Below are 112,500 nucleotides of genomic sequence, written 5' to 3' on the forward strand. Positions count from 1 at the left end.
CGCTACGGCGCTATTTGGGAGCGCGCGTCCGGGCGGCTTTGCTCCACCGAGCTACACCACCTCCGGGGACACGACCATGCCGTTGCGGACCGAATCGATGGAGTCCCGCCTCACGAACGCATCCTGGCGATCATTGAAGCTGACGACTCGCCCGACACCACAAACTCCACCGGCTCTGCCAAGAGGGCCCCGCACCCCACCGAAAGGGGCTACCCCGGGCAGAACGAGGGGGATCTCGATCCGGCAGAGAACGAGCGGTACGTCAATGTCGATGGAATCTCACGGGAGGTCCTGTTGGCCTGCTCGCAAGAGCCGCAGAACGACACAGGAAACGGTCAACGACTGTTGCACCATTTTGGCGCGGATCTCTTGCAGGTTCGCAATCTTGGATGGCACGTGTGGGCAGGAACCCATTGGGAACGCGAAGGTGGCAATGAAATGGCGACGCGCCTCGCACATCACACAGCCTCGCGAATCGCGCTCGAGGCCAACCTGATGGCGGCGACGCCGCAAGAGCAAGCTGCGATCGACGCAGCGGGCCAGGCCCGCGGCACGATGCTTTGGATCGAAAAGGCGAGAGGGCAGATTGATGCTCGCAAGGATCAGCAGTGGCAGATGCTTTCACGCATTGTCGCGGCCGGCACCGAGGCACAGGCCGCCTTGGAGAGCCGCCAGGCGGCGCGACGAAAATACTCCGTGTCGAGCGGCAATTCTGGCAAGATTCGCGGAATGCTCGACCAATCATTGCCTTACCGCACTGTGACCGTCGACGGGCTCGATATCGACGCGCTCGCTTTCAACGTCAAGAACGGCACCATCCGCTTTGTGTACGATGAAGTGCCCGATCCTGATGCGTCAGATCACTCAAGCAAGATGCTCAAGCAATGGCGCGTGGTTTTGACGCCGCACAATCGGGCGGACAACATCACGAAAGTGGCGCCCGTCGAGTACATCAAGGAGGCGCGCGCGCCGCACTTCGAGGCGGCCGTCAAGCGTTTCCTGCCGATCAAGCCAGTGCGCGACTTCGTTCAGCGTTTCCATGGCTACGCCTTGACCGGAATGGTGGGCGAGCAATGTTTCGTTTTCAGCTATGGCACCGGCGCGAATTGGAAATCGACATTTGTCGAGATCATCTCACGAATTATGGGGCCATATTGCGCAACCATCAACTTTGAGTCGCTGTCGGGCGATCAACAAAGGTCGGGGTCGGGGCCATCGCCCGATCTTGCGCGCTTGCCGGGGGCACGCCTCGTGCGAGCGTCCGAACCAGAGCGTGGCGTCCAGTTCAAGGAGGCGTTGATTAAGTCGCTCACAGGCGGCGAGCCGATGCTTGTGCGGTCGCTCAACAAAGAATTCTTTGAGATGAGGCCGACGTTCAAGATGGTGTTGTCAGGCAACCATAAACCCGAGATCGGCGGGGTTGACCATGGTATTTGGAGGCGAGTGAAGTTTGTGCCGTGGCCAGTGACCATTGCGGATCACGAAAGACGACCAATGGACGAAGTGATGGATGAAATTTGGCCCGAACGCTCGGGTATCCTCAATTGGCTGATCGCTGGCACGCTCGATTATCTCAACGGCGGCTTGCGCACGCCGGCTGAGGTTGCCGACGCTACAGCACAATACCGTGACGAAATGGACCCAGTTGGGACGTTTGTCGGAGCGTGTGTCGAAAGCGTGCCGCCAAAGCCCAACGGCTCGCCGGCGGCCGTCGTGACCGCACGTGCAATGTATGACGCGTTCGCTTCATGGGCAGTCGCGAACGCCGTGCGACCATGGAAAGAAAAGAGCTTTGCGGCTGCAATGTCGCAGAAAGGGTTCATCAAGAATCGCGTCGCGGCTGGTGTTCGCTACCTGCATGTTGCGCTCAAGAATGTGCCCGAGGGGCCACGCCGGCATTCCGAAGAGTCGCCGCACTACGCCGACGAGATCGCGCCAGTGTGAAGGATGCTCGATCATCAAGGCTCGATGCAGTGCCAGTTACATTGTGCATCGAGCGAATAGTGAAGACGCTTCAATGGACTAAGTCTCGCACAGTATGAGCGGTGCACGGTTTCGGCGGGCGTCTGCTCTCTCTCACTCTCAGGGAGAGCAGGCGAAGCCAATGGATTCTCTCATGTGTGCGTATAGGTTTCTCCCTACATCTCTACACGTCGACAAACCAAAACAATGAAATCGCTTCAGAAAAACCAGATGCAGTATCGACGCCAACCCAACAAACTAGCCGGAACTCAACATCTCTCAATGAACGGGGGCGCGGCCGGGATCGGTCTAGCGACCCGGCGTCTCGGGCGCACGTCCGCCAGCCAAGCGCGGGTCCTTCCCGGCCCCCCGCCCCCTACGGCCCGAGCGCGCCCCGAAATCTCACCAGCCGACCTAAGTCATTCTTGGGTTGACATGGTTGACAGGTTGACACGGGCCGACTGCATCAACTGGCCTGTTCCGTGCTCGGGCTTGCCATGGCTGTGGACCTGGAGAAAGACTGTCAAAGGGAGAACGGGGAGGGCCGCTGCAACAGTTAGGGCTCTCCACGGCCCACGTGTGATATGAAGACTGTGGCAGGTCGGCCTTACTGGTAAACCAGTTTGATTGAGGCGCCAACTTGCACCTTGTTAGCGCTTTATCGAGATGATCCAGAGAAATGTCCGTGATCACTTGATAAGCCAACTTACAGGCCAACGTCTCCGTCGCGACAAACGTATCGCATTCCGACAGTTTATTAACCGGGGCACCGCCGAGACACATTTCGAAGTAGGCGCAAGATTGACGGAAACGGGAAATGCCTTTCTGGACGTCAGCTAGTAGCTCCTAAACGTCGGCCGCGAAAGTACCGTCTCGAGCGTGGCATCAGGTAGGCGGCCTATGACAAAATCATTGTAAGCCTCGTTCGAGAGTTCAACGAGTTCAGGCGAGAAGGTGAACAACTCGCCGCCGACGCCCACGGTCAAGATCGCGAACGGCATATTTTGAGAGTTCGCCGACATGCTTCGAAACCCCGGCTGCCTCGGCATAGCAAGGATATTGCGATACTCGCGAATCCAGAGAAGGATGGCACTATCGGACTCGGCAAGTACGATTTCGACGAATCTGCGGAAGTCTTCAACGCCCCCCGACGCGCCAAGCTCGAACCAGCACGCGCGCCTTAGACCTCTTCGATGTTGAATCGATATCCGGCACTCCCTCATCACGAGAACACGCCATCAATTCGCGCCCGTGGCTAAGCAAGGCGTTTGTCATGACACAGATAAAATGCGTGGCGACGCCCCGCGCTCGCAAAGGCCGCCCTTAAGCGCCGACGCCCGGGTACCACTTCCCGCGCGGGTGCGTCTGCGCGTATCATCAAGAAAAGGAGGACCATCGATGCTTACGCCGACACGAGCCCCCTGGGATAGGAAAAGATCACATAACGCTTCGTTGATCAGCATGCCATTGGTCTGAAATGCATACTGCACGGCAATTTCTGGCGGTGCCAATGCGGCCACACGCGCGAACGCTTCAACGTACCAGGCGGGCGGAACCACGAGCGGCTCATCGGCGTGCCACACCACCGTGAAGTCGCGGGCATGCAACTTGGACTCAAACACGAAGCGCGCGGCCGCCTCAACCGTGTCATGGCTCATGACCCTCCGGCGGTTCCGATGCGGAAGGTCGGAGTAATCGAAATCGACGTTTCAGAATGCCGTCGGCTGCATGATCAGCAGCCGATGTGATGCCGGCGAGATCCTCGGCTTTCAAAATTACTCCATCCGTTAGACGGAAATCATATGCTTACTATACGCAAAGCGACGCGCTCGATCTTCTGTCCGAGAAGTGTGAAGAAAATGGGCGTCAACAACCTCTTCGTGCCGGGCCGTGTTATCTACCAGGCTGGATGTGGAGGATCGAATTGCGCGATTGCGTATGTGTCATAGTTAGCCGAACTCACAGCCGAGCACCCGGTAGACAAGCGCAAGGTCATTATCGATGGCATGCTCTTCGAGATATTTTTCCATCCCGAGGCAACACTCAGGCTGGCAATTAAGGGGCGATATTTCGACGATATCTTGAATTTCAGAAGCATGCACCGCTGCGTGCGAGCTTCGGCCTCATATCGGAAGCGTAGGTCGCAGCGACGCGGCGATTTCTACACGGTGCCTGCAGGGACCACGGACTTGCGGTGACTGTCTGAACCAAGAGTTGGGTCCGTATATATCGACGGCACCGACGTGCTTAGCTGCTGTGATCACGAATTCGCAGACGACGATCCAACAGCGCGGACCTATTCCCGCCGTAAGCCAGCGCAGTTTGAGGCGCAGCTTTCGCAGGAGATGCTGATCCCGAAACGGCTCCTGACCGCCTGACCGTGACGTATACGCTGAGCGAAGCGGGTTCAGAAAATCTGCACGCGCCCATGGCTACACTACCCGAAAGATGGCACCGGCCTGACTGCCCGGTGCGCAAAGCTGGTCGCTGCTAAGTTGTCGTACCGGCGACGACTCGGGCGTCCCATTCGTGGACTCGCCGTCTGTCTCCTCAAGAAGCAATAGCATCTCTAGGCCCGCTGCATTTGCCAGAGCTTTTTTCAGGGCGGGCCTAGAGCAGTTGAAACGTTAGTCGTAAAAAGCTCGACGATCAGCAGTCGTTGGCGTGCCCGCGTCGCTGCCACGTATCTTTCCAACCTGCTTGGATGATCGTCCGATTGACCAATGATCATGGCAACGGCTTTGAATTCGAGACCCTTAATGCGACGGATCGAGGCGAGACGTACGCCGGGTTCGGCCTTGCCCGGATCGACGCGCCGCGCCTCGAGTTCAAGGAAGTCAAGCCCTTTAGCGGCCAGTGCCGATTTCACTGCATCGCGCACCGGTGCGACGCAAATCTCGTGGGATCCTAAGCCCTCGTTTTCGATCAGTTCCGCCGCCCAGTCGACGATCAAGCTGGCGGCTTGCTCTATACTGGTCGCCCTGCGGGCGGTGGGTTCCGGCCCCTTGAAAACTGAGCGGTCGCCCGTCGTGTCGGCCTTGCCACCATCGAGATCATCGATGTCCATGCCCGCGAGCAGCGACTGCGCCCAAGCCCGAATCTGCGCGCTAGTGCGATAATTGATCTTTAGGCGCCGCGACCGACCCACGACATTGATGCCGGCACGAGACAGCGGGATCGGAATCTTGCGATTGATCCTCTGATGTCCGTCCCCGACCATGAACAAAGGGTTGCTCGCCGCCTCACCTCGCGGGCTCAGTGCCGCGATCAGGCGCAGGCCTTCGAGACCAAAGTCCTGCAGCTCATCGACGAGGACATGCCGATACTTTGGAAGCCCCGCGGTGTCGCCCCGGGCGTTCTCGACGATCATTCGGGCCTGGTGTATCGTTCCCTCGAAGGTTAGAAGCCCCTTCTTCTGAAGCCGGCGATTGAAATCTAGAAAGTTCGGCCACAGCTTCCGACGCTGCTGCCGGGATAGTTTTGGGCGGCCGGTCCTGATGACAGCGAGATACTCCTCTTCGGTGTCGATACCCATCGCGTCGACGACACTCTCGTATTCTTCCTTGACGAACTCCCGGTCGAACTCGCTCGCCTCCGAAGCCGGCGGCAGCAATGCGTCCCAAATTTCACTGAGTTCCTGGTCATCCGCAATCCGTCCACGCCATTCCGATCGCAGGCAGATGGTACGCGCGAGCTGATGCAGGTTCGTGACTTCAATACGCTCGGCGGCCTCCGGCGAAAGCTGCGCGATCAGATGCTCGATCGTTACCGAAAGGTTCGTCGTGAATGTGGTGACGAGAATCTTGTCCTTCGGATCGGTCAGTCGCTTCGCGAGATAGACAGCACGATGCATGAGTGCGACCGTCTTTCCGGTCCCCGCGGCTCCGTTGATCTTGATCGGGCCGGCCGTGTCCCACTCGACGATCTTGCGCTGATACGGATGAAGAAAGACGCGCCACATTTCGATGTCTTCGGCAAGGATCGCGCGCAGTTCCTCTTCCCCTTCGACCAAGACAAGGTTGAAATTCCCAACCTGATCGAGCTTCGAGAAATCGCCCGGGCTCTCGGGACGCGCTGCCCCTGCGTTCAGGGTTCCCAGCGTTTCCCTCAACGCCTCGTCGAGCGACCGGCCAGCTACGACCCAAAACAAGACCTGCTGCGCTTCCTCAGGCAGATAGGGAGCAACTTCTTCGAAGGCGGCATCCGTCCGAATGGCACGCACCGCAGGAATGAGTGGCCTGGGAACGCCGGCGTGAAACAGGTCGTCGTCCGTCAGTTCATCCAATGGGTAGCGTCGGTGCTCGTCGGCCTGGGCGTCATTGCCGTCCCGGCTGCGCTCGGCTGCTTCCTCGACTTCCGCCACGTCGAAGACCTGGAGCATCCCCAGCGAGCCATGGGCTTCGAAGCGCTTATTGGCACACCACCGGTACGCCTCGTCGTGGTGATCAACGTGCATCAGCAGAAAGGTATCGCCCCGTTCGGGCGCGATAACGATCGCACGCCAGTCGTCGCCAAGCCGTGCGCTTCGCACCTTGTCGTCGAGCGCCTGCTCGATCTTCTCGAGATGAATGCTGCGCTGGGTACTATCCTCCTGGAATTTCCGAATCAGTTCGCTGACTTTCTTCTGGACCTTGGCGGGAAGGCGGCCAAAACCGGTTAGTACATCACGGTGCAACATCAGCGACGCCATCAGACGTTCTCCTCAGCACGAACTAACAGGCCCGCCAACCAGCGCGTTCCCTTTCCATGGATCTCGTCAAGCGCGACGACACGCCAGCCGCCATCCTCCCATTGCTTCCTGAAGTGCATCTGGTCGCCAACCAGCAAACAGCTGCGTCGGCCGGCGAGCGGCCATGCCATTTCGGCGAAGCAATCATCCGACGCACCTTCGAGGTAATGCTCGACTTCGGGCACGGGAACGCCGTCGATTGCCATTTTCTTTGCCAGGGCGATCAACGAGGGAAGCACCGCAGCCAAAACTTCTTCCCATTCCGAGGGGACCCCATCGGTGGTGGCGAATTCCAGATCGGGTGCCGAGCCAAGAGCAACCTCGGAGGTCGTGAAGGATCGGCCGTTACCGGAAAACTGCAACAGGTTGCTGAGCCCAAGCCATCGCCGCCACCGCTCGAGATAGAGCGCGGACGCGCGCTCCTCTGCGGTGTCGCCGAGCCGCAGCCTGGCAATGACCTTGTGAGAGCTGCTCGCAAGAACATCGCCCTGGTTGGCAACTACGAGGAGATCGGCGCCTTCAGCCAACACAGTCGTGTGCAGCAGATCGCCAATCCAGGCGTCGTCGGTGCCCTTGGGGATGTCCGCACCGGCACGCCAACGGTCGTGCATGTCGAGTAGGTCGGACGGAGTTGCCCCTTTTGCTCCCCTGTTGGCCAGCACCTGCAGCGGGATGAGACCCGCCTCGTTGGCGAGGCGCTGCCATCCGGCCGGATTGGGAGACCGGAGAAAGGCAACGAGCTGAACAAATCCGTTGCCGAGCGCTTCCGCGACCGGCGGATAGGCCAGACCGGTGCTTCCAAGAGCCTGCATCTTCCGTTCAAGTGTCGCATGGATCCTGGGATGCAGCAGATTCAACGCCGCTTGCGGACCTTCCAGGAGATCCTGCCATGTGATGCTCCAAACTCGATGGGTGCCGCTCTCAAGCACGGACCGGCGCTTGACCGCATCATCGGCCAGACGGCTCGTCGGCTGACCTGGATGGGCATGAAACTCGAAGCCGTCAGTGAAGACCGCGATGGGGAGAATGTCGGCGTGGTCAGCGGTCAGCATGAAGTCGGGCTGGCATGCCGTCATGACTCCCTGGGCTTGTGCCAATCTCGGCTGCAGCTGCACCTCCCAAAATCGGGAATCCTGTCCGAACCGAAATCGGAAACCGGAGGTGCCCTTCACCAAGCTTTTTTGCCATTCACCATGGCTCTCGGTAACGGCCGCTTCCAAGCGTTCGACGAATCGCTTTTCCAGCACGCTGCCGAACAGGGACGTGGCATCGAGATCATCCAGCGCCTCAACCACAACTCGCTTTTTGCCGGCCTCTATCATCGTCGCCAGCAATTTGATCCCGCGTTCTCGGCTGATCTCTTCGGATTGATGTTGCAAACGATAGGCCCGAATACAGCGATAACAACCGTCGGTGTCATCCTCATCCGGTCCGATGTGACGGCAGGAGCATGACTGCAGGGCGTCGAGCGCCAAGCCCAGCACTGTCATGATGCCTTGCCCCGGGATTTCACCAGCGTGTTTTGGCTCGAACAGCGATTTCAGGAACCCCGTCCCTCCCGGCACGGCATCCATGATCACGAGGTAATGGCGCCTGATATCCTGCTTGTGGTCGGGTAGAATCTGCGGCTCGATTAGCAGATGGCCAGGGTTTCCGCTGAAATGGAGACGCAGGCCGAGGAACAGGCAAGCCCGCAGCGTCTGGATATCTTCCGACTCGACGTCGGGCGGCAACAGCAGGCGGATCGCCTCGGATTTGAGTTCGCGGTAAAGATAGACCCGCTCCCATTTATATCCATTCTGGGTGCGCCCTTCGCGAAAGGCCTTGTCGGTGCGCTTGCGACCGGCACAGCTGCGTCGATGTTCGACCTTGTCCTTGGTGACATCGCTTTCGGCGGCCACACCGCAATCCTGGCACACCGGAAAGCCGAGCTCCGGCACCTTCTGTTCGACACCGAATTGAAATCCCTGCGGGGTGTCGGCAAGTCCGGTATTGACCTGGCGAAGGATCATCGAGCTGCGGAATTCCAAGCCGAACGGCTCGTCCTCGGTACCCACGGCTCCCTTATAACCACCGGCCGTCTGATCGAAGCTATAGACCAGCCGATAATAGCGCTGATCGCGCTCTTCGGCCCGATCCCCGGACAGACTGTCGTAGTATTCCATGTAGGAAATCGCGCCGGATCGGGAAAAATCGAGGAACGTCTTGCGTTGCGCCCGGTCCAATTGCGACTGCTGCTGCTTGTCGTAGCCGCATTGTGGACAGGCCGGTTTGGCCTCGGGCTTTTCCATGTCCTCGACCAGGCGCATGTGGCCGCACTTCCCGCAAACTCCCCATTCCTGCGCCAAGGGTTGTGACTGATTGCCAAGGGAGAGCTGCTGGATCTCGAATTGATGCCCATGTGTGTAGAAGATGTTCCGGGGTGCCAGCTCCCGAATGGCGACAGCGGCTGCCCGGGTGATGTCTATGGAAATCGTGGCGTCTTCTTCACCCTGGTGCTCATTGTGGACAGCGCCGGACAGTCGCACGCCGCGTTCCGGGAAGGCGTAATTCGGTAGCAATCCTCGCTCGGTGAGCACCTCCAATGCTGACGTACGGTTTAGCACCATCGTTCGTACCTTGAGGACGCGCAACTCGCGCTCGATCTCGCGGAGCCCGGCCTGATCATCGGCTCCAGCCAACTCCTTCTTCTGATCCGTCAGACGCCGGCGCGCCGTTTCGATATTCTTGAGCTGATCGCCGAACTCGGATGCTGCGGCACGGATCCGCTGATGGAGCCGCATGGTGTCCGCCTCCATCCGAAAGCGTAGACGGGTATCCGGCCGCACCACTTCGGGACCAAATCGCGCGAGGAACCCATCTTGTAAGGCGGCTTCCTTCATCGCCATCCACGCGAGGAGGTCTATGATGGGTCCGGTGTCCGCCTCGAGCTGCTCATCAAGTTGTTTTCCGCTCGAAGGAAGTTCGGAGATGACCCGATCCTTGACCGCACTGTCGAAGCAGTATGCCAGATACTGGCGAACTAGCATGGCGCTGGCGTCGAGCCAGCAGCCGGGCGGCTCGATTTTGCCGGCCAGCATTTCCTGCGGCCGAGCGAAGAAGAACAGGTCATGCGGTCGCTGGTTGACCACCGAAACCACCAACGCGGTGCCGGTGCTTCGTCCCGCCCGGCCGATGCGCTGAAGATAGCTCGCGGTGGTCGGCGGAACCGAGCATAGCATCGTGGTCGAGAGATCACCGATATCGATACCCATTTCCAGGGTCGAGGTCGCCGTGATGACGTTGGGGTCGTCCGCGTGAACCCCACCATTGAACCGTCGCTCCAGGTCTTCACGCTCCTCAGTGGTGAGCAGGCCCGTATGTTCCTGCGCAAACACCCGGCGTAGCGCACCCTTGCGATAGCGTCGCCGGTAATAGGTCTGACGATCAGTGAAGGGCGCATCGCTGTAACGACCGCGTCGCGAGCCATAAGCCAGACTAGATGCCCCCATCCAAATTTCGGCTTCGCGAGGCGGCCGCAACATGAAGTGACCGCTGTGGTCGCACACAAGTGGACGGCCGTCGGCCTGAAGCATTGCGGCGCTCGGCGAGATCGCAAAGTAGTCCTTGTCGCCATCGCAATGCAGCAGCTCCAAGAGACCAGCATCCACCCCTTCCTTCAGAAAGGCAGAAGTCAGGTCCGCGATGGCGGCATCGGACACGCCGTGCAGCCGCAGGCCGTCCCTGCCAAGAGCGCGCCGTGCCCACACTATATTCCAGGGATCCTGGACACCGGTTCGGGTGACGGCCAGCATATGGTCGTGTCTGGGGTTGCTTCCGGTAGCCATCAGCCGTGGCGTGTACCGCCCATGAAGTGGGTAGGCCTCACGCCCTTCGACAATCTTCCTTCTCGATCTCTTGCCCCACAATCCGGAACGGGCGTACGCGGTTACGAAGGTATGTGCGAAGCTTCCCCGGCTGCGTTGCCGATGCAGAATGCCGAGGATCCACAGTCGCAGCTGGTTGCCGTCGACCCCTTCGAAGGCTGTATCGATGCCGGGCAGTCGCGCCACGAGGCGGCCTACAATCGCATCGATGACATCGAGATCCCAGGCGACGCACGAGCTGCCGTTCAATTCCAAGGTGCGTCCATGGGTGAGCATCAGACCGAACTCGCTGATCGCTTCCCACGTCAAACGCTCGGCGATCTCGCTGCGGAGTGGTTCTGGGATAGGCGTCGCCTTGCCGGCATTCTCGCGAAATGCCAGATACGGACCATATTCGTGTAGGTCCGGCGGGATCAGGGTCGCCAGCGCCTCCAGTGGCACGCCCGGCCGTCCGGGCGCCTCCTCCGACCAATAGGCAAGCAGACGGTCGCCAACCTCAGTCAGCGGCACACCGGCGGACCCGGCATCATCAATGATGCGCTGAAGCGCGGTGCGGAACGTGAAGTGATAGGTGCGCGCGGAGAAGAAGCCCGCCCGGTGGCTGGCATCCTGCACACTGTCGGTAAAGGCCAGCAGCTTCGGATCATTGTTGAGAACCGACCCGAACATTTCGTCGATCGCGACGCTCGAAACGGTCGCAGCGCGGCTGCCGATGAACATCAGGCTGCCCCGCATCTCGCAATGCGGACATCGCACCTGGCCGACGACCTTGCCGTTGTCCTGTCGGCGGGTTTCGCGGTTGACCTTAACCCGAAAGGTTCTCGTTTCGGTCAGCGGACAATTGCCGGGCCCTTCGCGAACCACCAGACTGTCCGGCGCCAGATACCAATGAGCTGTCGGCAACGGCAACTGATCGGGACCCCACGATCTTTCGTCATCGGTCTGCCACGGACTCAGCACGACTATGTTTGGCGACTGGGAAGAGCCTTCGAACCCCCACCCCTGATAAATTCGCGCGGGGTCGTCGAGCAGTCGGAAGCCATTCACGCCCTTGGCACGGATCTGATTGTCCATGTCCGGATCCGAGAGGCCGACCCATACCGATTCACCGCACTCCGAGCAGTGAGCGACTGGCAGAATCGGACTGCCGACCCGCTTCTCGTCGATCCAGCCGAACTTCGGCGCATCCTGCACGTAGCGTCCAAGTCGTCGCAGCTCCCGCACCCAAATCTGGACATGGGTCGGCACCTTCGGGAGCGCCCGCCCGCTGCGCAGATCGCGCGCCTGCGCGACCAGGGCGAAGAAGGCGGCAACAACCTGGCTGCGAGCTTCATAGTCGCCGACAGCCCTTAGAACGTAGAACCGCGCCGACAACTCCTCGATCAGCGCGTCCCAGGTCAATACCGGCGTTGCCGTAATCTCAAGCAGCGCCTTGAACAATTCCTGACGTCGAAGCCAGTCGCCGACAGCGAGCCCCCAGCGCTTTTCCGGCGTCGGCCGTTGAATCTTGCAGTCGAGCCAACGATTGCCGTCCATGAGCGGGAATTCGGGGGCACCCCAGAGCGGTGCGGTCCGTTGCGCAAACGCAGCCGCGGTCTCGTCGTCGCGCGGCGTGCAATCCGCCGCCGACGGGAACGTCTCCGGCGCCTCCGTTTCCGGTACGACCATGGCTGCAATGTCGAGACGGTTGTTGTCCTCGTTGATGATCATCGCCGGCGTGAAGGATTCCTGGAACAGGATGCCGGCGAAATAAGCCAGCCGATCGAGGGGATTCATCTCCTCCTCTTCGCGCCCGCCGGCGACGGTAGCGCTGGTGCCGACGCAGCAAAGCCCGCCTTCCGGCACATCCAGCCGCGCCTTGATGCGGCGAACCAGACACGCGACGTCGGCGCCCTGCGCCCCGTCATAGGTGTGAAGTTCGTCGAGCACCAGGAAGCGCAAACGGCCGGGCTCATTGAATCGCCAGATGCGCTGATCTTTTGGGCGCAGTAGCAGATAATCCAGCATCTTGTAGTTGGTCAGCAGGATATCCGGCGGATCCTCCTGCATGCCGTCATGGTCGGTGATGTGAAAGCAGCCATCGCCCTCGGCTCGCATCGCCTTAACCGCGGTGGGGTCCTCCCCGCCGCTGTCGCCGGACCTACTGCGACCGGTATAGAGCCCGATCTTGATCAGCGCCTTGCGATCGTTTCCGGCGCCGATATGCAACTCTGGGCGCGAAAAAACTTCGTTTGCGAAACGTCCGGCCTGATCGGCCGCCAGGGCATTCATCGGGTAAAGGATGATGGCCTTGACGCCCTTCTCGCCCTGCTTGACCGAGCGCAGGCAGTGGTCGAGCAGCGGGAACAGAAAGCACTCGGTCTTGCCCGAGCCGGTGCCGGTCGTGACAATCGTGCTTTCCGGATCGCGCCCCTTGGACGACAGGCGCTGCCACGCCTGCCATTGATGGCGAAAGGGATGGAAATCAGGCCGGATATCGAAGTGCTCGGCAGGATCGTAACTCTCGTGTGCCGGCCGGTACGGCCGCCGCAACTGCACCCACGGCCCCTTGAACAGGCCGTTTTCGGAATCGTTGATGAAGGCGCTGAGCGCGGTCTCTTCGTCCCGACGACGAAAGTTGAACGTCGCCTCCAGGTAATGCCGGATCTGCCGCTTGACGTCCTGGGCGAGGGTGGCGGGAAGCATGGGGCCGGCCTCTCTCAGTGGGTGCCGTAACGTGCGACGAAGCTCGCCCAGGCGCGACGGTAGTCATCCTCGCGGTCCACTTTGGTGAAGGGCGGATGGAAAGTCTTGGTGGTTGTCGAAAGGCCGTTGTCGATTTTCCAGGATATAGTGAGCGGGCTCGTTTCGTCGTTCGTTTTACGGGCCTCGCGCAACTCCTTTGCGCCGGGATCTTTTCTGGTCGTGTTGGGCAGACGGCGGCCCTTAACATCATATTCGTCGGCGTTCTCGTACTGGCGCATCACTGGGAACTGGACTCGGTAGATGGTGAGCAGCTCGTCAAGCGTCATACCCAGCGACTGCGCCACCAACACATCAATTTCCAGAAGTGCCTGACGCCGCGCGAAATCGGATCGAAGTGCGCAACCACGCTCCCACTTGGAAGATAGGTGAGCCCAATGCAACTCATCCTCATGCGTCAGCCGCGCATCATCGATCGCCCAATCATCCTCCCTCATCGACTCGCTGAAATTGCGCATCCAGAGGGGAGCGTAATGGTTGGTTACACAAGTGAGGCGAAGAAGACGAGCCTGCGCACGGAAACTATCTTCGTCCGCTAAAATGGGAAGGGTCTGGAGTGTGTCATGCCGAAGATTAGATTTGCCTGACATTCTGACAATGAAGTCAACAATCACAGAGGCGGTTGATGCTGCAAATGCCAGCAACTTCTTCTCTTCTAAAAACGCTATCGAACAAAACGCGGATATGTGGGTGGCGCCTTGCGGCAAAATAAATGGCACAAGCGTTCTAACGTGTCCCGACTGAACCATAACCTTGTTAGCGTACCTGAATCTTTCAGTAATGATTCGTGGTAGGAATATTCTTTGCTCTTCGCTTGGAATGCCTTGGATTACCTTGATGTCACGGTCATCGCTACTTTGACGATCAGACCTTCCGCCCTGTCCTCGCAGAATGCATGAGATTTCGTCCAGTGCGTCCTCCCCCAATTCGCTAAAAAAGGCGTACTGCTGAGTTGGCCTCTGTTCACAATTTGCGGCCACTTCTCCGTACAGAACTAGTGGTTCACCACACAATTGCTCCCAAGCGCTTAGTTCATCCTTTTTGATCGGCCAAAAGCCGGGAAGAGCCGGTCTTGGCCAAGTCGGAATCGCTCTGACGAAATCACTTTCGAAATCCATCGAAATTCCCGGCTTGTACACTGTGCGGGGCAGGAAAGAATCGGTGATCTCTGTCAAATCGACCAGATCGTATTGATCCTTTTGAATACAGGTAGACCGAGCTGTTTTCGCCCATGGTCTTGCAATGTTAATGATCGGTCCAGAAACAACCATTTCTTCAGCTTTAGAAGGCTGATAGCTAGGCCGCTCTTGCCTTGTGATCAATCCTGCCTTCTGGGCGTTGGATTCGTGAAACATCTCTGAATAAAAGTAGAGCCCTCGCACGTTGCTCAGACGGAGGTTATAACGGCTGATCCGGTCGATGACGGATAAGATCGGACGGCCCTGGATTTGCGGAAGGCGAGCTTGAGCGGCGGGCGTAGTAGAGTCTTCGAACAGTGCGGCAAAGTTGGTCAGAGCAGCTTCGGTGATATCGATCAGCCGATCTGGATGTCCGGCAGTCTCCCAGCTTCCACTATCCGACTTAATTCCAGGCAGGGAAGTGCGTGAGTGGATCGGCGCTCGACAGGCCTCAATGGTGTCAGGGTGATATAGGTTGAACGCTGCCTCAAACGCAATGTCACCTGCTGTGCCGTTGAAGACATTGATGCTAAAAGTCTTGTGATGATAGACGTCTGGGAAAATGAGCAGCTCGTTCTTGAATTGGAAATGACGCGAGAGCCGCGAATAATATGCGTCGCGGAATGCTCCTCCTTTAGGATCGTCGAATATGCCCTCTGGGTGGATAAGACCTGCAACACCCCGCTCGCTAAGCAGATCCCAGCTCCGCTCGATGAAGTTCAGGTAGAGATTTGTCTGGACACCTGCCAGATTCGGATAAAGCGTCCGGTCGTTCAAGAAAGCTGATACGCCTTCTCCGATTTCAAACACCGCCCGATATTCGACCTTGCGTCTATGATTGGCCAGGAGTGTGAATCGTGCATGATTTAACGCGGCGCTCCTTGCTCCACTTGCCCCCAATGATGGGTCGAATTCATAGAGCAGCGGTGCGTCGTTCCAACCCACTTTGATCCAGGGCGGATTGCCGACCATCAGGTCGATGCCGCCCGGCGCGGGCAGCCCCTCTACCGCCGGGCCGAGCAGCTCGGTGAAGATCAGGCTCCAATGTTGGAAGTGCTGGCGCTCCGCCAGCTGCCGGCCGACCTGCAGGCAGGGCATGGCCTGGCAGAGCTGCTCGACGTCGGGCAATTCATCCTGTGCGGCAGTAAACAGCGCCTCAAGCTCGGCCTCCAAGCCCAACTGAACGGCCAGCATGGCGCGCGCCTCCGGTGTTCCGATTTCCGTACCGGTCAGGATCTTCACTGCAGCGAGCCACGCCAGTCTGTCCGGTAGGTCGCCCGATCGCTTGAGTGGCCAGAAGTAGAACGCGCACCAGGTATCCATGACGAGCTTCAACCGCTGAAAGGCCCCCGAGCTTCTTTCGAGCGTCCGACGAATCTCCTCCTGTTGCTCCAGCGTCGGCCCTGCCTTGAGCGCCTCATCGCTACCGGCCGGCTCTGGCCAGACGGTCGCAGTGCAGGCGGTGCGTTCGAGCGCGCGGGCGCGGTCGCGCGCATAGCGTTGCCACAATTCGTCAATCGCGCGACTGATTGCCTTGCCGGCAGTGATCTCCGCCTCCGACCACTTCTTCCTGACCTGCTTGCTACTCCAGTCGTTCCCGACCTTGCATTCCTCGGGCCAAAACTGCTTCATCAGTTTGTCCCGACACGCAGGGACCATATCCTGACCCCAAACTAGGAAATGGTAGATCTCGTTGTCCTGGCGAGGCTCGCCTGGTTTCAGCGCGCGCGGGGCCGCTGCGTCCTTGCCGAGGTGCTCGCCGTCGCGAAGTTGCTCGCTTGTCCACACCGCGCGCCGCGCCCCGATTAGGCTGTTGCCGGCGCGCAGCCGTAGGCCGAACCAGGGGACAGCGCCGACACGGTAGCGGTCAGGTTCCGCGCCCTCGCCTTTACGAACCAGCAAGCGGTGCATGCTCCCAAGCCATAAGGACAGGCCACCCAGTTCTACCGCAGTCGGATTGAGATCGACGCCGTAGACGTTACGCGTAGCGATGAAGTGCTTGGTGCGCCGCAATTCGTCTTCGTAGCGACCGGGCTCGATGACCAGACCTGTTTGCGCCTGCTTTAGGCGTAGGTATTCATGGGCGAGCTGGTCACACATCTCGTTGATGAAGGCGGCCGAGCCCATTGCCGGCTCGCAGATCGTCAGCGACAGGATGCGGTCGGCATCCTCCGGGCCAAAGCCCTTCAACCGCTCGTTCAAGACCTCGCGCACTAGTGTGCGGGTCAGGATCTCCGGCGTGTAATAGGAGGCGGAGTTGACCCGATCCATCCCGTTCAAATGCAGGATGAACTCCCCCCTCGGATAGATCCGAGCCTGACGCGTGCGGCGTTCGACTACGATCTCACCCGGAGCAAAATCACCCGCACGGGTCTCAGGCACGAACCAGGTTTGAACATCCGTCGGAATGTCGTCATCGAAGACGAGCTTAACGCCGTTGGTAGAACCGTTCGAAGGGGCAGCGGCGTCCTCATCGCGGTCCTCTATCTCTTCTTCATCTGAGTCCTGCTCGATGTTGTCTTCGTCAATGTCTGAATCGATTGCCGCGCCCCGCGCACCCTTCTTATCGAGAGAGCGATGGACCTGGATCAGGTTCTCGCGGGCGAAGAAGCCCGAATACGACAGCAGGCCTTCGTAGACCGCGCCGAGCTGCACGATGCCGAGTTCCGCATAGTTGATGCGTCCGATCGACCTGTCTTTCTCATCGGTGCCAAGGCTAAGCGCACGGATGACCCTTTGCAGGCGGAGGTTGGGCAGATCGGCGCGATCGAGCAATGGCGTGGCCGCGGGATCGAACAGGGTCGCCGTCAAGGGGCGGATGATGAAGGTGTCAGTCGTTCCTGCCCTGCTTTCGATCACCTTGCGGCCGACCTGATCGAGACGCAGCTGTTGCGGCTTTGCCGACAGGCCACCAAACAAGGGAAGTTGCTCCGGCTTCACCGGCGCCCAGGGTTCGGCCGCGTTGGCCGTCGCGGGCACGCGAATCGGCTCAAAGCCCCTGTGGATCAGCGAGAACAGCCGCTTCAGGTGGGCGTGGTAATAGGTGCCAGCTTCTGCTCCCACCGGCATCTCGCCGGAATCGGCCAGGTCGCGCAGGGCCTCCAGGCTGTAGCCGAGGCGATAGACATCGTCGTTGATAGGAAGAACGCCCAGTTCGCCGCCTCGCGCCTCGGCGTAGAGGCAAAACAGAATCCGATAGACGAACACCAGCGCCTCGTGCCGCAGATGCTCGGCGGTGATGTCCCGCTCGCCATTTGGCAAGGTGGGCTCCGCTTCGGCGAGGCGGGTGTAGGAGAGCTTCTTGGCACGCCGGCTGTCGACCCAGCCATTGCAGACCTCTTCGATCGCGCGCCGGACAGCCCCCTGCAGTTTGGTTGAAACCACATGGGTGAATTTATGACTCTGGCTTTCGAGCGTGTCGTGCAGGACCGTCGCGTTCTCGCCGTCAGGACACAAGGTGTCCTTCGAGAGCAGCGCAGCCATCGCATCAAAAGCAGACGTCTCCTTACGTCCAAAGGCGTCGTCGAGGTCAAAGCTGACCCAACGGCCTTGCGCAAAAGTATTGCGGTCGAACAGATGGATGGTCGAGCCCGAGAGCAGCATCACCCATCGGGGGCTATCCTCTTCCCGCAGCAAGCGGCCGACGGCTTCGCCCCACGATGCTTCAAGGCTTTGCGTACCGTCGGGAGCGGTGAGAGCGGGTACCGCCTCTTCCAGCGGATCCTCGGAATTCCAGTCCGACGGAAGCGCAGCCGCTGGCAAGCAGAAAGGCGTCTCCGCCACTACCAGCCACGGCTTTCCGTAACGCGAAACCTGCGCCAGAGTTGGCAACACGGCCTTTTCCGCGGGGAGGAGCAGTGGAGCGGGAGCAGGCTCATAGCCGAGCGAGCGCAGCAGCCTATCATGCCAGCCTGCGAGCTCCGGCTCTTCGGCATGCGACCGGTGCGTTGTGACGTCATGATCCAGCGCCTGAGACTTTGCCTTAAAGTAGGTGTCGCCCAAGGCCTGCAGGCGCCTTGGCACCGACCGCGAACCGAGGTCGCGCCAGGCCTTCAGCGGCTCGGCGATGTCCCTGGCGAACTGGGCTTCGAGATAGTGGGCGGCGTAGTATTCGCCGATATTATTGATCGCGGTGTCGAGCGGCATCAGCGGACCCCCTCGATGGCCAGAATGAGCCGAGTTGTCGGCTGGTCTGCCGCCTCAAAATGCGCGAGTCTCCAGTTCAGGTTGCGGTCCTGAACATATTTTTCGGCTTCTTCGAGCGACTGCCGGGCACGGATGGCCTGTTGGCTGGTGGGGCTCAGATCGGCCAGTTGATCGTTGATCCGATCGCGGCGCCGCGCGAGCCAGTTCCTCAGTCGCGATTCTTCTTGTTCCAGCATCGGCCGTAACTCGGACTGACGCTCGTGCTTGCGCGTCTGCATTCGATCCAGGCTCTGATTGACAGCGGCTGCGACAAAGCCCTTGAGCAGCGGCTCCGGCATCGGCCCGCGCCGGCCGGTATCGGCGAGATCATCGAACCGGGCTCTCGCCAACGCCTCCTTTAGCGGCAGCAAGTCAATCCGGCCGCCCCTCGCAATGAACACGGCGTGAGCGTCGGCGATGAGCGGCGTGCCGGCTCGCGAGCTGACTTGGCCGATGAAGCAGAAGCACATTTCGCCTTCGGGTAGATATGGCGAGGCAATCATAGGCGCCTCGCCGCGTGGCATCAACATCATCAGCCGCTCGGCCAGCCAGCGCATGACGGGATGAAGCTCCGTGAGCAGCAACTCGTCACTCCATTGGCCCCGCAGCGCCCGCGCCGCGCGGATCGCCGTATCGACCCGGTCGGGATCCATGGTGAGTCGAAGGCGCCCATCCTCGGGCCAAGCTTCCTCGGGGATTGCGGTCGCGCCGAATACGACCTCGCGCCCAGGTTCCGGCGCACCAAGACGGCGCCGCAGGTCGGACGGCGGCGTGAGCAGGAACTGCTGGGGCGTCTTTTCAATCGGGTGGTAGGACCCATCGCCCGACATCTGGCTCAGCAGCGAGAAGCCCTCCTCGAGGAACCGGACATTGTTGTAGAGGCGGACCCTCGACGTATCTTCGATCTTCTCTGCCGGCTCTCGTATCAAGGCTTTGTCGTCATCATCGAAGAGATCAGTCAGCTCCGCCATGGCCTGATCCGATGCTTGCCGCAGCATGTCCTCGACACCCGAGGATCCCGGGCGATTGCCTTGCGGTGGGTCGAATATGTCCTTGCTACCGCCGAGCAGGGCTTTCTCGGCGACAAATTTCTCCTCGCGCTCGGCATCATAGAGCTTCAGTACACTCTCACCACTACGCGCCGTTCGGTTGATCTCCTCGACCTTCTCGACGAGCCTACTGAATACGGCCTGATCGCCCTTCAATTCACCCACTTCCGTTAGCACCATCAGATACCGGATTTCGGGGACATGGTGCTGGCCATATCGATCGATCCGACCGTTCCGTTGTATCAGCGTGATGATCGACCAAGGCAGATCATAGTGAATGATATGCCAGCACTGGTGATGCAGATTGACGCCTTCGGACGCCACGTCGGTGGCGATCAGCAGGCGCATTGCGGCGTTGCCGGTCCCGAAGGCTTCGATCGTCTTGCCGAGCCAGACGTCCGGCATCCCACCGTCGATCGTGGCCATGACCTGGTCTGGTTGGTCTTCGGGCTTGGCCGACCAGGGCAGATCGAAGCTCTCGGCCAAAGCCTTCGCGAGCGCCGACTGGGTGACCGTGCTCTCCGTGAACAAAAGCACGCGTGGACTTGCCGGGCCGCCGTCCCAACCAATCTGGCGCAACTGCTCGATCAACAGCAGATACCGTGTGGATTGTTCGATCGAGAGGGCAGTCAGCGCGTCCTTAAGGGCGTCCAAGGCCGCGATATCGCTGGCGTCGCCGTGCCTGCTATGCAAGCCCGCGAGGCTGTTCTCAATGGTCGACAGGCAGGCTTCCGGACTCGAGAGAAAGCGTTTGTACAATCCCCAACGCAGAATGGCGCTGCGATCGCCTTCGTCCATGCTCCCGCGAAGCTCCGCGAGCCGCCGATAGATTGTCTCTTCCGCTGGGCTCGCCTGCTTTGCGGTTTCACGCAAGGCAACAACCTGACGATCGCGAAAATTTTCGCCGGCCTCATTGCGTATGTCTTCCTTGAAGCGCATCAGGAAGAATGGCTTGATGTCATCGGCGGAGTATTGCTGAAACTTCGGATCCGGAATCGCTGATGGATCGAGCAGGGAAATCAGCCGGCCAAAAGTCTCGCGTTTTCCGTTGTGAGGCGTCGCCGTGGTCAGCAGCATGCTGTCGGCCCGGCGCGACAAGAGTCTGGCGAGACGGTAACTGTAGTTCCGTTCCGGATTGGTCGCACCCGCGACGTTGTGCGCCTCGTCGATGACGACAACATCCCAACGCGTATTCTCCAGGAAGTGACGGTAACGGCCAACGTCCTTGAGCGTATCCATCGAGATGATGATGCGGTGATAGACCTCGAATGGATTTTTCGACGCCGGAATGCGCAAGCGCAAGCGAGCAAGGCCCACCGAGTCCAGTCTGACCAGCGGAATGGCGAAGCGATTCCACAGCTCGGCCTGGAACTGGGTCAGCATTGACTTCTTCGCCAGCACCAGAATCCTGTCCGCACGCCCCCGGCGAATCAACTCGCCGAGAATCATTCCGACCTCGATCGTCTTGCCCAGGCCGACGGCATCGGCAAGCAGGAGACGGGGCCGCATCTGCAGGAGCGCCTTCTCGACCGCCTTCACCTGAAAAGGTAGCGGCCGAAACGCGCCGATGCCATTGACGTCGGGATGAGCCGCCGTCAGAGGCATCTGCCGCAGCTGGGCTTCAAGGAACAACTTGGCCCGCTGGAAGCCGTGGCTGCTGTCCCTGACCAGCCTCGTATCACCCGGGTCGATGGGTATGACTTCGTCAAGGTCGGTGACGAACGCGGCCTCATGGCCGCGGACCATCTCATCTGCGCCAGTGCAGAACGCTATCTGAGAGCCGGTCGAGAAATCGACGCTGTGGACCCTGGTAACAAGCCATTCTGCATCGCGACAGAGAACTCGCATGCCGGGGGTTAGCGGGGGGGCGGGGGATGACATGGGCGTCGGATCAGTTCCAGTCCGGCGGACGCTCGGGGGCGTCGGCATTTGGGTAGGACGCACTGAGGCTCTCGAAGGCAACAAGACCGAGCGCAGACGTATTGAGCAATTTGGCAACAGCCTCGTTGATGGCACGATCCGAAATAGTGAGTAACGTTCTTTTACCTTGCTCGCGGGTTACTCGATTATCTTGCTGGGAACCAACTCTCCCATCGCAGCTAAATTCGATGCCTAAACGACGTTCGACTTTTGACTTGCAGAGGAACCGTAATTCGTGGTCGTCACCCTGGTTTGGGAGTCTCTTGGCATCTTGGGAGTCCTCCGGGGGAATGAGCCGCTCACCTTCTGCATAACGAAAAACGATCGCGGTCGGATGAACGTAGCCTATAAACCGCGTCAAGCCCGATTCGGAAAGCAATGTGTCTTGGCCGTCGATTTTCACGTGCAACCCCCCCGTGTACGGTATAGCTATCGTCAGGCGGTGACAATCCGTGTCACCCCACCCCGGGGAGGGCCATGTCTCTCGAGAAAGCCCAACAATTACTGGAGCTTGCGACTTTCGTACCATTCCGCTGCCTGGGCGTCACTTTAAATGAAATCGGCGACCGGTTGGACATTTCCAAGCGAGCGGCGCAGCGAATCCTGCACACTCTGGAAGTGCAATTTCCGGACACTCAGGCCACTTTTGACGACAACGGCCACAAGCGCTGGCGGCTACGAACCGGAGCGCCGCGCGATCTTGTGACGCTCGCACCTGACGAGCTGGCCGCACTCGACCTATCGATTATGACCCTCGAAAGAAATTCCTTGGACGTGAAAGCTGATCAGCTGGCACCTCTATATGTGGGACGATCAGGTGATGTTTCGGCACCTTGGCATTGCGAAAATTGCTCGAGCATTCAGCAAATAGACTTTCCCGCACTGAAATAGCAATCTCGATGACAGCTTTTGACACCCCGTACGATTAATTACGTCGGCCAAGCGTGAAGCTACGCGCTAGGACTTCGGAGTTCATATGCCCGCCTATTTTGATGACCCGAGAACGCAGATCATCGAAATTCAGCGCAATCTGCGGGATCGTTACCGGACGCGTCTGTCGATCATAAAGGAGCTCATCCAAAATGCGGACGACGCAGGTGCGCACACGATGGCGCTCAAGCTGTGCTCTGGTCAACAAGATACAGCAAATCCCCTACTAAGGGGGCCGGCCCTCCTCATCGTCAACAATGGCAGCTTTAGCGTCGAGAATGAACGCGGGATTCGAACGCTATCCGCGACAAGCAAGGCGGAAGATGCTGGATCGGCGGGCCGTTTCGGCCTTGGCCAAAAAGCAGTGTTCCACGTATGCGACGCCTTCATCGTGGCGCCGTTCGGGTATTCCTCACGCTTCGAACCTTTCATCGTAAACCCCTTCTACGGCCTCGAGGAAACGCGACCCCAGACGGACATTTGGGAGAACCTGAGTGAAGTGGCCGGTCACCTTAGGCGCTACATCGACCCGATGGTCTTCGCAGGCCCGCACCTCGCACTTTGGCTTCCCCTCAGGCGCGAAGACATCGTGCTGCCTGCCGGACGGTTCGACGAGTGGATGTTCGAACAACAAGATTTGCTTGCGGAGATCATGCATAAGCCGATGCTGGCTACCGTTTTGTCTGCAGCCAGGCATCTCCAGCAAGTAACTATTTGGGACGATGGTGGCGCATTGCTATCGCTCAACCGTCAAGGGCCAAACCTAGCACGGCTTTCTCCGGAGGATGCGGGATCGATCCCGAACCGTGCTGCATTTGCGGGTACTGTGCGCATCGACGAGCGACTGAGGAGTTTTTCGTCGATATTTTGCGCCCGCCAAGCGCTGTCCCACGACATTGCTTTTCGAGAAATCAAGACCCGCCAGGGCTGGCCGCAGACCTGGACACTCAACAACAAGCTAGTTCCGGAAAAGGCGGAGCCCCATGGCGCCGCTTTTCTGGTGCGGCACGACCAGACTGAATCCCGAATTCTAATTCACTGGGGAGTATTCCTTCCGACAGGCGAAGAAGCTCAGGTCACAATCCCGATTAGCAATCCGGGCGGGAGACCGATCGATCTGTACCTCTTCCTCCATGGCTATTTCTTTGTCGATTCGGGGCGTCGGCAAATCGAGGGATTTGCAAATTCAGGCGGGATGTCTGCCTCCGCTTACGCCGAGACCTGCATCGAGTGGAATCAGATGGTGCGCGACCGAGTCACACTGCCGCTTTTGCCAAGCCTGCTAGTTGACGCGCTTCAGAACGGCATTCTTGACGAATCTGAACTCACCCGTGTCGTCAGCGCGCTTGCTCATGACCTTTGGTTTTCGCAGCACCGAGCCGCAATCGCCAGCAAACAACAGCTTGGCGAGGTTTGGGAAGGAGAGCGCCTCTTGTGGCGTGCCCTTCCGAGTGAAACCGGACTGCGACCCCTTCCCGCCCTACTGTTATCACGTCCTGAAACGCTATCGCGGTTGTTCCCGGAACTGATCTCGTTCGCACGCGACCGGAATTTGGCGCTGGTTAGCGCGAATCCCGGAACGGTAACGTGTCTGGGAGAAAAGGAACCCGGCTGGGAACCTTCTGAAATTGCCGATCTCCTGGACTTCATGTCTCCGACTGTCTTCAAGAATAGAGCCCTTGCCGAGGCTCTCCACACGTTCCTAGACGGAGTCTGCCCTGCGATTCCTGGCGAAAAGATTGGACGTACGCTTTGCGGCAAGTTGAGGCGAGCGATGTCTGGCGAAGGCACATTCGCTGAAGCTGACACAATTGCGGGGATTCTTTGTCACGTCCCGGACCGGCTCGTCGTCGGCCTCTCCGAATCGGCAGCGAGCGCTGACGTTTTGCGTATACTTGCGAGCACCGGCCAAGAGCCGCTCCCGGTGAAGCAAGCGTGGCTGCAGGAATCGCACCGATCGGTAATTCCGGATGAGGGCGCGCTTGCAACCATGTTGGGTGCCCTGCAGTCGCAGATGCGCGGCGCACAGCTCGAGAGGTCCGCGCGAGCCGCAGTAGAGCTAATCCGTGCAAGCGGTCGCTTGCTTTCAAGTCTGGCGTCCAGCCCTGCCTTCCGCGATATTGCTGTTTTTCCTGTCGCGGAGGAGCCCGGCGATGAGCGACGGATCCTTTCCCTCGGCGACCTGGCCGACCTGAGTCGCTCCGGCCTGCTGTTTCAGCGACAGGGCCTCACAAATATCAATCTGAAGCCGGTACTCACTGCTCTTCCCGCGCTTAAGCTATACCTGACAACCGATAAAGATTTGGTGCAAGCCGTACTCGGGCCCGATGAGGGAAAAGGCACACTGGACGTGCCGCGAGCCGTGGCCTTCGTCAACGACTCGATGCAGTTCGCGGACGCGAGCGACCGCGTTGGCCTAGTGGAGTTGTTGTGCAAGCACTGGGCATCTTCCGAGCAATATTTCATCGCAATGCGTAGACTCTTGACTGGAGCCCCAGAAGCCGGAACGCATGCCACTGTGTATCGGTGCCAGGATCCCGAGTTGGCGGAGTTTGCAGAGAACTTGCTCGCGTCCGATCATACGGCCTACATTGCACACGGTGAATTGACGGATCGGCTCGCGGCCTTTCAGTCGACGGCAATCGGCCTTCAACAATTCGATGCACTCGCGCTCGAATCGCGCCTTGAACGAGCGCTTGCGGTAGGTCCTGTCCCTAAGGTTACGGCGCGACAGGCGGACAAGCTGCTCACATCCAGCGTTTCGGATGGTTTGCTAAAACGACTGCCGATGCATCAGCTTGAGGATGGCTCGGCCGTTGCCATCGATGAGACGGTCTGCCTTGTCTCCGAACGGCCAATTCCGGTCTTGTTGCGACCGTTCATGAGGCGTGTCCGCTCCTCCAGAGATCCGGAGGCGCGGAAGCGACAGGAACATCTGATTTCTCCGCATGATGCAGCAGCCGAATTGGCCGCTGCGCTCGGCGCACCCAATCCAGCTAGTTTGACCGTCGCCATACTGGACGCCATCGCCGACCTTGAGATGCGCGACGGTGCTTTGTACGAATCGCTTCGCGAGAAGCTTCGCTCAACGGGTTGGCTCGGCGTCGGAGGCCAGAGCGTCCGGCCTGATGAGATCCTCTGCCTGCCCGATCCAATCAGCGAGGCGGCAAATGCCGCCCTCGGGACAACTGGTGATCTCGCTTGGTATCCACAAGCCGCCCTTTCAAAATCGGTGCGCGATCATCTCGCCTTTTCGCGATTAACCGCTTGGGTGCTGCCCAGCCTCACCGAGTCCCTCGATAAACTCGCGCTGCTGATCGACTGTGCCGCTCTTGTCGGACTTCCTATACGCTATGAGGCCGCCGGCGCTGCTGAGACCGCCAAGCGTGACCTCGAAGTGCTTGCATGCGCCGATGTGCGGTTGCCGCTCCCAGGATGGCCACTTGCAGCCGCGCTCCTCAAAGCGCAAGTGGCAGACCATATCAGGGCCGAGGGCTGTCTCACCGTCTTCATCTCAGCTGCTGACGACGACTCGTCTCTGCTCGCGGAAACCCTCGAAACGCTCGCAACGCATGCTGAAGACTTCGGCAGGGTGAGTGAGGCAGCGAGGAGGATTTACAACCGGGCATTTTGCGACCTCGCCCTCAGCAGCACTGTTAAGAAGCGAGCCGTTTTCGGGCAAATTCGCGTCCCGACCATAGCTGGGACATGGAAACCTGCCAGCGAGGTGGCCCGGGACGGCGCTGGCCTCGCGGCAGAGTGCTTGTTACAGGGCAATCTCGCCGAGCCTCTGCGACGTGCCGAAGCCGAGCTTGACAGATCGACGTCACCCGACGCCGGACCGCGACGCACCATGCTCGACGCACCGGTCCCGCGGTTACCGTCAGGAGCGCAGGAGCTCGACCAAATTTCAGCGAAAGGTCACCGTGAATTCATTGAGCACTTCCGCAATCGAATTCCAGCCGAACTAGCGCTTATGTATCTGGCGCTTGTTGGGCGATTCCCAGGAATGCAGGAGATTGCAAACACGTGGGCGTTGGACGCGGCGGTTATGCCCGATCTCCTGGTCCAAACAATCGACAAAGAGATCGACCCGTCCCTACACCGAGTGAGTCTTGAAGCTGAGCTCGAACAACGACGCTTCGTTGTAGTCCCGGTCAAGGACGACCGGGTGGAGGCCATATCTCTCGCTGGCAACCCGTTTACCGCGACGACAGTTGGCGGCGCCGAACTTCTTGTTGGCAATCGCCATACGATCGGGGCAAAGCACCGCCTGGACGACGGTCGCACGCTTACTGTGTTTTCGCTTCAGCTTCGAGATGGTTCCGGACTCGATTCGCACCACGCGATCGCATCAACAAAGAAGCTCATTCGCTCTATCAGCTGCGATTGCCTTTGGCTTTCTAGCGACCAACAGATGCGAGCGGTTGACGCTCTTCTCGATCGCTTCAGTCGCACGTCGCAAGTCCTTTTGGATCAGACCAGAGCCATGCTTCGCGAACGACTCCCAACAATACTTGAGCCGCTGAAGGCAAGGCCGGATGACGCCCTTGGACGAGCATTGCAGGAGTACCGTGATGCCGAGCGACGCCGGCTGGCACTCAGCACAAGCTACAACGAACGCCAGGCCTCTGAGGAGACGCTGTGGAATTCGATTACTTCAAGCCCTGCGGCTTGCGGGACCTTACTGCAGCTCGTCCGCGCTAAACTCAATGAGCTCGGTTACGACAGCCGCCGTGTAATTTTAGAGCTTTTTCAGAATGCTGATGACGCAAGCTGGCAAGCCGATGATCGACAGAATGCCCGTGGCTTCCGTCTGGAAGCATTCGTGAGCCACTTGCGTGTGGTTCATTGGGGTCGACCGATCAACCACCGAGGTGCGGATGCGCAGTTTGGCGACGCGAGAGGTTACGATCGCGATCTTGTAAACATGCTGGTACTGAACTTTTCCGACAAGCGCCCAGAAGATGGCGTAACCGGCAAGTTCGGACTCGGCTTCAAGTGCGTTCATGGGCTCACCGATTCGGTCGGTATCGCATCAGGGCTGATTTCACTCAGAACGTTTGGAGGCCTATTACCGCATTCTTGGCCTGAGGGCGTCAAGGAGGCGGAAACCTACCATCGTAACACCACTGCCACTATCATTGATATTCCATATGCTGCTGGGCAGGGGCTGAGCGGGCGTGAGGCCGTTGAAACCTTTCAAGGCGCCGCTCCTTATCTGCCCTTATTCGCAAAGGCTATCCGCCACATCGACATTCAGCATGATGCCAGGCCTTTCACCCAGCGAATTGGCAGCGATTCCGAAATTTGGGGCGTCGACGGCGTTCGCTATGTTAAAATGGAGGGAAGTGCTTCGTTCTCGGCGCTGAGATTTGATCTCGGCGAGGGATACACTCTCGTCGTAAAGCTCGACGAGACAGGCCCGTTGTCCTTTCCCGATGGCGCGCCGCGACTGTGGCACGTGGCTCCTCTTGATCAAAAGATCGGTTCCGGCTGGTTACTGAACGGCCCTTTCCCACTTACGCCGAGTCGCGCCGAACTCCACGGAGATTCCGAAACCTTGTTCCGGCGCTTAGGGCAAGCGCTCGGAGAGAAGCTAATTCTCGTTCATGCCGCAGCAGCGACAGATTGGGGCAGCTTTGCCGCCGCTCTCGGCTTGGCGATCGAGGATGCTACTCCTGTCCTCTTCTGGAAGCAGTTGTGGAGTCTCTTTCGCCTCGACCTGGATGATCAAATCGCTCGCGAGTTGCATGCCGAAGGAGGCGGGCTGGCAGCGCTGGCCGCCCGAGCCTCCGTCGTGCCATCCAGGCTCCGCGCGCCTTTCCAACAGCTCACCGGCGCATCTCTAACAAGAGGTTACCTTGCCGACGCACTCAAGGACAACGAGCTTCTCGGATCCATTCAAAACTGGCCGACGGTAATGGCGGCTTCGGGAGAGTTCATTTCCGAGGAAACCGCACGCGATCTAGGTAAGCTTGGGTTCGATCGCCTTCAGCCGATTACTATGACTGCGATTCTTCAACGTGAGTTCGCGTCGGTGCGATCTAGGGTCGAGGTGCAGCACGCGAGGCAGCTAGGCACTGTTCTGTCGAAGTCCACCATCGTCCACCAGCCCCTCGCCACAGAGTACACCAGCCTGCGGAGGCAAGTTAGCGTCGCGCTTTTCAAAGATGTGAAAGGCGATTGGCGTCCAGTGAGTGAACTTACAATCTCTCAAAGCGGCGATAGAGCAGAAGTCCTTCGATCGGCGTTTGCGCCTCCCGAGCGGAAGCTTTCAGACGATTATAGTGGTGAGGCCCTTCAATTTGTTGAGCTTGCCCGCCAGGAGTCTGGCTATTCACCTCGGCCAGAGTTGATGCAAGCATGGGCCGAGCGCGCGCACACGAAATCGACCCAAGTCGCCGTCCTGCGCTATTTGATCGAAATCGATACAGGGCAGCTGCAACGTCGTATTCTCGCGTCTCCGCCTACATGGCTCTGTCCGCTGGACACCATAGCGGACGGCCCGCTCACGATCGGCTGGAACCGAGATGATCAGAACAAGCTCCGTGCGGTGCTGCGAAACTTCGAACGTGAACCGCAGCTGGTTACGCCGCCTGACGACACTCCAACGCAGCGGCTTGAGCCAGAGCGGGTGCTCGACGCAATCTGGTCGTGGTGGGAGCAAAATCGTATCGAGGAAATTGCGAAGTATGAACGTGCGGTCTATCCCTCCGCCTGGGAACGACAGAAGCTCGCTGGCTGGCACGATCGACAGGCGTGGTTCACTCTGTTCGCGTTAGCTGCGTTTCAGAATTTTGGAGGCACTCAGGACGGACAGCACAGGAAATTCGTGGAAGAAGGTTTGCAGCAGGGTTGGTGGGCCGAGCTGGCGCAGTCACGGCCACCCGAAAATCCCGAGATTTGGCTGGCCCGCTTAAACTCATGGTCTGCTTCGACATTGGCCGATATCACGCATTGGCGCTGGCGTCGCGCCCTCTTGGATCTATACACGATCGCGCGTTGGCTTCCAGAGTACACCAGGATTCTCGAGCTTCTCCCACGCGTGCTGGAGAGACATCGTTCGGTTCGGCTCTCGGATGTGTTTACGCCGAGCTTCTCTCCAATTTGGCAGCAGGCTGGCATCGACGCGGCTCCGCTCGTCCGTACGCTCGGGATTGGCGTCAACTGGCTGCTACGCGAATGTATTCGACTTGGGATCTACCAAGACGGTGCAGCCGGACTTGCGGCGTCTTACAGTTGGGCTACCACAGGACGGCTCCGTGCGTTGGTGATCCGGCGGCTTGGCGCTCAGCTTGAGGACCGACCGTCGATGGATGCGAGCGTTTTAGTATCGCAGTTCATTAAAGCACGTGTTCCGGACAAACACAGGGAGTACCTAGAGAAGGACCTCGATTTACCGCTCCAGTTGGTCACCCTTAAGCGCAATTGGCCGGCGCTGGAGCGATGCCTCGCGTTGGGTGGCATCCAAGGTGTTCCGGGTGTCGGACGCTGGGAGGGCGACGACTCTGAAGACGATTCGTTGGAGGCAGCGGAATGACCAGCGCATTCAATCCGGGCGCGACGGTACGCCATCCACAGCATGGAGCCGGCGTCGTCGAATACCAACGCAACGACTTGGTCACGGTCGACTTTGGTGGGCAATTGCAGCGCGTCGAGGCTAGTTCGCTTACGCCAATCGAGAGCCTTTCCACCGCACTGGCTGCTGCGCGTCTCGACGATCCCACTGCCACGCTTCTGCGCGCCCAAGCGCTTGCGATCACATCAATCAACGACCAGTGGGGCGTGTTCTCGCGCTCTCGCGTTCAGATCCTTCCACATCAGCTATGGGTTTGCCGGCAAGTGACGAGAACCTGGCCCTTCCGTTGGCTGGTTGCCGACGATGTTGGCCTAGGCAAGACGATCGAAGCGGGGTTGATTCTGATGCCCCTGATCGCGCGTGACAAGGTAAAACGCCTCCTCGTCCTCGCCCCGGCCAAGCTGGTGCCGCAATGGCAAGGCCGGCTAAAGGCAATGTTTGACATCCGCCTACAGCGCTATTCGCCGTCTATCGACGGTGTCCGCAATAGCTTCTGGGATACGGCAACGGCGGTGGTCGCCTCTTTTCACACCTTGCGGCATGAGGGCGACAAACGCGAACGTCTTCTTGAAGCAGAGCCGTGGGACCTCGTTATCGTGGACGAGGCGCATCATCTCAATTGCGATGAACGAATAGGTGACACCCTTGCGTACACTTTGCTCGCGGAAATGCAACAACGAGGTCAAATCAACTCGCTGCTGCTCTTCACCGGAACGCCGCATCGTGGCAAGGATTACGGCTTCTTCGGCTTGATGCAGCTATTGCGGCCGGACTTGTTCGATCGCGAGAAGGACCGCGCAGAGCAACTGCCGCATTTGCGTGAGGCCGTTATCCGCAATAACAAGGCAACTGTCACCGATCTCAAGGGAGACCGCCTGTTCAAACCGGTCACGGTTTCAACTCGTGACTACCGATACAGTCTCGCCGAAGAGGAGTTCTACCAGACCATTAGCGCATTTATCGTCGACGGCAAGGCTTATGCAGGCGCACTAAGTGGCCGGCAGCAGACAGCCCGCATGTTGGTTCTGATCACGCTACAGAAGCTTGCCGCGAGCTCTATTGCCGCAATCCGGAGCGCACTGACGAAGCGGCGCGATAAACTATCCAGCCTGGTTGCTGGGGCTACCGCTACACTCAAGGACCTTCCGGACGGCGACACAGAGCTGTTGGATGAAGATATTGCCGCGACCGATGTTCAACTTGTCACAGACGAGATCGAGCGCCTGGACGAATTGATCGCGTTGGCGAAACGGGTGTCGGCAGAGACGAAAATCACACGGCTCGTCAAGCTTCTCGACGACGAGCTTCCGTCCGGTGAACAGGTCCTGTTGTTCACCGAATACAAGGCGACACAAGCGCTTGTGGTAAATGCCCTGCAAGCTCGATTCGGGCACGGCAGCTGTTCGTTCATTAATGGCGAGGAGCGGCTCGAGGGCGTTATCAGCCCCTCTGGGCAGACCGTCGCGCTAAGCATCGCGCGTGACGCCGCAGCGGACAATTTTAATTCAGGCAAAGTCCGCTTCATGATTTCGACCGAGGCGGGAGGTGAAGGTATTGACCTTCAGGAGCGCTGCTCAATCCTTATCCATGTAGACATGCCATGGAACCCCATGCGGCTCCACCAGCGGGTCGGACGCCTTTCCCGCTTCGGCCAGAAGGCGGAGGTCACCGTCTTCCTACTTCGCAATCCGGATACCGTCGAATCCCGCATCTGGGACTTACTCAATGCGAAGTTACAGCGCATTCAGGCCGCTCTTTCGAACGTCATGGAGGAGAGCGAAGACATAACGAATCTTGTCATCGGTATCGCGGGCGAGGCACTTTTCACCGATCTGTACGCTGGCGCCCAAGGGCGCAGCGACGACGGCTTGAAGCACTGGTTCAACCAGAAGACAGCGACCCTTGGCGGAAAGGATGTGATCGACACAGCGCGAGATCTCTACGGCAACGTAGCCCGATTTGATTTTCAGGGCGTCGGCCGGGACGTTCCCCAGGTGGATCTGCCGGACCTGGAGGCCTTCTTTATTGGTGCCCTGCGCTCGAACGGCCGTCGCGTCACTCGAGATGCCGAGGGCATCACGTTCAAAGCGCCGGATGGTTGGCGCAAACAATCCTGGAGCGTTACCGAAAACTACAGCAGGCTTGTCTTCGACCGAACGCTTAAAGACGAAGGCGCAACTGGTCGCATCCTGGGCGTTGGCCATCAGCTCGTGAATCTTGCGCTGGCACAAGCACTGGAGGCGGATACGCACGTTGCTTCGTTTCTGGACCTCGACGCTCCCATTTTGATCATGGTGGTCGAGGATGGCATCACCGGAACTGGCGCTTCAGTGCGCCGGATGATTTTCGGAATCCGCGATGCCGTAATCGCTCCGATGATCCTGCGCGATTGGGAACTGCTGCAGCTGCTAAATCGTATCTCTCCCGGCCGCGCATCTGTTGCGGGGGCCCCGGCCGCGACGAATCCCACCGCTACAGCCCTACGCCTCGCTAACCACTTCCAACGCAATTTGCCGCAGAGCACCGAATTGTTTGCGCGCCCAGTCGCTCGCCCTGAAATGCTGTTGCTTCCGGCGGGGAATGCGCAAAATGGAGCAGCCGCGGGCTCGGCGCCTCAAGGCGCGCCTGATGAGTAGGTCAACATGTTCTTGGCGTGCAATTTCGACGGTCTGCGATCATCGCAAGCGAGATCCGAGAATCGTTTCAGGTCTGGTTACATTCACACGCGTCGTATGATCGGGTGGAAATTGCCGACGACATTCTGCTGCAGGGAGCGGGGGGATTACAAATGGACTGGGGCCTATTGGGACCCGAGCAACTAGCCGGGTCGCGGCGAACGCGCACGCTTGGACTTGGCGCCGCTGTGCGAAAATTCAATCAGTTGGCCGTACCCGGTCTGGGCGGTGTCTGGTTCGCCAAGCAGTTGGTCCTTGCAACACTTGGCGTGATTGTCGCCGAGCGGCTTCGGCAGACCAGCCGGAACGTCAAAACGCTGGAAGTGGCCAACGCCGTCGAAGCCCTCGCGTGCTGGGGAGCGTTTGAGAGCAACGGCTGGCGAAGAGACGCCCGTCTTCGGGGCGTGCAGAAACTTGCGGGAAAGGTCGGCCTGACGTTTGCCAAACTTCGGCAGTCACGATTTTACGTCACTCAGCCCATGCGAATGGCGACGGTGGAGGCACTGGTCGATCTCGGCTTTGTGCATCCCGGCAGCACGCGCTTCAACAGCTTCAGATGCACCGAGTCCGGCCGCGACCTGGTGGAAGCGGCAACCAGCGAGTACAGGCCATATAGATTGACCGTCGAAGATTGCCTCGTCCGCCTGGCGATCGAATCCGCGCCGATAACGGTTACACGAGACTTGCAACGAGCCTTGTCGCCGATCGAACCCTTAGCACCCGTCGCACGTGATCTTGTTCGAAGCAGGCTCTGCGAAGGGGCGGGCGCGAACCAGGACGCGGCTCGTCGAAAAAATGGCCTTGCCTGGGTCGCATCCATTCATCCGGAAAAACCCGCCCGTTGGAAGGCCCGACCGCCAACCATCGATGTTGATCATTGGAACGACCTTCGCCGCGGCGCGCTGTTCTTTCAGGCCCGCGATATAGCCATCGACTTGCTCATCGAAATAGAAATAGCAGTCGCCCGGACAAATGCTCAGGCAATGGCCTCGAGCGCTGCTGCCGAAATTCCCGCGATACAGAAGCATCTCGGCAAGCTGCGCAACTCGGCCCAGCGTTTTCTGGATGAAGAGGACGATCCGACCGAAGCAAGGATAGCAACCAGTTTCTGCCGGGAATGCATCGTTGCCGACCCCGCGCAGATCATCAGCAACCTAGTGACGCGAGACCGCCGGGTTCTTCAGCTCCGCAACAACAATATCGTTCCCGGCTCGGCATTCGTTGGCCGGCCGCAGGCAGAGGATGCCGAGGAAGATGCCGCGGGTCCGGGAACCGAGAATGTGAGCCGCATTCCTCTCCCCGAGGGAATTTCGTCGCGGGTACAGAACCTGTATTTGTTTGAACTCGATCTCAACGACCGGCTCGGTACCTTCCTCAACCCACTTGCTGACGAGGAAACGGCATGAACTTCAAACCATGTTCGCTTGCTCAGCTGTTCGACCCTCCCGATGACTATCAAGGAGTCTTCGGCTGGATCTGCGGTTATTCTGCGGACGCCGGCTTCCTTGAGGATGCTGTCGAACGATTTTCCGGACTCACCAAGGCTCAACGCGAGCATCAAGGCCGGATTATGCTTGCCGTGATGCTCGATCCGGGAACCCCCCAGATTCTGCCCTCCGAAGTTCCCGCTGTCTTGCATTTGCCGATCAAGTCCTCTCCGTTGCCGTTTCTTCTCCTGCACGCCAAAGTCGCCATTCTCGGCTTCCAGGGCGCCGGCCGGTTTCTCCTTCGTGTCATCGTCACCACCGGAAACTGGACCCGGCAGACCCTCGAGGAAAGCCTGGACCTTGCTTGGCGCACCGACGTCGAGGACAGACCGTCGGAGTCGTCCCGGCAGGACCGAACCGACCTTGCCGCTGTCTGGTCTTTCCTCACCTGGGTTCGCCTACACTTCGACACCCGTCCTCTCGACCTCGCGATCGATCCGAGCAACGTATCAGCCGGCGCAGTCGAGAAGATTGCCGCATGGGCAACTCAACTCGGTACGCGCCACCGGGGATACCGCACGCGATTTTTCGACAGTCGCGAAGCGTCGCTGCTGCGGCAGCTGCCGGACCTCATCAAACACCACGCGGGGTCGACGGCCCGGAACTATCTGGCATTGGGCTCCGGCTACTACGAGAGCGCCCAGGCAGGCACGCCTGATGTTCCAGACAGCATTGTCTCTGATCTCAAGCAGCACGATCTGCTGACCACGAGCTCCGATCGAAACCTGTTTGTCAATCCACGGGCCTGCCAAGCGATCGCGACGGGGCGTGCTGTTCTTGAAGGCAAAGGCTGGACCATCCGACCCGCGCGCGCGCCTGAATATTTTGGCGGCGCGCCACGGGACCTCCATGCGAAGTTTGTGTTCAGCTGCACCTCGCGCAGCGGCTCGAACAACTGCTCGAGTCCGTGGATTTATCTTGGCTCGGGCAATCTCACCAATCCGGGTTTCAAGCAAAAAGCAGGTCGCAACGGAAACTTGGAAGCCGGCATCATCCTCGCTCCCGAAGGTTTGAAATGGGAAAAGGATCGCGATAGCGAGCTTGCAAGCATCGTCACCAATTTGCTGCCCATCCATTGGGATGACGAGAGCCTCCCGCTTCCGCCCTTGCAGCCCGGCGACGACATGCCGGAGCGCGATATCGCCTTCGCGGCGGCGCCGGTTGCCCTGTTTCTGTGGCGAGAAACTCCCGACGGATCAATCCTCGTTCCGCAAGGCGAGCCGACAAGCCCGTTCGAGATACTCGGTCCTCACGGCCATGCCTGTCACCGCCTTGCGGATGGCAGCCTGGCCTGGAATTCAGCGCGCCCGCGCCAGGTCACGATTGCCTGGTTGGCGGAGGACGGCCCGCGTCGCGCAGACGTACCCGTCATCGATCACTATGGCCGCTTTTGTGCGACCGATCTTCCGTCGCTCGATCTTGAAGACGCCTGGATACAACTTGCCAATTTCCCGATGCCGCCAGACGACGAGGAACTGGCCGGCGGCGATGCGACGACCTCGATTGACGGCGTTGCGGCAAGTGAGACCGCCGCGCAGGGGCGCTCTTCCGCCTATCCAGTGCGGCGAATGATGACGCTGGTCGAAGACATTGCTCGCAAGCAGGTCAACGTCGATCCAGCCGACTGGACCGCATGGTGCAACCGCCTCGAACAAGTCCTGATCCAGTCCAAGGACAGCGCGGTTGTCACGGAATTCAGGGCAATCGGGCTGAACCCGCTTTACCCTCTTCTCCAGGCGTCTTTCCGACCGCACTTCGCCACTGACATTCAAACCGCCGAAGGTGTCCTCTACGAGACGGCGCTGCATCGGGTGACCGAGGCCTGGCAACTCACCGACCGACCCGCGCTCGGAGTTCTGCCGTGAAGAGCACTTTTAGAGGATGGGATGAAGTCGCAAGCCATCTCGAAGAAATGGCTTCATCGTCACCGCCTTCGGCTGCCCCGCTCAACGATGGCCAGCGCGCAAGTCTCAGAGCTATCGCTGCACGCATCGCCAGCAACGGAATTGTCGTTGCTGACGAAGTTGGCATGGGCAAAAGCCGGATCGCCGCCTATGTGGCCAACGCCGTCACGCGCAGCGGCGGACGATGCGTAGTCCTTATCCCGCCAGGCCTCGGCTTCCAGTGGCAAGCGGAATTCCGGGCATGCGGAACCGACGTGCCGCCGGTCATTCGCAGCTTGAAAGGCTACTACGATGCCTGGGACGAAGCCGAAGACGACACCAAGACAATGGTGCCGTGGTTCAGAGAATCCGTGGTGATGGTATCGCACCGGTTTTCGGACTGGCGGCTTGGATCGAATCCCCATCCCTGGCGCTGGTGGCTTCTTCCGGAAGTGTACGCAGTAGCCCGTCAACTGACCGAAGGACGGCTGCCGCGCTTCTATCGTGACGCAAACGATTACGCCGATCAGGCCAGGGTTCAACGCGTGGTAACCGCTGCGAGGTCGATGACACAGGCGGTACCCCGCAGCCCCGGCCATCCTGCGCGCCGACTTCTCCAAGAATTGCTGGAGGTGCGTTGGCCGGAACCGCTTGACCCGCAGCGATACGGACGCAACGACGTGCTGCGCAAGCTGCTGGAAAATGTCGTCGGCCTCGGAATGGGAGTTTTCGATCTGATCATCGTTGACGAAGCTCATAAGAGCCGCGACGACGAGAGCGGCCTTTCACGCGTCCTCGACAATATCGTTCTGAAAGGAAATGAAAGCCGCCGCATTGCTCTGACAGCGACACCCATCGAACTTGATGTTGCGCAGTGGGGATCGACGCTCAAACGCATTGCCGTTCGGTCGGATCAGATGGAAATCATAACGACCGCGACCGAACACTATGCCGAAGCTATCCGCCATTTGCGGCTCGGCTGGAGAGCAAGCCTGGAGTTGCGAAGCAAATACGTGGATGCTTCGCGGGAATTCCAGCGCGCTCTATCGCCCTATCTGATCCGGCGTGACAAGCGCGAAGACGAAGACGTTTTGAGGTTCGCGTGCGTCAGCCGGCTGCCCATTCATGACTATCGACGCCAGCAAGAGATAGCGGTCGAATTCGACGGCCTATCCCCGGCATGGCGTCAGGCAGTCTGTGCGGCGGAAGCCCTGTCGCTGACCGCCGGGGCAGCCATCGACGGCCGGACCAGACGTCTCCGCCTCACCATCGGCAACGGGCATGGCATAGCAAGCGTGATCGATGAAAATCTGCACGACGCCGAAGACGATCGGAAGCAGGACGCGTTCGAAGCCAGCCAGTCGGAACTTGACCCGAAGACTGAAGCCCCCATTACGGATCGAACCGCGTGGTGGATGGACACCCTTCGCCGCGCCTTTCCTAACGACCGGGAACTCCTCTTCGAGCATCCGGCCATCCTCGCTGCGGTCAAGTACATCGAACATCAGACCGAAATCGGCGAGAAAGTGCTTGTTTTTGGGCGGTTCACGCGCCCGCTTCGCGCGCTCGTCAGCTTGTTGAATGCCCGGCAAATGCTCTTGCGTGTCGGCAAGGGCGAAGCCTGGCCGCAGCGAAAAGTACATGGCGACCGGAATGGAATTTACGGCGACAGCGAGTGGCCGGCCGTCCTCGCCGCGCATCACCAACTATCGTCGCCGGTCGATCTCGATACGCTCGACGACGTGCTCGCCGAACGTTATCGCAGAGACACCGAGCTCCGCGCCAAAATGCGCGACGCCGTGATCCCGCGCATTCGCGCAGGACTCCCGGAAGCGACAAACAACAGCACGAAATACGAAGCCATCCTGCGTGTTGTTGAACTGCAATCGCAACAAGCGGCCGACAATCCAGACGATGACGATCGTCAACTGACCCTGCTTGCGCGAGCGATCACGGCCAACATCGACAGCACCGATGCGTCCGACGCCGAGATTGCGTCGGCTTTCATTGCGCTCGTGAACGCCGCAGGCGATCAGGACGATGCAGATGATGATCACTTAGACGACGAGGCTGCCCGGGATGCTTGGCAGGGCCTGGAAGAGCATCTCGGAGAAGGTTACACAAACCGTCAGGGAGGCTACGCCCGCCTGATGTACGGCGAGACCAAGCCTCAGGCGCGCCGCATGATGCAGTTGGCATTCAACCGGTCCAATAGCTTCCCACGCGTCCTTGTCACCCAGTCGCTGGTCGGGCGCGAAGGCCTGAACCTGCACGAAAGCTGCCGGATCGTCGTTCTCTTGCACCCCGAGTGGAATCCAGGCGTGGTCGAGCAGCAGATCGGCAGGGTCGACCGGGTCAACTGCCGCTGGGCCAGGGAGCTCAACCGAGCCATAGCTGAGGGGAAGACAGGCGCCGACCTGCCTCGTATCGAAATCCGGCCCGTGATCTTTAGGGGTACGTACGACGAGCACAATTGGAAGGTTCTGCAGGAACGGTGGGATGACCTTCGGGCACAGCTACACGGAGAAGCGATCCCTGCCCGATTGAGAGCGGGCGAAGATGACGAAGGCCGAATGATCCTTGAACAAATCGCACAGTCGCGACCTGAATTTTCGCCTCTGAAACGAGAGCATGGCGATCCGCAGTAGTAAACGCGCATCTCGTGTTGGCAACTGCGATAGCAAAAGTCACCGAGACCGCCGGCGCGGACCACCGTCTCGAGCTCGCCCTCGACTCTATCGCGGTCGCCGCCCCACTCCCCGGTGGATCGCCCATGCCACGATCGTGCGCGCATGTGGCTCGAAATCGGCCAGGACGCGGATGCTCGCGCTCACTTCGGGTCCTTCGGCGGAAATTTCTTGGCGAGCCATGCCTGGTAATCGGGATGGCCCCAGCGCCAGGGAAGCTCCCTGTCCTGGGTGACGCCCACGCGCTTTCCGTTGAGCAGGTTCGTCACGGGCTCCACGGGACGGAGCAGACGGAAGGGGTGCTTCAGGAGCGAGGCGCCATCGAGCTCGGGATAAATTCCGAGCCCCTCTGCCAGCTTGCAGGGAGCGTTGCAGAGCCTCTTCTCGTAGCCCGGCAAGCGCTGCTTGATGGATACGTCGGCGCCCTTGGGCAGGCTGCGGCGCTCGGCCATGAGGTCGATACCCGCTACGGGAAGACCAGCCCGGACCAGAACGGTGCTTCCTGCACCTCCCTCTCCGCAGACGATATCCAGGGCCCACATGTCGCGGTAGCCATGAATGCGCACGGTCCCGTGCGGCGTCAGGTTCGTGGCCCAGCGGTTGCGTCGCGACCGGTTCTCGGGATGGAGGTGAAAGGCTCGGTCGCTCCCTCCTCCGTACGCCTCTACGTCGATCAGCATGACCGCGGTCTCGGCGCCACGGTAATCGTGGTGCAGCACGCATCCGATCAGGCGCGGCGCCATCAGGGCGGCGGAAGGCGCGAGGAAAGCCTCGTCGGCCTGGACGTACTTCCTTCTAAAATATTCGGTCATCGAAAATTCCTTTTCTTGCAAACGACACCGCGCTGATGCGCGAACTTGATGCGCCGGACCCTATGTCGCGCCTGTCGGAAGGTCAAATAACTCGTATATATCAATTATATATATGCCACGGAGTTTCTGCGATCTTGAGATCCGCCGCAGGACGACAGACTTGGATAGTCTCGTTGCGCCCCCATGATCAGTCGAGCCTGCGATGGTCACCGAGCCGAAGACGAAGGCGCCAGTGACGCGGCGGAGAAATTCGTCGACTAGATCGTCGAGATCTACGACTGGGATCTGCTACTGGCTGGCGCTCAACACGGTGCGGAATGCGCTCGATCCCTACAACGACCACCGCCACGTGGAGAACAAGGGCCGGCTGCTGCGGCCGACGGCGCTGACGACTGATCGAGTGGAGGTGTCGCTGTTTCCGTCAATCTGCCTGAAAGAGGAGCGTCGAAAGGATCTCACGCTGATCGCCGTCGGGGCGATCGAGGCCTATCCGAAATGATTGGACGTGAGCCTGAGCATCCCGTTGGATACGCTGGTGCCGTTGGAGAAACAGAGCAACGGCGCTAAGGCTCGATACGCGGCATTCTAAGCCCGGGCGTTTGTGAGGGAAACGGCCAGCACAATTTTCGAAAGCGCGGCTGCGCTCTTTCGGGCTTGAGTTTCGGCACTGGAAGGATCTGCGCCCTTTGACGGCCGCGGTGAGAAAATTCGTCGCGGGATATGCAACGACTATCCGGCGAGGGTTCGCCAATCTTTGATGACGACGGCGAGAGCAACCATCGGCAGGAGGATCTGCATCCAGGCCTGAAGCATGGGCGGCTCGAAAAGCCAAGGCATATGCTCTTGCGTCTCCGCGGGCAGATACATGCAATATTCGGGTTTGAATGCAGGGAGCCACTCCAACAGGAGGCGGCTTCTCTGGAAGCTGTCGCACTCGCCCTTCGGCGCAAGCAAAAGTAAGAACTGCAGACTCAAGAAGGCCGCTCCTAAGGGAGGTATCGCCCGAAAGAGCCCGTTCTTGAGGTCCTTCTTCCCCCGCGTGTGCGGGGTATCTTCCCGAAGGAAATGGATAGCTAGTATCGCGAGCACGATCAGCAACGGCCCGAACACGAGAAGATACCCGGCATTGAGCTTCAGCTTCAGATCGATCAACGGTACCGTGATCTCATCGAGCACCGACGGTGCGCGCACGATCGCGCAAGCTGCGATGCAACAGAGGCTAAGTACGAGGAAGTCCCGGCGCTTGGGATCCGTCTTTTTTGAACCTGGTTCGTCGTGATCCATATGCAAAACGGTCTTCGTTAAAAAATCAAAAGGCAGGATCGCCAGAAGCGATTGAACTTTCCCCTGCTCGACGCTCTGAAGCGGCTCGGCGTCTCACCACCCGAATGTTCTGGCCACCCAGCCACCCCCACCGAGCAGGTCGTTGCTGTGTCCCGGCCCTTGCGTGACGTCTTTGACAGCGTTCGTGACGGCTTTGACTACCTCGTTGTTCGGTCCGGGGCCTTTCGTAACATCATGCACAAAGTTTCGAAGCGCCTTCATGATCTCCCCGTTGGGGCCGATCTCGATGTCACCGATGGTCACCCTCATGTCAGCTTCCGTAGCCGGGCAAGCCGGATGCTTCGCGGACTTGAGGGCAGCCGAGATTGCCGCTTTCCGAGCCTCGGTCTTGGACGGCGAAATCGTGCCATCCGACGGATGAGTGTCCAAGTCGGCGGACACGATGTAACCATCCTCGCTCGTCTCGACGTCGGCAACGCTGACGCGGTATTCGATGGCGTCGTGCGCCATTCGGAACGAAGAGCCGTCGTCGAAGCGATGCGTCGTCTTGAGAGCGAACCGCTTCGGAAGATCGTCCATGACGAGGGTCGGTTGTCCGATGGACTGCGGCACCGGGACACTCCATCGCAGGCCGACGGGAAATAGATCGGTCCTGAAATCACTGATCTCGATGCGGCCGTCGGTCTTGACATCGGCCGTCACGCTGCCGCACGGCATGGATGCGTCGAGAACAAGCAGAAAGTGCCCATTGGTCGCGATACGGTCCAGTCGGAGGGTGCCGTCGACGTGCTTGCCGGCGCTACCCTGCAACATCACGGTCGTGCCCGCGCCCCCGCCGACGGGCAACGGATTAGCGTGGACGTGAACCTTCGCCTCCATATCCATGTTGAGATCGACTGCAAGCGCGGCGCCCTGGTTCGGTATCCACCGTGCAGCGACATTGGACATGACGAGATGAGCGGTCGCCGAGGTCGGATCCCTCAATTCGACGTAGGATTTTCCGTCGGAAACCAGCTGCCCCGTGGTCGCCACCGAACGGATCGTAGCGGTTCGGTTTTCGACGGGCAGTTTGGCTATCTGGTCCGCTAGCCCGACGATGGCGCTACCTTTTAGAAGGAGCACGAGATCGTGCTTCCGCTCCAAATCTTTGGCTTCGTCGCCAACTTTGGTCCGCAGCGTGGCGACTTTCGCCGCGAGATCGCGCCGGGGAACGTCAGGCACCACCGGAGAAACTGCGGCAGACCTCTCGCCTGGCACCGATCGCGTGGCCATCAGCCAAACGCCGGACTTCACGAAAAGCGGCATCGACAAAGCGAAGTTCTGTCGCACGGTTTGGCCAGGCAGAGAGCTGTTGAGCGTAACTGAGCCCACACTGGTAGGGACGGTGCTGTCGTTGCTGTAACCGGTGTCGAACGCCAAGCCGTTTTCGATCGGGATTTCCACGACAAGATGACGATCGAGCGCAAGCATGAGACCGGACGCGATGGCGTCCCCGATCACGCGCCGCCCGGGCAGATCCAGAAAGCCCCAATCGAGCCGCGGCTCCGCGCTCGCGATGGAGATCGCAAACTCGGCGACGGTTTGCGGACTTACACCCGCTCTATCGACGAGCTTCGTGCCACGGAAGGCGAGGTCACCCTCAATGTGCATTTTGACGGCTGCGCCGTGGTTCTTGCTCGCGACGCGAATATCCATAGCGGCGCCAGCGACGCCAATATTTGGCCGAATTCGGACGTTTTCGATCGTCGCAGAGACGCCCCCCACTTTCTCCGCCGGCACGTCGACCGTCGCGCCGACCAATTGCTGCAAGGCATTGTCGAGCGCGTTGTTGGATAAGAATGCCGCAGCATCGGAATCCTGAGGACGCCGCCCCTTCTCCAGGAATTCGTCCATGAGCGTCAACGCGCTCCACTGCCCTGCGAGCCTTTCTCTTACTACGAAGTCGTGCTCGTAGGTCAGCCAGCCTGCAGCCGCGGCAAGCGCGGCTACCGAAGCAAAACATAGGGAATAAGTCTGGACACGCGTTCTCATGTTGGAGCGCTCCTCGCAGACACGGTCGACCCGCTCGAAGATCCTGACCCAGGACTTCGCGGGTAACATTTGGGAGTTGAACTGCAGATGAACGATAACGTCAGCACTGCGGCAAAGCGCGGCACGGCCGACTCCTAGCCGAGATCGACATTCCAAAACTCAAGAACCTTCTCGACCTCGGACTTCGGATAGTGAATGTAGGTTGCGTTTTCGAGATCAGACTTGATCTTCGCCCTCCTCTTGGCGATAGCGAGTTGAGTCCTCTCCGTAAACGGCGCGGTCCCCGGAGGTAGCCGTCCCGGATTCTTACCGTCGGGCCACTCGGCGGGATAATTGGGTGGGATGCGTCCAGACCTGACTTCGGCCGCCTGAGCGGTAACGGACTCGTGCTCGCAAGCCCAGCCATAGAGATGGAAGGCGCACACCCGTAGCATCGCCTTGATCTCCGGAAGCGTGTCGGTGAACCCCTTCAACGAAGTCGGCAGCCAGACCATGTTGGCGACGCAAGAAAAATAACGCCGGTCCTGGACGACACCACTGTGCTGAGCGAACGCCGGATCATCGTACCCCCAGATATGACAGACAGCCCAGTTCTTCGGTCTCGGCGAAGCGACATCCAGCGCGGCGAACAAAGCAAACGCTGCCGCCACGTTGCCTTCGAATTTGTCTGATCTGATTCCCGTGGCCCTCTTCGTGTTGGTGTATCGGCGTGACCAACTAGCATCGAACAGCGGCATCCCGCGCGCAGCATGCGGCGCCCAGACGGGCAAGCCGCGAAACGTTTCGGGATGCACCCATCGCGCAGTCCGCGCGATGAGTTCGGCGACGGCGGGAATGTCCGTCCGCAAGATCTCGTTGCCGTCCGGGACCTGAAATCCTTTCAGCGCTTTTTTCTTCAAGGACGGCTCCCGCAATGATTTGTTTTTTCGCATGGAAAAGCCGCGAGCGATCGTGCGTGGGCCTGCAAGACGGTGACGAGAACGGGAGCCGATCGTCCGATTTCCGCGCCGACCGACGGTGCCTTTTGAGTCGAGACTGCCGCTCGGACCTGCTAAACGGTGGGCTAAAAGTGGTACACCCTAGTGCTCCACCAGTCCAAGCCGGCGGCTCAGGAAACACCTCATTTTCGCCGCTAAAAATCAGTGGCGGAGAGCGAGAGACTCGAACTCACGGTAGGGGTCGCGCGATCGATAGCGATCGGGTTGCGGGTTCGAGTCTTACGACTGGTCATTGCTAGCTGCCCGAGAGAGCCTCGACCGTGACGGCGAACCTCGGGCCAAACGAAGACCAACACGGCCAATGCCGCCCCGGCGGCCAGACCGGGAGAGTCCGGTCAAAACTTCCATCTGAGTTTTTCTAAAATGGGCTGGACATTTCTCTCCATCTGAGTTTTACTCAAATGAGGAGATTCCCTTGCCAACCCCTGCCGACATTATCGACGTTATTTCAACGAGATTCGCCTTCCCAAAAAAGACCGTCGCGCAGCACGATCGGCTGCTGGTGGTCAACGGGCAGCGGAGGATCTCGGGGCGTGGCCGATCGGCGACTGCGCAGCCAAGCGACGCGGCCGCGCTTCTTGTGGCCGTCGCTGCCACACCGATCGCCGGACCGGCGATCAACATCGCTAGCTACCAATCGTACGCGAACTTGCGAGCCGTACATCTTCCGCCGGGAAGATTCGGCAATTGGCAGCAGATAGAGTCGCTGCGCGAACTCGCTCATGGACACACCTTGGTGGAAGCACTTTCGCGAATAATCGGGTGCCTGGCAAAAGGCACGCTGCTCCCGGACAACAGCGAAGGCATGCTTCCTCAAGGAGCGTACCCCTATCACATCGGCATCAGCGTTGTTCTCTATGCGCCTATAGCAAGAGCGACTGTAAGAATTGAGCGAACTCCCAAAAATTCATTTGAGCCTGATCTATCAGAGTCGCTCCATTACTATCGGGCTGCCGAGGATGAGCAGATCGCACCTTCCGACAGGCAAATTGACTTCGCGCAAGAGCGATCATTCGGGATGCTAACGCTTTGGTCTTTAGCGAAGCTCTTCGCCTGATGCATTTAATCCATGGAGCCGTTTGCATGTGCAAATTGGCTAGACGCAACCACCAATGGCCACTTCGCCGGAACAGGCGAGATGAGTCTTTGCAGAGCTTCCGAGCTAATGATGAGCGAAACGAGTCGTCAGCGACAACGCCACAGCGAGCTGCCAGTGTCGTTGCCGCCACGCGGACTGTCGCGCCTGCAGGCCGCGGAGTACATTGGCGTGAGCGTATCGACGTTCGACAAGATGGTTACTGAAGGTGAGATGCCGGCGCCGATGAGAATTAGGGGTCGCGTTATTTGGGATCTCAAAGGAGTCGATCGCGCCTTTGAAGCGCTCAGCGATGCTGATGGAAATCCTTGGGATTGAACTGATGCGTATCCGCCTCAAATTCCTTTGCGAAGATCGCGATCGTCACGGGAACATCCGCTGCTACGTTCGAATGCCGGGGAAACCTAAAGTACGCATTCGGACACTGCCTGGCACTCCGGAATTTATGGAAGAGTATCATGCCGCAGTTTCTGCTGCAGTTCCTGACGCGGTTCGACAGGCTAAGGAAGCGAAAAACGGATCGTTTCGCCATCTCTGCATTCGATACTATGCGAGCGCGGCGTACAAGGCTCTGGACGGCAGCACGCAGAGCTGGCAGCGACGCGCGCTCGACGAGATTGCGCAAGATCACGGGGCCAAGCCGGTCGCGATGATGCAAGCTCGCCACGTTCGTAGGATGCGTGACGCGAAATCTGCGACACCGGCGGCAGCCAATCAGCTTTTGAAGGCGCTTCGCGCGTTATTCTCCTGGGCCAACGAAGCCGAGGAAACCACCGTCAATCCCACAAACGGTGTGAAAAAGCTGAAATACCGATCTGACGGACATCACACTTGGACCAACGACGAGATTCAACAATTTTACGAGCGGCATCCGATCGGTTCGCAAGCGCGGCTCGCTTTGGACTTACTGCGATACACAACAGGCCGGCGCGAAGACGCCCCACGTCTTGGTCGTCAGCACATTCGCGACGATCGGATTCGCTTTCGGCAGGCGAAGAACGAACATCGCAATCCAATCGACATCGATATTCCGCTGCATCCTGAACTGGCGGCGAGCATCGCTGCCGCGAAGGTTGGTACGCAATTGACGTTCTTGCTTACCCAATTTGGCAATCCGTTCACGGCCAACGGCTTTGGAAACAAGTTCAAGGACTGGTGTCGCCAAGCGGATCTTCCGCATTGCTCGGCGCACGGCGTTCGCAAAGCAACCTCGACGGCCCTCGCCGAGTCTGGAGCTACGCCCCATGAGATCATGGCAATCACAGGACACCAAACTTTGGAGGAGGTCGAACGCTACACGAAGGCGGCAAGTCGCAAGAAGACCGCCGATGCCGCTATGTCAAAATTGAAATGACGAGGCAAAAAGCGCGACAGCGCACGTGAACACATCACGCACACATAGTGTCCCACCGAAAAGCCGAGTGGGACGAAACTCGAAAATAAGTGAGGAATTACAACGATGAAATAGAGCAGTGGCGCTCCCTAGGGAAGAGTGAAAAAGCCAACAATTCAAGGCGTTTGCCAATTTTCCAGCCACGAGTTCCGCCACTGAGCCACAACGGCTATTTCGGCGATTGGCAAACAGATTCGCTCGGCGATCTCACCCGGTTTGCCGCAACTCCGGCCCAGGCGCAGGCAACCTACGACGCAGCGGATCTCAGCAGACTGCTGTGCCCTCAGCCCTCCTCTCGGATCCATGGCTCTTGAGCCCTTCCGGCGCCTCTGGGGGCTTCAACGGAGTTTGGCGACAAAGACCACACCCGCCAGAGCCGCTTCCGTCTCCTAGGCCCGCGCTACGGCCTTAGGGATATGGTCAGGGGCATTGAGGCGAGACACCAAGTCGGATGAAATTTCGTTTCAGACTCGACGGCCTCGCCCCGCGCTCTGCCTGGCGTGGATCATCTGCCGACTCCGCACCGGTCAGAACCGGTCGGGGGGCGCTGGAGCCCGACAGCAGCGATCACCTCTTACCCCGACGGCCACCCAGCACATGCAGGTATCGTTTCCGGAGCTCAATGATCGCCGACCGATCGAGCTCCCCCCGTCTGAAGCGTTGGCGCAGCTCAGCCCGTTCTTGATCCGGAAGCGCGGCTACCAATTCCCAACCTTCAGCGACGTCGTCGAAAAGCCCCACGATCGCCGGATCCAGCCGAGCCTCGTCGTCCTGGAGCTGGTTAAGCCGATCTTGCGTCACGCCGATGGCGTTCGACCAACCATCAGGTGCATAGGCCGCTGGTGGAGAGGGTCTGTTTTTATCTAGTTCTTTATAGGCAGGTCCCTTAGGGCCCCGCGGCGAGTCTTTATACGCAGGTCCCTTTTGGACCCGCGGAGCCGCAGGTCCGTTTCGACCCCGCGGACGCAACGACTTATCCACAGGCACAGGCACGTCATGGACGACATAGTCGAGCTCGCCGAACCGGTGTCCGTCGACGAATCGTTGCGCTTCGCGGGCGACATAGCCGGCGGCGATTAACTCTCGAAAGATGCGCTGCAGCTTCTTGCGGCCAACAACCAGGGTCCGCCCGACGTGATCCAGGCGGACGTGCCATTTGTGGGGACGCGACAGCAGATAGCCGAGCACGCCCTTCGCCTCGACAGACAGGCGGGGATCCGCGAAGACAGCGTTCGGGACGATGGTGAATTGCGCCCTGTGCTCGCGACGGACGATCGTCACTGGCGGTTGACCATCCAGGGGTGCCCGTCCGGATCGCTGCAATCTTCAGCCGGACGGGGGGACCCCACTCTCCCTGCAGGATGGCGTGCGAGGCTTACACGAGTATTCGCCTCTTTCAGGAGTCTGCCGGATCTCGCATTCCCCGATATGCGCAACTCACTCCTGCAATGGCAGCGCGGCAACATAAGCCGATTGTGCCATATCCATTGCGGGCTGGCATATCGCCGAGTATTCGCTGTGCTCCGCCGCTATGCGATTGGGCTGTCCACGTCCAACCGAGGGATACGAACAGCATCAGCCGCATTGAAGGCAGCCGGGACGAGGCCGGTGCGTAGAAGGTGAGCGGGAAGACGAATAGCCGCGTCAGTGGCCGGACGAGCCTCAAACTACGGCGCGCGTACTGCTCGGAGAGGGATCGACTTGCTGCCTAGCTGGCTCGTCCACCGCAATTCCAAACGTTCTCGTTTAGGAAGGCGGCTTCAGCAGATCGGAGGGCTCAACGCCCAGCGCTACGGCCAGCGCCTGGACGTTATCGAGGGTGAGATTAATCAGCCCTGCCTCAATTTCGCTGATGTGCGGCTGGTCGAGCTCGGTCAGCTCGGCCAAGCGTTCTTGGCTAAACCTTTTTGCTTTGCGAAGCCGCCTAACATTCTCCCCGAGAACGCCGCGCGCCGCCTTTGGGTCCGACCAGATCATCTGGACGGTAGGACCAAAGCAGGGCTGGAAATTCTATAGGTTATAACCTATAATACGAAAATACCGCCACCTCTTTTGGAGTTGTGGGGCGGATTCCGAATGGGCGCATGCCCCTGGATTTCGGAGACAGAGCGATGATGCAGAGGCGCGAAGCTCAAAAAGTTAGACTCTGGAGGAGACCGGGGGGGCCGGCACAACGGCCCGACAGCAGCAAGCAACAGCAGCCTGAGCGAATACTAGACATCATCGGAATCGCAGGGGCCCAGCGGCTAGGGGCGATACACGACTGTGAGGCTGTGCGCCGCCCGCGACTCTTTCGGAGCTCAAATGGACACGCGAACATCGTTTAACAGTCTTGATTCTGTGACGTCGTCGGACCCAGACGCTGGTCTCACAGCTCTTGAGGAACAGCTTATTGCGCTGGCGGCAGAACTCGATCGCAGCGTTTCCGACCTATCGAAGCAAGCTGACGAGTACGTTACGGCACATGACGAGGCGTTGCTGGCCCGCCTTGATCCTGTCGAACGAGCGATCATGGAGACGCCCGCCAGCACTTTGAAAGGCCTGAGCATAAAGGCGCGCCATTTGGCCTACGTCCTATCAGAGTATTGGGAATATCCGATCGATCAAATTGATTGGCAAGGGCGAGCGGTACGTCTCCTCGTTGAGGAGATCTGTAAGATTGCGCACGTGCCCGTAGACATTCGCCAGCCGAACTTCGGCGAATAGCGCCGCCTGTCTCCTCGTCTTTGGCTAGCCGCGGCATAGCGAACATCCGCAAGGCGGCTAGTTGTTTATGAGGAGGGCGGAGTCGCCGTCGGCGGCTCGCCTGACGTTGCTCCCCGCCGGTCGGCCCTGCCCTGAGACAATCTCTACACCGCTACTCGCCTTGAAGACGACCACCCCCTCCGATTTCGGGTAGTGTGATCTTCGTTGCCAATTCTTCAAACCGGCAGAACCCGCTCGCCCAGGCCATCTGGTCGGGCGTGCGGCAATCGGGTTCGAAGAGACGTGGATTCGCAACAACAATGACTATGCCGCGCGCCCGGCTAGTCGCCACATTGAATCGATGCGGGTCATAGAGGAACGCCATTCCGCGCGGCGCGTCCTCAGGTGAGGAACTTGCGCACGAATAAATCACTACTGGCGCTTGCTGGCCCTGAAATTTGTCAACAGTCCCGACGCGGACTACATCAAAGCCGGCGAGTGCACGCCTTAGCGCACTTACTTGAGAATTGTAGGGAGCGACGACTAGGATGTCCTCCGGCTCCAAAAAGCGGCCTTCCCCATCGGCGTTTGTCCACGTGTTGCCGGGTTGCAGCAACGAACGAGCGATCGCAACGACAGCCTCAACCTCTTCGAGGGATTGGGCTTGGTTGCCTTGATGGGCCACCTCCACCAGGAACAGCCCTGCACCGGCGAACAGCGTGGCGCCATCGATACGTTGGCGCTCTAAACCGCGATTAGACTGCAGCCGCCCTTCGTAATAGGCCTCCGACGTGAACGCGCAAATGGCGGGGTGCAGCCGGTAAGTGCGGTCGAGGAACAGACCTTGGTCGGGGCGCAGGGTCGCCTGCCCGGGACCTAGCAGGTGCACAAGTGCAGCAACGTCCGCGCCGTCTTCGTGGGCGCCCCGCGTGGGCTGTTCAAGCTGCTGCGGGTCACCGAGCAACAGCAAATTGCGGGCCGCACGCGCGGCCGCGAGCGCCTGTGCCAGAGCCATCTGTCCTGCCTCGTCGATGACCAGCACGTCTAGGCGGCCGATAGCATCAGGATGCGCCCACAGCCAAGCGGTGCCGCCGACGATGGTGCCCGGGGCAATGCGATCGAGCGCCTCGCCTGACGACTTGGCAAACTCAATGCCATCCACACCGTCGTGCTCATCATCCTTGTGCACCAAGTGCAGATTTTGGAGGCTGTGCGAATCGTTGTTAGCTTCGCCCACGGCAACCAACAGGTTGTCAATGACTTTGTGGCTAACCGCTGTAATACCGATCTTCTTGCCCGCCGCGGCGAGCACCAGGATGGCATTGGCGCCTTGCGTCGTCTTGCCGGCTCCGGGCGGCCCCTGGACGGGCAGCACGCCGCCATCGATTTCGTTAGACAGGCGCACCAGCGCCCGGCCAGCCTCTTCATCGGCACGGCGGAGCTCGTAGCCGACGCCAGCGATCCGGCGCGGCGGACGTGCTCGCAAGAGTTCACCCGCAGTGGCGTAGGGGCTGTCGTGATCGAACCCGCTGTTGCAGACATGCTCGGCGAAAGCCAGCACGGCTTCTTCGAGCGGCTTGGCACCGACCACCGGATCTTTGAAAACCGAGGCAGGGAGGGACTGCATGGCCTTCTCGCTGATGCTCAATACGATGGTTCGGTCGTCGAGATCGAGCGCTTCGACCGTGGCTTTCATCGTGCGAGGTTCCTGGCCCGACTCTGCGGGCAGCGGCCATACGACGGTGTCACCGACATCGACAGCGGTTTCCTGGATGGGGAAACGGAAACGGCATCGCGCATTCCGCTCGCGCCCTTTTTTTGGAAGACGTTCGACGAACTCAAGCCCGGCGAGCATATGTCGCTCGTCGAGGTGTTCATCGTCGGGAAGATCGCGAAGCCGAAAAAACTCCCACCAGGCGTTCTTTTCTTCCTGACGGAAGTACCCGAGCATCGCAGCGAGGAGCGCCCGCGCCCTTTCGTCCGCCGTCCAGGTTTCGAGGTCCGCCGGCAAGCCCTGCCGCAAGACGTCTCGGAGCGACGAAATGCGCTGATCGCGGGCGCCGACGTCCTCACTTGGCGCCAGCGTACCGGGCACCGGCCGATCAATGTATTGGCCGCGCGCGAGACAATCGTCGCGCTGGCGCTCGAGCCAACCACGCAGGCTCTCCGTGGAGAGGCAGTCGTCCGCGTTGTACGCGGCGACGCGGTCACGAACTTCGTCTGGGAGGACTTCGATATTGCCCAGTTCAAGTGCTAGTTCGAGGTTACGCCGTGCGATGCCGGCGTCTCGAAGGTCCAGCCGGCGCTGAAAGCCATGCAAGGCTTCCAGCTCCTTGAGACCGTAGCGCTCCACACCTATGCGAAAACTTTCGCGCACAACGGCGTGCAGGTCCACAAATCGCCGGCCGCGTAGCAATTGGTCCAGCTCAGATCCCCGGGTCGCATGGCGGGCTGAGAGCCTTTTCAGGGCCGCGGGCTCGTAAGCGCCGAAGTGATAAACATGGGTCCCAGAATGCTCCTGCACGCGAGCCAGCGCAAAGTCGATGAAGGCCTCAAAGGCAACCTTCTCCTCACCCGTATGTAGCGCCCACTGTTGCTTGAACTCGACGTTTCCGGCCTTATTGGTGAAACACACCCCGGTGAGGTACTCCAGGCCGTGCGGGGCAACGAATGGATCGCCCTCAAAGTCGAGGAAAATATCGCCGGCCGAAGGCTCTGGTAATCTTGCCAGCCCGCGGCCTGGCTCAAGCGCAAGCGCCTCGATCTGAGGCATCTCGGCACCTCGGCTTGCCACTTGCAACCGGGCTTGTTGTCCGAGCCGTCGGTAGGTTTCTTCAGCGCCTCGCTTGGGCTTGTCAGGAAGCCGCCCCTCTCCTTGGGCAATGGCAGTAACCGTGGGAAGTCCCTGCTGCTGGAACTCACGCACTTGAGCGCCGCTGATGCCTGCGACCAAGGAAGGGTGGTCGTCGGCGCGCCTCTGCTGTTCGCAATAGCGCCAATAGGTGCAGACGTCGCAGTGAGCCACAGGTTGCGGATACGTGCTCGGCGCCGGAACTGCGCTTACTGCGGTCAACAGGCGGGTACGTACCAGACGGTAGTACGCCGCAAACTGCGCGGTGCGGTAGGTTTCCTGCTGAAGCGGCGTGATGACGTGGATGAATTCGGGTTCCAGCCCCTGCATCGGCTTAAGCAATTCAGCATAAGTGCACAGTTGCAGGATCGTGCCTGGTTTGGTCTGAAGCGAAAGCTTAGTGTCGGCTGGCTCGTAGGCGTAGCCGGGCAATGACGAAGTCGTGCTGCCGACGCGCAGCAACACGTCCGCAATGCCGCTGAAGACATCATTGGCTAATGTAGCCTGCACGATGGCGTCGAAGCCGGCCTCCATCGCTCGCTGGGTTGCCCTAGGATCTCGCTCGTCACGCAGGTCGCAGATCGAGCGGCCAGCACTCCGCAGCCTCTCGACATAGGCCGACTCGTGCTGGCGGCCTCGCTCGCGGAGCGCCTCGAGGCGTGGGTCGGGGCTGTACTCGATAGACAGGAGCCCCTCACGCCTCTGGCGCTCGAGTTGAGTGAGGTGGGGACAAGCCAGATGGGCCGCGAGTTGAGTCGGAGTGAGGCGGCCGGGGCGTCCCTTTGCCGACCGATTAAGGGTGACGAGTTGGTCCTCCGGCGGGTTCTGTGCCGGTGCTGTTCCTTGAGCGTCCCGCGTCTTTTCCATGGGCTCTCCCGGCCACAGTTACGGCGCCATTCAAACTACAAAGGCGCTGACCGACTTTACTTCAAGCTCAGAACTCTTGACACTTTCCAGTCGTTAACAGCACCGCAAATTCTGCGCGGCCTCAGCCCGACGTCGGACCAATCGAAATGGAGCTGCCGCGGGGATTGCTGGCGTCGGCCGGTGCAGAAGGACGCCTGCTATGCTGGAGAATCGCCCTGACCAGCTGACGGATTAATCACCCAACACTGCACTAGGGATCGAAGTTTTGAACCAGTGCCTTGGACATGGCAACGATGGCGTCTGCAGTTTCGGCCGGACTGAGAGTCGGGTGAAGATGCGTCCCGTCCAGCCGTACGACCGGCCAATCGCGATGCCGGGCTTCAGCAGCCGAATGATTATGGATCGCTGACGTTTGAATGAACCCAGCCGGGATGTGGTCCCACTCGGAAAGCTCGATGATATCGTCGAACCATTTGATCGAAAACTCAGGCAGGTCGCTTTCGAAGGCAGCTAGCGCGGAGGGGGCACGCCCTAAGATGTCGAGCCCAAGGAGAGCCTCGCGTCGTTGATCCCCCTGCCATCTGGACCAGATCGGAAGCGTCCCATCTGGTCTTGCAAACCTCTCGATGAACTCTCGCAATGCCGGTCTAACCGGGGCGGCCGCTCCCTTCGACGGCGGCACTTCGCCATCGACCATGATCAAGCAGCGGCACGGCAGTTTCGCTGCCAGATCAGCGATCAATGCGGTGGCGGAGCTGTGCCCAACGAGGACGGCCCTGGGACTGAGGTCCACGAGGGCCGCCAAATGGGAGGTCCACTCCCTCCAGGCGGGTGGCGTATGCCGATGCGCCAGAACATCGGGCAGCTGAATACGATATCCCAGTCCCTCTAAATGGCGCGCGGTTGGCTCAAGGCTAGACGCACGAACCATTGGTCCTGGCACAAGAACAAATTCCATTGGCATAGACCTCGGCGGATTGCATTCGGCGCGCACAACGCTCCACTCATACCATAGAAAGTGAGCGTGACGCACTGGCCGCTCGGCATCGGCTACGGCCCCGTTGCGCCGGTTACGTCAGAAGGCGAATGGGCCAGCCGACTCCTTTTGTTTCATTGCTGGTGATCCCTTGAGGCGGCTCGGTTGCCACAGACCTCAATGAGCCGCGGCCGTTGAACGTATGCCGCTTGCGCTGAAGATCCGAACCATGAACGATCTATGTGAAATGTGAGCGGCCGTTTCGCGCTCCAATGAGCAATCTGCACCAATGTACGCCCGACTTCGCCAATCTACTACGAGTGCCGCTAGAGAGCTTGAATTCTCGTCGCTTTCTTCTGTTAGCAACACCACCATTCTCGGAATGGTGCCACGCTGTAAGAAGGGGACACAAGAACTTACGACCGCCGATTCTACGCCGCGGAGAGGCGCTTTTATCTTGCCGCTTTAATCGGCCGGATGTTCTGCCTCTCAGCCGCGATCGTCTTCGTCGTTTTCGCCATCGGTGCTCTCCATCTTCATCGTCAAAAACACGCCTGCAGCGCGGTCTGATCTGCAGCTCTTCGACAGCGAGGAGTCCCAGTGCGCCGTGCAGCTTTCCGCGCTCAGCGACGGCGTGGCGCGGCTGCACGATGGCAGCAGCATAGCCGTTGCGGCGCAATTTTCCATCGGTCTGACGGAGCCACGTCACAGGCAATTTCGCGCGATCGCGCCGCCCTTTCGGGTACCGCGTCGCAGGCAAGATAGCGTGCGTTCCGTCATCTCTGATCTGCACCGGTCCTCATCCGCTGACAGCGGAGCTCCATCAATTCGCGCGTCGTCCGCGACGCTTATTCGTTGCTGCCGGGCTGTTGCTATGGTTCATGCCAGCGGTCCCAGCAGCCTGCGGTCCTTGCGCTTGGCATGGGCGGCCGCGTCGGCGGTGCTGACGGCCTGATCGCCGCAATACGCCGTGCCGTCGCACCACATCGCGTGCATGATCACCGCCAGTTTGCGCGCCACCGCGACCACCGCCTTGCGGTGTCCAGACCGCTTGGCAACCGCCAGTCCCCAGGTCTTCACCTTGTCGCGACGCTTGAAGCGCGTCAGCAGCGCGCTCGCCGCCTCGTAGAGCGCGCGCCGCACATCGGCGTCGCCCGCCTTGCTGATCGGCCCCTGCACATCGATCGAGGTGCCCGACTGCCAGCGCCGCGACGTCAGGCCAAAATACGCCGCGACATCGCGTGACCGCCGAAAGCGCGACGGATCGTCGATCGCCGTCATGAAGCTCAGCGCGGCGATCGGCCCGACGCCTGGAATCTGCATGAAGCGCCGGCACAGCTCGTGTCCGGCGACCAGCTTGACGACCAGGCCGTGCAGCCGACAGTACTCCTTCCACAGCGCCGCGCGTGCGTTCAGCATGGCATCGATCAGCTCGCTGATCAGCGCGTCGCCGGCCACCGCGTCGCGCACGGCCTGCGCAAAGGCGCCGCGGCCGATGCGGTTGAGCCGGATGCCGAACGCCTTCAAGGAGTGCCGGATCGCGTTCTCGAGATCGAGGAATTTGCGCTTGAGATTGCGGCGATGCGTCAGCAGCAGTCGCAGCCGATAGCACGGCGCGGTCTTGATGTGCGCGCGCCGGAACCAGCCAGTGCGCATGATGTGCGCGATACCGAGCGCGTCCGCACGGTCGGTCTTGTTGCGCTGCGCATGCAGCGCGGCGCGCACGTGCTGGGTCTCCAGACAGATCGCCGGCAGGCCGAGACGGAGCAATTCGCCATGCAGCCACGGCGACAGCGCGCCGGCCTCATGGCCGACCCGCCGCAGCCGGCCGAGATACGGCGACAGTGCTCCCTTGATCGCGTCCGGGTCGGTCATCACCGCGACCTCCAGCAGCACTTCGCCCTTGTCGTCGACCACACAAGTCGCGGTCTGATCCATGCCGACATCCAGCCCGCAGAAGAACTCCATGGCGCGCCGCCTGTGTTGGTGAGAGCGCTCATTCTGCATGGCCGCCGCTGCCGCCAGCAGACGGACGGTCAGGCCGATTACGGACGGCAGGAGTAATCGGGCGTCTCTCTGCCTTCTTCTTCGACATGATCGTCTCCTCTGCTTCACACCATACGGCTGCACCGGAGCGGTCGACAGCATGACAATGGTCCGGCTTTCTGTCGTGATCTCGCGGTGATGACATCTGGTGGTCCATGCAGGAGTCGGTGCTCAGCCCCGCTCGCCATGCGGGCGCACATGTCGTCGTCAGGATCGCGGGGCAACACAGGCACTCACGCGCGCTCGCAGCCTCGATCGGGCTGTCGTCGCCGGCAAGATAGCGTGCGTTCCGTCGTCTCTGATCTGCACCGGTCCTCTTCCGCTGACAGCGGAGCTCCATCAATTCGCGCGTCGTCCTCGACACCTATCGTTTGCTGCAGGATTGTTGCTTTGGTTCATGCCAGGGCTCCCAGCAGCCTGCGGTCCTTGCGCTTGGCGTGCGCCGCAGCGTCGGCGGAGCTGACTGCCTGATCGCCGCAATATATCGTGCCGTCGCACCACGTCGCGTGCAGGATCACGGCCAGTTTGCGCACCACCGCCTTGCGGTGCCCAGAGCGCTTGGCAACCGCCAGTCCCCAGGTCTTGACCTTGTCGCGACGCTTGAACAAGTCGCCGTTGTACTCGATAGGAGGGAAGTCGTACCGGTCCTCGAACCACAGGCCGACCATTAAGCCTTCACGAAATTCCCCAGGGGGCCCGTTGCGAACGAGCTTCACTTTATAGTCATCCCGGTCGGCCAAACGAGCTCCAGCCGTACACCGACATCTCTGGAACTCCTCCCAAGACGACGGCTTCCGCCACCCTCCCGTGGCGAAAGTTGCCTAACGATAAAACTGGAGGTTTATTCGATTCCCTTATGCTATCTTCATTTTCCTTGGAAGGTTCGAAAGCAACGTGACAGACTCAGGGTGCTGGACTCAGTCTTTGACCGGCCGCAGCGCGCCCCCGAACACAAGGAGTGGGATATGGCTGAAAAGCAGCTCACCCCATAGCATCAGCAGATGTAGGCAAACCTACGCGAGAAAGCGCAGCGGGACCACGAAGGCAATATAGCCAATTGGCGTAATAATGGATTGCAGGCCTATCTCGATGAGCGCGAGAAGGTCGGCGGGATTGAGCGGGGTGCTACCCCCCGCAGGCTAGTTGATATTACTTGCTAGGACCAGACAATGGCGTGGACACCACCTGAGAAATTCATCCGCCACGTCGGAATTACCCGCGTCAGGCAGAAGTTGAAGGATCCCGGCAACGCATTGATCCTGCCGAAAACCGTCAATTTTGGGTGGGAGCAATTCGTTATGTCGGTAAGCCGGACCCGCTCCATGCAGGTACAGGTCGACGGCTTGTCCTTCGAGAAGCGTCAAGTCCTCATTACAGAGTACGGCACTCTCACAGCCGACGCGATCAACGTCTTTGTCGACGAGGCAACCCAAGAATTCTCGTTTACCGTCGCATTGGACATTCTCGCAGACGATGAACGCCCTTCGTATGCCGGCAAGATAGGCGCAGCCGTTGCCGACTTGGTCATGGAAAGTCTCGGCTTTCACTGGCGGGCGAACGCGGCCGAATTAAAGCTTATCCCCGCGAACGCTAATCCGGCCAATAAGAAGAAAGAGAAGACACCAGATTACGTCTATGATCCCGGGACCAAACACGGCTTCAAGAAGGAAAGTATAGTCATCCTTGAAGCGAAAGGTAGCCTTTCGCCAGTTCAAGCTAAGGAAGCTCCCGTCAAACGACGCGCCCACGAAGCTTACAAGAGGCAAGTGAAGGATTTCATCGGGACAACCGCGCAGGGGCTAACCATCGTAAATGGGTTCGCCGTAGCTTTCGGAGCAATCCCGGGCAATAAGACGTCGAGAATTTCCATAGCCAGTCCTCAAAAGGTGACGGTTGGCACAAAGAAGACTGCTCAATTTGCTTCGCTTTCCGCGGCAGCGACCGGGCCCATGTTTACTCAATTACTTCATGCCGAGCCTCAAAAGCGGCATGAAGAGGGACACGAACATCAGCTTGATCGGGTGCACATTGAGCAAGTTCAGCAGCGGCGAGATGGTCGTGGCGGCGACGGTGACGGCGGCGAACGGGGTGGCGAAGGGGAACGCGGTGAACCTAGCGGGCGCATCGCCTTTGCGAACTACGAGAACGTATTCCTAATGTGCGGTGCACGAAATGCATCCGCTTTCCTGAGACGCATCTTGTCCGGCGGCGAAGAAGGCGGCACCGAACCGCACGAACGGTATCAACACTTTTGGGCTGTCGGCTCCTCCGGAGACATACTCGTTGCCGATGACTGGCTGTGGTGGCCGCCATTCCGATTCGGAATCTATGAACCCTCTGCGCGCAGGGTTCTTAGAGCCGCTGCGAATAACCGGTTCGGCCCGCCTCACACGGTCGAGCTTCCAATAGCCCCGGCTCGTGCAGGCGCCCCTGGGGAAGAATTTGTGATGCAAGGAGACGGCCTGGCTCTGGCGCGCGATTGGCCACCTCACGGTCCAAGGCGAACTTGGGACCTGGAGAACGGTGATTGGGTATGAACTCAGCCCGGAAATTTGTTTGACAGCTCGCGTTTAGGCCAACAGGCGTCGGCAGCTGAGTAAGGACACGGCGGGAGCAGTGGCGTTGGACCTATTCTATAAGTCCAGTTCTGTCTTCAGCTATAACTCTATCGCAACGTAAGCCTGCCGCGGATACGGCGCGATCATCAACTCCAATACCTGCTCTTTCTCATACGGCTCGCTCCAAGATTCGTCCTATGGCTTCTCAAGCGTGCACTCCGGTGCAAGGCGGCGGTCACCGGGAGCTTACGGCTTGGGCGCCTTCCGTGGTCGATACTTAGATTGATTCTGGCGAGTACCCGCGCCGCGGATTTCATCAGCTAGTTGGTAAGCAGTCCGTGAAGTTCGCTTACCAGACTGCAGCTCGCATTCCCACACGGTGAATACGCGCCAGCCTTGGCTTTCGAGCTCGGCCCTAACGCGGGCGTCACGGCTGACATTCCGGTCAAACTTCTCCTGCCAGTACGGCGTATTCGACTTCGGCGTCGTCGCAATGTTGCAGCCGGCATGGCGGTGCCAGAAGCAGCCGTGGACGAAGACCGCCGCCTTGTGACGCGGGAGGACTATGTCGGGTTTTCCTGGCAGCCGCTTGTTTCCCAAAGTATAGCGGAGCCCAAGCCGATGGAGCTCTCGCCGCAGCACCAGCTCTGGCTTTGTGTCCCTGGAGCGAATGCGCGACATTCGTTCCGACCGCTGCTCTGGCGTCAGGAAATCAGGCATAGGCTAGTCGCCGGCCTCGCGCGCGCGCAGCTCGAAAAATGGCAGGCCGCGCACGATCTCGCCTTGGACGTCGAATGACTTGTAGAGGCACTGATGATTGCGGAGCGTCTTGATGCGGTCCGCAAGTTCGGCAGCCAAGGGGCCGAGGCCAAGCGCTGCCAGCTCTGCCGCGGTCACGCTCGGCACCTTGTGCACGAACCAAGTCAACAACGGCTCGCGATAGTCCGTCGCCCCCGCCTTGAAGTGCCTGAGGTATTGGGAGGCCAAAATCACGCCGCAGCCGAACTCGCGGCCCTGGAGGAGCAGCTTGCGAAGGACATCGAACTCGTAGCGCATGATGTTGTCGGCCTCGTCCACCAGCAGGAACGAGTCGATGGCACGAAGCTGCGGCTCAGTGCCAATGAACGGCCGCTTGGGCGTCCGCAGCATGTTCTCGTAGAACATGTTGAGCATGATGGCGACGAGCATGTTCTTGCTCCGGTCGTCCTGCCCGAGCGCGTCCAGGGAAATAACGACTGTGCCGTTCAAGAACTCGCCAAACGTCAGGCACTTGGCCGGATCGGACTCGAAGATTTCCATGTCAACGAGATCGTCGATGATGGACATCGGCGAATCCGACTTCCCGTCCAGCAGCTCTCCATAGGCGGCATGGACGTCGTAGATCGTCGGGCTTTGCCCGCTGGCGTAGGCCTGCCGTACGGCCTTCTTGAGCTTGTCCCGCTGCACGGGGCCGATGTTCGAGTAGATCTTGTCGAGCACATCGGCGAAGAACCTGAACCGGTCGAGCCAGGGCACACCAGAATCGCCGATATCGCGCGTGTCGAACAGGTTGAGCGGAAGGCGTCGAGGCCGCACGACCCTTGCTCCCGTTGCCTCGACAAAGTCATCGCTGCTGTAGTCTCGCTTGTAGTCGAAGATCAGGACCCGGGGGCGGATTCCCCTGTTAGCCGGCGCGGCCGAGCCGATCTGATGAATCAGCGACTTGAGCAACTGCGTCTTTCCGGTCCCCAGATCGCCGACAACTCCCATGTTGAGCTGGTTGAGCCGCGTGTCCGACAGAGCCAGCGTTACCTCGCGGGGCTGGAACCCATCAATCGTTCGACCGACCTCGATGGCAACGCCGGCGTCGGTCTCATAGGCAGGCTGCGGCTCGATCGTCGACTCGTTCGCTGGAATAACCTGCACATCTCCACCTCCGGAGCTTGGCCGCAGGAATGGTTCGTCGGCCTCTCCACCGCCAAGGACCCCGTCGTTCGCGTTTCCCGCCGAGCCTTTGGAGCCAACAGGCATGGCCGTAGCGGGCTCGCGGTCCGGAGGCATCAGTCCCCAATCCCCAACCTTAGCCTTCACACCGTCATAGAAGAGCTGGGCATCGCCGGCGACCACCCGGCCCGCGTCCTTGCCGCTAACGACAATGACTTCATCGAAGCCGTCCTTGTCCTTGTCGAACGCATTGCTGACGGGCGAGTCGTCGACAATGACGAGCCTGCCTCGAAGGTCGATGCTCACGGCGTGCGGGTCCGTCAGGATTGCCGAAGCTATCTGCTCATGGAAGGCCGACCAGACTCCCGCCCCGCCGGAAAGATCGTGATGCTGACTGTAAACGCGCATTCCGAAGCCAGCGATCGACAACAGCAGCTGCTGGTAGGCAAGCCGCCAGATTGACAGCTCGCCGTCATCGGCCGCAAGCGTCGAGAGCAACCCCGATAGAGATTTCGCCTGCCCAAGTGCATCCTCAACTTCACCTTGCGGGAATACTGCTCCGAGCCTGCACTTAACCTCGACCGGCGTCAGGTGAATCCTTGCACTTCCTGCTTTGAAGGTAGCGCAAATCACCATTAGGTCTGGGCGCGCTAGAGTGGCGTCGGGTCGCTCCTTGTGCAGCGCTCGGGCGAGATCATCCACGAACCGCCGGAAGGGATCCACTGGGACAACTAGCGCGATCCTCGGGTCGACGATCGTACCGCCAACGACGGGCAGCAAGCTCTCGGCGCTAGCCTCGCCCCTGAAGCGATCTTGCAGCAGCCGCGCAGCCACGAATAGTCCAAGGTCCCCAGCTGCTCCCGTGTCGTCGCCAGCGAGGCCACGAATCGTAGGAATGCCCCGGCGCGCGACCTCAAGCAGAATTGCGGCGACCTGATCATCGTTGAGAGCAGATCCACCTGGAAGCCTCGATAGTACCTTCTTTAGTCCGTCCCGGTCCTCCGATTTGATGCGCGAGAGGAGGTAGTAGCCGTTGGTATCGCCCGCGCGGTGGGAATAGGACGGCAAGTCGTAGTCCCAAAGGTAGGAATTCGGCAGCCAATCCCCGAGGAAGCAGGCCGGGTCGACGGCTGAAGACGAGACGGCCACGTAGTCGGCTTTTTTCTGCTCCAGCATTTCCCCGATGGCATGGACGTCTGGCGCGAAGCGGAGCCCGAGTAGTGTCGGCCCGGTGTTTTCAAGCGCTGATAGGAGCGCTGCGACCTTATCGGCCAGCACCTCGCCGCATTCAGGAGCGGCGAGAGACTGACGAGATTCGGAAAGGAAAGCAGATGGAAGTTGCTTTCGTACCCGGTGCCTTATCAAGCCGCCGAGGCCCAGTGCCGATCGCAACGTGGTCGGCGATGCCTCGGGCTCCGAAGATTCGAGCTGCGCAATGATGCCCAGGTCCAGCGTGCAGTCTGGCTGGGCGCCGACTAGCCACCGCACGCGATTGCCAGTGTCCTCGGAGAGGTTCGCGATGGCAGAGTCCTCAGGCATCTCGCCCGCGCGCCTGCCGTCGAACACGTCGAGGCGGCGTGCGCCGAGCCAGTGCCTCCGGTCAAACCTTTCCGGCTCGCCAAAGCGCTGCGAGGACCAAGCGATTAAGCCCTCGTTGCACGCTTCGGTCGCGCCGCCAGCGCTCGCCACGTGAACCGTCAGACGGGGTTTTGCGCAGAGGACATTGGCTACGTCGTCGAGCGCTCGCACTACCTGACTGGAGCTGAAGCCGGCCGAAATGCCCCCAATCGAGAGACCGAGGGCTGCGCCGAACGGTTCCTTCCCAGCGCGCGCCGGCAGGTTAGAAAGCTTGTTCCCATTCCAGAGCACCGACCAGTAGTCAGAATTCGCCTCCACGGCGAGAAACGGCACTTCGTCAAGCCCTTCCGGGGAGGTCAGGGGCAGGTGCAAGATGTCCGGAACAACGCCCGGATCAAGCACCCCCGCCGCCGGACAAGGCCGATTGCTGGCTGCGGTAGAGACGAGCAGCCCCTGGGCAACAGCATGCCAAGCTAGGCGCAGGGGATGAAGTGGCGACAACAGGATGGCGTCGGGTACTCGGGAGATTGTCCGGCCGCCAGGCTCCAGCGAGGCGATGCAAGTGACGTCGGCCCACCGCGCCGTTTCCGGGCTCGCCTTCAGCCACGATGCATAGGAGTCTACGTAGGTTTCGATGGCCGGCCCAAATCCGTCGCGGGACTTCAGCCATTCGCCCAGAGGGGCGGCTTCGGTCAGGTTCGAGTGCTCTTCGCCGCGGATCATTTCGGCGAGGGCGGCGCGCGACCTTAGGAATGCCGCCGGAGGGCTGAAGGCGCTCGCGGGTGGGCGGGGGTCGCGAAGGTATCGGGCACCGGACAAAATTCGCCCGCACTCTTCAGCCCAGGCAGGCTCCGACCAGTGGTCGCCATAGTCGTCCGCGAGCACTAGTGGCAGGTACGACAACGCAACTGACTGAAGCATCCAACCCTGCAGGGTGCTCGCCCGCGACCGGCTCACCTGGACTACCGGCTTGGCGCCGGTCGTCTCGACTAGACGCCGGTTTAGCTTGATCAACCGCTCAAACTCGCTGCCACAGCCATCCTCGGCAACGTCGTCGACAGACAGGTAGACTCGGCAGGTCTCCGGCTTGGCCTTGCCGCCATCTGTCCTGGAGAGCTGCAGGTCGACTTGGAAAGCGCCATCCACATCGACTTCGAGCTGATGCCGCCCAGCCTGCAGCTCTCGCACTGAGAGAGCAACAGCTTCAGCCGATGCAGTGCCTTCGCCTCCAGTTCCAATTGCCTGGGGCGCGAGCTCAACGCCATCTGCTAACAAAAGGAGGAGCTCGTAGCGGCCTGGCCCCGGCAGCGCGATGCTGGTCTCCAGCGCCACGTCGCGAGCCCGTCTACTGGGCGCCTTTGGCGGAACAACTTTTCGGGCGAGTCGGCACGCGACAACAATGCCGGGCGCCCAGCTGGCGAGGGAAATGACCTTTGTCGATGCCGGGCGATGGCCGTCGGCAACCCCCTTGTACTGGATGGGCGACCTGTGGCGTGGAGGTGTGGCGTCCACGTGCTCGGCCTCGCTGACGAACTCCAGCTCCAATGGAAAGCCGTCGCTAGTCTTCCCGGGCGACCGCTCAATGCGAACCGTGACGGGACCATCCCGCCCGACCGCCGTCCGAATCGCGAGCTCGATTGTACTCTCGACAACCAAGGGGACGCCCCGAGCGGGCGGCAAGATAGCGTTCTTGACCTCGATCTGGATGTCGCCCGCGATCTCGGGCTCGTCCGAGAGCAGCGAAGCCCAGACTTCCACGGTCAGGCCGGTCCACCATTGCGGGGGTGCCCCCAGTAGCCAGTCGTTGTTCGGCTGGTAGAATGGCTCTCCTCCACGCTCCAGGGCGGTGGGGACATCGCACACGTTGCGAATATGGCCCAGGAAAGCCTCCAGCCATACGCGCTGGTCGAGGGTTGCGAGCTGCATGGGCCCCTCTAGCCCTGACCGAAACCCATCAGACAAGGCAGCCACGACTCCGTCGAGGCTGGCCTGCTGCTCAGCCGCGGACAGTGTCCCGGCATCCATTGGAGGAACGCCGCAGGCCAAGCTTAGTCCCTCTGCCACCCCAAGGCTGGTTGCGGATACTGAGAATATTCTAGCGAGCAGTCGCCAGACGTTGGCCCGCATTCCCTGCTCTGCGTCGACAGCATCTGCGGCCGCGGCAGCGCGCTCGATAAGCGCCGAGGCCTCGGCCCGCTGCTGGTCATTGAGCTGGAGTGCGTCGAGGGCGGCGCCGACAGCGTCCTGCACAAGGGGCTCCGCCCACCAGTTGCCAAAGGACACGTCGCTGCCGTCGCTTGTCGCCGCCAACCCAAACTCGTCGGTAGTCGATGTCACCGACATGATCGCACGCACCCCAGGAGGCACGAGGGCGAGAAAGCTTGGGTTACTGGGCGAATTGCGGAGGTCAAGGAGGTGGCCCTCCTCGCACCTGCCGGACGCCCCGATCGGCGGGTTCGCCTGTCCAGGCGCGAGCGACGGCACCTGTAGGACAATTGGTACCGGGATGCTCTCTCCGTCCTTCGCAAGGTCGTCGTAGACCGCAGCTAGCACTTCAAGCGGCGGGCCGTGGAAGATTAGGCGCACCTCGGTGGAGCCCCGCGTCGTCCCGGCGACCCTCCGCCGAACCTCATTTGCAAGCCAAGCTGCAAGCTCCATCATGTCGAGGCCTCATCGGCGGCGTCAAAGGGAGCAACCAGCAGCATTCCCGTTTCGGCGTCTGGGCTGTCGAGGACGAGTCCGAGCATTCGCAGTTGATGGCCCAATACGTTTCGCGCAATGTCACGATGATTCACCGAGATGCCGTAGGCCGCCATGTGCTGGGCCAGACGCTGCACCGACCTTGGCCCCGCCACCCCTGCCAGGGAACAATGGACGAGAGTCAGGAGGGCGAGGGGGCCGGGCGCGCAGATCCACCGCCCCGTCCTGCCTGCACCTTTCCGGTGAAGCACGAAGCCCTTGTCATACCCCCTAAGCAGCGTGTCCCCGGGAATGCGCTGGTAAAGGACGTGCAGCGCAAATTCCTTGAGGTTGGACCCGATGCCCTTCGAGCAAAGGAGAGTGCGGGCCTCCGATTCCAGGAGGTCATCCACATGGTCGAGAACGGCGCCGAGCTTGCCGGCATTCTTGACTACAAGGTCTCGGAGTTGCTCGAGCTCGGATGACGACCCCAACGTGCCTTCAAAAGGGATCCCTGCATCAGCCAAGGACCAAAGCACGGTGTTGACGCCGAGGCGCGCGCGCAGGTACGCGGAAGTTCGGTCCTTCAGCTCGGCCTGTGCTCCCATGCCGAAGGTAAGGAACGCGAGGGAGGATGGATAAAGCTGGTCGCGCAGCGGGGCTGGGTCCGTCTCGCCCGAGAGTGCGCGGCGGAGGATGTCCCACGCTCGCCGTTGAACCTCGCACAGCCAGGCGACGTGGGCGAAAGCAGCGATCCTCACCAGCGCTTCCAGCATGCTCGTCCACTGCCGGCGAGTCATGAGGGGCTTGGCCGCGACAACTGCCTTCAGGTCGCCCGCAAATGTCCGCGCCGGGAAGGGCTTGCCGTCGAGTTCCCCGGGAGGCAGAAGCAGGACTTCGCCCCCTGCCGGCATCTCGGCACTACTACTAAAGCGATGGCCAGTCCAAGCGGCAAGCTCGCGGCTTAGGAACCTCGCAAAGACGTCGTCGCCATCAGTGACCGAGAGTGCCTCGAAGAGGGCTTCCCAAGTCGCGCTCGCTCGCTCCGCCGTCTCCGACCCGAGCCAAACCATGCGGCGGAGCAATGCGCCAGCGCGCCAGGGATTTCCGGCGAGGCGCGCTGAGCCGGAGAACCAAGCGGTCTCACCGACAAGGGGCGTCACCTGGATGAAGCGTTTGGCCGACTGATTCTGGAGCTTGGGACTCTGAAGCACCCCATTGATGAGCGCTTGCGCGGATTCGCCATCGAGCGCCGCGTCAGGCGGCGGCCTTCCCCCATCGCGGGCCTTCGTGATCACCTTGTCTAGCTGCCTGCCATTGCCGGGCACATCGCGTTCCATCACTCCGGGCAGGCCGATGGTCCGATAGAGGCCGGCAAGTAGCACCTCGGCGTTCGCGTACTCCGGCGCCGGCGCGATGGACAGCGCAGACGCCTGGTAGGCAGTATGCGACTTGCTCCACGGCGACGACAGAAACTCAGCGAGGCTCATGAGCGCTGGCCCCTCTTGGTCGCGATAAACTTGCCGCGGTGCCGCTCGATTGTCAGGGTATCGCCAATGTGGATTGTCGGGCGCTCCTGGACATGCCGGTCACGGACGATCGACCCCGCCATCTTCGCCCGCGTCATGTCGAGAAGGGCCTGGACGCTGTGGGGCAGCGATGCTGGCGAAAGGCCACGCTCCAAGTCGGATATTGCCTTAAAGAGGTCGTAGGTCACTGCGATAGGCTGGGAACTCCCACCTGCCTCGACATCGAGGAAGCAAATGGACGGCGCCGGCCGGCCAGCTACGCACGCGTCGCGCGCATAGACCCTGCGCCTCGGAACTTCAAGGATCGCCCGGCCCCTAGTCGGCGGCATTGGCTGGCCGAACGTGGTGGTCAGCGAGACATCGAAGTTGGCGCCATTGTTCAAGAGGTTCTCGACCTGTATCGCGACCTCGTGCAGCTCATGACCCTGGCCGCCAGTATCGACAACTAGCCGATGGAAACGATCCAGGAGTGCCCCATCCGGGACGGCTGCCTGGCGCGCCCCTATGCTCCGGCGCACCATCCGGCAAGCGAAGTCGCGGGTCGCCCTCTGGATCCGTGTCGCGGCGGTTGGCCGGCGGCTGCGCAGGCGTGGGGTGGCCAGCAGCTCATCGAGCTCCGCGAGGCGCTCAAGGAGTGTGCGCTCTGCGACGCTGATCGAACGGATGCGGACCGCAAAGTCGAGGCCCTCCCTCACCGATCTGCTGAACCGCGCATCAAGGTCGCCAAGGGTGACAGCGCCTCCCCACGCCAGAACCTGCTGGTCCGGCGAGGCCATGGCAGGGTCGAGCAGCCTGTCGAGGTCGTCCAGCAGCGAGCCGATCATCGCCGGCTGATAGCCTGCCGAACGCGACTGCAGGAAGTAATATAGGCCCATGGCGGTGTTATTGGTCTCGTGCAAACCCAGCTCACGCACGTCCTTAAGCAAGGACGCCACGAGAGTTTTGTCCCACGAGTGGAACAGTGTGTGCTGGTATTGCGCGGACACCAGCCAATATAGCGCGGTCGATGTGTTCTTCCTTGGCCGACCGACAGCGGCGCTGTCGGCCTCGACTTGCGCCGCCGCCCACTGGCACGGGTCAAGCGCGCCATCCTTGGGCAACCCAGATCCCGCCAAAATGTGCGAGAACAACGAGAAGAGGTCGCGAAACGCCCAGCGCTTCCCGGTGGCGAGCTCGAACCAGCGAAGCATCTTCAGCAGTGATCCAGCCTCTCTCTTGTTGGACAGCATTTTGCGTGAACCGCAAAAGGGGCACATTGGGCCAGCCGCGCACGCCTGTGGCCATAGTGCTGGGTCGACAGCGCGGCTCAGGATCGCCTCGGCCGGCGGCCGGTCTCCCCAGCTCGTTCGCTCCGCCAGCGACTCCGCATCCATCGGCCATGCAGCCACTCCCTGGAAGCCATCCAGCGGCCAGCACGACGGCGCCCCGGCGGTCTGACTGACGGCACGTGCAACCGCCTCGAGCACGCGCCGTGCACCGACAACGTGGTTGTCGATGGCGTAGATCATCGCGTCGTCGAGCACGCCGCGGTTTACGCAACACAGGTAGGCCGTCGAGGATTGGCTAGAGGTCGCCCTCTCCAGCTCCTCGACCAGTAGCCGGGCGGCAGGGCAGGCCGCGGACCCACCAACCGACGCGTCCTGGACCACCTGCAGCCGCAGTTCGCGCGCAGGGACAGCCAGAGCTCCAGCATCCACCTCGACGAGGCGCCCTACAGGCATGCCCTCCGGTGGATGGAAGCGGGCCGCCAGCGCACGACCTAAAGCGCCGGCGGAGCCGAGCGCCAGATCCAGCTCGCCTATCGTCGCCTCGACGGCCTCCGTCTTGCCGTTGCCGGGTCCGCCGACAAGAAGTACGACCCTCGGCGCATCTTCGTCACCAGTGGCCAGCCGACGGGCCCAGTCCCGGAGGCGGTGAAGGAGGTTGGTCTCAAAGACCCCAGCTCCAGGGCGGCCGCTTGCCCGGTCGAAGAGCCGGCGGACACCCCCGCCCCGGTTTCCAGACCATCCGACGAGCCCCCGCGGGAATTCCTCCGAGGCGATGTTGGGCACGCTGGTGCTGCCGCTGGACATGCCTATGCCGCCAGCTTGCGCGCAACGGCACGCGCCTTCTCGTACGTGATGAGGACCTCGCCCCACATCTCGGCAATGAGCGGCGGAACGGCGTTTGCTACCTGGGTAAACCTTGGCACCTCGCGAGCTCGAAGATGGCCGCCCGTGGTGTACTTCCCCTTGAACTCGAACCAGTCGGGGAAAGTCTGGAGTCTGGCGTTCTCCCGCACCGTCAAGGTCCGGGGCTCGCTATAGTGCAGCAAGTCGTCCGGCATGCTGGTGATCGTCGGGGACGGAGCCGAGGGATCAAGCACCCTCGTCGCCATCTTCTTGATGCCATGGCGCTCTCTCATCGTCTGATTGAGCTGCACGTTCAAGCGGCCGGCAGCAACGCACTCAGCAATGATCTTCTTGAAGCGCTTTATGATATCGGGGCGGTGGTTCGCAAGCCTTGTGTCGCTGACCTGACCCTTGTGGCCGTCGCGCATCAAGCGCTGGAAATTCGATCGAGGCCGCGCCGTCAGGATTGCCTGATAGCCCTTGGTGTCGGGGCTTGGGCCGACTCCGGCCATACCTTTCTCCAAATCCGATATCGCCTGCCGCGAGGTAACCTTCGACGTCAGCCCCCGCTTCTCGAGAAAGCGAGCCTTTGCGGCCCGCAGCCTGGCGAAAGGATCTTCTCCGTCGGGAAGCTTCTTGAACTCGGACTTCAGCATTCCCACGAGGAAGAACCTGGGTCGCTCCTGGGGAACGCCAAAGGCCGAGCATCTGATCGTATCTGCGTAGACGTGGTACGCCTCACTGAGCCTCTCCACGAGTTCGCCCGCGAAATTCCGCCTGCTCGCAACGTTGTCGCCTGCGACGAAATCATAAGTAATGCCGCGGACGTTCTCCACGAGCACCAACCTCGGGCGCACCAACTCTACGAACTCGAGGTATCGCTCGACCAGCTGGTTACGGGGATCCGCTGTACGCCGCCGCCCGGCGCTCGAGAATCCCTGGCAGGGAGGCCCTCCGGCCAGCAGGTCGACCCGGCCGCGCAGCGCTGACAAGTGCAGGGCGTGCTGTTCCATGAGCGCCTCGATTGTCCATGGTTGCTTTTCAAGCCACTCGGGCCAGTCAAAGGCGTGGCGCGCTTTGTCGCCCGTGAGGTTGGAGCTCAGGGTATCGAACGCGAACGCGTCCTTCTCTATCGCAAAGAGGCCCCTCCATCCTGCGCGTAGGAGGCCAAGGCTAAGGCCGCCACAACCTGCGAAAGCATCGATGAAAACTGGTTTATGATCTCTGGCCTCCACACCCGCCCCTTTCTTGCCCCAGGCCGAATCGGAGCTGGGAGATATTGTGATGACTTAGAGGTTTGCCGCCAAGCAGATTGTGCTTCCATTCTCGCACTAGCGAGCGCCCGCCTTCGAGGCGATCGTCGGACCCAGCCGACTGAGGGAGAAGGTGTCGACTGTCACCGTTGCGATCTGGATATCCTGTTGTATCCAGGCCAACAAGTCGCCTCCCTGGACCGTGTTTGACGAATTGATCTTGGGATGATCGCCCGCATTTGTCGATCCATTGATCAACATCGCAAGAGCGCGCATTGCCGGCAGTCCCGTCAGCAGCGCTTGCCAAACGATCCACCGGACTCGGTGACGCTCGGCCAAATTCCACTCGATACTCCTCGATCTTGCGATCAAAGCAGTCGACAGCTTCACCTCAGAATGCTGGTTTGCCAGATTGGCAGAAGACCATTCCGCCAACTCTTGAGCACCTCGATCAAAACGATGAAACGTGCGCCCCCGCGAATCGACATCTTGCCACTTTTGCCAGTTGTATTTGGCCTTGGCGAAATCGAGGCGGCCGCGGCGATCGGCGTCTCCGCGAGTAAGTTCCGCGCGCTGGTCAAAGAAGCTCGGATGCCGCGCCCTCGACGAATTGACCGGCGCTCTGTCTGGGACGTTGATGAGCTGCGCGCGGCGTTCAAGGCTCTTCCTCATGAAGGAGAGAGCGAAGGATCCGACACATGGGCGGACGTGGTATAATTCGGTTGAAATATGTTCACGCGTTTCGTGATCGTACCGGCCGCATGCGTTACTACTTCCGCCGCGATGGAAGGCGTACGCCCCTTCCCGGCTTGCCAGGCTGTCGTGAGTTCATGGACGCATACGGGGCGCTGTTGGCCAACAGGCCAAAGCCTGCTGAGCTACGACGGGCGGCAGCTCCCAAGACCTTCGCCGCACTTGCGATCCTCTATTATGGCTCTCCCCAGTATCGATCGCTGTCCACTTCCAGCCGCACCAACTATCGGCGAGTGATTGACGGCTTCCTGGAAGAACACGGCCACCGACGTGTCGATCAAATGACGAGAGAACATGTCGACATCGTCATCGGCAAGATGGCCGACAGGCCGGGAGCCGGCATAATTTTGCTGAAGCGAATCCGAACCCTGATCCGCTACGCCATGGCGCTGGGCTGGGCAGATCGAGATCCGACTGCCGGCGTGCGGGGATACAAGTCGAAGGAAATTCACACCTGGAATGAAAGCGAGATAGCAGTCTTCGAGCGTCACTGGCCGGAAGGCACACGGGAGCGCCTAACGTTTGCGCTGCTCCTGTACACTGGTCAACGCGGGTCGGACGTCTATCGGATGACGTGGGCGGACATTGCGGATGGCGCAATTCGCGTTGCGCAGCAGAAGACCACAACCAAACTCACTGTTCCGATCCATGAAGCGTTGGAGCGTGTGCTTTCGACCGCGAACCGTGGTCACCCGACAATCCTGGCCACAGCCTACGGCGAGCGGTTCTCAGTGAAGGGCTTCGGCCAGATGATTTCGGCCGCGATCCGGGAGGCAGGGCTCCCCCAGCGCTGCAAAGCCCATGGGCTCCGAAAAGCGGCCGCGCGGCGATTGGCCGAGGCCGGATGTTCTGCAAGCGAGATCGCTGCGATTACCGGGCATAAGACGCTGGCAGAAGTCGAGCGTTACACACGCGCGGCGGACCAAGAACGGCTGGCGAGACAGGCGATCCAGCGGCAGTCCGAAAACCAAAGTGGCAAACCGCAAATTGGCGAAGTGGCAAACCCCACCGACGAAGCTATAAAGATCAATAGCTTAGCTTGGAATGTGGCGCTCCCTAGGGGAATCGAACCCCTGTTTCAGCCTTGAGAGGGCCGCGTCCTAACCGCTAGACGAAGGGAGCGTGAGGTGAACCGCATAGCCTTGAACGCGCCGCGCCGCAAGACGGAAGAGGCAAATTTCGCATGCGATGTTGCGGACGGGTTTTCGCCGCCGGCCTCACGGCGCCTGGAGCTGGGCCATCAGCGCGGCGCCCGGGCCGGGGTCCATGCGATACAGCACGGTGCCCGACATCGCGCCGGACAGACCCGACCTAGGGGGCATCAAAGTGCCGCTGCCGCCGGCATAGGCCTGGTTCAGCAGCACCTGGCCGGGCGGGCCATAGGGCGTCGCGCCGAGGCACAGATAGTAGACCTGCCCGGCCTCGACCTGGATCTCGGTCTCATAGGGCAGCGAAATGCCGGAATTGACCGACAGCTCGTAGGTGCCGGCCGGACGATCGACGAACAGATAATAGCCGTTGCGCAGCGCGCCGACGGTCTTGCCGGCGACCTTGACGTCGGCGGTGCCCGCCGTGGTGCCCATGGCGCCGACGAGGCCCTTCTCGCGCAGGAAATAGATCCGCGCCATCCGCCCGTCGCGCTGCTTGGTCTGCGATTCCAGCGCCGTCGTGGCGGCGCAGGCGGTCAGCAGCAGCGCCGCCGCCAGCAGGCTCAGCGCGCGCGAAAGATGTCCGGTCATTCCACCCCACTCCAGAGTTCCCCGGGGGTCTTTAGAGCAGACATGGAACCGGCGGACAACGATACCGGGAGTGGCAGATGGGCCGGCTTTCGCGGGTTTGGCGATGGTTCCCGGGACGAAGCCGAGCTGTCAGCCGCACCGACGGTGCGCCCCCTCTCCCGCTTGCGGGGGAGGGTTGGGGTGGGGGCGGCCGCGGGCGACGGTGCCAATGGAGAGAATTCCCCCACCCGCATCGCATCTTCGATGCGATGCGACCTCCCCCGCAGGCGGGGGAGGCGCTGACTGCCCGTGTCGAGAGAGATGGGCCGAAATGGCCGGGCGAAACCGCCCTGCCCTCACGGCTCCACCGCGAAGCGGAGGCGGCCGGTGGGTTTCAGGGTCTTGGCGTCGAAGGTGCGGATCTCGGTGGTGCCGCCCACATCGAGCGTCACCGCCAGGCGGTCGCCGGCGGTGCCGGTGGCGACGATGCGGGCGCCCTTCGGGAGCATGGCGGTGAGGTCGGGGCCCGAAGCTGTGCTTCCATCGCCGCGGAAAAGGCGGTAGCCGATGGCGACCAGAAGCACTGCGATCGCGATCGAGGTGGTCACGCCCGCGATCATCATCATGCGCCGCAGCCGCGCCATCAGCTGGGCCTGCTCGGGCGAGGACGGCTCGGGCGCAACGGTAGAATTCATGGACATCTCGACTTCACAATCCCACGGTCTGATGACGGTCACGGTCGCCGGCGACGAAGGCTCGCCGCGGCTCGATCGCGTGCTCGCGGCCAGGCTGCCGGAGCTGTCGCGGTCGCGGCTGAAGGCGCTGATCCTGGCCGGACAGGTGTCGCTCCGTGCCGAGGCGGTGCGGGACCCCGCTTATCACGTCGCCGCCGGCGACACGATCACAATCGACGTGCCGGAGGCTGTCGCCGCCGAGCCCGCGGCCGAGGCGATCCCGCTGAAAATCATCTACGAGGACGACGACATCGTCGTCATCGACAAGCCGGCCGGCCTCGTCGTGCATCCCGCGGCCGGGCACGAGACGGGAACGCTGGTGAATGCGCTGATCGCGCATTGCGGCGCCAGTCTTTCCGGGATCGGCGGGGTCAAGCGCCCGGGCATCGTGCACCGGCTGGACAAGGACACCACCGGGCTGATGGTGGTGGCGAAGAACGATCAGGCGCACGCCTCGCTGAGCGCGCAGTTCGCCGACCACGGCCGCACCGGCGCGATGGAGCGCGGCTATCTCGCCTTTGCCTGGGGCGTGCCGCACCGGCCGCACGGCACCATCAATGCGGCCATCGACCGCCATCCGCATGCCCGCGACAAGATGGCGGTGCGCGCAAAAGGCCGCGAGGCCATCACCCATTACGAGGTGCAGGAGAGTTTTACCGGCCGCGACGGCAAGCCGGTGGCGTCGCTGATCGCCTGCCATCTCGAGACCGGGCGCACCCACCAGATCCGGGTGCATCTGGCCCATCTCGGCCATCCGCTGCTCGGCGATGCCGTCTATGGCCCGCATTTCAAGACCAAGGCGAACCAGCTCGCCCCGCCCGCGCGGGCAGCGCTCGAGGCGCTCGGGCGGCAGGCGCTGCACGCCTATCTGCTGGTCATCGAGCACCCGCGGACGGGAGAAATAATGCACTGGGAATCGGAGCTGCCGGAGGATCTCATGCTTTTGAGAGACGCCCTGCGAGCGGCGCTATGACGCAGCGCCTTCAGAAAACCGCAAGCATGCCAACAGGTTATGGCAGCCACACGGGGACGTGACCCCCGGAATCCTTCCACCGGGGGGCGAAAATGGTGTATGTTGCGCCTGCGTCGAATGGTCGACGCATGGAACGTCGCAAACCGGCCGGCTTTAACCAAGCGACCGCTTTGCCTGGCCCGCCGCTATCGGGGGCCTGAACCAACTGGAGGGCGCTCGATGGCCCGTACAGCTACACTGCCGGTTCTCAACGGAGAATCGGGACTTTCACGCTACCTCGCCGAGATCCGCAAGTTCCCGATGCTGGAACCGCAGGAGGAGTACATGCTCGCCAAGCGTTGGCGCGAGCATGACGACAGCGACGCAGCGCATAAACTCGTGACCAGCCACCTCAGGCTCGTGGCCAAGATCGCCATGGGCTATCGCGGCTACGGCCTGCCGATATCCGAAGTCGTTTCGGAAGGCAATGTCGGCCTGATGCAGGCTGTGAAGAGGTTCGAGCCCGAGAAGGGCTTTCGCCTCGCCACCTACGCCATGTGGTGGATCAAGGCGTCGATACAAGAGTACATCCTGCGATCGTGGTCGCTCGTGAAGATGGGCACGACCGCGAACCAGAAGAAGCTGTTCTTCAACCTGCGCAAGGCCAAGAGCCGCATCAACGCGCTGGATGAAGGCGATCTGCATCCGGATCAGGTCAAGCTGATCGCGAAGCGCCTCGGCGTGACCGATCAGGACGTGGTCGACATGAACCGCCGCCTCGGCGGCGACGCCTCGCTGAACGCGCCGATCCGCGACGACGGCGAAGCGGGCGAATGGCAGGACTGGCTGGTCGACAATACGCCCAACCAGGAAGCCATCATGGCCGAGCACGAGGAATACGACCACCGGCGGCAGGCGCTGAACGGCGCGATCGGCGTGCTCAACGCGCGCGAGCGCCGCATCTTCGAGGCGCGGCGCCTGGCCGACGAGCCGATGACGCTCGAGGACCTGGCGGCCGAGTTCGGCGTGTCGCGCGAGCGCGTGCGCCAGATCGAGGTGCGCGCGTTCGAGAAGGTGCAGTCCGCCGTCAAGGGCGCCATCGCCAGGCAGGAAGCGGCGGCCCTGGAGGCCGCGCACTAGACGCGCGGCTTGCTTGAAGGTGGTTTTTGGATGCGATCGGAGCCGGCGGAGACGCCGGCTTCTTGTTAGGTGCAGTTAGTCGGGCGCGGCGCGGGCGAGCTCGGCAAGCGCACAGCCCTCGCAATAGCGGGCGTCCTTGTAGTCGATCCAGTTGTGCGCATAGATCCGCTCCCGGGCGATGCCATAGCGCAGCCGGAGCAGCTTCGAGAGCACGCGCCAGGCGGCGACCTGGGCGTCCGTAGGAGGCGTGGTGACGTCGGGATAGTTGCCGGCGAACTCCACGCCAATGGAATTGTCGCGCACGACCTTGCGATAGGTGGGGCCGTTGTCGATATAGCGGCTGTCGTTGCGGTTGGCGCCGTCGCCATGCAAGGTCACCAGGGTGTCCGGCACCGCCCAATACACCGTGCCGTCGGTTTCCACCCACACGGTGACGCCGCGCCGTTTCGGGTTCTTGGCTTGCGCCAGCGCCCCGGCTCGCGCCGACCCGGCCGGACCCTCGGTCTGGTGGACGATGATGTTGGTCCAGGGATGGGCCTTGGCCGGATCGCCCCACGGCGCCAGCCAGACCATCTTCAGTCCCGGGATGTCCGGGGTGCCGGACGAACGGGCGAGCGACGTGAGATCCTCAGCCGCAACAGGCCGAGACAGCGCGACGAGAAGCAGCGCGAGCGCTGCGCGGAGGGAGAACAGGACCGGCCTCATGGTCGGCAACGATAGCACCGGCTACCCGGCGGCGGCATCCTGCCGACGCGGCGGCGCCATCATCGGCTCGATCTGGTCCGGCGCCAGTGTCGGCGTCTCGTGGTCGGCGGCGAAGACGGCATAGCGGTTCTTGCCCTCCTTCTTGGCGGCATAGAGCGCCTGGTCCGCTCGCGCCATCAGCCGGTCGGGGAATGCGCCGACATCCTCGGTCCATTCGGCGACGCCGATCGAGACCTCGATCGGCACCTCGGCGCCGGCACAGGCCTCCGCATCGTCGCGGCAGACCTGCAGGATGCGCCGCGCGATCATCGCGCCTTCGCGCAAGGCGGACGCCGGCAGCACGATGCAGAATTCGTCGCCGCCGGTGCGCGCCAGCATGTCGCCGGGGCGCAGCCGGGTCTGGGCCATCAGCGTGAAGTGCTGCAGGCAGGCATCGCCGGCGGCATGGCCATGGGTGTCGTTGATGATCTTGAAGCCGTCGAGATCGATCACCAATAGCGCGAACGGCCGCCGCGAGCGCTCGGCGCGCGCGCATTCCTCGCTCAGGCGCTGCATCAGGTGACGGCGGTTGGCGACGCCGGTGAGATCGTCGAGCAGCGCGAGGTCGGCGACCTCGTTGCGCAGCCGGTCCACCGCCATCAGCAGGAAGCCGAAATTGAGCGACATCGACAGGAAGATCAGCAGCAGCACCGCGGCGGCCTGACCGCTGGTGGAGCGGCTGAAATTGAAATCGGCGCCGATGAACGCCCCGATCGAGCGCGCGGCAAACACCGCGATGATCAGAACGGACAGCAGGCCGGCCAGCCGCGCTCCCGGATTGACGGGCCCGCGCCTCGCATCCAGCACCAGCCGCGCGATGATCGCCATGGGGACCGCCTGCCCGATCGAGTAGCACAGGATCCTCAGCGGGCCGTGGTCGTATCCGTATTGGAAAAATGCGATCGACGAGCAGGTCATCGCGACGACGGTCAAGCTCAGTCGCCACGACGCCCTGGAGCCATAGAAGCGCTCGACGCCCATCGCCGCGAGGCAGATCGCGAAGGTCATCAGCGAGCCGCCGACCAGCAGCGGAACGAACGAGCCGAAATAGAACCGCGTCAGCGCGAACGCCGCCGCCGGCGCGCACATGAACGCAGATGCCGTCCAGTACCGCGCCGAATCCAGATTGGGATAGCTGCGCATCACGTAGGCCCAGATCAGGCCCAACGCGAGGAAATTGACCACGAAGGCGGTCCACAGCGTCGGAACGTTCAGCATCCCGACAGCAGGACGCCGCAGGTCCTGTCCTCGATGTTCAATAACGCCGCGCTCATGAGCTACCCTGTTGCTCGAGGCAACATGGGCGCGGCGCAGTTAACGGTTCCTCAAGGGCCCAACCAAGGTTGCGCCTTGGTTTTGAATCAATGAAGACACCTTTTACGATCCGCTAACCTTGTCACACCCCGAGCGCCAGCGGCGCAACTGGCCGGCGAATGCATCGAGCTGTGGATAAGCGCAACCGCGCTGGTGACAGCGTGAGGCAGAGCTTCGCGAATCTGCTGGGATCGACACCCGAGGCTGATGCATGGCTGGCGTGCGCCAGCGAAGCCTCAAAGTCGCGTTGCAATCCATCAACTCCTGACGAGGATTCCATGGCGAAGAAGGCGAAGAAGGCCGCAAAGGCCACCAAGAAAGCTGCGAAGAAGACCAAGAAGGCTGCCAAGAAGAAGTAGTTGCACTTCCCGGGTGGGAGCGCGGCTTCCACCCGGCTCTCAGTCAGCTCGACCCGCTAGCCGATCCTACGTCTCCACCGGTCGGCGGTTGCCACGCAACACGCCTCACCTGATATCGGGCGTGCGCTCGAGCGTCACCTCGGCTTCGCGCAGCACGTCCAGCGGCGCCCACGGCTTGCTCCAGAACTTCGTGCCGCCCGGCAGCGGCTGCGACAACGGCCGGCCAGAAGTGACGACCACATTGATGTGGGGGTGACGCGCCTTGGCGAGATGGGCAAGCTCGACCCCGTTCATGCGGCCCGCCAGATTGACGTCGGTCATCAGCAGCACGATGCGATGACCCGGCTTGTTCAGGACGAGTTCGGCGGCCTCCGCGCTCTCACACGCGATCACGTCGTACTCGCTCTCTTCGAGCAGCAGCGTGATCATCTCGCGCTGCGCCAGATCGTCTTCCACGATCAGTGCGGTGGCGCGAAAAGGTTGCGACTGTCCCATGCAGGTCCTCCACGAATGTGTGCTCGCAAAGTAATGTGAGTTAAAAGCTGAACGGCCGGATGGTTCGGTTCCAATCAGAAAAAGTGGCCGAAAACCCAGCTGCAATTGGAACAGGCACGCAGAACCGGTCGATCAGGGGAGTGAAGCGACAATGACGATCATTCGAGGCGCATCTGCCGCCGTGACAGGCGCAGCCAGCGGCATTGGCCGTGCGCTGGCGCAGGAGCTGGCGGCCCGCGGTTGCGATCTCGCGCTCGCCGACCGCGACGAGGCGGGCCTCGCAAGCCTCGCCGCCGAACTCACCGCAAGCGGCCGCAAGGTGACCACGCACCGGCTGGACGTCAGCGATGTGGCTGCAGTCACCCAGTTCGCAGTAGACGCGACCCGCGCGCATCCCGGCCTCAACATCGTCGTCAACAATGCTGGCGTGGCACTGTTCGGCAGCTTCGCCGAGATCGATCAGGCGGAGATGGAGTGGCTGTTCAACATCAATTTCTGGGGCGTCGTGCACGGCACGCGCGCGTTCCTGCCGCATCTTTCGCGCCAGCGCGAAGCGCACGTCGTCAACCTGTCCTCGATCTTCGGCATCATCGCTCCGCCCGGCCAATCGGCCTACGCCGCGGCAAAGTTCGCAGTAAGGGGATTTTCCGAGAGCCTGCGTCACGAACTCACAGCCGCCGGCAGTCCCGTGCGGCTGTCCGTCGTGCATCCCGGCGGCATCGCCACGGCGATTGCGCGCAATGCCCGCGCCGGCCAGGGCATGACCGACAATGCGCGCCGCGTGCAGGCCATCGAGCGGTTCGAGCGGCTTGCCAGGACCAGCCCGCGCGACGCCGCGTTGCGGATCATCGAGGGCATCGAGCGCAATGAGCCCCGCATCCTGATTGGCGGCGATGCGCGCTTCATGGATCTCCTGCAGCGGTTCATGCCGGCCACCTATTGGCGCGTGATGGCGAAGCGGCTCGAGAAGGCGGCCGCGAAGCAGGGATGAGCCACGGGACAGGAGCCCCCGCCCCGGCTCGCGCCCGTGGCGGATACGCCGGAGTGATCGGCGTGTCGGCGAGCTTGTACTTCAGCCACCCAACGACCGGTCAGGCCGCCCTGATATGGGCTAGGAACTGGTTGACCTCGCTACGCAGCCGGGTCGACTGCTGCGCGAGCTCCCCGGCCGCCGACAGCACCTCGTTGGCGGCGTGGCCGGTCTGCACCACCCCGGACGTGACGCCCGCGATGTTGCGCGTGACGTCCTGGGTCTTGCCGGCGACGACGTTCACATTGCCGGCGATCTCGCGGGTCGCGGCGTCCTGTTGCGCGATCGATGAGGCGATGATGGTCGAGATCTCGTCGACCTCCTGGATCGTGGTGCAGATCATGCCGATGCTCTGGACCGCGGCGGCGGTTTCGGCCTGAACCGCGGCGATCTGAGCACCAATCTCTTCGGTCGCCTTGGCCGTTTGGGTCGCCAGCGTCTTCACCTCGCTGGCGACGACGGCGAATCCCCTGCCCGACTCGCCGGCGCGCGCGGCCTCGATCGTCGCATTCAGCGCCAGCAGATTGGTCTGGCTGGCGATCTGGGTGATGAGTGCGACGACCTCGCCGATCTTGCTGGCCGCAATGTTGAGCCGCTGCACCTTGTCGTTGGATTGCTGCCCTTCGTCCGCGGCCTTGCGAACCACGGACGACGCACGCTCGAGCGTCTTGCTGATCTCGTTCATCGAGGATGACAGCTCCTCGGCCGCCGAGGCAACGGTGTTGACATTGTCCGACGCGGAGCCGCACGCCTGCGATACCGTCAGGGCCTGCTGCTTCGACTGATCGATCGTCACCGACATCGAACGGGCGGTCGCCTCCATTTCGATGGCCGCAGCCGACACGGCGTCGACGACGCCGCGGACGCTGGCCTCGAAGCCATCGGCCACCTCCATCAGCATGCGGCGCCGGTCCTCCTCGGCACGAGCCTGGGCCTTCTCCTGCTCCGCCTGCAGATCCCTCATCCGGACGGCGTTGTCCCTGAAGATCGAAACGGCGCGTGCCATCTGTCCGACCTCGTCCTTGCGCCAGTCGGCCGGGACGCGAACGTCCAGGTTGCCGTCGGCGAGCTCGCGCATGGCGCTCGTCATCTGGACGATCGGGCGGGAGATGCTGCGCGCGATCAACAGCCCGGCGAGCGCGATCAGCACGAGGCCGGCCAGCGTCATCCCGATCGCCAACGCCCCGGCGCGATTGCGGGCCTGGATGAACTCGCTGTTGTCCATGATGATCTCGACGGCCCCGATCGGCTTGCCGGAGAAATCCTTGATCGGGCCCAGCAGCGCGACGACCGGAACACCCTTGAGCTGTCCTTGGCGCGACAGGAAGCTGCCGGCCGATGCCTCCCGATAGTCGCCGCTTGCAAAGAAGGAGGTCTCCCCGATCGTCGTCGCGAACAGCTTGAAGCCGGTGTCACCGGCCAGGCGGAACGCAACCTCGACATTCCGGCTGCGCTTGAACTCGTCGAAGAAGTTTTGGCCAAAGGTCAGGCCGAACTCGACCGAACCCAGATGTTTGCCGGCGGAAACGATCGGTACGACGCCGCGCAGGCCGAGGCCGGCAACGCCGCCCTCCAGCCCGACGATCGGCTTGCGGTCGGTGTTGGCGGCCACCACCGTCTTGCGGAATCCCGACAGATCGTCGCCGAACTTGGCGGGCTGGTGCACCCGCAGGAAGGACATCGCCGGCGGCGTGTGAAACTGAAACTGGTCGACGCCGTAATCGGATTTCAGGCTGGCCATGCCCGCGCCGAACAGCCGCATCAAGGCGTCGCGGTCGTTCTGCGCCATGGCGTCCTGGACAGCAGGGATCTTGGCGACCACCGCGCTCATCGCTTCCGCGCGGGTCGACTCCAGCTGCAGGCGCGAATTGAAGGCGTCATATTGGGCGTGGAGCTCGCGCTCATTGGCGCGGTCGATGATACCGCCGATGATCCACATGGCGACCAGCAGCACGAAGAGGGCCGTCGCTGCCGCACCGATCACCAGAGAAAGGGTGATCCGGGTTCTCAAGCCAACAAACTTCAACATGCAATCCTCGAACGTCGACCGGTGTTCGAGTATTGCAGCGTTGCAACTAATTATTCCTGAACGAGTCAACCAATGGACTGGACCAACAGCAGATTAGCTGCTGCGAGGCGAGAACGGCTATCGAAGCTTTCCGCCGCACACTTTGCTCTTAACCTGCCGCAATCCATGCTGGTTGCAGATCATTTCATCTCAACCAGAACGGATCCGCTCGGAACGTCCTGACAGAGCAGAACGTCCGACCTGTCCGGCAGGGCGCGTTCAGGCAACAGGACCGCCGCGCGCCCGCCAGCCGCTCATGCCGCCGGCATAGTGGCGGATATCCTGCCGCCCGGCCGACAGCGCCCGCCGCAGGGCGGTGGCCGAGCGGCCGCCGGCCTGGCAGATCAGAACCACCGGCTTGTCGTGCACGAGGCTGCCCGGGTCGAAACGCGACAGCGGGTGATTGACGGCGCCAGGGATGTGGCCGCCCTTGAACTCATGCGGCTCGCGCACGTCGACGATGACGCAGCTCCGCTGCTGATGCGCCCGCACCAGCTCATCATGCTCGATCGCCGGCACGCTGGTCGACCCGGTCAACCTGCTGAACAGTCCTGATAGCATGGGAGGAACCTCTCACTGTTTGACATAGGGGCATTCGGGCGACTCAGCCTAGCCCTGTGTCCGCTTCGCTTTGGCCCCGGACGCTTCGACCCAGAAGAAGAACGCACCTGCACCGATCGCCAGCGCGGCGAACCAGACGCCATCCGGCACGCCGGTGATGTCGGGCAGCCGCACCTTGCCGAGCGCCCAAACGTTCAGGACGTGGGCCTTCACCCAGTCGAAGCTCAGCGCATAGAGGATCGCACCGACGATCATGCCGAAAGCGCCCACTGCGGCATGCACGCTGCCGCTGGCGATGGCGCCGAGCGCGGTGCCCGGGCAGTAGCCGTAAACCACCATGCCGACGCCGAACAGCGCCGCGCCGAGCGCGACCGCAAGCATGTTGGCGTCCTTGACGTAATACTTGGTGTTGCCGGTATCGACCAGCAGCAGAACGCCGATACCGCCGACCACGATCGCCGTGCCCATCACCTTCAGCACGGTGAAGTCGCGCAGCCGGAACTGGTTCTCGATCACGTTGCAGCTCGTGACCTTGCCCTGCTGCAGGAGATAGCCGAACACGGCGCCCATCAACAGCGGGCCGGCGATGCTCATCAATGACGTCATGGCCCTTCTCCTATGCTTTGCGGAACATGACGCGCGACACCACCAGGCCGGTCGCGAACATCACGGCGAGGAACAGCCAGCTCGACAGCGCCAGTTGCAGACCGCCTGAAATGCCGTGGCCGCTGGTGCAGCCGCCGGCCAGACGCGCGCCATACATGATGACGATGCCGCCGAGAAACGCAGCGACGAAGCGCTTGAACACCGACGGACCAAAGCGCTCCCTCCAGACCTCCGGCACCAGCTCGAGCCGCCACGTGCCGGAGACAACCGCCGACAAGAATGCGCCGAGCGGAATGCCGACCAGAAACCAGACGCCATAGTCCCATTTCAACGGCATCGACTTCCAATAGCTGTTGGCGGCGACGGCGTCGGATCCGATCACCGGCACGGCGAACAGCGACGCGATGCGCGAGAACGCCGTCGTCACACCGAGCGGGTCGCCGAACCCGGCAAAGGCCACCCAGCTGAGGATGCCGATGCCGGCGCCGACCAGATAAGGCGACCAGTCGATGCGCCCGGACTGGCCCAGATCCTTGACCATCACATCGTTCATCATTGCCACGACGGATCCTCCCTGCTGACGCGGTCCAACGGCGCGACCGACGCACGCCACCATATGCATATATTCGAATTTATGCAATTATAAATCAGCCGGTGCCGATACGTGAAAGGCGAGGTCCTGCGGCAGCGTGACGGCGAGGACCCAGCTGCACGGACGACCTCGGGGATCGCAGGCCCGAGCAAACCGCAGCGGAGCATGATCCGCCGCAGCCCGACGCGCTGTTCATGTCGGCCCGGCCTCTCGCAGATCCACCGTCACCACACGACTCGGTCGCGCAGCTTGCCGCGGCCGCGGGAGAAGTCCTCGAGATGAGGCTCACGGGCCAACGCAGAAGCGAGGGCCCGGCGAGTGGCGGCGAGATCGGATCTGCGCGGGTCTCAGTCGCCGCGAGTTCCTAGGCGGCTCTCACGCCGGCGATGAACTTCTTCACTTCCATGCTTAGTCTGGCACTGTCGTCGGCCAGCGATTTCGCGGCGGACAGCACCTGGGACGCGGCGGTTCCGGTATCGACGGCGCCGCGCTGCACATCCGCAACGTTGGCTGAGACCTGCTGCGTTCCCGCCGCCGCGTGCTGGACGTTGCGCGAGATCTCCTGCGTGGCAGCGCCCTGCTGCTCCACGGCCGATGCGATCGTCGACGAAATCTCCTGCAATTTCTCGATGGTGATGCTGATGTCGCGGATGGCACCGACGGATTGCTGGGTGGCGGACTGGATGCCGGAGATCTGCTGGCCGATCTCGCCCGTGGCCTTCGCCGTCTGCTCGGCCAGCGCCTTGACCTCGGATGCGACCACCGCAAATCCGCGGCCGGCCTCGCCGGCGCGTGCGGCCTCGATCGTTGCATTCAGCGCGAGCAGATTGGTCTGTCCGGCAATCGTATTGATCAGCTCGACGACGTCGCCGATGCGGGCAGCGGACTTCGAGAGCTCGCTGACCTGTTCATTGGTCTTGCGGGCCTGTGCCACCGCCTCATTGGCCATCCGGGCCGAATCCTGGACTTGCCTGCTGATCTCGTTGACGGACGCCGAGAGTTCCTCGGTCGCAGATGCCACCGACTGCACATTGGTGCAGGCTTCCTCGGAAGCTGCGGTGACGGATGTGGCCAGGTTCTGTGCACGGCTCGCCGTGTTGCTGAGGCCGCCGGCGTGACCTTCCAAAGTGCTCGATGCCGTGGACACGGTGTCGACGATCTCGCCGACCACGGCCTCGAAGCGGCCAGTGATCTCGTCGAGCCGCCGGCCGCGTTCCAGTTTCACCTCTGCCTCTCTCGAAGCGATATCGTCGGCCTGCTTCTTCGCAATCAAGGCGGTCTTGAAGACCTCCAGGGCGTCGGCCATCATGCCTACTTCGGTCTTCTGACCGCGATAGGGAATCTCCGTCGCCAGGTTGCCCTCACCGAGCGCCTGCATCGGCCTGATGATGGAAGCGATGCACCGGGAAATGTCGCGAACGAACCAGCTTCCGACGCCGATGCCGGCGAGAACGGCAAGGACGATGACCGTCGACATCAGTGCAAATGCCTCGGCATAGCCGTCCGCGGCGATCTTGGTTTCGGCGTCGGCGCCGCGATTGTTGAGGTCAATCAGCTTTCGAAGATATTCGTCCGACTGATTGGCGACGCCCCGGACCGTCTTGTTGAACAGATCGCTCGCCTGCTTGGTCGCGTTGCCGTTCCCTGCGCGCAGCACCTCGAGCACGCCATCGGCGGCCTTGACATATTGCTCCCAACCCCGCGACCAGCTCGCGAACAGGCTGCGCTCCTCGGCCGACGAGATCATCGCCTCATAGGAGCGGTGCGCCGTCGCGATGACGGCGAGCGTTGCCTTCATATTGCGGTCGAGATTGTCCTTCTCCTCAGTCGTATCAGCCGTCATGTAGGCTCGCAGCTGCGCCCGATTGAGATTGATCGCCGAACGCAACTCGCCGAGCACGCGCACGCTCGGCAGCCAGTTCTTGGCGATCTGTTCGGTATGCGTGTTGATTGTCTGCATGCCGCGGACGGCCAGCAATCCGACGATGGTCATCGCCACCAGCAGCAGCGCAATGACGGCCGCCATTTTTGCTCGAATGGAGAGTTGCGACATCACGCGTGCCTTTCGTAGTCCCGGCGATTCGTATCGGTCCGCCGCATGATTGCGTCGTCCCCTCGCGACGGTAACACCCGACCTTCGCAAATTGGTTAACGGGCGGGATCTCCAGACTGGAATCTAGCAACGTCATGTTCGGGCGCGATGGTCCGAATGCCGTGTTCGGCACGCATCTCCCGTGGCCGATCCGCGGACTACGCAATCCGCGCTCCGTCGTGACGACGCAAGGACGCGTGTCTTCAGGTTCGATCCGAACTGATCAGACAATATTCTTCGTCAGAAGCTTGAAGTGCGCCGACACGCCAGGCGTCGACGAGCCTGTGACAGACAGGTCCCGGAGATTCATGGATGCTGCGCCTTGACGGTGCATGTCCAACGCCGCTCAGCAGAAGCAGGCTCGCTTCCGCAGGATGCCTCAAGAAGGCATGACGGAGGGCGACTGAACCGGGCTCTGCGCCGGCTTGGTGGCGAACAGCCAGCGGTCGACGACAAAATCGGTGACGGCCGCACCCAACCACATGCCGCCGAGCACGATCCACGCTGTGAGCGCAAACACCGATGCCCCGGTTACACCGGCGCCAACGGCGCAGCCGCCCGCCAGCATCGCGCCGAATCCCATCAGGACGGCGCCTATCATGTAACGGCGCATGCCGCGCCCATCCGAGAAGCCTTCGAGATTGAGTTCACGCGCCAGCGCGGCCGCAACGAACGAGCCGATGAACACACCCGGAATGATGCCGAGATCGAAGCCCGGCTTCAGCTGCGGGCTGGCGAGCACCTGCATCAGCAGCTCCGCCGAAGGACCGCTGAATGTCAGGCTCTTCAGCGGCACCGGCGAGAACGACGCCTGGCCGAGCTGATAGGTGAGGAGCCAGCCCCCGGCGACCGCCGCGCCCGCGGCCACCGCCGAGCGCAGAATCTTCGGGCCAACCTGAAACTTCGACACGGCGGCGAGCCCGGCGAGGAACCACAGCATTCCGAAGCCGAGCTTCTCGGGCGTACCCCCGCCGAACAGGCTCATGATGTCGCGCGACGGTCCGCCGTCGACGAGCCAAAGATTGGTGAGCCACTCGCGTGCCGGCGCGAGCAGGCCGCGATAGGCGGACTGCGCCGTCACCGCGAAGACGAGGCCGGACAGCAGCGCCCGCAGATTGCCGTTGGCCGAGAGCACCAGCAGACGGCTGGCACAGCCTCTCGCCAGGATCATGCCGGAGCCGAACAGCGTGCCGCCGATCATCGCGCCGGAAATGCTGCCCTGCTGCGCCAGCTGGCGCGCTTCGGAGACGTCGAGCAGGCCCATCGCCACCAGCGCCTGGGTGCCCAGCAGCGCCGAGGCGAAGGTGAGGAGCCACACCGCCAGCCGCGGACCGCCCTGCCCGCGCGCGAACTCGACCGTGGCCGCCCGGAGACAGAAGCGGCTGCGCTGGGCGAAGAAGCCGAACGCGCCGCCGGCCGCGAGCCCGCACAGCAGCGAGACCAGCTCCTCACCCAGAAGGTCGATCAATGCGGTGAGCACAGGCGCTCCCGTCGTTCAGGCCTGCCGCTCAACATACCGGGCGGCATCGGCAAGGACGCATGCGCCCGTCACGGGCGCAGGTAGGCGTATCCACTCTGCTGCAGCTCGGTGAGGCGCACGACGCCGCCCTTCTCCGCCACCGCGAAGCCTGGCAAGAGATCGTCGAGCTTCACGCCTTGCGCCTTCATGGTGTTCGCACAGGCCTCGAAGCCGACGCCGGCCTTCATGAGGCGCTCGGCCAGAGCCGCGATGGTCTGGTCGGCCGAAATCGCATGAAAGGCCCGCAAGCCCGGACCGTGGATCACCAGGCGAATGTCTGCGCGTCCAGGTCCGCCGGTGCCGTCGACGTGGTTCTGGAGGTTGCCGAGAACGAACAGGGCGCGGTCCTGATCGGCGAGATGATAGGCGACGCGCTGGCGCGGAGATTCCGTCGCCGCGCGTGCGCTGCTCACACCGAAGATTCCAAACAGGCCGGCAAGACCGGCTTGCATCAAAGATCGACGTTCCATGGTGGCTCCTAACGCGCGGCTGCAATGAATCCTGCGATGCGATCAGCGGCATCCTCGGCCGCGAGATCGCGAAAGAAGTGATCTGCGTCGTCAATCGTCTCCAGTCGGACACGGCTGCCGGCGCGTGACGCCAGCGGCGCGAACGACGCTGCCACGTCCGGTACCGTCTTGTCTTGCGCTGCCGCAAGCACCAGAACCGGCAGGCTCACATCGGCGACCAGCGCCGCCGTATCCTGGCGCCGGTCGGCGCGATAGAATGCTGCGAATGCGCGCGCCGTCACCTTGGCATCGCGGCAATAGATGAAGCCCGGCACCGACATCCAGTCACCGCCGCGCCCGGCGGCGATCGCAGCCTCGGCCTTGTCGAGCAGCGGCGCCAATCGCTGGCCGTAGCTCTCCGCATAGGCGTCTCTCAAACCGGCCTCGATGCTCGCCGTCGCCGGCGCCAGCAGGATCGCACCGTCGACCGCCGCTTTGGGATTGGCGGCCAGATAGCGCGCGACCTGATTGGCGCCGCGCGAATGACCGAGGACGAAGACGTGCGACGACGTCTTGCGCGCTTCACTCAGCCAGGCGGCGATCTCCACGACAGCATCGTCCGTCACATAGTCATGGGGTTTGGCACAATCGTACATGCCAGTGCGGCGATCGAGACCGAGCACGAGATTGTGCGCGAGCGAGGCGATCCCCCGCTCGGCCAACGCCTTGGACAGGCCCTGGATGGTCTCCATGTCCTTGTGCGCGAGCGTGCCGTGCGTCATCAGCACCAGCGGCACATCCGGTCCAGACTGCGCCGGCAGTCGGAGCGTGCCGAGCGCCGTACGCCCGCCGATCGTGAGCTCGCGCGGCTCCTCGGCCGCGAAGGCGATCGACGCAATGAACGAGACGACAAGAGCGAGCCACCACCGCATCGCAAATTCCTCAGGGACGCACGATCGTCCAGTTCTTCTCGGACAGCTCCAGCAGGGTCGCGACCCCGGTCTTGACGACCGTGACACCGTCGAGCAGAGGCGGCTGCCGTCCCTCCTTGCTCGCGAGCGTCTCCAAGGTATTGCCGCAGGCGATGAAGCTCACATTGGGCATCGACTTGGCGAAGCCGAGCACCCGCTCCTTCACCGGCGAGCGGTCGGCCAGCAGCATGTCGAGGCCGCCATTGAACGCGACGATCACGATCTCGACCTCCGCGCCCTCGCCCGAATAGTGGCGGGAGACATTCGCGGCCACGTCGAGCACCGCGCGCATCTTGGCCGGATCCTCGTCGCTGATCTGCAGCGCGAGCCTATGTGGCTCGGCTGCAGTGGCGATGGACGCAACCCCGCTTCCGGCCAGGGCGACGGATGCGGCCGCCAACAGCATCTGGCGGCGGCTGCATCCGGCAATCCTCACTCGACGCCTCGCGGCTTACCGTCCTTGTCTTCCGGCGTGACGTCGACCGCTGTCGCGCGTCCGGTGATCTTGACCGGCGCGATGCAGTTCTTCATGCAAGGATCCTTCTGCCAGAACGCCTTCTCGCTCGTGCTCCGGTCATCCATGATGAACCCGCCCTCGTTCGGCATCTTGATCGTGGCGAGATTGCTGTTGCTCAGCTCGAAGTTCTGATCGGTGATCACGTCGTTCAGATACAGCACATAGGCAACCAGCGCGTAGTACTCGTCGACCTTCAGCGACTGCGGGCTGCCGAATGGCATCGCGTGGCGGACGTAGTCGAACAGCGTCGAGGCGTAGGGCCAGTAGGAACCGACCGTCTTGACCGGATTGTCTGATGTCAGCGATCCCTTGCCGCCGGCGAGCACCGGCCAGCGGCCGGCACCCTCGCCGAATTCGCCATGGCAACTGGCGCAATTGTCCATGAACAGCTTCTCGCCCTGGGCGACAGTGCCCTTGCCGACTGGCAGCCCCTGCCCGTCCGGACGCACGTCGATGTCCCAGCCGCGGATCTCCTCAGCGCTCGGCGCGCGGCCGATGTTGAAGCGCTGCGGCGCCTTGGCATCGGACTTGGCCTCGGTCTTCTCGCTCGGACCGCCGGCGAACGCCACCGAGCCCGCAAGCGTTGCCAGCGCTGCGGCGGCAATGATGAGCTTAGGCGACCTCGACATTCTCGACCTCACCGTTTGCCTGCACATGCCAGGTCTGGATGCCATTGTTGTGATAGATGGAGTTGTAGCCGCGGACCTTGCGCAGCTCGGCCTTGGACGGCTGGACGTAGCCGGTCTCGTCCTGGACGCGCGACTGCAGCAGCAGCGGCTCGCCGTTCCAGTCGAACTCGTAGTAGAACCGGGTCAGCGCCTTGTCGAGCACCGGGCCGTCGATCCGCGCCGGCCACCAGTTGCGGCCGCCATCGAGCGACACGTCGACGCGCTTGACCTTGCCGTTGCCCGACCACGCCAGTCCCGAGACGATCGTGAAGCCCTTGCCATGCTTGATCGGAGCCTGCGGGCTCGGGCTCGTGATCACCGACTTGGCATCCATCGCCCAGGTGAAGCGCCGCGCCTTTCCGTTCGGCAAGAGATCGGTGTATTTCGAGGTTTCCTCGCGGGTGTGCCAGGGCTGGTCGCCGACCTTGATACGGCGCAGCCACTTGACCCAGAGATTGCCCTGCCAGCCCGGCACGACCAGGCGCATCGGATAGCCCTGCTCGGGATACAGCGCCTCGCCGTTCATCTTGTAGGCGATGATGCAGTCGTCGAGCGCCTTCTCGATCGGCAGGCTGCGATCCATCGACGCGGAGTCGGCGCCCTCGACCAGCAGCCATTTGCCGTTGGTCTTGACGCCGGCCTCTTCGAGCAGGGTGCGCAGCGAGACGCCGGTATATTGCACGCAGTGGATCATGCCATGCGTGAACTGGCAGCCATTGAGCTGGGCGCCGCGCCACTCCATGCCGGAGTTGGCCGCGCATTCCATGAAGTGGATGCGGTTGACGCGCGGGTAGCGCTTGAGCTCGTCGAGCGTCAGCAGCAGCGGCCGCTCGACCAGGCCATGGATCATCAGCCGGTGATCGGCCGGATCGACGTCGGCCACGCCGCCGTGATGGCGCTCGAAGCACAGCCCGTTCGGCGTGATGATGCCTTCGAGCTCATGCAGCGGCGTGAAGCTGACCGAGGATTCGCGCGAAGCCGTCAGCCATTCGACGTCGCGGCGGACGACGTCCTTCTCGAACTTCGACGGCTTGCCGTAGGGGCGCACAGCGACGCCCTCGCCGAGGGTCCGCGTCCATTCCGGCACGTTCGGCGGCTGGTTGGCGGGATTGCCGGCGCCGGCACGCGCCTGCGAGGCCAGCGCCGTGGCGGCAAGACCGCCGGCTGCAGTCAGGAAACCACGGCGCGACGCGCGTGTAGCTGAGGGAAGTAGTTTGTCCTTGGACATCGTCGTCACACTCCGGAGACTTTGACGGCCCGGTTGGGCTCGAGACGAACGGTTTTCTGGCGCTGCAGATAGCTCGACACGACCTCCCAGATCGGCGGCCCCTGCGTGCCTTCGTTGACGCTGGCCCAGCCCGCGACCTGATACTCGCGCGTCGGATCGATCGCGGCCCCGGTCTTGATCAGGCGCATGTCGGAGATGCGCTGCCCCTGCGGCTTGTTGACGTCGATGGCGTAGGACATGCCGCCGATGCGGACCATGTCGCCGCCCTGCTGGTAGTAAGGATCGACGTTGAACAGGTTGTCGGCGACGTCCTCGATGATCTCCTTCAGCCGCATGCCGGTCATGCCCATGCGATAGACGGCCGGATAGGTGATCGCGGTGGCGTTGGTGACGTCCTCGAAGGTGATTTCCTGGCCCGGCATCACGCTGGTGCCCCAGCGGAAGCCCGGCGACAGCGCGATCTCCGCATCGCGCTCCTGCAGCAGCGCCTGGCAGATGAGGTCATCGAACGTGCCGTTGAAATTGCCGCGGCGATACAGCAGCGTCTCGGTCCGTCCCAGCGGGCGGGCGAGATCGGCGGCAAACGGCTTGCGCACCTCGGCGATCTTGGCCGCCATTGCCGGATCCGGCGTGATCACGTCGGAGAACAGCGGAATCAGCTTGTAACGATAGCCCTTCACCTCGCCGTCCTTGACGTCGAGATCGAGCCGCGAGACAAACTTGCCGGAGGAGCCCGACGCGATCAGCAGCGTCTTGCCGACCTTCACTGCCTCAGGCAGCGCATCATGGGTGTGACCCGTGAGAATGACGTCGAGACCCTTGACGCGGCTGGCCAGCTTGCGGTCGACGTCGAAGCCATTGTGTGACAGCAGCACCACGAGGCCGGCGCCGTCCTTGCGCGCCTTGTCGACCTGGGTCTGAACATCCTCCTCGCGCACGCCGAACGACCAGTTCGGAATCATCCAGCGGGGATTGGCGACCGGCGTATACGGGAAGGCCTGGCCGAGCACTGCGATCTTGACGCCGCCGCGCTCGATCATCGTCGAGGCTTCGAACGCCGGCTCGTTCCATTCGGTGTCGCGGATGTTGAGGCCGAGGAAGGGGAAGCCGAGGCCGTCGACCGCCTGCTTGACGCGCTCGGTGCCGTAGGTGAACTCCCAATGCCCCGTCATCGCATCCGGCTTCAGCAGCGCCATGCAGTCGATCATGTCCTGGCCGCGGGTCTTCAGCGACGACCATGAGCCCTGCCAGGTGTCACCGCCATCGAGCAGCACGACCTTGTCGCCGCGCTCGGCGCGGATGGCCTTGATGACGGTGGCGGCGCGGTCGAGCCCGCCGATCCGCCCGTAGGTCTTGGCGAGCGCCTCGAAATCCTCCGAGGTCAGCGCGTAGGCCGACGACGAGCCCGGCGCGATGCCGAAGCGGGTGAGGAAATCCTTGCCGGTGACATGCGGCGGCTGGCCCTTGGCGTCACCGACGCCGAGATTGGTCGACGGCTCGCGGAAATACAGCGGCATCAGCTGGCCGTGGATGTCGGTGACATGCACCAAGGTGACGTTGCCGACCGGATCGAACGCCAGCAGCTCCTTCTCGGTCAGCTTCTGCTGAGCAAAGGCGCGGGTCGCACCCGCAAGACCGGAGCCACCCGCCAGGGCAGCCGCCGCCAATGCGACCTGAACGAATTCGCGACGCGATATCATGATGTATCTTCCTTGTGTCCGCGGCTAGTTGCGGACCGACGGTGTCTCGACGGGCAGCCCGATGCCGCGCCAGGCGACGTAGACTTCGAGCGCGAGGAACTCGTCCGACAGCGGCTTGTAGGGCACGCCGCGAACGTCGAACATGCAGCCCTCGAAGCGTTCGTGCAGCGGGATCAGGCGCTGATCGCGCAGCCGGTAGGTCGGAAAGCCGTTGGTCTGGCCTTGGCTCAGAAAATCGGCGCGCATGAACTTGCCGTTGTTCTTCTCGTGGCAGGACGCGCAGGCGAGATCGAGCTGCCCGACCCGCGTATAGTAGATCTCCTTGCCCTTCTCGAACCATGGCGACATCGGACCGTCGGTCTTCACCGCCACCGGCATGCCGCGCGACTGGTAGCGGACGAACGCCGTCATGTCCGTCAGTTCCTTCGACTTGAAGGCCCAGGGCTGCGCCTTCATGTGCTCGGTGCGACAGATGTTGATCTGCTGCTCGAGATTGACCGGCTTGTTGAGCTTATCGCTCCATTTGGGCATGGCGGCGCCGACGCCCTTCATGGTCTTTTCCGCCTCGCCGTGGCAGCTCATGCACGACTTGCCTTCGCTGCCGTCGACCGTCTTCCAGACGTCGGCGGCCCGCTCCACCGCGAGGAAGCCGGGATTCTCCAGGTCGTCATCCTGGAGCGCGCGTGTTTCCTTGGTGCGGAACTGATAGCCCGAGATGATGGTCTTGAAGACGTGACCGGGAGGCGCCGGAATGCCCTTCCGTTCGGCCTCCTGGCCGAACGTCGCGACTGCGGACAGGGCCAGCGCGGCCGAAGCCAGGACGGCGAGAGAACCGTAGCGAATGGACATCCGTCACTCCTCCTAGCGATCACACGCTGCCGATCAGGCCTTCAACGCGATCTTCTCTTCGGCCGTCACCACGGAGCCATCATCATCCGTCCATGCGAACTTGAACGTACCTTCCTCGTCGATCCTTGCGTCGAACTGGATGTACGGGTTGGCGGAGATCGCCGGCTCCAGCGCGCAGGAGAACACCGGCTTGCCGTTGAACTCGCAGGTGAACTTGTTGATGATCTTGCGTGGGATCGGCTTGCCCTGCGCATCCTTGCGCTGACCCGATTCCATCAGATGCGAGACCAGCGTCTTGATCTGGATGATCTCGCCCTTCTTGGCTTCCTTCGGAAGCTTGATCCGCGGCTTGTCTGCCATGTTCGTCTCTCCCCTGTCTCAGCCGCCGCAGCCGCCGATGGTGACCTTGACGGTCTTGCGCTCCGTGAAGAGCGAGCCGTCACTCATCTTCGCGACCGCGATCACGTTCTGGGTCTGCGCCAGACGGATGCGGATCGATGCCTCGGCCTTGCCGGACATCGGCGTGAACATCAGCGTGGCGACGCCGGCATTCGGATTGCCGTCGGCCACGAACAGCACTTCCTTGACGTAGTTCTCGGCGGTCATCGGGCTTTCGACCGAGAGCGCGAGCGGCACGGTGTTGCCGTTCTCGGCGATCTCAGGCAGATCGAGCGTGATCTTGCCCTTGGCCGCTTCCTTGCCGCCGGTGAACTTCTTGATCATCTCGGCCGCGTCGTTGCTCGGCTCGGCGTTGGCGGCCATCGGCAGCACCGTCAGGGCGACGAAACCGCCGCCGAGAAGGAACGCCTGTCGTCTGTTGATTGCGCCCATGCATCATCCTCCAGAGGCGGTTACTTCAGTGTTTCGAGAAAGGCGACGACGTCCTCGACCTGCGCGGCGGTGAGGACGGGTTTGCCGACGAACTCCGGCCTGACGCGATTGAGTCCGTCGTTCTTGTAGAAGGCGGGCATCACCGTATCGGTGAAGATGCGCTTGGGATCGGCGACGATCAGGCGCAATTGCGCCGTGTTGTAGCGGGTCGCGACGCCGTCAAGCGACGGACCGAACTCGCCGTGAAACTCTTCCGACTTCAGCGACGACACCTGATGGCAGGCGAGACAATTGCCCAGCGTCCGCGTCAAGAACACCTTCTTGCCGGCATCGGCATTGCCGGGCGCGCCCGTCAGCGATTTCGGAATGGCATAGTCGACGACATCGAGCCTGATCGGCTCGTCACCCCGCGCGGCTGCCGACAGCAACACGCAGAGCAAGGCGGCCGGAATCAAACGGCGCATGTTTCCACCCTGACCGACGAGGCGTCCCCTCGCCTTACGATGACACGACGGACTTACGATCCATCATATTCAAGAATTATGATTTGATAATGTGATTGGTGTCAAGCGTATTTCGATGCCGCACTGCACTCAACCCTTGGTCGAAGCGAGATAGTCGCGGAAGGTGCCGCGCTCATAGGCCCTCTCGCGCACGAAGCGGAACATTGCGAGGAAATGCGGCGGCTTGAGATAGCCCGGCGCGCGCGCCACCTCGCGCGCGAGCGGCTCCTTCGCAGAGACCCCCTCGGCCGATGGCGGAAAGAACTGGACCGTCGGCGTGAAGCGGATCGCGTAGCGCTCGGCGAGCTCCTTCTCGGCAAGCTCGTTGCCATCGAAGTCGATCACCTTGCGCGCGCCGAGCAGGTTGAGCTGCAGCACTTCGAAATTGGCGCGGATGTAGTCCGTGATCTCTTGATCGGCAAAGTTCACCAGATGCGTCTCGCGGCAATACGGGCAGCCGCGCAGCTCCCACATGATCGCAAGCCGCTTGCCTTCCGACGCCGCGCTTTCGAGATCCTCGCGCAGGTCCAGGAAGCTGTTGAGAAACCAGGACTGGTGATAGAGCCCGTCGTCGCCGAGCGCCGCGTCGGCCTGCGCCGGCGCCGACGCCGGGCCGACGGCCGCAGCAGCAGAGAGCAGCGCAACCAGATCGCGCCGCGTCATCGTCCGGTTCGTCGTCATCAGCCTGCTCGCGCGCTTTGCCAAGTCCACTTTGCCAAGTCCACGGAATTTCGATACATGATATTCGAATAACAGAATGTGAAAAGGACATTCGATGCTGCGCCGCGTCATCATGCTGTCGCTCGTGCTGTCATGCCTCACGCATGGCGTCCGTGGGCACGCCGAAGAGAACGCGGACGTTGCTGCCTTCATGCGCTCGGCGATGGCCAGCCTGCGCACAGCCGCGAGCTATGGCCGCACCGGCAATGTGGGCCTGGCGCAGATCGAGCTCGACGACGCCCGAATCGCCTGGGGCAGGCTCAGCCGGCTCGCCGAGCGCTCCAATGCGCCCTATTCGGCCAAATCCTTTGCAGAACTGATCGCCACCGGAAACGATCGCCTGAAGCAGGCGGACGAAGCGCTGACCGCAGGTGACGGGGCACGCGCTGCGGCGGCCATTGCCGCGTTGCGCCGGTCGCTTCACGCCCTGAGGCAGGACGCCGGCGTGGTCGAGCTCAGCGATTGCGTGTTCGACCTGTCACCCGTCATGGACGCGTTGCGCAACGCAGCTGCGCGGTTCGCTGCGGGCAAGGCCGAGCCTGGCGAGGTCGTCCAGGCCGGCACAGCGCTGCGCGACCGGCTGCAACGCTGCAACGGCCTCGCCGCGCCCGACGTGGCGAGCCAGGCCGAGTTCCGCCGCCTGATCGACGGCGCCACGACGAGTGCCGGCGAGATCGGCCGCGCGGCGCGCGAGAGCGACGCCGGCCTGGTGCATCGCTATGAGATCGAACTGCAGTCCTTCGTCAATCTATTGGACTTCCGCTTCGGCTGATCAGCCGATGGTGGCGAGCGACGGAAAGCGCTCGAAGATCCATTCCGACATCCGCGGGATCACGCCGGCGAGAAAGGCCGCGCCGGTCAGGACGAGAAAGCCGCCCATCGTCTTCTCGACCAGGGGGAGATGTGGCTTGATGCCCTTGAGCATGGTCATGAACTGTCCCGTGAAGGCAGCGGCGATCAGGAACGGGATGCCGGTCCCGACCGAATAGGCGGCGAGCAGCAGCGCACCCTTCCCCACCGTCGCCTCCGCGCCGGCCATCATCAGGACGGCGGCAAGGACCGGCCCCGCACACGGTGTCCAGCCGAAGGCGAAGGCAAGTCCCATCACGAACGCACCGAGCAGGCCGGCCGGCTTGCTTCCAACGTCGATCGTCGCGCTCCGGTACAGCAGCGGAATCCGGAGCACCCCGAGGAAATGCAGCCCCATCGTGATGATGACGAGGCCGGCGAGGATGCCGAGCTGGCTGAGATGGCCGGCGATGAACCGTCCGAACACCGAGGCGGTGGCGCCAAGACCGACGAACACCAGCGAAAAACCGCCGACGAAGCACAGCGCCGTCAGCACCGTCCGCCGCCGCTGGGCCGTGCTGGTTTCGCCGATCGCGTCGGCCGCCGACACGCCGGCCATGTAGCACAGGAACGGCGGGACCAGCGGCAGAATGCACGGTGACAGAAACGACAACAGACCCGCGGCCAGCGCGGCGCCCAGCGTGACGTCGATATCCATCTTTCCTCCCGGTCGGCCAGCGCCGCGTGCCCGGCCTGCCGGGCAGGATTCGGAAATCGCGCACTAGTACATATTCGAATTTAATGATAGATTGGCCGACAAGTCCAGAGAGGATCTCGGCATGACCAGCAGACGTGCATCGCGCGGATTCGCAGCGCTCGCAGGAGCGGTAGTGACCGGCATTTGCCTCTCGTCGCCGGCGTTCGCCTCCGAGCTCGTGATTTTCGAACGTCCGGGCTGCGGCTGGTGCGCCCGCTTCAACGCGGAAATCGGTCCGATCTATGACAAGACCGACGAGGGGCGCGCGCTGCCGCTGCGACGGGTCGACCTTGCCAAGCCGCTGCCGACGGACCTTTCCGGTATCGATCCGGGAGCGTTCACCCCGACCTTCGTGGTGGTCGATCAGGGCCGCGAGATCGGACGCATCCGCGGTTATCCTGGCGATGCGTTCTTCTTTGGGCTGCTCGGCCGCATAATGAATGCTACAAGCGGGGCTCCGGCCCGCTCCTGACGCCAACCGAGGGATTCAGAATTCATGCCGCTGCCGAAGTTGAAGGACATCGAAACCTCTGCCGAGCTCGAGCAGATGATCGAGAAGGCGCGGGAAGCCAGCGAGATGCTGAAGGCGCTGTCCCACGAGTCCCGGCTTTTGCTGCTCTGCATCCTCGCCGAAGGCGAAAAATCCGTCACCGAGCTCGAGCAGTTCCTGGGCGAGCGGCAGTCGACCGTCTCGCAGCAGCTCGCCCGTCTCAGGCTCGACCGGCTGGTCACGACGCGGCGCGAGGGCAAGACGATCTACTACAGCCTTGCGAGCGAAGATGTCCGCAAGATCCTGACGGCGATCTACGACGTCTATTGCGAGCCGGTCCGCAAGCGCCGCCGCTGACCGGTTGGCCCTCGCGGTCTCGGGCTTCGCATCGGCGCGCCCCGTAGCGGCGCAAGAGGTCTGGCGTCCCCGCCGCTCCTGGCGCACAATGCCAGGAAACCAACGAGGATGTCGGAGAGGAATGCTCAGCCCATCAGCACTGACGTTCATGTGTGGGCTCCTCGCGGGCGCCGTTCTCGGCGTCGCCGGTCGCGCCGGCCGCTTCTGTACGCTCGCGATGCTGGAGGACGCGTTCTTCGGCGCCGATACCCGGCGACTCAAATCCTTCGCTCTGGCGGCCGCGGTCGCGCTGGTCGCAACCCAGCTGCTCGCCAGCTTCGGCCTGATCGACCTGTCGCGCTCGATCTACTTGACGTCGTCCATTCCGCTCGGCGGCGCCATCCTCGGCGGCTTGTCGTTCGGAATCGGGATGGCCCTGGTCGGCACCTGCGGCTTCGGGACACTGGTCCGTATCGGCGGCGGTGATTTGCGCGCCATCGTCGTGTTTCTGGTGCTGGGCGTGTCAGCCCTGGCCGCGATGCGCGGGCTCACGGGATTCCTGCGCATCTCGCTGATCGAGCCGCTCTCCATACGCCTGCCCGAAACGATGACCCAGGGCATGGATATGCTGCTGTCGCCCGCACTTGGCTCATATGCGCGGCCGGCAACCGTTTCCGTCGCAGCGGTCGCGCTCGCGGCCTGGGCATTGGCCGACGGGCGCCTCGTGAGATCGCCGCGCCTGCTGCTCTCCGGCCTCGCCGTAGGCTGCGCGGTGGCGTTCGGCTGGTTCGCCACCAGCTGGCTCGGCAATGACGATTTCGATCCGGCGCGCGTGGCATCCCTGACCTTCGTTGCCCCGCTCGGCAATACCGTGCTCTACATCGCCACGCTTTCGGGCAGCCGGGCCGACTTTGCGATCGGCTCCGTCGCCGGCGTGATCCTGGGCTCGTTCGTCGCGGCAATGTTTTCGCGCGTCTTCCGCTGGGAGGCCTGCGATGACGCGCGTGAGCTGAAGCGTCACATGACCGGCGCGCTGCTGATGGGCACCGGCGGCATCATGTCGATGGGCTGCACGATCGGACAGGGCCTGTCGGCTTTCTCGACGCTGGCGATCTCGGCGCCGCTGACGATGCTGGCGATCACCTGCGGCGCACGTCTCGGCCTCGAATACACCATGACCGGCGAATGGCGCCCTGCCGTGCGCAACCTGCTGCGTCTGACATCGTGACGGCGGCTGCGCTCGCGCAATGTGCAAGCTCGCTCCCACGCCAGGGCAATGGGGTTGTACCGCAGGCAGACGGATTGTGAATTTCGCCGATGCCTCAATACTTCAGTTCACGCGCTTCGCAGATTGTCTGCCGGCTCGCATGGTCGCCTGAGCGCCGTCCTGGTGATAATTCCCGGATCTTCCGATGCCACGCTTCAGGGGGAGACGGCACTGTCCTCAGCTGCACAGCAGCTCACAAACCAAAACTCCCGCAGCCTCGTCGGCTACGGGAGTGTCGGTCTCAATGGTTGCGGGGATAGGATTTGAACCTATGACCTTCAGGTTATGAGCCTGACGAGCTACCGGGCTGCTCCACCCCGCGTTAACTTGTGCGTCACCTTCAGAGAAGCGCCGGGCGGTCCTGGCAGACACCGAGGCGCTGCCGATCCATCCCAAAGGCTTCCTGAGAAGGCTTGAGCCCGTTGGCCTAGCCGGCCGTCGGGTGCGGGCGGTATGTACCAATGCGAGGCCGGTTTGGAAAGGCCTTTCGGGAAGTTTTTTTGCCGGATTGTGACACCGCCTGTCGCACGACTCACAGCAGAAATTACCTCAACATTACAAATACATATGAGAGCGACCTATTTGCCGGCCGGGACCACGGCGCGGCCCGGGCTGGGGACAAGGACAAGTTCTTCGAGGGGCAGCGGCAGGGACCGACGACACACACCCCAAATGGATTGGCTCCACGCTCGCGCCCAGGCGGCGCAAAACCGACGCCGCGCTTGCCAAGGGTCCCGCAACGCGGCAGCTTTAAGCCAACCAGAATGACGGCCCTGCACGCGGCCGCGGTACACGCGAGGAGACGTCCATGGACCAGTCCCTGAAGAGCCCAGCCCTCTCGGCGCTCGACGACGCGTTCCACGCCCAGGTCGAGGCCTCCCGCAATGCGCCCCCGCCCGCTCTCGCGGCACGGCTGGACGGCCTGAAGCGGCTGCGAGCGATGCTGTCGGACAACGAGAAGCGCCTGGAGCAGGCGATCTCGGCCGATTTCGGCCACCGCTGCGCCGTCGAGACGACGATTGCCGAAACGCTGTTCCTGCAGGCCGAGATCAGGCACACGCTCAAGGTGCTGCCGCGCTGGATGGCGCCGCGGCGCATCGCCACCGCGCTGCAGTTCTGGCCGGCGCGCAACCGCCTGATCCCGCAGCCGCTCGGCGTGGTCGGCATCATCGCGCCGTGGAATTACCCGTTGCAGCTGACGCTGGCGCCAGCAATCGGCGCGCTCGCCGCCGGCAACCGGGTCATGATCAAGCCGAGCGAGCTGACGCCGCACTTCTCCGCGCTGCTCAAGGAGCTCATCGCGGCGAATTTCGACCCGACTGAGCTCATCGTCACCGGCATCGAGGACGGCGTCGCGGAGACCTTTGCCGCGCTGCCGTTCGATCATCTGGTCTTCACCGGCTCGACCCGCGTCGGCCGCATCGTCGCTGAGGCCGCCGGGCGCAACCTGACCCCGGTGACGCTCGAGCTCGGCGGCAAGTCACCGACCATCGTCGACGTCTCCGCCGACATTGACGAAGCCGCGGAGCGCATCGCCTATGCCAAGCTGCTCAACGCCGGCCAGACCTGCATCGCGCCGGACTACGTGTTCGTGCCCGAACAGCATGGGGACGCATTCGCGAGCAAGCTGCACCGGCACATGCTGCAGATGTTCGGCACCAACCCGGCCAATGGCGACTACACGTCGATCATCTCCGAGCGGCACTATGCCAGGCTGGAAGGATTGCTGCGCGATGCGATCGCGCGCGGCGCGAGGACGCTGAGCACGACCAGCCCGGAAGATCCGGCCTGGAAGAAGCTGCGGAAATTTCCACCGACGATCGTGGTCGGCGCGAGCGCGGACATGGCGGTCATGCAGGAGGAGATCTTCGGTCCGCTGCTGCCGATCATCACCTATCGGCAATCCGACGACGTCATCCGCCACATCAACGCCCACGACCGGCCGCTCGCGCTGTACTGGTTCGGCACTGACGCTGCGGCCCGCGATACGGTGCTGGCGCGCACCGTCTCCGGCGGCGTCACCATCAACGACTGCCTTCTGCATTTTGCGCAGATGAACCAGCCGATGGGCGGCGTCGGCGCCTCCGGCATCGGCCATTATCACGGCGAATGGGGCTTCAACAGCTTCAGCAAGTTGAAGCCGGTGTTCTACCGCTCTCCCTTCAACCGCATGAAGGATCTCTACCCCCCCTACGGCGCCAGCATCGCCCGGATCGAAAAGCTGCTGCGATTCCTGTCCTAGCCAATCGTCGTTCGGGGGCGCAGGGCGCGCCCCCCCCCTGGAATCCCGAGACGATCGGGTGCAGACCAAACTCTCGATTCCGAGTTCGACGCTCAGCGCAAATGACTTCGCCACCTGCCGCGCGCCGCCGGAACGACATTCGAACAACAAGCAAGACAAACATCAGGGAGAGATGCGTGACGGACGAGGTCGATTTCATCGTCGTGGGCGGCGGCAGCGGCGGCGCAACGGTTGCAGGCCGCCTGTCGGAAGATCCGGCGACATCCGTCGCGCTGCTCGACGCCGGGGGACGCAACGACAACTGGATCGTGACCACGCCCTACATGCTGTTCCTGATGGTCGCGGGGCCCGTCAACAACTGGTCCTTCACCACCGTGCCGCAAAAGGGCCTGGACGGGCGCAGCGGCTATCAGCCGCGCGGCCGCGGGCTCGGCGGCTCCTCCGCGATCAACGCCATGGTTTACATCCGCGGCCACCGCGCCGACTACGATCATTGGGCTTCCCTCGGCAACACCGGATGGTCGTATGACGACGTGCTGCCCTACTTCAAGCGCGCCGAGAACAACGCCGAGTTCAACGGCGCGTATCACGGCCAATCGGGACCACTGCCGGTCAGCCGGCTGCGCACCGACAATCCCGTGCACGACATCTTTCTCCAGGCGGCGCGCGAAGCGCAGTTTCCGGTCCGCGACGATTTCAATGCCGACACGCAGGAAGGGCTCGGGCTCTATCAGGTCACGCAGAAGAATGGCGAGCGCTGGAGCGCGGCACGGGCCTACATCCAGCCGCATCTCGGCAGCCGCAGCAACCTGCGGGTCGAGACCTCGGCGCATGCGTCGATGATCCTGTTCGAGGGCAAGCGCGCGGTCGGCGTCAAGTATCGCCAGGGCAAGGAGGTCAAGGAGATCCGCTGCCGGCGCGAAGTGATCCTCGCCTCCGGCGCGTTCCAGACCCCGCAATTGCTGATGCTGTCGGGCATCGGCGACGCGAGCGCCCTGGCGCGGCTCGGCATCGCCGGCGTCCACCATTTGCCGGGTGTCGGACAGAACCTGCAGGACCATCCGGATTTCATCTTCGCCTACACCTCCGACAACCCCAACTTTTCTTCGCTGTCGCCGAAGGGCCTGCGCCGGCTGCTGGCGGGCATCGGCCAATATCGCCGCGAGCGCCGCGGCGTCCTGACCTCGAACTTCGCCGAATGCGGCGGCTTCCTGAAGACGCGGCCTGATCTCGACGTGCCCGACATCCAGTTGCATTTCGGCATGGCCGTCACCGACGATCACGGCCGCAAGCGCCACGGCAATGGCTTCTCCTGCCATTTCTGTCTGCTCCGGCCAAAGAGCCGCGGCATGGTCGGCTTGAAGAATGCCGATCCGCTCGCCGCGCCGCTGATCGATCCCAACTTCCTGGGCGAGGCCGACGATCTCGAAACCATGGTGGCCGGCTACAAGACCACGCTGCGGCTGATGCAGACGCCGGCGATGCGTAGCCTCGGCAAGCGCGACCTGTTCACGTCGGATGTCAGGACCGACGACGACATTCGCGCCATCCTGCGCGCCCGCGTCGATACGGTCTACCATCCTGTCGGCACCTGCAAGATGGGCGTCGACGATCCGCTCGCCGTGGTCGATCCCGAATTGAAGGTCCGCGGAATGTTAGGCCTGCGCGTGGTCGACGCCTCGATCATGCCGACCCTGATCGGCGGCAATACCAATGCGCCGACCATCATGATCGGCGAGAAGGCCGCCGACATGATCAAGCGCGAGCTGAAAGGCTGAGACGGCTCGCCATCGAGGGAAATCAACCTGCCGATCAGCAGGGTCTCACGTCAGCAGGAAGCCGCCGTCCACCGTGACGACGCTGCCGGTCATGTAGCGCGAGGCGTTGGACGCCAGCAGCAGGATCGCGCCGTCGAGGTCGCTCTCGTGGCCGACGCGCCGCTGCGGGATCCGCTTGACCAGCTTCTCGCCCGCCGGCGTCTCCCAGACCTCGTGATTGATGTCGGTGTCGATGTAGCCGGGCGCCAGTGCGTTGACGCGGATGCCGCTCGCCGCGAGCTCCAGCGCCAGCGCCTTGGTCGCCTGCACCACGCCGGCCTTGGAGATCGCATAGGGCGAGATGAACTTGACGACGCTGAAGCCGAGCACCGAGGCGATGTTAATGATGTTGCCGCCGGTCTTGCGCGCGGCCATGCGCCGAGCTGCTTCGGTTGCGGCAAAATAGGCGCCCTTCAGATTGGCGCCGATCACGGCGTCCCAATCCGCCTCGCTCTGCTCGACCGCGAGCTTCTCTACCGCGATGCCGGCATTGTTGATCAGCACCGTCACGGGTCCGAGCGCGGCCTCGGCCGCATCCATGCCCCTGACGATCGATGCCATGCTCGTCACGTCCATCTCGACCGCGGCGGCGCGACCACCCCTTGCCTTGAGCTCCGCCTCCAACGCCTTGAGCTTGCCGGTCTGGCGTGCCGCGAGCGCGACGGCGGCGCCACGTGCCGATAGAACCCGGGCGAACTGCCGGCCGAGCCCCTGGCTCGCGCCGGTGATCAGGATCACCTCGCGGCTGACGTCGAACAGCTCGGACATGGTTCCTCCCACGGTTGCTCATTTGTTGCGGCGCATTGATACAGACGATTTGAAGTAGCGCAAACCGGAATCGTTTACCGGGCCCGGCCTACAACCGCGGCGGAGCAACCATGAACGCTTTCGACCTCGCCGCTTGTGCCGCACTGATGGTTGCCGTCTACAGCGGCTTCTCGACCGGGCTGTTGCGCAGCGCCATCACGATTCTGGCCTACCTGCTCGCGATGCCGCTGGCGATGGGCGCGGTTGCGGCGATGAGCCCGCAACTGCGCGACGTGCACGGCACTCCGCTGGCACAGAACTGGCTGCAGTTCTTCGCCGCCTTCGTCGTCATCGGCATGGCGCTGGGCAAGATCGGCCGCATCCTGCTCGACGAAGCGATCGGTTCCGAGGCCGGTTTTGGCGACCGGCTCGGCGGCGCTCTGCTGGGCGCCGTGCGCACCGGCATGGTCGCGACCACGCTGGTGCTGGTGTTCGACAGGATCGTTCCCCCCGAGCGTCAGCCGCGCTTCCTCGAGGGATCACGCCTGCGGCCGATGCTCTCGCTCGCAGGCGCAAAAGGCTTCCGCTCGCTGCCTCCGGAGCTCGCAAGCCTGATCGACCGGCTGAAGCAGGAACGGCGCATCTGACGGACACGGCGGCGCCGCCTCTCCGGTCATAGCGAGCCATGCAATTCGGCACAGGCCGGCTGCTCTTATCAGCGGCAATTCGGTTGGCTAGAATGCGCCCATCTTTCTTCCAGCCTCACTGACATATCGGAGTGATCAATCGTGGATCTCGGGATCAAGGGCCGCCGCGCCATCGTCTGCGCCTCCAGCAAGGGCCTGGGCCGCGCCTGCGCCATCGCGCTGGCCAATGAAGGCGTACATGTCACGATCACGGCGCGCGGCGCCGAAGTGCTGGCGAAGACCGCGGCCCAGATCCGCGCGGCCAATCCTGGCGTCACCGTCACGGAAGTGGCGGGCGACATCACCACGCCCGAGGGCCGCGCCGCCGTGCTGAAGGCCTGCCCGGATCCGGACATCCTGATCAACAACGCCGGCGGCCCGCCGCCCGGCGATTTCCGCAACTGGACCCGCGACGACTGGATCAAGGCGCTCGACGCCAACATGCTGACGCCGATCGAGCTGATCAAGGCGACCGTCGACGGCATGATGGCGCGCAAGTTCGGCCGCATCGTCAACATCACCTCGGCCGCGGTGAAGGCGCCGATCGACATTCTCGGCCTCTCCAACGGCGCCCGCGCCGGCCTCACCGGCTTCGTCGCCGGCCTGTCGCGCAAGACCGTGATCAACAACGTCACGATCAATGCGCTGCTGCCGGGGCCGTTCGAGACCGACCGCCTGCTCTCGACGGCAAAGGGCGAGGCCGAGAAGCGCGGTGTCACGCCGGAGCAGATCCTCGCCGACCGCGCCAAGACGAACCCTGCAGGTCGCTTCGGCGATCCCGAGGAATTTGGACTCGCCTGCGCCTTCTTGTGCGGCGCCAAGGCCGGCTACATCACCGGCCAGAACATCTTGCTCGACGGCGGCGCCTTCCCGGGCACGCTGTAAGACAGACTTCCTTGGGCGGTCTGGCGCGGAAACCTGCTACGCCGATCCCGGGCTTTCACCTCGCCCCGCTTGCGGGGAGAGGTCGGATTGCATCGCGAGATGCAATCGGGGTGAGGGGGGCTCTCCGCGAACGCGGTGTCTGTGGAGAGTCCCTCTCACCCCAACCCTCTCCCCGCAAGCGGGGCGAGGGAGCGCAGTGCCGGCGCAATAGGAATTCGAATCCAACTAATAAAGCTGTGAGTTCTGTTTGCCATCCGCGCTATGAATACAGCGACTCTGCCTTTCCGAACGACCTACCGCTTCTCGTCCTCGTCGCGCTGGCTTGGGCTCGACGAATCCGCCGTGGTGCGGCCTTCGGTCCAATCGATGCCGAACGCATCGAGGCCCTCCGCCAGCAGGTCACCGAGCATCGGCTCGCCCAGCAGATAACGCGCGGTGTGGCGGTCGCGCTGGCCGGCGGCCTCGCGGCGCAGATCGTCCCACTCGTCGATATCGCCGTCGCCGCGGCCGAGCCGCATCAAGGCGACGAGATCGGTCTGCTCGTCCTCGGTCATCGCGTTGATGAAGCCGGTGATCTCGCGCACCACGGGATCATCGCCGCTATCCTGGAGCACGTCGACCATGTCGTCATCGACGGCATTCGAGCCGGATTCCTCATCGGTCGCCTGCTCCTTGACGTCGAACTCGCGCGCCTTTTCGATCAGGAAGGCGACCTTCTCGGGCGATATCGTCAGCTCTGGCATGGCGTTCTCCTCATGGACGGACTGCAGCAACGCCTGTTCCGGGCAGTTGATCCATTGCGCCGGAACAAGCCGCGCGGCATCGTGACCGGCATCAAGAATAGGACGAGGAAGCGCGCATGTCTTGGACGATCGGCCGGGTCAGGGTCACCAAATTCGTCGAGCTGGAGACCGTCGGCGGCACCCGCTTCATCCTGCCGCAGGCAACACCCGAGACGATCCGCGAGCTGTCCTGGCTCACGCCCGATTTTGCGACCGATGAAGGTCGGCTGAAGATGTCGATCCACACCCTGGTGCTGGAAACACCGACGATGCGGATCGTGGTCGACACCGGGCTCGGCAACGACAAGCAGGGCCGCAGCGTGCCAATGTGGAACAACCGCGCGACACCGTTCCTGGAGACGATGAGCGCTGCCGGCCTCCCGCCTGAAAGCATCGACATGGTGATCTGCACCCACCTCCATGTCGACCATGTCGGCTGGAATACGCGGCTGGTCGACGGCCGCTGGGTCCCGACTTTCTCCGATGCGCGCTACGTTTTCGGCCGCACCGAATATGAGCATTGGCGCGATCACAGCGAGGCCGCCGACGAGACGGCGACCTTCGCCGATTCCGTGCAGCCGATCGTCGCCGCCGGACGCGCGGAGTTCGTCGGAAGCGAAGCGGTGATCACCGACGAGATCACCCTGATCCCGACGCCGGGGCACAGCCCGGGTCATGTCAGCCTGCACATCCGCTCGGATGGCGCGCAGGCCGTGCTCACCGGGGACGTCGCCCACCATCCCTGCCAGATGGCGCGTCTCGATTGGAGCTCGACGGTCGATTCCGATCCGGCGCAGGCGATCGCGACCCGGCGGGCGCTGTTCTCGCGTTTTGCCGACACCGAGACGCTGGTGATCGGCGGCCATTTCCATGCCGGCCATATCCGGCGGGACGGCGCCGCCTTCCGCTTCGAGGCATTACAGGGCAGCGGCGACGCATAGCCCGCAAGGTTGAATTTCCTCCCGCCATGCTCCATGACAGGGCTCTGGAATACCAGGGAATTGAGGGAGAGAAACCAATGAAGCTTGTTCGCTACGGCGAGAAGGGCGCGGAAAAGCCGGGCCTGATCGACGCATCCGGCCAGTTGCGCGACCTGTCGGCGCATGTGAAAGACCTCGATGGCGCGGCCTATGCGCCGGAGTCCCTGAAGAAGCTCGCCGCGCTCGATCCGGCCTCCCTGCCCGCCGTTGCCGGCAAGCCGCGGCTCGGCGCCCCCGTCACCGGCATCTCGAAATTCGTGGCGATCGGCCTCAACTACTCCGACCATGCCAAGGAGACCGGCAACCCGATCCCGGCCGAGCCGATCTTCTTCCTCAAGGCCAACACCGCGCTGTGCGGTCCCTATGATCAGGTCGAGAAGCCGCGCGGCTCGACCAAGCTCGACTGGGAAGTCGAGATCGCCGCCATCATCGGCACCCGCGCCAAATACGTCTCAGAGGCCGAGGCGTTGAACCACATCGCGGGCTACACGATCTGCAACGACGTCTCCGAGCGCAACTTCCAGATCGAGCGCCTGGGCCAGTGGACCAAGGGCAAGTCGCACGACACGTTCGGTCCCGTAGGTCCGTGGCTCGTCACCAAGGACGAGATTCCAGACGTGCAGAACCTGTCGATGTGGCTCGACGTCAACGGCCAGCGCCGCCAGACCGGCACCACCGCGACGATGATCTTCTCGATGGCGAAGTGCATCTCCTACGTCTCGCAGTTCATGACGCTCCTGCCCGGCGACATCGTCACCACGGGCACGCCTCCGGGTGTCGGCATGGGCATGAAGCCGCCGACCTTCCTCAACGTCGGCGACGTCGTCACGCTCGGCATCGAGCGCCTCGGCGAGCAGCGCCAGGAGATCATCGAGGCGTAAGGCGCGATATCGACTTGTGAGTCATTCCGGGATGGCGCGTAGCGCCAGACCCGGAATCTCGAGATTCCGGGTTCGATGCTTCGCATCGCCCCGGAATGACCAGCCAGAGGACACTTCCGATGAAACTCACCTTCTCGCCCGCCTCGCCATTCGCCCGCAAGGTGCGCATCGCCGCCATCGAACTCGGGCTGATCGACCGGCTCGAATTCGTGCCCGCGGCCGTGGTGCCGGGCCAGGCCAATGAGGAGTATTCGAAGATCACGCCGCTGAAGAAGCTGCCGGTGCTGATCCTCGACAATGGCGACGTGATCCTGGATTCCTACGTGATCGTCGAATATCTCGACGAGCTCGCCGGCGGCAACAAGCTGATCCCCGCCTCCGGCCCGTCGCGCTGGAAGGTCAAGAGCGAGCATTCCATGTTGCAAGGCATGCTCGATTCCATGCTGCTGTGCCGCTACGAGGCGATGGTGCGGCCCGAGGGCCTCCGCTGGCAGGCCTGGTCCGACGATCATTGGAACAGGGCCTGGATGGGCATGGCGCGCTTCAATGCGCAGCCCGATTTGATGACGCGCCCGTTCGACATCGTCGCGATCGGACTCGTCTGCGTACTCGGCTATGCCGATTTCCGCTTCGCCGATTGCGGCTGGCGCAAGGCATTTCCGGCACTCGACGCGTTCCACGACAAGATGCTCGAGCGCGAATCGGTGAAGATCTCGGTGCCGCCGGCGGCTTGATCCCTGAACAGGAGCTGCCGTGACGCTGACGTTCTCGGTTGCAGACACGACCATTCATCGCATCATCGAGCAGGAAACCACGTTCCTGCCGGCGCGTGAGATGTTTCCCGAGCTGACATCGGAGATGCTGGCGGCAGAGCGCAGCGCGCTGCAGGCGGCCGGTGCCCTCGATGCGCAGGACACGCTGATCCTGTGCTTTCAGTCCTACGTGGTGAGGACGCCTCACCACACCATCCTGATCGACAGCTGCATCGGCAACGACAAGCCGCGCGCGCGGCCGGTCTGGAACATGAAGACCGACGACAGCTACATGCTTGCGCTTGCGGCCGCGGGCGTATCGGTCGACGACATCGACGTCGTGATGTGCACGCATCTGCACACCGATCATGTCGGCTGGAACACGCGGCTCGACAACGGCCGCTGGGTGCCGACCTTCCCGAACGCGCGCTACGTGTTCGCGCAGCGCGAATATGACTACTGGGTGGCGCAGAACGCCAAGGCCGAGGTGCCTCCATTCGCCGACAGCGTGCTGCCGGTGGTCGAGGCCAGGCGCGCCGACATCGTCGGCGACGCATTCGCGATCGGTGATCATGTCCGGCTGCTGCCGACGCCGGGCCACACGCCCGGCCATATCGCAGTCGCCGTCGGCAGGGGCAGAGACGATGCGGTGTTCGCCGGCGACCTGATCCACACGCCGCTGCAGCTCAGCTTTCCCGAGCTGTCACCCAGGTTCGACGTCGATCCCAAGCAGGCGGCGGTGACGCGGCGCGAATTTCTGGAGCGCTATTGCGACACGGCGACCTTGTGCTGCACCGCGCATTTCCCGTCGCCCTCGGTCGGCCGCATTACCCGCAAGGGCAACGGCTTCGCCTGCGAGGCGGTCTGAGACACGGGCGCGGCGCCGGTCACCGCGCCCGTCAATCGAACAGGCTCGGCGTATGGTTCACCGCGGCGCCTTCGATCGCCAGCATCTTCAGCTTGGTCTCGACACCGCCATTGGCGGAGAAGCCGCCGGGCTTGTTGCCCGCCGCCAGCACGCGATGGCAGGGTACCACGATCGGGCACGGGTTGCGCCCGAGCGCCTGGCCGACCTCGCGCGACAACTCGACGCCGCCGAGCTGCTTGGCGATGTCACCATAGGTCAGGGTCCGGCCCGGCGGGATCCGGCGCGCGATCTCGTAGACGCCGCGCTGGAACGCGCTGACGCCGTCGAGATCGAGGTCGACATCGCTGAGATCATCCGGCTCTCCGGCAAGCAGCGCCGTGATCCGCGTGATGGTGCGCCGCACATGCGGCGGCGGCTCGGCTTCGCCGATGCCTTCGTAACGCTGCTGCATTCGGATGCGGATCTGCGCGACGCCGCCCATCGGCAGTTGCACCGCATTGATGCCGCGCGCTCCCCATGCGATCGCGCAAGCGCCGATCGCGGTCTCGAAAATTGCAAAGCTTTGCTCTGACATGACGGACTCCATCGCCGCTCTGCCCCGTATCATCTGCCAGTCAACTTAGGCTTGGAGAATGTTGCGATCCACCCGGATTCTGCCAATGTCGACAGCGGAAGCACCGTGATGTCCATCGGCAGGCCGAAAGGATGGGAGCACGGCGCAGGGGCAGCCCGGCGCAAAGAGCGGGCGCCTCATCCGAGGAAACCAAGGCGAGGGAGACGGCCATGAAGCTGACGCCGGAGCAGATCGCATTCTTCAACCGCGAGGGCTGGCTGTTCCTGCCCGAGCTGTTCAGCCCCGAGGAGACCGCCTTTCTCGCCCGCGAGGCCGAGGCGATCTATGCGGCTAACCGTCCCGAGGTCTGGCGCGAGAAGAGCGGCGCGCCGCGCACGGCGTTTGCCGCCCACCTCTACAACGACGCCTTCCGCGTGCTCGCGGCGCATCCGCGCATGATCGAGCCGATCGAGCAGATCTTCGGCGAGAAGGTCTACATGCATCAGTTCAAGATCAACGCCAAATCGGCCTTCACCGGTGATGTCTGGCAATGGCACCAGGACTACGGCACCTGGAAGCGCGACGACGGCATGCCGGAGCCGCGCGCGATGAACATCGCGATCTTCCTCGACGAGGTGATGCCGATCAACGGCCCCTTGATGCTGGTGCCGCGCAGCCAGCATGCCGGCGACCTCGAGGCGTCGCATGATCTCGCGACCACGTCCTATCCGTTGTGGACCTTGGACGAGGCGACGGTGACGCGGCTGGTCGCGGAAGGCGGCATCGTCGCGCCGACCGGAAAGCCCGGCGGCATGCTGATGTTCCACGGCAATCTTGTGCACGGCTCCGCCGGCAACATCACGCCTTACCCGCGCAAGATCGTGTACCTCACGCTCAACGCCGTCTCGAACCATATCCGCACCCCGACGCGGCCGGAGTACATCGCGCATCGCGACTTCACCCCGATCGCGATGCTTCCGGATGACGCGCTGCTGAAGCTCGCTCGCGCGAAAAATCGCGAGGCGGCGGAGTGAGGCTCGCACTCCACCATCTAACAGGTCGTCATGCCCGGGCTTGACGAGTGAGTATTGGCCGCATCGACCTGCGTCGAAGAAGCACTGGATCTTTCAATGAACCTCCACGCCCTCCTCCAAGCCCGCGCCGCCGCCGGCAAGCCTGTGCGCGTCGCACTGATCGGCGCCGGCAAGTTCGGCTCGATGTTCCTGGCGCAGGTGCCGCACGTCGCGGGCCTCGAGGTCCCCGTCATCATCGACCTCGATCCCGAGCGCGCCCGCGACGCGTGCCGGACGGTCGGCTGGAGCGCCGAGCTGATCGCGCGCACGAATTTCAGCCCCGACGGGTCGAAGGCGACGGGTGAGGGCATTGACGTCGTTGTCGAAGCGACCGGCAACCCTGCTGCCGGCATCCGCCACGCGCGCGCCGCGATCAAGGCCGGCAAGCACATCGTGATGGTCAATGTCGAAGCCGACGTGCTGGCCGGACCGCTTCTCGCGGAAGAGGCGCGCAAGGCGGGCGTGGTCTATTCGCTGGCCTATGGCGACCAGCCGGCGCTGACGGCCGAGCTCGTCGACTGGGCGCGCGCGACCGGCTTCCACGTGGTCGCGGCCGGCAAGGGCACGAAATATCTGCCGGCCTATCACGACGTGACGCCCGATGGCGTCTGGCAGCATTACGGGCTGACGGCCGGCGAAGCACAGTCCGCCGGCATGAATCCGCAGATGTTCAATTCCTTCCTCGACGGCACCAAGTCGGCGATCGAGATGGCCGCGATCGCCAACGCGACCGGGCTCGACGTACCCACGGACGGACTGCTGTTTCCCCCCTGCGGCGTCGATGATCTGCCCCATGTCCTGCGTCCGCGCGACCGCGGCGGCGTGCTGGAACGATCGGGCATGGTCGAGGTGGTGTCATCGCTCGAACGCGACGGACGGGCGGTGTTTCGCGATCTGCGCTGGGGCGTCTATGTCGTGCTGGAGGCGCCGAACGACTACGCCGCGGACTGCTTCCGCCAATATGGCCTGAAGACGGACGCCAGCGGCCGCTATGCGGCGATGTACAAGCCCTATCACCTGATCGGGTTGGAGCTGAACGTCTCGGTGCTGTCGGCGGCGCTGCGGCGCGAGCCGACCGGACAGCCGCTCGGTTTCCGCGGCGACGTCGTCGCCGTCGCCAAGAAGGATCTGCGCGCCGGCGAGATGCTCGATGGTGAGGGCGGCTACACGGTCTGGGGCAAGGTGATTCCGGCGCGTAAGAGCCTCCAGCTTGGGGCGCTGCCGATCGGATTGGCGCATCGCGTGAAGCTCACCGACGGCGTTGCTTATGGTTCAGTCGTACGGTGGAGCGACGTCGACGTCGACGACATGGACAAGGATATCGTCGCGACCCGCAAAGAGATGGAAAGGACGTTCGCGCGCTGATTCGCTCCCGCGCATGACCTCTCACGGTCAATAAAAAGCCCCGACCAACAGGCCGGGGCTCTGAGTTCACGTGACGTCCGGGGCTCAGTTGTCGTCCTCGCCGAACGCCGCAGCGAGCTTGTCGTAGTATTTGACGACGAGATCGATGTTGCCCTTGTTCTCGACCTCGGGCGGCTTCGCCTTCAGCGCCGCGTTGAGATCGCTGAGGACTTGCTTCTTGTCGTCGGGCTTCATCTTCGTGTCGGCCTGGACCTGATCGATCTGCTGCTTGATGACGGCTTCGGGACCGATGTACTTTTTCGTCTTCGGATCGATGCCGCCCATCACCAGGCTGATGTTGTCGACGACGATGTTGAAATCGTCATAGCTGGCGAAGCCGTATTTCTTGGCGACGCCATCGAGCTGCGTCACCACCTTCTGGTCCGGCGGCGCGTTTTCGGGAAGCTTGTCGGTGACGGCATCCATGTCCTTTTGCGATGCCAGCACGTTTTCGATCTGCTGGTCGGTCAGCGCGATCTGCTTGAGCTGCGGCGGCTGGCTGACCGTGGGTCCGGGCGGCTGGGCCGGCGAAT

General features: G+C 62.2%; 80 protein-coding genes, 2 tRNA genes and 1 pseudogene (1 of these 83 only partly in view). 32 read left to right on the top strand and 51 right to left on the bottom strand.

The window, feature by feature from the left end; translation table 11 throughout:
• Positions 1-1,944 (top strand): phage/plasmid primase, P4 family (locus tag QW887_RS32705; RefSeq protein WP_316195971.1); only part of this gene is annotated, 1,944 nt, incomplete at its 5' end.
• 1,289 nt (positions 1,945-3,233) lie between these two features.
• Here QW887_RS32705 and QW887_RS32710 read toward each other — a convergent pair.
• The 6 genes from QW887_RS32710 to QW887_RS32735 all read right to left on the bottom strand — a co-directional run bounded on the left by QW887_RS32710 (position 3,234) and on the right by QW887_RS32735 (position 22,034).
• The gene (locus tag QW887_RS32710) at positions 3,234-3,620 is read right to left on the bottom strand and encodes a hypothetical protein (protein WP_316195972.1); all 387 of its coding nucleotides are present in this window, start codon (positions 3,618-3,620) and stop codon (positions 3,234-3,236) included.
• Between the two features lie 941 nt (positions 3,621-4,561).
• Complete coding sequence (locus QW887_RS32715) at positions 4,562-6,652, bottom strand: UvrD-helicase domain-containing protein (RefSeq protein ID WP_316195974.1); 2,091 nt, start codon at positions 6,650-6,652, stop codon at positions 4,562-4,564.
• Positions 6,652-13,242 (bottom strand): DEAD/DEAH box helicase, encoded by a 6,591-nt coding sequence (locus QW887_RS32720; RefSeq protein ID WP_316195975.1) that lies wholly within the window; start codon positions 13,240-13,242, stop codon positions 6,652-6,654. The genes QW887_RS32715 and QW887_RS32720 overlap by 1 nt, the downstream gene beginning before the upstream one ends.
• A 14-nt stretch (positions 13,243-13,256) precedes the next feature.
• Positions 13,257-18,623, bottom strand: coding sequence for a hypothetical protein (locus QW887_RS32725; RefSeq protein ID WP_316195977.1), 5,367 nt, complete (start codon positions 18,621-18,623; stop codon positions 13,257-13,259).
• A complete protein-coding gene (locus tag QW887_RS32730) occupies positions 18,623-21,457 on the bottom strand; it encodes an SNF2-related protein (RefSeq protein WP_316195979.1) in 2,835 nt (944 codons plus the stop codon). Before QW887_RS32730 ends, QW887_RS32725 begins: the two co-directional genes overlap by 1 nt.
• A 145-nt stretch (positions 21,458-21,602) precedes the next feature.
• Entirely contained in the window at positions 21,603-22,034 is a 432-nt protein-coding gene (locus QW887_RS32735; protein ID WP_316195981.1) for a hypothetical protein, read from the bottom strand.
• A gap of 74 nt (positions 22,035-22,108) precedes the next feature.
• Here QW887_RS32735 and QW887_RS32740 point away from each other — a divergent pair, with 74 nt between their 5' ends.
• From QW887_RS32740 to QW887_RS32765, 6 genes are all read left to right on the top strand, one after another.
• The gene (locus QW887_RS32740) at positions 22,109-22,522 is read left to right on the top strand and encodes a hypothetical protein (protein WP_316195982.1); all 414 of its coding nucleotides are present in this window, start codon (positions 22,109-22,111) and stop codon (positions 22,520-22,522) included.
• Between the two features lie 85 nt (positions 22,523-22,607).
• On the top strand, positions 22,608-30,104 hold the full coding sequence (locus tag QW887_RS32745) for a sacsin N-terminal ATP-binding-like domain-containing protein (protein WP_316195985.1): 7,497 nt from the start codon (positions 22,608-22,610) through the stop codon (positions 30,102-30,104).
• Positions 30,101-32,779 (top strand): DEAD/DEAH box helicase, encoded by a 2,679-nt coding sequence (locus QW887_RS32750; protein ID WP_316195987.1) that lies wholly within the window; start codon positions 30,101-30,103, stop codon positions 32,777-32,779. Before QW887_RS32745 ends, QW887_RS32750 begins: the two co-directional genes overlap by 4 nt.
• A gap of 104 nt (positions 32,780-32,883) precedes the next feature.
• Positions 32,884-34,224, top strand: a complete 1,341-nt coding sequence (locus QW887_RS32755) for a hypothetical protein (protein ID WP_316195989.1) — start codon at positions 32,884-32,886, stop codon at positions 34,222-34,224.
• Positions 34,221-36,170, top strand: a complete 1,950-nt coding sequence (locus QW887_RS32760) for a hypothetical protein (protein ID WP_316195991.1) — start codon at positions 34,221-34,223, stop codon at positions 36,168-36,170. Before QW887_RS32755 ends, QW887_RS32760 begins: the two co-directional genes overlap by 4 nt.
• On the top strand, positions 36,167-38,836 hold the full coding sequence (locus QW887_RS32765) for a helicase-related protein (protein WP_316195993.1): 2,670 nt from the start codon (positions 36,167-36,169) through the stop codon (positions 38,834-38,836). The genes QW887_RS32760 and QW887_RS32765 overlap by 4 nt, the downstream gene beginning before the upstream one ends.
• A 182-nt stretch (positions 38,837-39,018) precedes the next feature.
• Here the strand turns inward: QW887_RS32765 and QW887_RS32770 are convergent, their stop codons facing one another.
• Complete coding sequence (locus QW887_RS32770) at positions 39,019-39,687, bottom strand: DNA-3-methyladenine glycosylase (RefSeq protein ID WP_316195994.1); 669 nt, start codon at positions 39,685-39,687, stop codon at positions 39,019-39,021.
• A gap of 202 nt (positions 39,688-39,889) precedes the next feature.
• Here QW887_RS32770 and QW887_RS32775 point away from each other — a divergent pair, with 202 nt between their 5' ends.
• On the top strand, positions 39,890-40,186 hold the full coding sequence (locus tag QW887_RS32775) for a hypothetical protein (protein ID WP_316195996.1): 297 nt from the start codon (positions 39,890-39,892) through the stop codon (positions 40,184-40,186).
• 230 nt (positions 40,187-40,416) lie between these two features.
• Here QW887_RS32775 and QW887_RS32780 read toward each other — a convergent pair whose 3' ends face one another.
• The 3 genes from QW887_RS32780 to QW887_RS32790 all read right to left on the bottom strand — a co-directional run bounded on the left by QW887_RS32780 (position 40,417) and on the right by QW887_RS32790 (position 43,901).
• The gene (locus QW887_RS32780) at positions 40,417-40,971 is read right to left on the bottom strand and encodes a hypothetical protein (RefSeq protein WP_316195998.1); all 555 of its coding nucleotides are present in this window, start codon (positions 40,969-40,971) and stop codon (positions 40,417-40,419) included.
• 93 nt (positions 40,972-41,064) lie between these two features.
• A complete protein-coding gene (locus QW887_RS32785; protein WP_316196000.1) occupies positions 41,065-43,002 on the bottom strand; it encodes a hypothetical protein in 1,938 nt (645 codons plus the stop codon).
• Between the two features lie 134 nt (positions 43,003-43,136).
• Positions 43,137-43,901 (bottom strand): hypothetical protein, encoded by a 765-nt coding sequence (locus QW887_RS32790; RefSeq protein ID WP_316196002.1) that lies wholly within the window; start codon positions 43,899-43,901, stop codon positions 43,137-43,139.
• A 514-nt stretch (positions 43,902-44,415) separates the two neighbouring features.
• Between QW887_RS32790 and QW887_RS32795 the strand changes: the two genes are divergently transcribed.
• The 3 genes from QW887_RS32795 to QW887_RS32805 all read left to right on the top strand — a co-directional run bounded on the left by QW887_RS32795 (position 44,416) and on the right by QW887_RS32805 (position 46,450).
• A complete protein-coding gene (locus tag QW887_RS32795; protein WP_316196004.1) occupies positions 44,416-45,057 on the top strand; it encodes a hypothetical protein in 642 nt (213 codons plus the stop codon).
• Positions 45,058-45,168: 111 nt separating this feature from the next.
• Complete coding sequence (locus QW887_RS32800) at positions 45,169-45,414, top strand: hypothetical protein (protein ID WP_316196005.1); 246 nt, start codon at positions 45,169-45,171, stop codon at positions 45,412-45,414.
• Positions 45,389-46,450 carry a tyrosine-type recombinase/integrase gene (locus tag QW887_RS32805; RefSeq protein ID WP_316196007.1) on the top strand — a complete coding sequence of 354 codons (1,062 nt, stop codon included), beginning with the start codon at positions 45,389-45,391 and terminating at the stop codon, positions 46,448-46,450. Before QW887_RS32800 ends, QW887_RS32805 begins: the two co-directional genes overlap by 26 nt.
• A gap of 606 nt (positions 46,451-47,056) precedes the next feature.
• Here the strand turns inward: QW887_RS32805 and QW887_RS32810 are convergent.
• The gene (locus tag QW887_RS32810) at positions 47,057-47,770 is read right to left on the bottom strand and encodes a hypothetical protein (RefSeq protein WP_316196009.1); all 714 of its coding nucleotides are present in this window, start codon (positions 47,768-47,770) and stop codon (positions 47,057-47,059) included.
• A 465-nt stretch (positions 47,771-48,235) separates the two neighbouring features.
• Positions 48,236-48,466, bottom strand: coding sequence for a helix-turn-helix transcriptional regulator (locus QW887_RS32815; protein WP_315717616.1), 231 nt, complete (start codon positions 48,464-48,466; stop codon positions 48,236-48,238).
• A 327-nt stretch (positions 48,467-48,793) separates the two neighbouring features.
• Here QW887_RS32815 and QW887_RS32820 point away from each other — a divergent pair, with 327 nt between their 5' ends.
• The gene (locus tag QW887_RS32820) at positions 48,794-49,195 is read left to right on the top strand and encodes a hypothetical protein (protein ID WP_315717617.1); all 402 of its coding nucleotides are present in this window, start codon (positions 48,794-48,796) and stop codon (positions 49,193-49,195) included.
• Between the two features lie 151 nt (positions 49,196-49,346).
• Here QW887_RS32820 and QW887_RS32825 read toward each other — a convergent pair whose 3' ends face one another.
• The 4 genes and pseudogenes from QW887_RS32825 to QW887_RS32840 form a co-directional block, all read right to left on the bottom strand.
• Positions 49,347-52,892 carry a TM0106 family RecB-like putative nuclease gene (locus tag QW887_RS32825; RefSeq protein WP_316196012.1) on the bottom strand — a complete coding sequence of 1,182 codons (3,546 nt, stop codon included), beginning with the start codon at positions 52,890-52,892 and terminating at the stop codon, positions 49,347-49,349.
• A 250-nt stretch (positions 52,893-53,142) separates the two neighbouring features.
• Positions 53,143-53,856 carry an alpha/beta hydrolase gene (locus tag QW887_RS32830; protein ID WP_316196013.1) on the bottom strand — a complete coding sequence of 238 codons (714 nt, stop codon included), beginning with the start codon at positions 53,854-53,856 and terminating at the stop codon, positions 53,143-53,145.
• Between the two features lie 891 nt (positions 53,857-54,747).
• Complete coding sequence (locus tag QW887_RS32835) at positions 54,748-55,836, bottom strand: IS110 family transposase (protein WP_316196015.1); 1,089 nt, start codon at positions 55,834-55,836, stop codon at positions 54,748-54,750.
• A gap of 473 nt (positions 55,837-56,309) precedes the next feature.
• A pseudogene (locus tag QW887_RS32840) lies at positions 56,310-56,519 on the bottom strand (IS110 family transposase); the annotation flags it as partial.
• Between the two features lie 564 nt (positions 56,520-57,083).
• Between QW887_RS32840 and QW887_RS32845 the strand changes: the two are divergent.
• On the top strand, positions 57,084-58,451 hold the full coding sequence (locus QW887_RS32845; protein WP_316196016.1) for a hypothetical protein: 1,368 nt from the start codon (positions 57,084-57,086) through the stop codon (positions 58,449-58,451).
• A gap of 267 nt (positions 58,452-58,718) precedes the next feature.
• On the opposite strand, the gene QW887_RS32850 is transcribed toward QW887_RS32845, so the two are convergent.
• From QW887_RS32850 to QW887_RS32875, 6 genes are all read right to left on the bottom strand, one after another.
• Positions 58,719-59,192, bottom strand: coding sequence for a very short patch repair endonuclease (locus tag QW887_RS32850; RefSeq protein WP_316196017.1), 474 nt, complete (start codon positions 59,190-59,192; stop codon positions 58,719-58,721).
• Positions 59,193-59,195: 3 nt separating this feature from the next.
• On the bottom strand, positions 59,196-64,634 hold the full coding sequence (locus tag QW887_RS32855) for an ATP-binding protein (protein WP_316196019.1): 5,439 nt from the start codon (positions 64,632-64,634) through the stop codon (positions 59,196-59,198).
• The gene (locus QW887_RS32860) at positions 64,631-66,142 is read right to left on the bottom strand and encodes a hypothetical protein (RefSeq protein ID WP_316196021.1); all 1,512 of its coding nucleotides are present in this window, start codon (positions 66,140-66,142) and stop codon (positions 64,631-64,633) included. Before QW887_RS32860 ends, QW887_RS32855 begins: the two co-directional genes overlap by 4 nt.
• Positions 66,139-68,253 carry a hypothetical protein gene (locus QW887_RS32865; protein WP_316196023.1) on the bottom strand — a complete coding sequence of 705 codons (2,115 nt, stop codon included), beginning with the start codon at positions 68,251-68,253 and terminating at the stop codon, positions 66,139-66,141. The genes QW887_RS32860 and QW887_RS32865 overlap by 4 nt, the downstream gene beginning before the upstream one ends.
• 2 nt (positions 68,254-68,255) lie before the next feature.
• Positions 68,256-69,527 (bottom strand): DNA cytosine methyltransferase, encoded by a 1,272-nt coding sequence (dcm, locus tag QW887_RS32870; protein WP_316196025.1) that lies wholly within the window; start codon positions 69,525-69,527, stop codon positions 68,256-68,258.
• 96 nt (positions 69,528-69,623) lie between these two features.
• Positions 69,624-70,217 (bottom strand): hypothetical protein, encoded by a 594-nt coding sequence (locus tag QW887_RS32875; protein ID WP_316196027.1) that lies wholly within the window; start codon positions 70,215-70,217, stop codon positions 69,624-69,626.
• Between the two features lie 464 nt (positions 70,218-70,681).
• Between QW887_RS32875 and QW887_RS34985 the strand changes: the two genes are divergently transcribed.
• Positions 70,682-71,386 carry a tyrosine-type recombinase/integrase gene (locus tag QW887_RS34985; RefSeq protein WP_409997996.1) on the top strand — a complete coding sequence of 235 codons (705 nt, stop codon included), beginning with the start codon at positions 70,682-70,684 and terminating at the stop codon, positions 71,384-71,386.
• Here the strand turns inward: QW887_RS34985 and QW887_RS32880 are convergent.
• From QW887_RS32880 to QW887_RS32890, 3 genes are all read right to left on the bottom strand, one after another.
• Positions 71,346-71,420, bottom strand: a tRNA-Glu gene (locus QW887_RS32880). The two genes, QW887_RS34985 and QW887_RS32880, sit on opposite strands and share 41 nt — an antisense overlap.
• Before the next feature lie 95 nt (positions 71,421-71,515).
• Positions 71,516-72,037, bottom strand: coding sequence for a DUF2846 domain-containing protein (locus tag QW887_RS32885; RefSeq protein WP_316171751.1), 522 nt, complete (start codon positions 72,035-72,037; stop codon positions 71,516-71,518).
• Between the two features lie 335 nt (positions 72,038-72,372).
• Positions 72,373-72,711, bottom strand: a complete 339-nt coding sequence (locus tag QW887_RS32890; protein WP_315718294.1) for a hypothetical protein — start codon at positions 72,709-72,711, stop codon at positions 72,373-72,375.
• 31 nt (positions 72,712-72,742) lie between these two features.
• On the opposite strand from QW887_RS32890, the gene QW887_RS32895 reads away from it, so the two are divergent.
• Together QW887_RS32895 and rpoH are read left to right on the top strand one after the other, a co-directional pair.
• Entirely contained in the window at positions 72,743-73,723 is a 981-nt protein-coding gene (locus tag QW887_RS32895) for an RluA family pseudouridine synthase (protein ID WP_316196044.1), read from the top strand.
• 219 nt (positions 73,724-73,942) lie between these two features.
• Entirely contained in the window at positions 73,943-74,842 is a 900-nt protein-coding gene (gene rpoH, locus QW887_RS32900; RefSeq protein ID WP_315754871.1) for an RNA polymerase sigma factor RpoH, read from the top strand.
• 75 nt (positions 74,843-74,917) lie between these two features.
• Here rpoH and QW887_RS32905 read toward each other — a convergent pair whose 3' ends face one another.
• The gene (locus QW887_RS32905; protein ID WP_316196046.1) at positions 74,918-75,547 is read right to left on the bottom strand and encodes a peptidoglycan recognition family protein; all 630 of its coding nucleotides are present in this window, start codon (positions 75,545-75,547) and stop codon (positions 74,918-74,920) included.
• Between the two features lie 21 nt (positions 75,548-75,568).
• Positions 75,569-76,804 (bottom strand): GGDEF domain-containing protein, encoded by a 1,236-nt coding sequence (locus QW887_RS32910; protein WP_315718296.1) that lies wholly within the window; start codon positions 76,802-76,804, stop codon positions 75,569-75,571.
• 227 nt (positions 76,805-77,031) lie between these two features.
• On the opposite strand from QW887_RS32910, the gene QW887_RS32915 reads away from it, so the two are divergent.
• On the top strand, positions 77,032-77,259 hold the full coding sequence (locus tag QW887_RS32915; protein ID WP_315718297.1) for a hypothetical protein: 228 nt from the start codon (positions 77,032-77,034) through the stop codon (positions 77,257-77,259).
• 105 nt (positions 77,260-77,364) lie between these two features.
• On the opposite strand, the gene QW887_RS32920 is transcribed toward QW887_RS32915, so the two are convergent.
• A complete protein-coding gene (locus QW887_RS32920) occupies positions 77,365-77,754 on the bottom strand; it encodes a response regulator (RefSeq protein ID WP_315718298.1) in 390 nt (129 codons plus the stop codon).
• Positions 77,755-77,905: 151 nt separating this feature from the next.
• On the opposite strand from QW887_RS32920, the gene QW887_RS32925 reads away from it, so the two are divergent.
• The gene (locus QW887_RS32925; RefSeq protein ID WP_315718299.1) at positions 77,906-78,745 is read left to right on the top strand and encodes an SDR family NAD(P)-dependent oxidoreductase; all 840 of its coding nucleotides are present in this window, start codon (positions 77,906-77,908) and stop codon (positions 78,743-78,745) included.
• Positions 78,746-78,845: 100 nt separating this feature from the next.
• Here QW887_RS32925 and QW887_RS32930 read toward each other — a convergent pair whose 3' ends face one another.
• The 17 genes from QW887_RS32930 to QW887_RS33010 form a co-directional block, all read right to left on the bottom strand.
• Positions 78,846-80,813 carry a methyl-accepting chemotaxis protein gene (locus QW887_RS32930; protein WP_316186281.1) on the bottom strand — a complete coding sequence of 656 codons (1,968 nt, stop codon included), beginning with the start codon at positions 80,811-80,813 and terminating at the stop codon, positions 78,846-78,848.
• A gap of 258 nt (positions 80,814-81,071) precedes the next feature.
• Complete coding sequence (locus QW887_RS32935; protein WP_315718300.1) at positions 81,072-81,413, bottom strand: rhodanese-like domain-containing protein; 342 nt, start codon at positions 81,411-81,413, stop codon at positions 81,072-81,074.
• Between the two features lie 48 nt (positions 81,414-81,461).
• On the bottom strand, positions 81,462-82,019 hold the full coding sequence (locus QW887_RS32940) for a YeeE/YedE thiosulfate transporter family protein (RefSeq protein WP_316186280.1): 558 nt from the start codon (positions 82,017-82,019) through the stop codon (positions 81,462-81,464).
• A 10-nt stretch (positions 82,020-82,029) separates the two neighbouring features.
• Positions 82,030-82,572: a YeeE/YedE thiosulfate transporter family protein gene (locus QW887_RS32945; RefSeq protein WP_316186283.1), complete on the bottom strand. Its 543-nt coding sequence runs from the start codon at positions 82,570-82,572 to the stop codon at positions 82,030-82,032.
• A 403-nt stretch (positions 82,573-82,975) separates the two neighbouring features.
• A complete protein-coding gene (locus QW887_RS32950) occupies positions 82,976-84,664 on the bottom strand; it encodes a methyl-accepting chemotaxis protein (RefSeq protein WP_316196029.1) in 1,689 nt (562 codons plus the stop codon).
• 418 nt (positions 84,665-85,082) lie between these two features.
• A complete protein-coding gene (locus QW887_RS32955) occupies positions 85,083-86,183 on the bottom strand; it encodes a YeeE/YedE family protein (RefSeq protein WP_316196031.1) in 1,101 nt (366 codons plus the stop codon).
• A 68-nt stretch (positions 86,184-86,251) separates the two neighbouring features.
• Positions 86,252-86,692 (bottom strand): DsrE family protein, encoded by a 441-nt coding sequence (locus QW887_RS32960; RefSeq protein WP_410052642.1) that lies wholly within the window; start codon positions 86,690-86,692, stop codon positions 86,252-86,254.
• A gap of 8 nt (positions 86,693-86,700) precedes the next feature.
• A complete protein-coding gene (locus tag QW887_RS32965) occupies positions 86,701-87,603 on the bottom strand; it encodes an alpha/beta hydrolase (protein WP_315718304.1) in 903 nt (300 codons plus the stop codon).
• 10 nt (positions 87,604-87,613) lie between these two features.
• Positions 87,614-88,048 carry a hypothetical protein gene (locus QW887_RS32970; protein WP_315718331.1) on the bottom strand — a complete coding sequence of 145 codons (435 nt, stop codon included), beginning with the start codon at positions 88,046-88,048 and terminating at the stop codon, positions 87,614-87,616.
• 26 nt (positions 88,049-88,074) lie between these two features.
• The gene (locus tag QW887_RS32975) at positions 88,075-88,833 is read right to left on the bottom strand and encodes a cytochrome c (protein ID WP_315754837.1); all 759 of its coding nucleotides are present in this window, start codon (positions 88,831-88,833) and stop codon (positions 88,075-88,077) included.
• A complete protein-coding gene (soxC, locus tag QW887_RS32980) occupies positions 88,772-90,055 on the bottom strand; it encodes a sulfite dehydrogenase (protein WP_316196033.1) in 1,284 nt (427 codons plus the stop codon). The genes QW887_RS32975 and soxC overlap by 62 nt, the downstream gene beginning before the upstream one ends.
• A 5-nt stretch (positions 90,056-90,060) precedes the next feature.
• Positions 90,061-91,755, bottom strand: a complete 1,695-nt coding sequence (soxB, locus tag QW887_RS32985) for a thiosulfohydrolase SoxB (protein WP_316176139.1) — start codon at positions 91,753-91,755, stop codon at positions 90,061-90,063.
• Between the two features lie 24 nt (positions 91,756-91,779).
• Positions 91,780-92,604, bottom strand: a complete 825-nt coding sequence (gene soxA / locus QW887_RS32990; protein ID WP_315772267.1) for a sulfur oxidation c-type cytochrome SoxA — start codon at positions 92,602-92,604, stop codon at positions 91,780-91,782.
• A 33-nt stretch (positions 92,605-92,637) separates the two neighbouring features.
• Positions 92,638-92,964: a thiosulfate oxidation carrier complex protein SoxZ gene (gene soxZ / locus QW887_RS32995; RefSeq protein WP_315718309.1), complete on the bottom strand. Its 327-nt coding sequence runs from the start codon at positions 92,962-92,964 to the stop codon at positions 92,638-92,640.
• Between the two features lie 18 nt (positions 92,965-92,982).
• Positions 92,983-93,435, bottom strand: coding sequence for a thiosulfate oxidation carrier protein SoxY (gene soxY, locus QW887_RS33000; RefSeq protein ID WP_315718310.1), 453 nt, complete (start codon positions 93,433-93,435; stop codon positions 92,983-92,985).
• 20 nt (positions 93,436-93,455) lie between these two features.
• On the bottom strand, positions 93,456-93,899 hold the full coding sequence (soxX, locus tag QW887_RS33005) for a sulfur oxidation c-type cytochrome SoxX (RefSeq protein WP_315755995.1): 444 nt from the start codon (positions 93,897-93,899) through the stop codon (positions 93,456-93,458).
• Positions 93,900-94,028: 129 nt separating this feature from the next.
• Positions 94,029-94,619 carry a thioredoxin family protein gene (locus QW887_RS33010; protein WP_316176140.1) on the bottom strand — a complete coding sequence of 197 codons (591 nt, stop codon included), beginning with the start codon at positions 94,617-94,619 and terminating at the stop codon, positions 94,029-94,031.
• 94 nt (positions 94,620-94,713) lie between these two features.
• On the opposite strand from QW887_RS33010, the gene QW887_RS33015 reads away from it, so the two are divergent.
• Positions 94,714-95,430 (top strand): hypothetical protein, encoded by a 717-nt coding sequence (locus QW887_RS33015; RefSeq protein WP_315718313.1) that lies wholly within the window; start codon positions 94,714-94,716, stop codon positions 95,428-95,430.
• On the opposite strand, the gene QW887_RS33020 is transcribed toward QW887_RS33015, so the two are convergent.
• Positions 95,431-96,165: a cytochrome c biogenesis CcdA family protein gene (locus tag QW887_RS33020; RefSeq protein WP_315718314.1), complete on the bottom strand. Its 735-nt coding sequence runs from the start codon at positions 96,163-96,165 to the stop codon at positions 95,431-95,433.
• A gap of 121 nt (positions 96,166-96,286) precedes the next feature.
• Here QW887_RS33020 and QW887_RS33025 point away from each other — a divergent pair, with 121 nt between their 5' ends.
• The 3 genes from QW887_RS33025 to QW887_RS33035 all read left to right on the top strand — a co-directional run bounded on the left by QW887_RS33025 (position 96,287) and on the right by QW887_RS33035 (position 98,258).
• Positions 96,287-96,676: a thioredoxin gene (locus tag QW887_RS33025; protein ID WP_315718332.1), complete on the top strand. Its 390-nt coding sequence runs from the start codon at positions 96,287-96,289 to the stop codon at positions 96,674-96,676.
• 24 nt (positions 96,677-96,700) lie between these two features.
• A complete protein-coding gene (locus QW887_RS33030; RefSeq protein WP_315718315.1) occupies positions 96,701-97,051 on the top strand; it encodes a metalloregulator ArsR/SmtB family transcription factor in 351 nt (116 codons plus the stop codon).
• Between the two features lie 121 nt (positions 97,052-97,172).
• Positions 97,173-98,258: a YeeE/YedE family protein gene (locus QW887_RS33035; protein ID WP_315718316.1), complete on the top strand. Its 1,086-nt coding sequence runs from the start codon at positions 97,173-97,175 to the stop codon at positions 98,256-98,258.
• A gap of 284 nt (positions 98,259-98,542) precedes the next feature.
• Here QW887_RS33035 and QW887_RS33040 read toward each other — a convergent pair.
• Positions 98,543-98,619 (bottom strand) — tRNA-Met (locus QW887_RS33040).
• 486 nt (positions 98,620-99,105) lie between these two features.
• Between QW887_RS33040 and QW887_RS33045 the strand changes: the two genes are divergently transcribed.
• Together QW887_RS33045 and QW887_RS33050 are read left to right on the top strand one after the other, a co-directional pair.
• Complete coding sequence (locus QW887_RS33045) at positions 99,106-100,539, top strand: coniferyl aldehyde dehydrogenase (protein WP_315718072.1); 1,434 nt, start codon at positions 99,106-99,108, stop codon at positions 100,537-100,539.
• Positions 100,540-100,715: 176 nt separating this feature from the next.
• Positions 100,716-102,317, top strand: coding sequence for a GMC family oxidoreductase (locus tag QW887_RS33050; protein WP_315718073.1), 1,602 nt, complete (start codon positions 100,716-100,718; stop codon positions 102,315-102,317).
• A gap of 45 nt (positions 102,318-102,362) precedes the next feature.
• Here the strand turns inward: QW887_RS33050 and QW887_RS33055 are convergent, their stop codons facing one another.
• Positions 102,363-103,124 carry an SDR family NAD(P)-dependent oxidoreductase gene (locus QW887_RS33055; RefSeq protein ID WP_315718074.1) on the bottom strand — a complete coding sequence of 254 codons (762 nt, stop codon included), beginning with the start codon at positions 103,122-103,124 and terminating at the stop codon, positions 102,363-102,365.
• Positions 103,125-103,234: 110 nt separating this feature from the next.
• Here QW887_RS33055 and QW887_RS33060 point away from each other — a divergent pair, with 110 nt between their 5' ends.
• Entirely contained in the window at positions 103,235-103,750 is a 516-nt protein-coding gene (locus tag QW887_RS33060; RefSeq protein ID WP_315718075.1) for a CvpA family protein, read from the top strand.
• 141 nt (positions 103,751-103,891) lie between these two features.
• Positions 103,892-104,674 carry an SDR family oxidoreductase gene (locus tag QW887_RS33065; RefSeq protein ID WP_315718076.1) on the top strand — a complete coding sequence of 261 codons (783 nt, stop codon included), beginning with the start codon at positions 103,892-103,894 and terminating at the stop codon, positions 104,672-104,674.
• A 293-nt stretch (positions 104,675-104,967) separates the two neighbouring features.
• Here the strand turns inward: QW887_RS33065 and QW887_RS33070 are convergent, their stop codons facing one another.
• Complete coding sequence (locus QW887_RS33070) at positions 104,968-105,417, bottom strand: DUF3775 domain-containing protein (RefSeq protein WP_315718078.1); 450 nt, start codon at positions 105,415-105,417, stop codon at positions 104,968-104,970.
• A 116-nt stretch (positions 105,418-105,533) separates the two neighbouring features.
• Here QW887_RS33070 and QW887_RS33075 point away from each other — a divergent pair, with 116 nt between their 5' ends.
• The 4 genes from QW887_RS33075 to QW887_RS33090 all read left to right on the top strand — a co-directional run bounded on the left by QW887_RS33075 (position 105,534) and on the right by QW887_RS33090 (position 108,937).
• Positions 105,534-106,397, top strand: coding sequence for an MBL fold metallo-hydrolase (locus tag QW887_RS33075; RefSeq protein WP_315718080.1), 864 nt, complete (start codon positions 105,534-105,536; stop codon positions 106,395-106,397).
• A 77-nt stretch (positions 106,398-106,474) separates the two neighbouring features.
• Positions 106,475-107,317 carry a fumarylacetoacetate hydrolase family protein gene (locus tag QW887_RS33080; protein ID WP_315718081.1) on the top strand — a complete coding sequence of 281 codons (843 nt, stop codon included), beginning with the start codon at positions 106,475-106,477 and terminating at the stop codon, positions 107,315-107,317.
• A 119-nt stretch (positions 107,318-107,436) separates the two neighbouring features.
• The gene (locus QW887_RS33085) at positions 107,437-108,051 is read left to right on the top strand and encodes a glutathione S-transferase family protein (RefSeq protein ID WP_315718082.1); all 615 of its coding nucleotides are present in this window, start codon (positions 107,437-107,439) and stop codon (positions 108,049-108,051) included.
• Positions 108,052-108,070: 19 nt separating this feature from the next.
• Positions 108,071-108,937, top strand: a complete 867-nt coding sequence (locus QW887_RS33090) for an MBL fold metallo-hydrolase (RefSeq protein WP_315718083.1) — start codon at positions 108,071-108,073, stop codon at positions 108,935-108,937.
• A 31-nt stretch (positions 108,938-108,968) separates the two neighbouring features.
• Here QW887_RS33090 and QW887_RS33095 read toward each other — a convergent pair whose 3' ends face one another.
• Positions 108,969-109,511 carry a methylated-DNA--[protein]-cysteine S-methyltransferase gene (locus tag QW887_RS33095; protein WP_315718084.1) on the bottom strand — a complete coding sequence of 181 codons (543 nt, stop codon included), beginning with the start codon at positions 109,509-109,511 and terminating at the stop codon, positions 108,969-108,971.
• A gap of 209 nt (positions 109,512-109,720) precedes the next feature.
• On the opposite strand from QW887_RS33095, the gene QW887_RS33100 reads away from it, so the two are divergent.
• Together QW887_RS33100 and QW887_RS33105 are read left to right on the top strand one after the other, a co-directional pair.
• Complete coding sequence (locus QW887_RS33100; RefSeq protein ID WP_315718085.1) at positions 109,721-110,524, top strand: phytanoyl-CoA dioxygenase family protein; 804 nt, start codon at positions 109,721-109,723, stop codon at positions 110,522-110,524.
• A gap of 96 nt (positions 110,525-110,620) precedes the next feature.
• Positions 110,621-111,928, top strand: coding sequence for an NAD(P)H-dependent oxidoreductase (locus QW887_RS33105; protein WP_316176001.1), 1,308 nt, complete (start codon positions 110,621-110,623; stop codon positions 111,926-111,928).
• An 84-nt stretch (positions 111,929-112,012) separates the two neighbouring features.
• Here QW887_RS33105 and QW887_RS33110 read toward each other — a convergent pair whose 3' ends face one another.
• Positions 112,013-112,500, bottom strand: partial view of a hypothetical protein gene (locus tag QW887_RS33110; protein WP_315718087.1) — the 3' portion only. The gene runs 106 nt beyond the window's last position; 488 of the gene's 594 nt are visible here — the last part of the coding sequence; the start codon falls outside the window, past its right edge; the stop codon is at positions 112,013-112,015.

The organism is Bradyrhizobium sp. SZCCHNRI3052 (genome assembly GCF_032484895.1).
In the GTDB taxonomy this organism is placed as follows: domain Bacteria; phylum Pseudomonadota; class Alphaproteobacteria; order Rhizobiales; family Xanthobacteraceae; genus Bradyrhizobium.

Coding starts and splice junctions, on each gene's coding strand:
- QW887_RS32710 (WP_316195972.1), bottom strand. CDS start 3,620: ATGAGCCATGACACGGTTGAGGCGGCCGCGCGCTTCGTGTTTGAGTCC.
- QW887_RS32715 (WP_316195974.1), bottom strand. CDS start 6,652: ATGGCGTCGCTGATGTTGCACCGTGATGTACTAACCGGTTTTGGCCGC.
- QW887_RS32720 (WP_316195975.1), bottom strand. CDS start 13,242: ATGCTTCCCGCCACCCTCGCCCAGGACGTCAAGCGGCAGATCCGGCAT.
- QW887_RS32725 (WP_316195977.1), bottom strand. CDS start 18,623: ATGCCGCTCGACACCGCGATCAATAATATCGGCGAATACTACGCCGCC.
- QW887_RS32730 (WP_316195979.1), bottom strand. CDS start 21,457: ATGGTCCGCGGCCATGAGGCCGCGTTCGTCACCGACCTTGACGAAGTC.
- QW887_RS32740 (WP_316195982.1), top strand. CDS start 22,109: ATGTCTCTCGAGAAAGCCCAACAATTACTGGAGCTTGCGACTTTCGTA.
- QW887_RS32745 (WP_316195985.1), top strand. CDS start 22,608: ATGCCCGCCTATTTTGATGACCCGAGAACGCAGATCATCGAAATTCAG.
- QW887_RS32750 (WP_316195987.1), top strand. CDS start 30,101: ATGACCAGCGCATTCAATCCGGGCGCGACGGTACGCCATCCACAGCAT.
- QW887_RS32760 (WP_316195991.1), top strand. CDS start 34,221: ATGAACTTCAAACCATGTTCGCTTGCTCAGCTGTTCGACCCTCCCGAT.
- QW887_RS32770 (WP_316195994.1), bottom strand. CDS start 39,687: ATGACCGAATATTTTAGAAGGAAGTACGTCCAGGCCGACGAGGCTTTC.
- QW887_RS32775 (WP_316195996.1), top strand. CDS start 39,890: ATGGTCACCGAGCCGAAGACGAAGGCGCCAGTGACGCGGCGGAGAAAT.
- QW887_RS32780 (WP_316195998.1), bottom strand. CDS start 40,971: ATGGATCACGACGAACCAGGTTCAAAAAAGACGGATCCCAAGCGCCGG.
- QW887_RS32785 (WP_316196000.1), bottom strand. CDS start 43,002: ATGAGAACGCGTGTCCAGACTTATTCCCTATGTTTTGCTTCGGTAGCC.
- QW887_RS32800 (WP_316196005.1), top strand. CDS start 45,169: ATGAGCGAAACGAGTCGTCAGCGACAACGCCACAGCGAGCTGCCAGTG.
- QW887_RS32805 (WP_316196007.1), top strand. CDS start 45,389: ATGCTGATGGAAATCCTTGGGATTGAACTGATGCGTATCCGCCTCAAA.
- QW887_RS32815 (WP_315717616.1), bottom strand. CDS start 48,466: ATGATCTGGTCGGACCCAAAGGCGGCGCGCGGCGTTCTCGGGGAGAAT.
- QW887_RS32820 (WP_315717617.1), top strand. CDS start 48,794: ATGGACACGCGAACATCGTTTAACAGTCTTGATTCTGTGACGTCGTCG.
- QW887_RS32825 (WP_316196012.1), bottom strand. CDS start 52,892: ATGGAAAAGACGCGGGACGCTCAAGGAACAGCACCGGCACAGAACCCG.
- QW887_RS32830 (WP_316196013.1), bottom strand. CDS start 53,856: ATGCCAATGGAATTTGTTCTTGTGCCAGGACCAATGGTTCGTGCGTCT.
- QW887_RS32835 (WP_316196015.1), bottom strand. CDS start 55,836: ATGGAGTTCTTCTGCGGGCTGGATGTCGGCATGGATCAGACCGCGACT.
- QW887_RS32845 (WP_316196016.1), top strand. CDS start 57,084: ATGGCGTGGACACCACCTGAGAAATTCATCCGCCACGTCGGAATTACC.
- QW887_RS32850 (WP_316196017.1), bottom strand. CDS start 59,192: ATGCCTGATTTCCTGACGCCAGAGCAGCGGTCGGAACGAATGTCGCGC.
- QW887_RS32855 (WP_316196019.1), bottom strand. CDS start 64,634: ATGATGGAGCTTGCAGCTTGGCTTGCAAATGAGGTTCGGCGGAGGGTC.
- QW887_RS32860 (WP_316196021.1), bottom strand. CDS start 66,142: ATGAGCCTCGCTGAGTTTCTGTCGTCGCCGTGGAGCAAGTCGCATACT.
- QW887_RS32865 (WP_316196023.1), bottom strand. CDS start 68,253: ATGTCCAGCGGCAGCACCAGCGTGCCCAACATCGCCTCGGAGGAATTC.
- QW887_RS32875 (WP_316196027.1), bottom strand. CDS start 70,217: ATGAGGAAGAGCCTTGAACGCCGCGCGCAGCTCATCAACGTCCCAGAC.
- QW887_RS34985 (WP_409997996.1), top strand. CDS start 70,682: ATGGCGCTGGGCTGGGCAGATCGAGATCCGACTGCCGGCGTGCGGGGA.
- QW887_RS32885 (WP_316171751.1), bottom strand. CDS start 72,037: ATGACCGGACATCTTTCGCGCGCGCTGAGCCTGCTGGCGGCGGCGCTG.
- QW887_RS32890 (WP_315718294.1), bottom strand. CDS start 72,711: ATGAATTCTACCGTTGCGCCCGAGCCGTCCTCGCCCGAGCAGGCCCAG.
- QW887_RS32895 (WP_316196044.1), top strand. CDS start 72,743: ATGACGGTCACGGTCGCCGGCGACGAAGGCTCGCCGCGGCTCGATCGC.
- rpoH (WP_315754871.1), top strand. CDS start 73,943: ATGGCCCGTACAGCTACACTGCCGGTTCTCAACGGAGAATCGGGACTT.
- QW887_RS32905 (WP_316196046.1), bottom strand. CDS start 75,547: ATGAGGCCGGTCCTGTTCTCCCTCCGCGCAGCGCTCGCGCTGCTTCTC.
- QW887_RS32910 (WP_315718296.1), bottom strand. CDS start 76,804: ATGCTGAACGTTCCGACGCTGTGGACCGCCTTCGTGGTCAATTTCCTC.
- QW887_RS32920 (WP_315718298.1), bottom strand. CDS start 77,754: ATGGGACAGTCGCAACCTTTTCGCGCCACCGCACTGATCGTGGAAGAC.
- QW887_RS32925 (WP_315718299.1), top strand. CDS start 77,906: ATGACGATCATTCGAGGCGCATCTGCCGCCGTGACAGGCGCAGCCAGC.
- QW887_RS32930 (WP_316186281.1), bottom strand. CDS start 80,813: ATGTTGAAGTTTGTTGGCTTGAGAACCCGGATCACCCTTTCTCTGGTG.
- QW887_RS32935 (WP_315718300.1), bottom strand. CDS start 81,413: ATGCTATCAGGACTGTTCAGCAGGTTGACCGGGTCGACCAGCGTGCCG.
- QW887_RS32940 (WP_316186280.1), bottom strand. CDS start 82,019: ATGACGTCATTGATGAGCATCGCCGGCCCGCTGTTGATGGGCGCCGTG.
- QW887_RS32945 (WP_316186283.1), bottom strand. CDS start 82,572: ATGAACGATGTGATGGTCAAGGATCTGGGCCAGTCCGGGCGCATCGAC.
- QW887_RS32950 (WP_316196029.1), bottom strand. CDS start 84,664: ATGTCGCAACTCTCCATTCGAGCAAAAATGGCGGCCGTCATTGCGCTG.
- QW887_RS32960 (WP_410052642.1), bottom strand. CDS start 86,692: ATGGAACGTCGATCTTTGATGCAAGCCGGTCTTGCCGGCCTGTTTGGA.
- QW887_RS32965 (WP_315718304.1), bottom strand. CDS start 87,603: ATGCGGTGGTGGCTCGCTCTTGTCGTCTCGTTCATTGCGTCGATCGCC.
- QW887_RS32970 (WP_315718331.1), bottom strand. CDS start 88,048: ATGCTGTTGGCGGCCGCATCCGTCGCCCTGGCCGGAAGCGGGGTTGCG.
- QW887_RS32975 (WP_315754837.1), bottom strand. CDS start 88,833: ATGGCATCCAGACCTGGCATGTGCAGGCAAACGGTGAGGTCGAGAATG.
- soxC (WP_316196033.1), bottom strand. CDS start 90,055: ATGTCCAAGGACAAACTACTTCCCTCAGCTACACGCGCGTCGCGCCGT.
- soxB (WP_316176139.1), bottom strand. CDS start 91,755: ATGATATCGCGTCGCGAATTCGTTCAGGTCGCATTGGCGGCGGCTGCC.
- soxA (WP_315772267.1), bottom strand. CDS start 92,604: ATGTCCATTCGCTACGGTTCTCTCGCCGTCCTGGCTTCGGCCGCGCTG.
- soxZ (WP_315718309.1), bottom strand. CDS start 92,964: ATGGCAGACAAGCCGCGGATCAAGCTTCCGAAGGAAGCCAAGAAGGGC.
- soxY (WP_315718310.1), bottom strand. CDS start 93,435: ATGGGCGCAATCAACAGACGACAGGCGTTCCTTCTCGGCGGCGGTTTC.
- soxX (WP_315755995.1), bottom strand. CDS start 93,899: ATGCGCCGTTTGATTCCGGCCGCCTTGCTCTGCGTGTTGCTGTCGGCA.
- QW887_RS33010 (WP_316176140.1), bottom strand. CDS start 94,619: ATGACGACGAACCGGACGATGACGCGGCGCGATCTGGTTGCGCTGCTC.
- QW887_RS33015 (WP_315718313.1), top strand. CDS start 94,714: ATGCTGCGCCGCGTCATCATGCTGTCGCTCGTGCTGTCATGCCTCACG.
- QW887_RS33020 (WP_315718314.1), bottom strand. CDS start 96,165: ATGGATATCGACGTCACGCTGGGCGCCGCGCTGGCCGCGGGTCTGTTG.
- QW887_RS33025 (WP_315718332.1), top strand. CDS start 96,287: ATGACCAGCAGACGTGCATCGCGCGGATTCGCAGCGCTCGCAGGAGCG.
- QW887_RS33030 (WP_315718315.1), top strand. CDS start 96,701: ATGCCGCTGCCGAAGTTGAAGGACATCGAAACCTCTGCCGAGCTCGAG.
- QW887_RS33035 (WP_315718316.1), top strand. CDS start 97,173: ATGCTCAGCCCATCAGCACTGACGTTCATGTGTGGGCTCCTCGCGGGC.
- QW887_RS33045 (WP_315718072.1), top strand. CDS start 99,106: ATGGACCAGTCCCTGAAGAGCCCAGCCCTCTCGGCGCTCGACGACGCG.
- QW887_RS33055 (WP_315718074.1), bottom strand. CDS start 103,124: ATGTCCGAGCTGTTCGACGTCAGCCGCGAGGTGATCCTGATCACCGGC.
- QW887_RS33060 (WP_315718075.1), top strand. CDS start 103,235: ATGAACGCTTTCGACCTCGCCGCTTGTGCCGCACTGATGGTTGCCGTC.
- QW887_RS33070 (WP_315718078.1), bottom strand. CDS start 105,417: ATGCCAGAGCTGACGATATCGCCCGAGAAGGTCGCCTTCCTGATCGAA.
- QW887_RS33075 (WP_315718080.1), top strand. CDS start 105,534: ATGTCTTGGACGATCGGCCGGGTCAGGGTCACCAAATTCGTCGAGCTG.
- QW887_RS33080 (WP_315718081.1), top strand. CDS start 106,475: ATGAAGCTTGTTCGCTACGGCGAGAAGGGCGCGGAAAAGCCGGGCCTG.
- QW887_RS33085 (WP_315718082.1), top strand. CDS start 107,437: ATGAAACTCACCTTCTCGCCCGCCTCGCCATTCGCCCGCAAGGTGCGC.
- QW887_RS33095 (WP_315718084.1), bottom strand. CDS start 109,511: ATGTCAGAGCAAAGCTTTGCAATTTTCGAGACCGCGATCGGCGCTTGC.
- QW887_RS33100 (WP_315718085.1), top strand. CDS start 109,721: ATGAAGCTGACGCCGGAGCAGATCGCATTCTTCAACCGCGAGGGCTGG.
- QW887_RS33105 (WP_316176001.1), top strand. CDS start 110,621: ATGAACCTCCACGCCCTCCTCCAAGCCCGCGCCGCCGCCGGCAAGCCT.